A 115343-nucleotide genomic window follows, 5' to 3' on the forward strand; every position below is an offset into this window, starting at 1 on the left:
ATTTGGCACGTCTGGGGAACGCTTTATTGCAAGGATCAGCATGGCAACATGATCACCGATGCCTGTGTGGGCGGAGTAGCAATCGCCCAGGTCAGACAGAGGGACGGCAAAGTGCTGAGCATAACGCACGAGAAATAGCCGGGATTGATGAAACATCGCCATTACACTCATCACTCCGGTTTCCGGAACCGGCTTTTTAACCCTCTGCGACGCGCACCGCTAAATCACTGACCGGCTGGTCTCGCGCTCCCACCAAATCACCGGCTCTTAATGATCAGTTAGAAAGCCGCGCAATGTGTAGTCCCGATTCGGTACTACCCAAACACCCATTGTTCGAGTGGTGCGTGTTGCGCATCGCCGGGAGCCGAAATCGGCCAAAACTGGCTCCGGAAGGCAGGAAATCACCCATTCGACGGTTCGGTTCGGGACCGGTTTGGGACCGGTAAAAATCAACACTTCGATGTGGTATTCACAAGCTGCTCCTCGAAAATCGGTCCCGGTCCCGAATCCTATAGTCGGAGTTCGGGACCGATTTCAATCAGCCTACGCGGGAAAGATGCCAAAGGCATCTCTTTCCCGGCGTAGATCGTAGATTCATTCCGAACCGGTTCGGAACCGATTTGGGACCGACCCACTCACGATTTCCCTGTAAACTCGCGCACCTTCGCACTAACTCAGCTTCTAACTTCCAGATAAGTTGCGACTTATGATTTTCCTACAGGGAAAGTTTGAATTTTCGTGGCAGGTACTATCTAATATAGCTACGGAACGGAACCGCGCTGAACCGCGCGAGGCAAAGGCGAAGTACGGAAGCTCCCGAGGCTTGCATACGTCACTGCAAGCCGTATGACGAGGGGTTGACCTGAAAAGCTAAGCTCCAGCCACATTGGAGACTCCTGAGGAGGAGACTCAATCGTGGCTGCCCAGAAAATCTTCGCCGCACCGAACATACTCACTGCGGCAATCCTCTTAGTTCTCTATCGCAAAGAGCTGCAATACGAAGGTTGTCACTACGCCTTCGACTGCGACCAGTATCAGTTCTGGTTTCTTGACAAGCACGGCGTGGGTCCCGGCTTCGCAGCGCAACTCCGCTCTAAGTCGGACAATCTCGTCCCGGCTCGCGCCTTTCAACGCGCACTGCACCGCCTCCATCTGGACTTCCGCACAGAGCAACGTCGCGTAGGCAATCCGCGCTCGCTGGAGGTCAGCAATGGCGGAGGCGACCGTGGCCGCTAAGAAACTCTTAACCATTCTCAGATTCTCGAAGCTGCCGGCTGACCTTCGACGGCAAGGCAAGTTCTGCGTATATCGCGAGGAACCGAACGGCAACAAGAAGCCACGCAAGGTTCCCTATCAGCCGCACAACCCAAAGCTCAAAGCCGATATGTCGAAGCCGGAGACGTTGTCAGACTTCGACACGGCCGTCGAGGCAATGCGCAAAGGTAAGTTCGATGGCATCAACGCGCTCTGTTCGCCGGAGTTCACGTTTGTTGATCTCGACAGCTGCGTCAGTGACGGCGACATATCGGACGAGGCATACCGCATCATCGGCTCGCTTCCTAAGACGTACTGGGAGTTGTCGCCTTCAGGCACCGGTCTGCACGGAATCTTTCGTTGCGATGGCGAGTTCCCAGCGCTGAAGGTCGGCAACGTGGAGGCTTACTGCGCCAAGCATTTTATGAGCGTCACCGGCAATCAGGTTCCGAACGGAGCCAAGAAGATTGCCAACGCGACGGCAGCGGACTTCGAGAAGTTGCGACCGGTCAAGACTCCGGCAGCGGTCACCGCGAACACGAGTGACAAACTGAACCTTCTGCTTGCTGGAAACTTCGCTGGGGCCGGTTTCCCGTCCGCGTCTGAAGCTGATCTGAGTCTTTGTGGAACGCTGGCGAAGCGTGGACTGCCACGCGAGGCAGTAGAAACGATCTGGCGAGGCAGTGGATTAAACCGCGACAAGCTGGAACGTGACGATTACCGGGAGCGCGTCCTCAACACAGCGTTCACCAACGTAAAAGTTGCAGAAGCCTACACCGGCGATGGCTCCGATTGGGAATCAGCCTTTCCAGCCGTGTCGCAGTTCGATGGGGACGAGTTCCCGGAGCGCCACATCATCAAAGGTCTGTTCGGACACCAGTCAGTGCTGGCGATTCCCGGAGCGCCAGAGGCAAACAAGACGCTGGGCGTGCTTGAGATGTGCAGGGCGATGCTGGCAGGCAAAGGTGCGAAAGCCTTCAACCACTTTGAAGTCTTGGAAGATGTCGCCGGGATCATATACGCAATCCCGGAAATGAGCCGAAGCAACTTCGTTCGCTTCGCTCGATTCTTCAAGTTGAACGATCAAGGCAGCAAGTTCCGCCACCGGTCTGCTGCGGATGGGGCCACCATACAGTTGGATGATCCTCGACTACAGAAAGCCGTGAGGGACCGTGTTCTGATTCTGGACACGCTGCTGTACTTCTCTGGCGCAGAGGATACGTACAAGGCCAGTGAATGGCTTTGGTTCTCGACTCAGTGTCGAAGGCTCATAGATGAGTTCGGTTGTCTGGGCATCATTCTCCTCCACCACCCCACCAAAGCCGGAGCCGAAGCCAGCGACATTGACATTATGAAGTTCCTGAGCCAGTCCATAGCGCTCGCTGGGCTGATTGATCTTTGCTTCGCCTTCCGTCGCAAGCCAGATAGTGAAAGCGAAGTCGTGGTCAAGTGCCTCAAGGCTCGTATCTGGGACAAACATACTCAGCCGTTCATCATCAGCAGCCGGGACAAACACGGAGACAGCTTCATCAGCAAAGGCGAGTTTCCCTGTACGAGTACGCCGGGAACGGTGGACGTGCGCGAAGCGCTCAAGTCACGTAATGGTCGCAAGCCAGCGGCCAACAGTGAGCAGATGGCGGAGAAGGCGAAGGAGTTGGCAACGCAAGGAATGAGTCAGACGGAGATCACGGCCAAGCTGAAAGCAGAAGGCCACAACATCAGCCGGTCCGGAGTACAGAAGTTACTGGCAAAGAAGAAAAGGAAATTTTAATGGCCACCGACATACATAAGAAGCGCGAGGAGAAGAAGGCAGCGTGACCTTCATCGGCGCAAAGGTCTTGTTCGAGATGCAAAGTGATCCGCGAAAGCTCATTCGTGGGAGCCGTCGCCCAATCCATTTTCCGTGGCGACCAGTTCCGCGACCGGAGAAAAAGACCGGCACAGCAGTGTTCATCAGCACGGCGAGTGATCTGGCGTGGTGGAACCAGGAGGATGTAAGGCTGCTGGAGCAGTTAAACGCACCGCTGAGGCTCCAGCGTCCGGGAACGACGACCGAGCAGCAGTTACTCACGCTTCCACCCACGGTGGACTGCTACATGGTTGACGTGTGGTGTGGAGACGATACGGTGCAAAGGCAGTTGCTGGAGATTCTGCTTCCAAATCTACCAACCCTCAACGCATTTGTAATTTGAGCGACCAAGAAAACGGAGAAAACAAGAATGAAAGTAACAGTACTGAGAAGGCGACAGGGAGACGGCACGGTGTTCTATGTGTCGGCTGCGAAGAACCACAAAGGCGTGTTCGAGAACTTCTCGCAGAAAGAAGTAGAGAACAATCCAACGCGGTTTGAAGTGCGCGAGTCCGGCTCCTTCCGCAAAACGAACATTCACGAGGTCACACCGGCCAGCGACAAGACACTGCCCAAGCCGCTGGGAGAGCTGAACGAGCTGATCGCAATGCTCGCTCCGTTCCGTCGCGGACGGTCGCAGCAGGAAATTGCGACCGAAGCGCAGAAGATGCTCGATCACAAACATCTGAACCAAGTCAAAGAGTCTTGGCAAGCTCTCGGACTCTCGCCGGAAGCAGCGGAAGTCGCAGCGCGAGTCGAGATTCAAAAACGTCCCGCAGACCTTCCTCCCGTCACGGAGTGGGCCAGTCTGCTGGACAAGGCATACGGAGGACGCGGATGAGACGGAAGATGGGTAAACGCGAGCGCGCACGGCGCAAAGCGGAGCGCGAAGCAGCGCACCGCGAGCACTGGAAGCAATTTGCGCTCAACGCAGCATACGACAACCGCGAAGCCGCGAAGTCGTTCAACAACGCGAAGAAGCGAGCCGTTGTGGTGGAGTTGTATCGCTACGGAGCCAAGAACGATCAAATCGTGGCTGCCACGGAATGGTCTCTGGCCTTCGTCAACGATGCGATTCGCGACTTTGCGCACCAATGTTTAGCAGACGAGGTGAGGACTCATGGCTAAGTCCAAAGCAGTTAAGAGCACGCTGAAGGCTCTTGGCATTAAGCAGGAGCAGCCAGACCACCTGAAAGGACTCGCAGCGAAAGGAGCCGGGAAGGCAACGCGCTACAAGCCGGGAGACGAACGGCTGAAGAACAATCAGGGCCAGCGCAAGCAGATCGTGCCGGCTCGCAACGTGCTAAAAGCGCGAGCGCGAGTGAGCGAGATTCTCAAGGAACTTCAAGGGCAACCCATCGCCAAGGAATTGTCCAACCTCCTGGGACTTCCGGAGGACACAACCATCGCGCAAGCCGTGGCTTTCAGTTTGATATGGCAAGCGCTGCAAGGTGACGTGAATGCAATAAAACATTTACAGCTCAATGTTGAGAACTTGCGCGATGGAGTTCCGACACTGCCAGCCGGTCCTCCACCCGTTATGAAGATCGTTTTAGTCAAGCCAAACGAGCAGCCGAAGGAACCACCAACTATCGAAGCAACACCAACCAAACAACTGTCCGCTCCATTCGCGGACAACAAAGGAGATGAGTAATGGATGTAAGCAGGATTGACGCAGAGAAGTACACCGCAACCGCCACGGCTATTCGAGCCGAGCAGAATCGCATCGCGCTGATCGACCGCACCACGGCAGACGATATGGCTGAAGACCTACGCCAGCGTCAGGAGCGCGTGAAGTCCTGCGCTGACCGCGTGGCGGGACTCGAATTGGAACTCACTGAGCAAGAAGGAAAATGGACGAATTATAAGAACGCCATCGAATCAGCGGAGAGATTGTTGGCGACCCGTCCGGACCTGCGACACGACATTGCGGCAATGAAAGACAAGCTGGAGAAGTGCGAAGAAGAAGGCGCAGAGATCAAGAAACACTTGGACCGACAGCGCGACATTCTCAAGCAGGCGAAATCGGACGTTAAGCCGTTGAGCGACAAGAATCCTCGCGGTTTCGATTTCGCGAAGTTTGACCGGCTGCAAGCAGAGGAGAAAGCGCTGCGGGTAGTCGAACAAGTTCGCCACCGCTGACGTGGGCGACGGCGAGCCGTTCAATCCTCCCGGCGACGGCTCGCCTAACAAGTTTGTGGAGTGCGCAGTTAACCGATTGCGCCACTTCATGACGCCACGAGCAAGGAAATCCGGCTTGCGCGTGGTGGGCAGATTCCACCTGCCCATCTCCTAAACCGGTCCGGCTCCGTCCTTCGTGATGGAGCCGGTTTTAAAAGTTGGCGCTCCGGCTTCGGCAAACAAGCACGTTGAGCGCGAGACGGCTCTGCGCTGCGGCAGAGCCGTTCCTTTTCTGGGAATTACGAAGTTGCTAAAATATTTGTAGCGGGGATTGCGGCTTAAGCATCCTCCGTGCGATGATTCGCGTGAATGAGGCCCGGACTTGCATCCGGGCTTTTCTTTTGCGGTTACAACAACCGGAGGGTGAAATCAGATCATGCCCAAAAAGTACTTCGTGATTTTGTTCGTCGCTGGCTTGGTTACTGTCCTACTTGCGCAGCAGCAATCTCCAACACCTGCACCTGTATCAGCCGTATCGACGGGACCACACTATCAATTGTTCACAGCTCAAGTCCAAGGGAACGACACGGGTCGTGGGGTTACTTATCCTCCGCCTGTACAAGCCGTCTTTCTGCTCAACACCGAGACCGGACAAGTCTGGCGACACCAAGCAGCATTCGCCACGAGCAACAACAGCTCAAACTCAACAGAACATCCCGAGGTGTTCTATCCGGTTGGCTTCGCTCAGGCTCAGGGCAAGTAGTTAGACCACAAGCGCACTTTTACTATTGCCAAAATGCGAATCGCAACGGATAATCCGCCCAACAAGGAAGGTGATGCCTCGTGAAGAAAACAAGTGAACCGTTCGCGCCGATGGCGCCACCGCCGCCACCTAGCGCAGTCGTAGCAACTTCGCCACCGCTGCCACCTAGCGCGGCCACGCCACCGCCCCCACCCGGACGCAAATCGCGGGCCTATTCGCGGGCCTAAGGATGAGTAATTTGCAATACGGAGAAACCGGGAAGAAAAACGTACAACACGCGGACGATTCGCGGAGTTAGTCTCGCGTTAGCAAACCGCCGCCTTCAGCCACTCGGCCACCTCTCCGGAGATTGTTCAAGCCTCGATGGATCAGAAGCATCCATCGAGCGATCAGGCGGGCTTCTCGGATTATAACGGATGTTTCACCGGTGGCTGTAGAGTGATGTCGTTTGCTACATTCCGGTTCCCTGATACGGCGCCACCTGCTCCGCGACCTTCTGCTTGTCTCCTACTACGACCATCGTGAGCTTTTGTGCATCGATATATTTCTGCGCGGCCTGTTCCACCTGTTGTGGAGTTACTGCGTAGATCTTCTGCACATATGTGTTCAGGTAATCGTCCCCCAGCTTGTGCAAATCGACAAACTCGAGCTGGCCGATGAGTCCCGCTCTGCTCGAATTTCGCAGCACGAACACGCCTGCGAGGTAGTTCTTGATTCCCGACAGCTCGGTGTCCCCGGGAGCTTCTTTCTGCAGCCGGTCTATCTCGTACAGGATCTCCTTGATCGAAGCACCCGTGTACTGCGCCGTGACGTCTGCCACCTCTACCCAGTAAGCATCGCGGTAGCGCGTCGAGAGCTGGCTTGACGGAGAGTAGGTGTAGCCCTTCTGCTCGCGAATGTTGGAAGTAATGCGCGACCCGAATGAGCCTCCCAAAATGGAATTCATCACCTGCAGCGGAATGTAGTCTTGATTACTCGGATCGATCGTCGGCAATCCGATATAAAGTGTGGACTGCACCGCGCCTGGCCGGTCGATGAGCGCGAAATCGTGCTTCGTTACCGGCTTGGGAATGTCAATGAAAGGATCAGCCCCATGCTGCCACGATGAAAACGCGTCCGTAATCTCCTTCTTCATTGCAGCGCCATCAAATTTACCGGCGACATAAACGTGGGTGCGGGCCGCGCCGAAGTTCTCCTTATAAAACTTCTGAACGTCTTCAATTCTGTATCCCTGGATCATCTGCTCGGTCGGGAACAGTCGCCCATATGGATGATTGGGATAGAGCGCTTTCCGAAACTGCTCGAGTCCGAGGAACTGAGGCTGCGATTTCTGAATGGCTAGACTTCTCAGTTGATCCTTCTTCAGGCGATCGATTTCTGAGGCGGGAAGCAGCGGATGCATAGCCACATCGGCGAGAAGAGCAACCATCTTGGGACCGTACTCAGAAAGCACGTCACCCGAAACGTGCGTGATGTCGACGCCAGTACTAACGTCCACCGAACCGCCCATCGATGCGGCCTCTTGCGCTACCTGCTGCGCCGATCGTGAAGTAGTGCCTTCCTTCATCAAAGTCGTCGTGAGATCGGAAAGCCATACCTGGTTCTCAGCTTCGTTCAGGTTGCCGGCGCGCACGCTCAAGGAAATCTCTACTTTGGGAATCGCACCGTAGGGAACCAGAGTCACCTGAAGTCCATTAGGCAGAGCAAATCTTTCGGGTTGCGGAACGTGGAATGGCTTGGGAGCGCTACCCGGCGGCGGGCTCTGCTTCTTCACCGGCGCAGACTGCGCGGGAGTTGCGGTGTCCTGCGCCTGTGATGGAAGGCTCCACGCGAGAGCCAGGAACATAGTGCAGGTAAGGCCAATCACTCGATTTTTCATAATGTCTCTCCCTTCGCTCTCGATCTCAATTCCCCGACTTGCTGGCCTGGGTGTTTTCGGCAGCTTTCGGTTCAATAGTCAGAATCGTGCGGTTCGTCGACCGCAAATATTCCTGCGCCGTCTTCTGGATGAGTGCCGGAGTAACTTTCCGGAATTGGGCTTCGATGTCGTTCACTCGCTGCGGATTGTCATCGAATAGCGCGAAGCTCGCGAGCAGGTCGGCACGTCCGAAGCCGTTGAACTGGCTGACCTCGTCGTAAAAGGCGGAGCGCATTTTCACCAGCGCACGGTCCAGCGTCTTCTGATCGACCGGCTTTGTCCGTATTGGCTCGATCACGGAATCGATCGCAGACAGAATGTCGTCGTCCTTCACGTTGCTGTCGTGGTAGAGATCCAGCATCCAGAGCATGGGACCGTTGTAGTTGTACATGTTGCCCAGCAGGTTGATGCCGCCCTCAATGCCTCCGGTCATTCCGCGCTTCTGCACCAACTCGTGATATAGGAGGCTGTCATCGCCTTCGATCAGGATCTGATCGATCAAACCCATTGCGTAATACTCCGGCGTGTTCCGCGCGGGCATGTGATACGCAACTGCAATCGCCGGACGCTTTGCTTGCGGATCGGGCTTTGAGGCTCTCTTCTCTTTTTCCTGGCGTGGCTCAGTCAGGTCGGGTTCCTTCGGCTGCGGAACCGAGGGGATTTCAGCGAAGTACTTGTCAACGAACTTACGCGCCTCCGCAGTGTCGAAATCGCCGACGATCGCCAGTGCAGCATTGTTGGGAGCGTAGTAGGTCTTGAAGAACTGCTGCACGTCGGGAAGCGTGGCAGCTTCGATGTCCTTCAGGTCGCCATAGAAGTTGTGTGCGTTGTACCAGTTGCTGTTGGCGTATTGCGGCATGTCGAGCCACGGAAATCCGCCATAGGGACGGTTGAGGACGTTCACCTTCACTTCATTCCCCACTACGCCTTGCTGGTTCTTGAGGTTCTCTTCGGTCACGGTCAGTCCGCGCATGCGATCGGCTTCCGCCCATAACATCGTCTCAAGCTTGTTGGCCGGCACGATCTCGAAGTAGTTGGTGAAGTCGAAGCGCGTGGAGCCGTTCAGAGTTCCACCATTCTGCTGCACGAGCTTGATCATCTCCATCTTGCCCAGGTTCTGCGAGCCCTGGAACATCATGTGCTCAAACAGATGAGCGAATCCGGTGCGATCCTGCGGCTCAACTCGGAAGCCGATGCGGTAATACACGCCGACCGCGACGGTAGGAGACGAGTGATCGGGCGAAAGCGCCACGCGAAGTCCGTTCGGCAGCTTGTAATAGACCACCGGGACAGTAAAGCTGTTGGAAACGGCGTCGGGCGCGGGTGGAGCGGCCAGCGCTCCTAATGTCACGATTAGGACAAGCGAAAGCGCGGTGATTGCGCGCAGGGAGATCCTCATAGATGCCTCACTGGAATCGAGTCAGGTTTAATTTTCAGGGCGATAAACAAAGCTAAACGGACACACGGAGAGTTGCAAGATAGACGGGATAGATAGGTCTTGGTTAGCGACGGTTCGTCCCGCCTGCGCCACAGCCCCAGGAAATGGAACTAAGGCTTCCTTAGCTCTTCGGCCTCGCGCTTTACCTGTATGAACCCTCGCACCAGGTACAGCACGTAGCCTAAATGGACACCCCACGTGAGGATGAAAGCAGCATGAAGATGTTGAATACTGCGAGCCGTATCCATCAGTGCACCTCCATTCTTGCAAGCTCCAGCGAATGCACGGCCTGCGCCTCACGCAGCTGCTGCCGCGCGCGTTCGAGCTTGTAGCGCACCCAGAAGAGGAGTACGCCGTAGCACATGAACGCAGCGATATTGATCAGGAAAGCTTTGAGCATTGCCGGATCCAGTCCCGAGCCCGATTCGCCAAATACGACCGGCTGTGGATGTTGCGTGCGCCACCAGCGAATCGACATGTAAACGATGGGCACGTCCACAAAACCGAAGATCGCAAGTGCCGCAGCCAGCGTTGGCGCCTGACCGCTGTCGGAGAGTCTGCGCAGCATGAGATAGCTTACATAAATCAGCCACAAGACGAACGTGCTCGTGAGCCGCGGATCCCAAGTCCACCAGATTCCCCAAACGGGCTTCGCCCAGAGCATCCCATCGATCAGCCCAATGGAACAAAAGATGACGCCTAACTCCGCGCCGGCCACGGCAACAGCGTCCGCCGCCGGCGCCGAAGGTGTGTGTCGGCGGGCGAGGTAGACGACCGACGCGATGAGGTTGACTCCAAACATCGCGAAGGCAACCGCAAACGAAGATGCGTGATAGTAAAAAATTCGCTGGACATTGCCCATGGTCGCTTCCGTCGGAGCAACATCAAGTGCCTGGTGCAGTGCGTACGAGAGCAGTATCGCCACGAGGATGGCACTGAAGGTAAAGCCTGCGCGGTTCATTTAGGCGAAGTTTACTCCAGCTTTGCTACGCATGGTGACTTTTGCCACAAGCAGACACGAACACCAAACCAAAAGCTCACGCAGATGAACGCGGATTTAACGGATTCACGCAGATTCTTTCTGGGATAAGAAACAGCAGATTGTGATCCCAGGTTGGGGGAGACCTCTGCGCATCTCCCGTGAAGTGCCAGCCTTTAACAAGATCTGCGTGAATCCGTTAAATCCGCGTTCATCTGCGTGAGCTTTTGCTGTTGGTTTTTGCTCTACGACTGTGCGACGGCCTTCGCCTTTGCCTCCTGCTTCCGTCCCGTAAACGGAATCAGCATTGGAACCCGCTGGCGATACTCGCGATATCGATCTCCAAAGAATGTGATGAGGTCTCGCTCTTCAAAGTAAATTCCAACCAGAATGTATCCCGTCGTGGCAATGGAAAACAGCAAGTGCCCTTGGGTCATCACCGGTGTCGACCAGAACGCGAGGATGAAGCCAAGGTAAATGGGATGTCGAACAAACCGGTAAAGCGAGGGAGTGGAGAAGTCGGGATTGGGGTATTCGGTGCCGCGGAAGTAGGAATAAACCTGGTTCACTCCGAACAGACCGAAGTGGCTGATCAAGCAGGTACCGATCAAAACTAACCCCCATCCCAGAGCAGACAAAGCGTGCAATCCCCCGACCGCGATTGGGTTCGTCGTGTTCCAGACGATGTCCTTAATCGGCTGCCACTTCCAGTAGAGAAGATCGAGCAACAAGCTGGCGGCGAGCACAAACGTGCTGCGCTCAATCGCTGGCGACACAATCTTCGTCAAAGCGCGCTTGAAACCCTGGCGGGCCATCACGCTGTGCTGCACAGCAAACAAGCTCAGCAAAACACAGTTGACGATAAGCGCCTGTATTGGAGGTCCGGGCATTCCCGAGTCGATCGATTTAGGAACACCGATGTTGGCAACGAATCCGATCGCATAGAGAAACGTGACGAAGAAGATCAGGTATGCGATCGCGCCGTAGGCGAGTGCCAGAATACGTGACATAAAGTCCTCCTGCGGGCCGGGATGTTATCAAAACGTAACCTGATGTCAATCGATGTCTTGAGGAAGGGGCGAGCAGGAGACCTGGCCAGCTCCGTCTTTCACCATGCTTCCAGGAAGCACGATCAGTGAGCAATCGAAGATGTTGTGTCGCAAACCAGGTTGATCTAGGCCTAACTCCTTTAGATCAATAACTTAGCCCAAGGAGGGGGCCGGGATCTCGAGCTCGTATGGAAGGATGGAACCGGCTCGCTACTCGGCGTCCAGTACGGACTCGAATAGCAGTAGCGACACGGTAGTGAACACAATGTCATAGACCGCCAGCAGCTTGATCCAATCCGTTGGCTGCCTCTCGCCGGTGAGGATATTGGTAGTCGCAAGCACCATCCCCAGCAGGGCGGGAAGAGAGATGGGGAACAGGATCAGTGGCAGCATGAGTTCGCGGTTACGTGTGCGGATCGATAGTGCGGAAAAGAAGGTTCCGTTCACCACGAGCGCCCATGTTCCGAGGGCAGCAACCAGAACGAGCTGCGGCCAAGAGCCGAGCACACGCAGGTTGTAGAACACGACGAACACCGGAGTGATGAGCAGCTCGACTAGGGCCACGAAGATGAAATTTGCGATCACTTTTCCCAAAAAGAGACCATTGGGAGGCGCAGGCGCAAGGCGCAGCGCGTCGAGGACTCCGTTGTGCAGCTCGCGCGCCCAGCTCTGGTTGAGGGCGACGACGGTGGCAAACAGCAACGCAACCCAGGCGATGCCTCCGGAAATCTGTCGAGACTCCTCTGCCAGTGGATCGAAGGCAAAAGCGAACACCACCACGACAAGCAGCGCGAAGAAGAGCATGGAGTTGGCCGCATCCTTCGAGCGCCACTCGAGACGCATGTCTTTTCGCAGATGCAGCGTGACAGTTCGCGCGAGGCTCATTGCTCGCCTCCGCTGCCGGCATTCAAGGGCGTACGGTTGTGACTAATTTCACGCTTAACGATCGCACCGGCATGCAGGGTGATCCACTCATCCGCGACGCGGGCGAGGGCCTCCAATTGATGGGTGACGACAATCAGCGTAGCGCCACAATCACGCAACCGTCCGAGAAGCACAGACATCGTCGCGATCGATTTGACGTCGACGTTCGAAAAAGGCTCATCGAGCAGAAGGAGGTCCGGCGAGGAAAGCATCGCGCGCGCCAAAGCCAGGCGCTGCTTCATCCCCTGCGAATACTGACCGACGCGTCGCTTTGCATCTACCTGTGCGAGTCCGACTTGTTCGAGCAGTTCGCCGGCGCTCGCCGTCTTCTCTGGCGGATAGAGTCCGCGAAAGTATTCAAGGTTCTCGCGCGCCGTAAGTTCGTCGTAGAGGAGCGTCGCGTGCGCCATGTATCCGAGGCGGGCGCTCACGGCCCGCGCGTTATCGCTGCCGAGAATGCGAACGCTACCCCGCGTAGGACGGGAGAGCCCGGCGATGATTCGAAGCAGCGTCGTCTTGCCAGCGCCGTTCTCCCCAAGCAAGCCATATACGCGTCCGGCGAGCAGCGTAACGCTGAGATCGTGGAGGGCGGCGAAGCGTCCGAAAAGCTTGCTTACACCTTGGAGGACAACCGCAGGCTCAGAGTGAGCAGAGTCAAAATGGGCTGTTTCGGAATGGGAAGACGAGGCGGAATGGCTATCGGAATCGGTCAATCGTCAGTTGGCATTTTGACTTGCTGCTGCCGGCTTGGTAGTTGGCGCTTCCGTGGTCGCGGTCTGGTTCGCCGCCGGGGCGTACTTGGAGGCGCATTTGGCCTGAATCTGCTTGGCGTGGAACACACCATCGGAGCCGTAGTTGCCTTCGACGAGAGCCTGAGCGTTATCCTTAAATGTGTCCGGAGGTGGCTCGGTGCCGCGATATGCAACCTGGAGCTTCAAACCTTGTTCATCGATCTGAAAATCGGCGCCTGCACCCTGGCGGCGGATGCTCCCCGGAACCACCTGACCTGCGACGCGCAGCCGTTTGGTCTGCGCCTGATCCCCCATACCTTGCAGCTCTTTGATGGTGACGTAGTAGCTTTTGCTCTCCTGAATACCGGTAAATGCGAGATACGACATCGCGCCAACGATCACGAGGATAGCGATACCAAAACGAAGATATCTACCGGTAGAAGGCACGATTTAAGAGTAGTCCGTGAGCATGGAGTTTTCAAGGAGGAAAGGCGAACACGAAGGGCACGAAGGTCAAAACAAGAGGTCACGAAGACCAATCTTCCTCTTCGTGACCTCCGCCGTTTGCCTTTGTGACCTTCGTGTTCGCCTTTCCTAGTGCGTATAATTTTATTCGAGAAAGAGGCACGAGATGAGTTCACAAGATGTTCAGAACGGAGCACAAGTCTCCAATGGCTATGAAGTGCCAAAACCGCGTGCGGAATGGCTGAGTAAACGCCGCGACCAGGCTGCCCAAAGCGGTGATCAGAATTTCTCACAGATGCACTACGCCCGGAATGGCGTGGTCACCGAAGAGATGGAATACGTCGCGCACAAAGAGAAGCTCACGCCCGAACTGGTGCGGCACGAAGTGGCCGCTGGGCGCATGATCATTCCCGCCAACATTAATCATCCGGAACTCGAGCCGATGGCGATCGGAGTGGCCTCGTGCTGCAAGATCAACGCCAACATCGGCAATTCCGCCGTGACGTCGAATATCGACGAAGAGCTCAAGAAGCTGCATACTGCTGTGCACTTCGGCGCCGACACTGTAATGGACCTCAGCACCGGCGGAGATATTCCCGAGATTCGCGAAGCGATTCTTCGTCACTCGCCGGTCCCGATCGGTACGGTTCCAATCTACGAAGCCATCAGCCGGGTGAAGCGAATCGAAGACCTCACGCCCGAGATCTATCTCGAAGTAGTTGAGGAGCAGGCCGCACAGGGCGTCGACTACATGACCGTTCACGCCGGTGTTCTGATTCAGTACCTGCCTATGGTCTCCAAGCGCATTACCGGCATCGTCAGCCGCGGTGGCGCGATTCTCGCGCAGTGGATGGCACATCACCACAAGCAGAATTTCCTGTACGAACGCTTCGACGACATCACGAAGATCATGGCCAAGTACGACGTTTCGTACTCACTTGGCGATGGGCTGCGCCCAGGATGTATCGCCGACGCCAGCGATGAAGCGCAGTTTGCCGAACTCGCTACGCTTGGCGAACTGACGAAGAAGGCCTGGGAACGCGATGTGCAGGTAATGATCGAGGGCCCAGGTCACGTCCCCCTGGACAAGATCAAGGAGCAAGTCGATAAAGAGGTCGAGCTCTGCTACGCCGCGCCGTTCTATACGCTCGGCCCGCTCGTGACCGACATCGCTCCCGGCTACGACCACATCACCAGTGCCATTGGCGCGGCGATGATCGGGTGGCACGGCGCCTCGATGCTCTGCTACGTAACTCCGAAAGAGCACCTCGGCCTACCAAATGATAAGGATGTGAAGGACGGAATCATCGCTTACAAGATCGCTGCCCACGCCGCCGATGTTGCCAGGCATCGTCCCGGCGCTCGCGACCGCGACGACGCCATCAGTTACGCACGCTACACCTTCGACTGGAACAAACAGTTCGAACTCTCGCTCGATCCCGAAACGGCACGCTCCATGCACGACGAGACCTTACCCGATGATTACTACAAAGAAGCCGGATTCTGCTCGATGTGCGGTCCCAAGTTTTGTTCGATGAATTACTCGAGCAAAGTCGATGAGTTCAACAAGCGCGTCCACGGCCTGGAGAAGCGAGATCTCACGGGCTTGATGGAAGAAAATCTCGTGAAGCTGGGAAGAACAGGCTCCTGAGATATTTCAGCAGTAGCGGAGCGCCGGGCGCCTCGCCCGGCGTCAGCAGAGGGTCCTAATCCATGTCGGAATACTTCTTCACTCCGGCAACGGTGGACTGTTTCGATGGTGATGGTTTTTGTTTGTAGTAGTGCGTGACTACATCCGGTTCCTCGTGAGTGTCCGCCCGTGTCGCTCGACGAGGCGCTGGCGCAACCGCGCGTTTTGCGGGAGGCGCAGTCCGCCGGGACTGTGCAGCAGGTGGGACGGCTGTCGGGGAGGTAGGGTGAGTGGTTACGGTCACGCCGCTGGGCTGAATCGTATGCCTTTGTGGCGGCAGTACTTCCGAAGCTGGTCGTCGGGCAAAGGTAATGCCTGCAACGATTAACATCGCCATCACGACTCCACCGAGCACTGCAACCCGCTTAGGCGTAAACTCTGCGGCCCAGTCGATGCGCTTCCAAAATGGAACTTGAGGGCGGCGCCGTACCAGAGTGGGTCGGGGCTTCACGGAAGATGTGGCCTGGCCTGCTGGCTGAGATATTGGCGCACGCCGTTCTGTCGGCGAAGGTGCAACTTGTCCCGTCCACGATACCTCCCGTTGCAGTGCAGGGAATTGTAACGCTTCCCATTTGGGGACAGAAGGAGACTCGGTAGCAATTGCAGGCGTACTTGCAGGCTCGTTGGCGGGCTGGGAAGCTTGGACTGGCTGCCTTGGCGCGGCGACTGACGACTGCACTCGTCTGGTCTTTGGAGCAGGAGCGAGCGACCGCTCGGCCTTGCGTACAAGTTCCTCTTCTTTAGCGCTTAGCCATTCGACGGCTTGGGAGATTGCGGCGGAGACTTTTGATCCCGCTTCGCGCAATACTGCGATGGCCTCGTCGATCTCGTCTTTGCGCCGAGGAGGAGCAGTCCGCTGGGCCTGTGGCTGTGCCTGCTTCGTCGAGCGTGTGGCTACAACTTCAGGTTCAGCCGGCTGCGACGGTGCTTGGGCTTCGGCAAAAGGTCCATGGTGAGGTTGCTCGAAATCCCGCGTGGGAACCTCGAATTCCTCGTGCGGTTTCGGAGGCGCCTCTACGAGCTCTGCTTCCGCAACGTGCAGCGGCGTTGGTTCCAAGCTTGGCGGCTCGAAGTGTATTGGGGAAACTTCGGTTTCTTCGGACTCTTGTAACGGGAGTTGCGGACTTGAATCAATGGGCCCTTGCAGCGCTATGTGCTCTGAAGCTGTTGGCTCCGTGTCAGGAAGAGCGATGGGTTGTGGTTCCGCCCATTCGTGTGCAGATTCCCTCACCGGTTCCGCTTCTGGGGCGAAGGCAAATCCTGGTTCTTCATGGGCATGGCTGGTGTCGCGGCCGAAGTTGGCGCCCTCATGAACCAGACTGGCTTCTGCACGCTGAGGTTCCGGAGCTGTCGCAGCGATGTATTCCGGTTCGGGCTGCCGGCGAATGCCGAGCAGCTCCCCGATGCGCCGGAACAGCGGCATGAGCACAAACTCGCGTTCGGGAACGTAGTTCGGTTCTGGTTCGGTTGGCGGCGCGCTGGAGTCGTCATATACGAACCCCATCGGCTGCCTGGAGTCCGCGTCTTTCGGCGTGTATGAGTTATCGTCTGGATTAGTGGACGCCGTCATAAATCATGGCCTTTCATGAGAAAACGAGGAAAGAAGCTCCTCCTCAGACTTCGACGGAGCGGCGCATCTCCTTAGATGCGGCTCGCTGCTTAACGGTCGTCTTGAGTTTATAAACTCAAACCCAGGGTTCGAGTTGCGGCGAGGAGGGCGATTCGGGGCTGGGTGCCGCGTTGGGGGAGACGGTTACGGGGAGTGAAGGGAGACAGCCCCGAGAACAAGTCTCTCGACTAGTTGATCTCGGCGTAATTGTTGCCGTCAGCGTACTGCAGCCCAGCAATCATCTTCGCCCGGTACTGCACTTCCAGATATGCCTTAAGGATCTCGATATGCATCTGCTCGCGTTCAGCAGGGCGGGTGCAGGAGGTGCGGGCATCGTCGAGGGCCAGGTAGCGATCATGCGCTTCGAGAAACTGAGATACGGCAGTGGCGGTAGTCATCTTGAATTGAATGTAGAAGGTGCAGTAGAGCCCCGCCTATACCACGAAAGCCTTAGTCGCCGCCTGAAATGTAACTCTAAAGTGAGGGGTAGGCTCGACTAAGGTCACATACTGCACTCTTTGAGGGTCAGTGCTCCATCACTCAGGCGTTGCACAGCGGCGCCTGTCAGGGCTGACGAAACTTCATCGATAGCCTTCGAGCACAGCGGAAGCGCGGTTTAACGCTCCTGACAGAATAGCGAGCTGTTCCGCAGCTCGTGCTGGATCGCGCGCGTCAATGGCCTCATTTACTCCAGGAATTACAACCGCAGCATAACCCGTATATTCACCGGGAGCATAAATCACATGACGAAACCAAGGGCGGTTTGGAAGTCCCTGTTCGATCAGCAGCGCGCGCTCAGCCCCCAAGAGTGCGCGATTCAGCCTTACCAAGTCACCCGTTGCGGCGTTCTGCGCTTGGCGAATCTGGGCTCCAGCCTGTTGGAAACGCTGGGCAGAACCTAGCGCCTCGCTAAAGGATGGCGACTGGGCACCGAAGGTCTGCTTCGACTTGGTTTCGGCCTGTTGCACATAACTGACGATTTCTCGGCCATAGAGTTCGTAATCCTCCGGCAGGTAGTCGGCTCCTGCCATGTGGAGCATCTGAACGCCGAAGACCCGAGCCATCTGCTGCTCGTACTTGAAGTCGGGATCGCCGAACTTCTTGAACCAGGCGAAGTTGTCAAAGACCGAGTGGTAAACGCCATATGGGCCCCCCGAGCCTATGTCGGTCGCTGGCAATCCGAGGTGCTGAAGAAAAACCGAATAGTCGGACCCGCTACCCAGGTCGCCCACTTCCACATCGTTCTCGACCTTCGCTGCCGGAGGGCGGTTCTGTGATCCTCCCAGATCCGGCGAGAGGTTTTTTACCCGCTCGCGCTCTCTTGCATCTTTCCAGACCTGATAGACCGTGCCGCCCTTGGGACTCGGCACTTGTTTGGTCACGTCGCGTACAAACTGTTTCAACGTTGGAACCGCGCTCGCACCGAAATTGGGACCGGCAACCCCCACGTCCATATTCAAGTAGGCCGCTGCACGTTGCAGCTCTTGCGCGTGCTGCTCGCCCCATTCCGTGGAGCCGATCATGCCCTGCTCTTCTCCATCCCAACTGCAGAAGACCATCGTTCGCCTGGGTTTCCAGCCCGACTTCAGCAGATCGCCAATGCCATGTACCGACTCGAGCATGGCTGCGGTCCCGCTGTTTGGATCCACGGCACCATAGACCCATGCATCGCGATGATTACCGCCGATTACCCATTCATCGGGAAGCTCACTGCCACGCACGGTGCCAATTACGTCCCAGATGGTTTTGTAAGGCGCAGTCATCTTGAGGTGCATCTTTACTCGCACTGGACCTGGCCCAGCGTGATAGGTAAAAGGCATTGCGCCTTGCCACTCGCGGGGAGACTCGGGCCCGCCGAGGTTCTGCATGATGGGCGCGGCATCGGCGTACGACAGCGGCATCGTCATGACCTTCGGCAGATCGGCTGCCGAGCCAGGGGAGGTTCGTTGCGAATCAGGCAGGCTTGGCAGCGAGGCGATTCCCGGAGTGGTCGGATCGCCAGCATACCTGAAGGTGTAGTCGACTGAACCGCGTTGCACTCCGGTGGCCGGACGATAAGGGCCTTTGGGATACATGTCTCCGCGGTAATAGCCGTCATCGATCGGATCGGAGTAGATGATGACGCCGGCTGCTCCATGCTCTTGCGCCACGAGGCTCTTTACCCCGCGGTAGTTCCCACCATATCGGACCATGACGATCTTGCCGCGAACGTCGATCTTCATGGCTTCCAGCTGCTTGAAATCTTGCGGACTCCCATAGTTCGCGTACACCACTTCTGCTTCAACATCGCCTGAGGGTGAGTACGCGTTATAAGCGGGCAGCACGCGCGGATCGTCCTGATAAGGATCGTTGTCTACATGCTCGCGGCTCGGACCGTGCATCTTCACATTCGCGGGCCCAGTGATGTCGAGGCTCACCTCCTGCGGAAATGAGAGCAACACCCTATATTCGACGATTTGCGTGTCGAGCCCCGCCTCGCGGAACTTCTGAGCAACGTACTCGGCCGTCTTTTGGTCCTCCGGAGATCCAGCTACATGCGGCGCCTGTGTGAGGGTACGCAGATGCTCCTCGGCGAGCTTTGGATCGGGAGACTGATTAAATTTGCGATCAATCTCCGCCTGGCGAGAGAAGTCGCGAAAGCCAAAGACCTTGTCGTCCGACGTGGTGCGTGTCCCCTGGGCGAACCCGCTAGAAACCAACATTGCGGATACAGCGAAGTACGATAGACGATGACAGATTCGAAGCAAGCGAATGCTCCTTGTAGAGTCCTTGAAACAAAAGAGACTAACACGAGCAACCCGGTACAAAGTGCCGCAGTTCCTTTATGGGAATCGTAGTTTGCGAGACAAGTGCGAGCTGAAGAAAAGACAGGTGTACTGCGCAATGTAGCGAATCCTCATTGCGCTGTTTGTAATGTCGGTTCTGGGCCGATCGCCCATTCAATCGGATGGAGATCGGCGAGTAAGATTGAGGATGTTAATTCGTTCGAAAAGGGGTCTGGTGTGATGGGAGTATCAAGATTCTCGTATCTGTCTGTCCTGACACTCTGTGCCGGTATGCTTGCTTGCGGCGGAATGGGCGGAAGCAGAACCATAGGTGGAGGTGGCACGTCTCAGACCGGAACTCCCGTATTTGTAACGAACAGCAGCAGCGCCAGCGTTTCTGTGTACCAGATCAATCAGACCTCTGGAGCCCTGCAGCGTACTACTGGCTCACCCGTTACAACTGGAGGTTCGTCACCGGATTCGATGGCAACCGATCCGGCGAAAAAATTTCTCCTCGTGGCGAATTCTTCATCTGCAACGACCTCGGTATTTAGTGTGAACAGCTCCACGGCTGCGTTAACGCCAGTAACTGGTTCGCCCTTTTCCACGCCGCCGAATGCCATCAGGATGGTTTTGCATCCGAGCGGGAATTTCGTGTATACCCTCAGCGGTACGCCAGCACAGATTCAAGGCTACAGTTTCAATTCGACGACAGGGGTGCCGACTCCGCTCACGGGATTTCCAGTGTCATTGAACACTACTGGGGAAACCGGTCTGGCGATATCGCCAAATGGAGGGTTCCTCTACACCTCGAACTCGAGCACGGATGTGATCACTGCGTTTGCAATCGGCGCCAACGGCGCGCTGACTCTCCGTTCAACAACGATATCGCCGCTGCAGGGATCGCCGTTCTACCTCACGTTTGACACCAGTGGGAATTTCCTTTTTGGAATTAATATCAATGGGAACTTTGGCGTAGGAAGTGTCTCAGTATTCTCCGTCTCGGCGTCTGGTGCGCTCACCGAAATCTCAGGGTCTCCCTTCGCAGCAGGTGCGACCCCGGTGAGTGCGGTCTTCTCGCAAGGCGCGCTTTACGTCGTGAATCAAACGTCCAACACGGTTTCGGCATTTGCCCTCAACGCCGCTACCGGACAGCTTACCGACCTCAAGGGCTCCCCCTTCGCAGTAGGCGCAAGACCGGTTTCCGCCGCAACTGCAGTCCTGGGAAGGTTTCTCATCGTGACCAGCAGCGCTAGCAGCAATGTCGGCTCAATCTTCGTGTTCGCGATTGCTGCCGATGGAACGCTCACGCAAGTCACGGGTTCACCGTTTACGCCCGACACGCCTTCACCCAATCAGGTATTGGCCTTCTAGTCTCTGATCCCCTTGATACTGTCATCCCTCGCGGCGCAGCGACAAGCCCAGCTTCAAGAACCCATTTTTAGCGCCGTGGGGGATCCGCTGTTTCCTGCATCGATCTAAAAGCAGATCCCCCAGGCCGCAGCAACGTCATAGGCACATTGAAATCCCGGCGGCGGCCTGAGGGATGACAGTATGAAGCCTGGTCGGCAAGGCGCTGACTATTTCATTCGTTGTTTGATCACTCGAAGTCGGACTCCGACATCGAATCTAAAGAATCTCCCTCACGTCTCCAACTCTGCGCGTAACACGCTCACGATCGAGATATTCGAGTAGTGGAATGGCGTGCTTGCGGGTTACTCCGATCAGATCCTTAAAGCGCCCGACGTCCATTTTGGGAGTCTTGGGTTTTTCGGCAGCAATTGTTCGGCGCAATTGTTCGAGAGCCACGCGATGAAAGACCAGCTCATCGCCCAGTTTCACCAGAACACCTTCGCGCAGCAGAAGCGTCATGATTTTCTGACTGCGCGTACGGTCAATCGAGAGCGATGCGAGCACGTCCTTGAGCAGTGGGACCTTGAGGCCAGCGGATGAGAACGCCTGCTCGATGGTGTTGCGAGCCCGCTGCTCATCGGCTGTCATCGCGACTCCCTTGCCCGCAAGTCGTATCTGCTCGCCATGGACTTCAATCTTCTTTCCGGCAGTGAGTTGCGTGAGCAGAAACGAGAACACCGTTTCTCCAATTGCCAACGTGTCGCGCAGCGTCTCTTTGGGCATGCCAGCGGAAAGGGAATTGTTCTTGTGGAACTTCTCCAGCTCTGAAAGAAGTTTCTTTGCCGCTTCGAGAGCTGGAGCTTTCGCAAGCAACACATCTCCTGCTGCGAGCAGTTGTCCACCATTGAGCAGATGCTGCACTTGCGCATCTATCTCCTGACGTGCGCGTCCGGTTTCCTTAACTGCGTCGTCACGATTCAGACCAGCCGTGCCTCGACGCTCCGCGCGGAGTAGGAGAGCATCGGCTAAGCTCGCTCGCTCCAGCCCGGTTAGAAACTCGCTCGTCACCTTCGCCTGCTTGGTGCTGCGGCGCAACGGAAAGGCGTCAATAACTGTGCCTCCGCCGATGGTGACTACCGGAGAGAACTGGCGGATGATGAAGTGATCGCCAGGAACAACCAGCAGCGGCTCCGCCGTTCGCAATTGAACAAACGCATTGTTTCCCGGTTCGAGTTGCTTCCCCTCAAGCAGTCGAACCTGCGCAAGTGTCTCGGATGCGAAGCAATGCAGGTGCACGCGCGAAAGGTGCTTCAATGGCCTTGCATCCGGAAGCAACTGGAGGCGGACATCTATCTGTCGTGTCGCTTGCAGGGTGCTCGGCTGCGTAAGCGTCATGCCGCGCATGAGTTCATCCACAGAAAGACCACTAAGATTTATAGCCGTGCGTTCTCCAGCGCGTGCCTGCTCAGTAGAGGAGCCGTGTACTTGAATGCCGCGCGCACGCGTCCGCTTGCCGACCGGATGGAGTTCGAGCTCCTGTTCGCGCCGGATGCTGCCTGCGACCAGAGTCCCAGTGACAACCGTACCGAACCCCTTCATCACGAATGCACGGTCGATTGGGAGGCGCGGAAGGGAGCTCGCATTCTTGGTCCCGACTTCCGCAGCGATTCGTGCAAGTTCGTGCTTGAGCTCATCGATGCCTTGTCCGGTGATTGCACTTAGTGGGACGATCGGCGTTTGCTTCGAGTCGAGGAAGGATCCGCGGAGGAAATCTTCGATCTCCAGGCGGACAACTTCCAGCGTGTCAGCATCGACGGTGTCTGACTTGGTCAGTACAACAATGCCTCGGGGAATCGCCAGCAGGCGACAGATGTCGAAATGCTCACGCGTCTGCGGCTTGATACCTTCGTCGGCAGCGATCACCAATAGCACAATGTCGATGCCGCCAACTCCGGCGAGCATGTTGCGCACAAAGCGCTCGTGCCCAGGAACATCGACAAATCCAAGTCGCAGTGTCTCGCCTTGTGGTGAAGTCAGTTCGAAATTGGCAAAGCCGAGATCGATCGTGATCCCGCGGCGTTTTTCTTCTTCCAGGCGGTCGGCATCGATACCGGTGAGCGTTTTCACCAGCGTGGTTTTGCCGTGGTCGATGTGGCCGGCGGTGCCGACGATGACTGACTTCATTGGAAGTAGTTTAAGACCATGAATGTCTCAGTGTTTCGAATCAGAATTCATATTGCCCATCCGGTGCACCAACCTGCCTGCGAGGTGTTGAACCCGCTCTAAAGTGATTCCGTTGCGCTGTTCAATCGCTAGCGGATGGCTTGGCTCATCGATAAAGATCGTCGGGCGCTGATGGATCGGTTGAATTCTGATAGTGCACTTTAGATTGGCGAGGCTCGGCTGGTAGATGTCGCGCAAGCCGTTCGCGAGTCTACCTTTGAAAGGCCCAATCAACTCTTCGCGTCCAGGTGTTTCCCAGTTCGCATGAATCCTTTCGAAGTCGTTTGGCCAGACGTTTACCCAGAGGCCCCAAAGAAAATTGTCAGCAAAGCCTATGATTGGCACTTCCACGATGCCCCGGATGTAGAACTCCCTTTCATCAATGATGCATTGATCCGAGGAAAGTACAGCACGCTGGGGGCGATCAGATTCATCTATCTCCGCATAATTGTCTGGTGAATCTGTGCCAAAGCTGAACGGCAAACCTGGATGGAATTCCTTGCAATTGGAGCAATAAAAACCGTGTGGGGATTCTGACTCGGGCGTTCGTGCCATCACACCCTCAACTCGACGACGGTCGCGCCCGCGCCGCCCTCATTCTGTGGAGGCTCAGTCACCATCGCTACATGAGGATGTGTCTTAAGGAACTGGCGCAGCGCCTTGCGCAGAATGCCCATGCCACTGCCGTGAACCACGCGTACTCGCGGCATGCCGGCGAGGAAGGCGCGATCTACGAACCTTTCCACTTCGCGCGTGGCATCGTCGACCGTCTGTCCGATCACGTTGATTTCGCTGGCCATGCTCAGATCGTCGTCTTCATTCTTGAGTGAGATCGAAATTCCGCGAGCTCGCGCTGCAGCGACTGGCGTTTCGGCTCGCTCCGGTACTGCGGTCCTAACCACACTCGCGATATCGGAGCGCGGAACCCGCATCTTCATGATCCCGGCTTCTACTTCGAATGTGTTCTCGTCGATCTTGCGCTTCACGATCGCATCGCGGCCAAGCGACTTCAAGCGCACGGTATCACCCTCGGTGACGTGTTTCACTTCCCCGGGACGCGCATCAGGATCGCCTCGGTCCGCTCCCGTGCGGTGCGCAACCACGGTGGAATCGAGCTGCTCCTTGAACTCACGGCGCAAGCGAGTAATGCGCCGCTCCGCGTCTTTCGATACCTTCTGCGCTGCTGCGCGGTCCTGTACCGCATTCACCGCTTCTCGAGCCTGGTATTCGAATTCGCGCAACAGGGTTTCCAGCTTCTTCTCCATCTCGCGAACTCGCTGACGTTCTTCCTTCAGTCCCTCCAATTCCAGGCGGCTGCGTTCCCGCGCGACCTCCTGTTCACCCCGGCGCAGCTCGGCGCGCTGGGATTCAACTGCATCGAGTTGCTGATGGAGCTGATCGAGGAAGCGAGCAATGTCTTGGGTTTGTCCGGCAAGGCGCTGCCGTGCTGCAGAAATGATTTGAGAATTGAGGCCTAACCGTTGCGCGATGTTGATGCCTGCGGAGGCTCCGGGAACTCCAACCTTGAGTTCGTAGGTAGGCTGCAGCGTCTTCTCGTCAAATCCGACTGCTGCGTTTACCACGCCCGGTGTATTCGCCGCGTAGACCTTGAGCGCGGTGTGGTGCGTAGAGATGATGCTCGTTGCTCCCAGATCGAGGAAATGCTTTGCAATCGCCACCGCCAGCGCCGCGCCCTCCTCCGGATCGGTTGCTGAACCCAGCTCGTCGAGCAAAACCAACGATCGTGCCGTGGCCGTTTTGGAAATGAAATCAATGTTGTTCACATGCGCAGAGAACGTCGACAGGTTCTGCTCGATCGACTGGTAGTCCCCGATGTCGGCAAAGACGGCGTCGAAGACCGGAAGCTCGGCAGATTCGGCGGGCACGGGAATTCCCGATTGCGCCATCAGCACGATCAGCCCAACCGTTTTGAGTCCGACTGTCTTTCCACCGGTATTCGGTCCGCTGATAATGAGCTGGCGATCATTGCCCTCAAGGCTGAGTGACATCGGAACTATCCGCCTATCTCGCAGCTTGAGATTACGTTCCAAGACGGGATGGCGAGCTTGAATCAACAAGAGCTTCTGCTCCGCCTCCGATTCTTGGTCCTCATGCAAGCTCGGACGAACACATGCGAAATCGTGGGCGAAACGGGCCTTTGCGAATTGCAACTCAATTTCGGAGAGAATATCGAGCGCCTGCTCCAGCGCATCGGCATTTTCGGCGAGGTGGGCTGTCATTTCGAGCAGAATGCGATGAATCTCTGCGTTCTCTTCCTCGAGGAGCCGGACAAGTTCGTTGTTCTGCTCGATAGTTTCAAGAGGCTCGACGAACACAGTTTGTCCGCTGGAACTCGTACCGTGAACGACTCCGTTCACACGTCGCTTTTGATCGACCTTCACCGGAATTACAAAGCGTTCGCCGCGAATCGTGACCAGTTCTTCCTGCACGGCTCCGCCTTCAGCTAGGTGTCGCAAATAGCTGCGGAGCGAAGTCTGAATCTCGCGTTTCTGTTTTTCCACTTCACGCCGCAATCGTGCGAGTTCCGGAGAAGCGCGGTCGTCGAGTGTGCCGTCTGGAAGGATCTTTCCCCGGAAAAAGCGAAGCAACGGTGTAAAGTCTGCCAGGCGCTCGGAGAGGTTGCGAATCGCCGGCCAGCCTCCCTCCAGGAAAGCAGGCGGACTTAAAGCCAGCGCGCGCCATTCATCGGCGCGGTCCGCCAATAGCAGAACCTCACGCAGTTCCGCGATTTCAAGTGCCGCACCTGCAATGCCGGCTTTCTTTAGAAGTTCGCGATTGTCGGTAAGCCCGCGGAACTCAAACGCGCCCCCCGCTTGTAGAAATTGCCGGACTTCTTCTGTGAGCTGATGCTGCTGCCGGATCCAGTCGATGTCTGTAACCGGATGAAGTCTCGTAACCCGCTGCCGTCCAAGATCGGAGCCGCAGTAGGCGAGCAGAATCTCGCTCATGCGGTCAAATTCGAGGAGGCGCTCGCTCCAGTGAGGCGGCATGAAGGTTATGCTACCAGCGCAGCGGGGTGCCGGCCCTCCGCCAGAAACCCATCGATTCTGTTCTAGCGTGCCTTCAGGAGATATATCGCGACGAGTACCTCTGATGCGCTAGAACGAGGCTGCGGAATGTCGCTTCAGCAGCGGAAGTCCACTGATAATTCCCTGTTATTTTTTTGAATCCCGCGCTGAAGGGCACTAACTACTTCGTTGATCGCGGCTTGCGAGGAAATCCACAGAATTCCCTGATCAATCCGTGCTTTTGAGCAAAATTTGAGTATTTTGGGCAGAATTCGATAACTTTCGAGTGAAACTCGAAATATCTCCTGTTATTTTCCTTGTTTCTGGATTTGGGTGGGTCGATTTATGAAGCCGCTACCGCTTCCGAAGGCGCTGGTTTGGCGACGGCCTTAAGGGTAATGCGGAACATGGCTCCGCGCGGCTGGAGGTTAAAACACTCGATCGCTCCTTCGTGCTCCTGGATGATCCCGTAGCAGGCGCTCAGACCGAGACCTGAACCTTGTCCCAGCGGCTTGGTCGTGTAGAACGGATCGAAAACTCGCGCAGGCTCGGCAATTCCAGGACCGCTGTCACACACCTCAAGCACAACGTTTTCGCCGCCCGCTTGCGTGCGCACGATGATCTCTCCTCCGCCCACTTCTGCCACTGCGTCTATGGCGTTGTTTAGCACGTGCAAGAAAACCTGCAACAAGTGATTGTCATCACCCAGTACAAGAGGAAGGTCGGACTGAAGGTCGCGTACCAGCGAAAGCTTTGTTGGCATGCTTGCCAATCTCAATTGACACGCATTATTGACCAGTGAGTTGAGATCCGTGAGCCGCTTTTGCGGGGGAGTTTGACGTGCGAATGACAGAAGGCTTGACACCAGATTCTTGGTTCTGCGTGCCTGCTGCCCGATCTTCTCGGCGAATCCACGCGGCGCTGCAGGAACCTCCTGGTCAGAGGCGATCAGCTCCGAATATCCCAAAATAGCTGTGAGTGGATTGTTCAGTTCATGAGCTGCCCCTGAAACTAGCCGTCCGATTGAGGCCAGCTTTTCCGTCTGCATCACCTGGGTCTGCAAGCGTTCCAGGCTGCTAAGGGCACGCTGGGAATCGGTGAGCAACACCGCCAACCGGAGATTCAGAAGCTGCTGTCGAGTGAAAATCAGGATGCCGATCAAGACCATCGAGGCAAAGCTGAGCGCAATGCGAAAATGGCGAACGCCCGGCGGATCGTGCAGGCGTTCAAAAGAGAAAAGAGCGATGGCAGGAATGCTTGTAGCAGCTATCGTGGCCGCCCATTCTGGAACCGCGAGCCTCGGCTGGATCTCACTGGTAATTCGTTCCGGTTCGAGCTTAAGTTTGTAAGCACGGAATCCGATCCAAGCCAGATAGGCGATTGAGACTGTGAGTGGAAGATCCCACAACCCTCCACTCTCATATAGATCCTGCTGGATCAGGATGTTAATGATCGCTGAGGAAGGTGCGTAAATCAGGAAAGCAATGAGGTAGTGATTGTAGATTTCGTGCCAGCCATCGTGGCTTTGTTGAGCGAAATAGAACAGAGCAATGATCGACGTAGCGAGTTCGGCGTGATACAGCAGATTGAAGTTTCGATGAAATGCCGGGGCAGTGTATGTCATGAACTGCCAGACAAAAACGAACTGGAAGTACAGGTACACCCACCAGCAGGCAATCAAAGACAACTCAAGACTATTCGAGAGAGCTGATCTACTCTTAGGCACGCGATGTGGCACTAAGGCCAGTGCCATCAGGATCGGCACTACGTGCAGGATCAGAAGTGTGTCACCCGGTTGCGGCACCGGCATGTGGACACCGCGAATCACTTCGTAATAAACCCAGGTCGCGTAGTCTGCAGTCCACATCAACGCGCTGACGGTCATCAGCACCCAGAAACCGCGAGCCGATCCCCTATTTGGCCGGATATTGATAGCAGCGCCGATGACCATCGCGACCATGATGGTGAACTGGAGCATGTCGGCAAACGCAGCGAGTGTTTGCCCTTTCAGAGTGCCGGAGCTGGCAATCTGTACTGCGACAAGAGCCACCAAGGCGGTAAGCCACGGATGTCGCGTAACGAATTGGTCGCGGGAAGCCACGTGGCCGATTCGGGCAGACCGTGCCCCTGAATGGGCGGATTGTACAACGGATACGCGGCCCGGCTATTGATTACCAAGGTGAGTTGAAAGATCATGCGCACTTGGCGTCGTATTCTTTTGCTTTCTGGTATTAGCTGCCTGGCGCCGAACACCTGGGGTTCAAATACAATTTCCTCATGGCCTTCCCGGTTACACGATTGCGCAGACTTCGTCAGAACGAGGTCCTACGCTCCATGGTGCGCGAGACTCGGTTGACTCCCGAGTCCTTGGTCTACCCGTTGTTCGTGTGTCCTGGTGAAGGTGTGCGCAAGGCCATCGGCTCGATGCCGGGTGTTTTCAATCTCTCGGTCGATGAGGCCGTCAAGGAAGCGCAAGAAACTCATGGGCTGGGCATCCCGGCGGTCATCCTGTTCGGGCTTCCGGAGACGAAGGATGAACAGGCCACAGGAGCCTGGGCAGACGACGGCATCGTGCAACGTGGGACCCGGGCGATAAAGCGCGCAGTTCCCGAATTGGTCGTGCTGGGAGACGTTTGTCTTTGCGAATACATGTCACATGGGCACTGCGGCATCGTCAAGAAACCATCCGCAACCGTAGTCCGAAGCGATCGCGGTCCTACGGCTGCCGCTCCTGCCCGATCGGCTGAGTTTGAGATAGAGAATGATTCCACGCTGGAAATCCTGGCTCGGACTGCCGTCTCATTGGCGAGAGCTGGCGTAGACATCGTTGCACCGTCGGACATGATGGATGGTAGGGTCGCGGCAATCCGGGCAGCGCTCGATGCGGCGGGACTGCAAAATATGCCAATCCTGTCCTACGCCGCCAAGTTTGCCTCGGGTTTTTATGGTCCATTTCGGGAGGCGGCGGATTCTGCTCCCCAGTTTGGCGACCGCCGCTCTTACCAGATGGACAGCGGCAACCTGCGCGAAGCGATGCGCGAGATCCAGACGGATCTTGAGGAAGGTGCCGATATGGTTATGGTGAAACCTGCGATGCCATATCTGGACGTGATCGCCCAAGCGCGAGAACGCTTCGATGTTCCCATTTGCGCATACCAAGTGTCCGGCGAATACGCCATGATCCAAGCGGCCGCCCAGAATGGCTGGCTCGACCGCGAGCGCGTCATTATGGAGTCCTTGCTTTCCATCCGCCGTGCCGGCGCAGGAACCATCCTCACTTATTTCGCTAAGGACGCAGCCAAACTTATGTCGTAGGCGAATGTAGGGATTTTCTGCGATCCCGGCCGCCTCCGTCGTTCGCATCCGGAGTTGCTGTCCGTGGAGTTGCCTGGAGTTACTCGCTCGAGTACTAAATGAAAGTATTTACTCATCTAGCAACACCAATCAGAGCGGCCCCATCTTATTCGTGCGAGGACTTCTAAAGAGGGAGGGCGGATATGCTCTGGACAATCTTTGCCATTTTGCTGATTCTCTGGCTTTTGGGATTCAGCTTCCATGTGGCTGGCAGTTTGATCCACCTACTGTTGATCGTGGCCGTGATCGTGTTGATCGTCAACCTGATCACTGGACGGCGGACAGTAGTCTAGGTAGGTCGTAAGAGATAGTGAAAGCCGCTCACCAAGGTGAGCGGCTTTCCTTTTTGACAATCGCAGCCGGCATTCCAACCAACAGCCGAGGCAGAAAGCTGAGCAATTCAGTCCTTTAGACTGAACGCTTGGCGATCACCGCCCGGCTGCGACCAAATCCCGCTTGCTACAATCTAATGTTTGTCTTCTAGCTCAATTCCCAACAAGTAAGACGGAGTCACAATTGCCAGAGACTATCTACGACGTAGCCATTATCGGCTCCGGACCGGGCGGCTATACGGCCGCAATTCGCGGCGGAGAGTATGGACTAAAAGTCGCACTCATCGAGAAAGACCCCAAACTGGGTGGCACGTGCCTGCACGTCGGCTGCATTCCCACCAAGAGCCTTCTGTTCGATGCCGAGATCTATGATCACTTCAAAGCTGCGAAGGAGCACGGCATCGAGAACGTCGATGGCATGAAAGTGAATTGGGGCACGATTCAGGATCGAAAGAACAAGATCGTCGCCAAGCATACGAAGGGACTCGAGTTCCTCATGCGCAAAAACAAGGTGACGACGATTTCCGGTTACGGACGCCTCACAGGCCCCGTAAAAAATGGCCTGCTTGATATTGAAGTAACTGGCGGTGACGGGAAGAAGAGCACAATTCAGGCTAAGAACGCGATCATCGCTACGGGTTCGGAGGCCAGGATGCTTCCTGGGCTAAAGCCTGATCCGACGATCCTGACCAATATCGAGATCCTCTCCCTTGGAACGATTCCCAAGTCACTCATCGTGATCGGATCCGGCGCAGTAGGTGTTGAGTTTGCTTCGATTTACAAGTCGTATGGAACTGACGTGAACGTAATCGAGGCTCTGCCGCGGCTTGTGCCTGTCGAAGACGAAGACGTAAGCAAGGAATTGCTGCGCGTCTACAAAAAACGCGCCATCAATTGTCATCTCGGGGCGAAGGTAGAGAAGGTCGAGAAGACGAAAGATGGAGCCTCGGTCACCTTTACCAGCAGTGATGGCAAGCAGCAGAAACTGGAGGCGGAGAAGGTATTGATCGCCATCGGGCGAGCGCCGCAGACCGAAGATGTAGGACTCGACAAGACCAAGATCAAAGCCGAGCGCGGTTTCATTCCGACGAATGAGTGGATGCAGACCAACGAGCCCTGCATATATGCAATAGGCGACATTGTGGTGGGCATGCCGCAATTGGCCCACGTTGCCGCCATGCAAGGAATGGTTGCTGTGGCCAAGATAGCGGGCAAATATGCGCGTCCAGTAAAGCGTAATTTGATTCCGGGCGCAACCTACTGCGAACCTCAGATCGGCAGCGTGGGACTGACCGAAGCCCAAGCGCGAGAGAAGGGCTACAAAATCAAGATTGGCAGGTTTCCGTTCTCCGCGAACTCGAAGGCCAGCATCATCAGCAACCATGACGGTTTCATCAAAGTCGTATCGGAAGAGCAGTACGGCGAAATCCTGGGCGTGCACATCATCGGCCCACTAGCCACGGAGCTGATTTCCGAAGCCGTGACCGCTATGCAGCTTGAGGCCACCGTGGAGGAGATGATGTTCACGATTCACGCTCATCCGACGTTATACGAGGCGTTGCTTGATGGCTTCAGCAGCGTGGAAGGCAAGGCGATCAATATTTGATGCGTTCCAGATGGATGCGCCGAGCATCATTCGGCTCAGTCATTGTTTTCGGCTGCGCTTCACGCCACTACCTATTATGACCGCACCCGGACAGTTCGATGGCTGATGAACAAGCTTTGCTCAGAAGTAGAATGTGAAAAAATGCCTTACACAATTCATAGTCGAGCCGACTGCGACTGGGCTTTCGTTCTCTGGACCTCCTCGGCTGCACCTCACGGGCAAAACGAGAGAATACGTGGAGGGAGAATATGCGAGAGGCCATCCAGTTTCACCTTGACGGCCTGAAACGTGTGGGCTTACTTCAAGGTCCCGAAGGAAGACACAAATGAGATATCCAGTCGTCCTGCACAAAACCGAGGAAGGGGTGGCTATCGGCTGCCCAGGCCTTCCAGGCTGTTGGTCGCAAGGTGCTACGGAACAAGAAGCTCTGGAGAACATCAAGATCGCGATCAAAGAATACTTGGAGGTCGCCAAGGAAATCGCCGAGGAGGGAGAAATGCGCGAAGTTGAAGTGGCGCCTTAGAGCATGCCAAAGCTTCCTGGCATCAACCACCTACAAGCAGTGCGAGCCTTTGAAAAGGCTGGTTTCATAGTGAGGCGACAAGGAAAACATATCATAATGACGAAAGGCGATCGCATCCTCGTAATCCCACGCCACAATCCGGTACACGCCATCACTATGGGCGCGATCGTTCGGGATTCGGGAATGACTATCGATGAATTCAAGCAACTCTTGTAATCACCTTGATCTCAATCCTCCATCTTGGAACCATCGATTACGGTACGGCTCTGCGCCTACAGAGCACTCTGATAGAGCTACGCAAGCTGGGAAGCATTCCCGATGTTCTGCTTCTTCTCGAACATCCGCCTGTCATTACTCTCGGCCGTAATGCCAGCCAGAAGAACCTGCTGGCGTCCTCTGATCTCTTGAAGGAGCGCGGCGTCGAGCTTTTTGAGAGCAATCGAGGCGGAGACATTACGTTTCACGGCCCTGGTCAACTTGTGGGCTATCCGATCTTTGACCTCAGAGGGTTTTCGCCGCGCATCGGGGCTGTTGAGTTCGTGCGACGTGTCGAAGAAGCATTAATTCGGACTTGTGGTGATCTAGGAATTCCGTCCGAACGCATTTGCGGGCTCACTGGAGTTTGGACGCAAGGTCCGAATTCGCAGAGTTGCTCTGTGGACAGCTCACAGACGGGGGCGGCTGTGCCACAATCACCAATGGGCGAGCAGAAGAAAATCGCTGCCATTGGCGTCCATATTTCCCGAGGTGTAACAAGTCACGGGTTTGCTCTCAACGTCACAACCGACCTAGACTTTTTCAAGCTGATTGTTCCCTGTGGCATTAGCGATCGGCCGGTAACTTCCATTGCCAATGAACTTGCGAACAAACTCCCTGTTCCGACTATGGAAGCGGTTGCTCATTGTGTGTCCCTCAACTTTGGGAGGGTCTTCTCGCAGCAGATGCTCTGGCTCGAGTCTCTCAACGCGCTATTAAACACCGGTGAGCCGCAGGAGAACAGCGCTTCCGAGAGTGATCCATCTACTACAATAGGGGTTCCCTTGCAGGTTCCGAAGAACCTTCGGGAAGTGCGTCGCGAGCAGAAGGCTCCTCAGCTCGGCAGCGAAGACGAAATTTTTCTCGCCTGATTCGTGTACGACTGGCGTGAGGAATCTCTCGCCACCGGCACAAACGAGACTCCCCGATGAAGAAGAGCGAGAGCAAATCGCAACCTAAGACGCCGATCAAAGCCACTCGCAAAAGCTCCCGCTCTAAGATTTCCGCCGCCAACGGCTCTCGTCGCAATGGAGCGTCTAGCGGGAAGTACCCTATCCGCAGAAACCCGCACGGTATTCCTGATTATCGTCTCGAGGTTCTGGATTGCCACACGGTAGAAGAATGGGTTGACGGGCAATTCCGCTACGGCGTTGAAGGCGATCTCTCCGCAGAGCCCCCACCGCTGCGCGAATCGAAGTACCTGAACAAGCAGCAAAGCATCGACATCTATCGCTACATGCTGCTCAATCGCAAGATGGAGCAGACGCTTGAGAACCTTTTCAAACAGCAGAAGGTCGTAGGCGGTGTGTACCTCGGGTTGGGCCAGGAAGGATGTTCCTGCGCCTCAGCATACGCACTGCGTGAAGGAGATTGGATCGGTCCTCTGATTCGCAACCAAGGGGCATTGCTGGTTCGAGGATTCAAGCCGCGCGACTTGATGATGCAATACATGGCCAAGTCTGGCGCGCCCACCGGCGGACGGGATGCCGGTTCCCATTTTGGGGACAAGCGTCAGCGTCACATTGCTGCGCCAATCTCAATGCTCGGAGATCTGATCCCTGTCCTGGCGGGAGTTGCGCTCGGCGCTCGACTGCAGGGTAAAGAGATCGCTTGTCTTACCTGGGTGGGCGATGGAGGACAGTCGACAGGTCCGACATACGAGGGCTTTAATTTCGCGGCAGTCCAGAAGCTTGGCGTGATTCTCATCGTCGAAAACAATCTGTGGGCTTATTCGACGCCCGTGGATCGTCAGGTCGCGTGCAAAGATCTCGCAAATCGTGCGATAGGCTACGGCGTTCCAGGATTTATCGTCGACGGGACCGATCCCAACCAGGTGTACGACCTCACTTATGAAGCAGCGCAAAGGGCCTATGCGGGAGAAGGCGCGACTTTCATCGAAGCCAAGATGATGCGCATGCGCGGACACGCGATGCACGACGTAGCCGCTTACGTTCCCCCTGCATACTTTGAATACTGGAAGAAACGCGATCCGATTACTCGTATGGAGAAGTATCTACTGGAGAAGCGCTGGCTCACTCCGAAAGAGAATAGCGACTTGATCGCGTCGACGCAGAGAGAGATCGATGAGGACCGCGACTTTGCCGATGCCTCTCCGTATCCGGAAGGCTCAACGGCAGGCGAACGCGTCTTCTGTGATAACTCTGCTGAGATTCCTTTTCTGTACGGCAAGCCTAAAGTGAAAAAAGTGGAGACGAAGAAGTTAAGTGCAGCCAGCGACGTGGCGCATTTCCGATAATGGCACCCGTTACATATCTCGAAGCAATTCGCGAAGGCATCTGGGAAGAGATGGAGCGCGATCCTGCCGTCTTCTGCATCGGCGAAGACATCGGTGTCTACGGTGGCGCGTTCAAGGTCACCGAGGGGTTTATTCATCACTTTGGCGGGGAGCGCGTAATCGACACTCCACTTGCTGAAACTGCCATCGTGGGCGCGGCCTTCGGCGCGGCGCTCACTGGCATGCGTCCCGTGGCCGAATTCCAGTTCATGGACTTCATCAGCTGCGCACACAACCAGATCATCAACATGGTTGCCAAGGCGAACTATCGTTGGGATGCTCCCGCACCGCTGGTGCTTCGCGGCCCTTCAGGCGGCGGTGTAAGCGGCGGCCCCTTCCACTCGCAGAACCCCGAAACTTACTACGCGCATACCCCGGGACTGAAAGTGATTTGCCCAGCAACTGCCCGGGATGCCAAGGGACTGATCAAGGCTGCAATTCGGGACAATAATCCCTGCCTCTTCTTCGAGCACAAATTTCTCTATCGGCGCATTAAGGAAGAACTGCCAGCCGAAGACTACACCGTCGAGATCGGTAGGGCGCGCACTCATCGCGAAGGACGCGATGTAAGCGTGATTACTTACGCGGCTATGGTTTATGTGGCACAGGAAGCCGCAGACCTCCTGGCGAAGGAAGGAATCGAGCTTGAGATCATCGACTTACGTACGGTCGCGCCGCTCGACAAGCAGGCCATTGCGAACACGGTGAAGAAGACCAATCGCGTGATTGTCCTGCACGAGGACACGAAAACCGGTGGTCTTGCTGGGGAGATTGCCGCGGTAATCAACGAATTGGCCTTCGACGATCTCGATGCGCCTATCACGCGCATCGCGTCGCTGGATACCCCCGTGCCGTTTTCGCCTCCATTGGAAAAGTTTTTCCTTCCCAAAGTGGAAGACGTGGTCAGAGAGGCGCGGCGGCTTAGGGCATATTAGCTTCTTTAGTCCTGTCATTCCGAACGAAGTGCCAAATCCCTACCAATCCTTAAGATGTGTGAGTTGGCGTAGGCATTGAAAATCACTTCCATGCTCCGAGCATTTTTCGGAGCATCACCAGCTGCCCAAGGTGATACGAATTGTGATCAGCAATGAGGAATGCTTCGCGGAGCAGCGTCTGCCCATCCCCGTGCGAGATGGGCGCATAAAGCTGTTGCTCATCCGCTTCGGCCACCAGCTTCTTCATCTCGTCAAGATCATGACGAAATGCAGCAATGCTCTTTTTCCACGCTCCTTCGCTTGAAGGTGCCGAGGATTCCGGCCAGTAACCTTCAGGCCATTTCGGCGAGACGTGCGCGGCGTCTCGGGTAAATTCAAGAATGTCCCATTGAGTAATCCGCATGTGTTCGACCAGCTGCCAGGCGGTGTGCGGAAATGCTTTCATCTTCTTACCATGCAGTTTGGGCGCGAGCCCACGGACTGCTTCATCGAAGCCGACATGTGCGCCCTCAAAATTGAGCAGGTTGATCAGGTGCTGCTGCAGTGGTGAATTCTTCATCATCCCCTCGCCTGAATATTTCACCATGGCGACACGGAGAACAGTGGGTTTAGTTGGTTCTTTTCTGGGGCCTGAGCGTTTTCGTCGTGAAAAGACGTTGTGTTTGCTATCGATATGCCTGTGGCGGATAATCAGGGGCTAGAGCCCGGTCCACGAGTGAATCTGCCCAACTACATTACGCTCAGCCGAATTTTTAGTGTGCCCATCTTCCTGTGGCTCCTCTCGGGCAGTGCTTTCTCGAGCTGGAAGGGCGAGAAGGAGTTAGTGGCGTCTGCGCTTTTTATCTTAGCCTCGATTACCGATGGTCTCGACGGTTATCTAGCGCGCAAAAGGGGCCAGGTTACGACCATCGGGATGCTGCTTGATCCCTTGGCAGACAAGCTCATGATTGCCGCGGCCTTTATCTCACTCGTCCAGTTCAATCCGCGCATCGTTCCGGCCTGGATGGCCGTAATCATCATCGGGCGCGAATTTCTGGTCAGTGGGTTGCGCGGAATTGCAGCCTCCGAGGGTTTCACCATTGAGGCGAGCGGTCTGGGAAAACTCAAAATGGTAGTGCAGATCGTGAGCGTGGTAGCCGCGATTCTTGACCATCGTTGGCTTACCTGGGACATTGGACCGTTCATCTTCCCCTTGGATCTGATTGCGCACTTGGCAATCTGGTTCATGGTAGGGGTTTCCATCGTCTCGGCCGTCGATTACTTTGTGGCGTTCTGGTCGAAGATTGACCGAAAAGCTTCGGAGCGCCGGCGACGTCGGCCCTTTGTCCTTACTCGCCGCAAACGTCAGGAGCTTCCGCCCGAAGTGCAGCCGAATCGGTAAAGTTACTCTGTCATGTCCTCGATCAATCGTCCCCGTCGCGCAGTTGATTAAGATATGAATATGTCGTCGATTGAGATGAAGGAGATCCGCGTTCCCTCAGCTTTGATTCTTGAGCGCCGTCCGTCGGTTCTTTACACACTTCTGAAGTCCTGCGCTACAGCGCTGGGCTTGGCAGTAATCTCATTCTTTATCTTGAACGCATCGGCGATAGCGATCCTGGCCATCCTCAGCGTCGTACGACGTAAAGCGCTCGACTTCTCGATTGCGTATCGATACTTTGCGGCGCCTTCGGCCCTGGGCATTTTTGTGATCGCGCTGGTAGGATCGCTAATCTTCTTCTTTCGGGAACGCAATCGCAGATAACGATGCAACTCATCACCATTCCCACTGCGGAGCTTACGGCAACGACTCGGAGTCCAGAGCGGCTACGGGAGTACTGCGCGCAACTCGAAACCGGCGACATCATCTTCTTTCCCGAGACTCCAATCAAGATTGCGCAGGACGATCTCGACTTTCTACTCGGGCATCAACACGTCTTCGGCACTTTCCATAAAAACATTGCCTATCGCCCACTGGAAGATCGCATTACCGGCTTCGAGTCGGCGGAACCCTCAACGGCTGAGCGTCTCCGCAGGATCATGTCTCGATACTCAAAAGATGTGATCGATTTCCTGGGCGGATTCCTTGGGCCGTACCGGTCGCAGTGGAAAGTGGACTATGCCAGCTATCGCCCGGAGGAAGAAGCCGGGCGGGATCTAGCTCTGCGGAAGCGCAACGACCTGCTACACACCGACGCCTTTCCCACTCGCCCGACGCACGGCGATCGCATTCTGCGCTTCTTCAACAACATCAATCCAGAAAAGACGCGGAACTGGATCACAACGGACACCTTCGATGTGCTCGTGGAAAAGATGCGTGCAGGCAAGCTGAATGGCGGCAGCTCAGTGCAACTTCCTTCATCGATGTCGATGCCCGCCATGAAACGCGCGCTGGCAACGATTGGTTTCGGAGCGCTGGTTCCGTCATTGAAACGCTCGCCCTACGACGACTTCATGATGCGCTTCCACAATTATCTGAAAGAGAACTCAGGCTTTCAGCAAAAGTGCCCTAAGCAGCATTGGGAGTTCCCTCCGGGTTCTAGCTGGATGGTCTATACCGACATGGTGAGTCACGCTGTTCTGTCAGGTCAGTTTGCGTTGGAACAGACCTTAATCGTTGCGAAACAGGCCATGGTCACACCGGAGAAATCGCCGTACGGTGTGCTGGCGAAGTTGGCCACTGCGCATTAGTTGGCTGTCTCTCTCTTTTAGTCCTGGATTAGCGTGGCGTTGCCTTGCGTAGCTGGTAAGATGCAACAACGCCAAATCCAATGAGCACAGCCGCCTCCGCTGTTCCTCACGAGTCTCGAGTTCCCGGTTCGCATCTGTTCCTGCTCTTTGTTTGGGCAATCTGGCTGATCTGGTCGGCGATTCGTCCTCACGACTATCTAACCTGGACGCTGGAAGTGTTCCCCGCCGTGTTCGGTATGGCAGCTCTACTGGCCATCTACAACCGCTTTCGCTTTACGACACTGGTATACACGCTGATCGTGTTGCATTGCGGGATTCTGTTTGTCGGCGGGCACTATACCTATGCCGAAGTTCCACTCTTCAACTGGATTCGCGACCACTTTCATCTCGCTCGTAACGATTACGATCGTGTCGGTCACTTTGCGCAGGGATTCGTGCCATACATAGTTGCGCGAGAAGTCGCGATTCGGCGGAGGATCTTCAGAACCAGGGGTTGGCGAATTTTCTTCTGCATAGCCATGTGTCTCGGCATTAGCGCACTATACGAGTTGATCGAGTGGCAGTCTGCGGTGATTGGAGGCGCTTCAGCCAATGCCTTTTTGGGAACGCAAGGCGATCCGTGGGACACGCAGGAGGACATGGCAACGGCATTGTTTGGGGCGGCAATCTCTGGGCCCGTTTTAAGGCGCTTACATGATCGCGCACTGGCAACGCTTACCGAAACGAATGCGCCTGGCACCTTGACGAACTAAGCTCTGCTTTGCAGCACAGACCAGGATGGCTGTGCTGAAACGGCAACCAAGGGCTCGGATGGTTACTGCACTGCGCGCTGTGTTTTGCTGGCTCTCGCGCCACCTTGTCCACCACCCACGTCTTCAAAGCGGACATTCATGATCGGATACTCTTTCCAGTCTTTGTAGTCGTAGTGCCACCACTCGTTCGGGTATATCGTGAACCCTTCTGACTCCATTGCGCCGCGCAGCGTGGCGCGATGTTGTCGCTCTTCCGCGGTACCACCCGGATACTCGGGAAAGGATCGGGGTGTCATCTCGTCGTAGATACTGGGCATTGATACCTCCCGACCCGTCTTCAAGTCGTAAATGCTCAGGTCGACGGCACAGCCCCTATTGTGTTTGGAGCCGGTTGCCGGGTCGGCAACGAAAATCTTTTTGTCATCGGGCGTGGCGTCCCAAAACATTTTGGTCACGTACCAGGGACGATAGGCATCGTGAATCACGACTCCATAGCCTTCCGCATGTAATTTCTGATTCGCGCGTATCAGGGCCTCGGCTGCCGGGCGCTGAAGGAAGGCCCGCGCCTGCGAATACATCGGCGTACCGAGAAAGTTCTGGTTAGTTGCGTAACGAATGTCGAGCTTGATCGTGGGGTCGAGCTTTACCACCTCGACCAGATCGGGACTGCGGAACGGGCCAGCTTCGACAGGAGGGACGGCTTGTAGGGCTTCCGCCCGCAACACCTCCACGGGTCGCTGCGGTCTGAGATGAAAGATACCGTCACTGATCTCCTGGCTCGGTTGAACACGGCCGGCATGTAGCAGCGTTCCGCAGGAGATGAACAGAACGAGGCTCAGACGCAATCGGGGGGTGGTCACGTGCGCCTTCTCCTTTTGCAGACTAATACTCCAATCACGCTACAAAGGTTTCATCTTTCTTTTACTGCCTTTCCTCCGTATTTGGAGCTTCATCAGGATTTGGACTGGATGATGGCCCACTGGCAGCCGAGGCAGACGTATCCAGGATGATCGCCGGAACATCCTGCTGACGAACTAGTTGGTTGAACGCGGCAATGTCATTTTTTACAACCTGATCCCATCGCCCAACCTGCTCATCGCTGCGCTGCTTCAACATGTCGAATACCTGGTAAGACTGTCCTGTAGGTGCCGCATCTGCAGTAGATACGGATCCCGCCAGAGCTACAAGTTCGTTGTTGAGCCGGATGGGATAGTTCAGGACGTCTTGCGAACTCTTGGCCTTTGACTGGATCAGCGCGTCCTGAATTGGATCGATCTTCTGCTGCAATTTCTTGCCGGCGTCGCGAACCGCTTTGCCGTGATCATCTTTGGGCAGGCGCTTGTCCAAATCGTCGATCTGCTTCTTTACGCTGTTGATCTGATTCACGGCATCGTCTACCTTGCTCACTTGATCGCGAATTTGGAGAAGCAGGTCGAATTGCTTTTGCAGATCGGCTTGCGTCACCTGGAGGCGCGGATCGCCTTTGATCTCAAGTGGCTGGGTGTAGCTCTTACCACGCACCGTGAGACGTACCTGATAGCTTCCCGGAACTGCAACTGGACCCGAATTGCTTCCACCCCAGAGAATCGCGCCCGGAACCTTGGTGGAATCCTCATAACGCAGATTCCACACAAAGCGATTGAGTCCAGCGTTTCCAGTTGGATTTGCCGGCTGCTGGCGGGAAAAGCCTTCGCCCGCTTCTTCACTCTGCGCTTCAGTTACGCTCGGCTGCTTCGGCGGGAAAGTACGAATTACCTTGCCGCCGGCATCGAGGATCTCGACAGTGACATGTTCCTCTTTTGGTTTTGCGCCGGAAACTTCGCGGGTGGACTCCTGTTTCTGCGCTTCCGTCTTCGCGCCAGTTGGTGCGTTAGCTTGCGGAGTTCCAGGTTCTTTCGCGGCGGCTGCTTCTTGTGTAGCTGTAGGCGCAGCCTCCGTTGCCGCCGTAGCTTGCTGCCCTTCTTTAGACCCCTCGGGCTTCTCTGGATTCAAAGCGGTCTTCAGCGTGTAGTAAATAATTGCGCCGCTCGGAGGATTCTGACCGATGTTGCCGCCGCGTCCGCCGCCACCGCCCCCAAAACCGCCGCCAAAATAGCGATACGCAGTCGACGGTTTGTACAGGGTCATGTCCGCGTTCGCCTGGTCGGCCTTGTATTCACGAAGAGGCGTAATGTCGTCAAGCGCCCAGAAAGCCCGGCCGTGAGTGGCGACCACAAGGTCACGGTCGGTGATCGCCAGATCGCGCATCGAACTCATGGGCAGATTGCGTTGCAAAGATCGCCAGTGCGCACCGTCGTCAAAAGACACGTACACACCGATTTCAGTAGCGGCATACAGCAAACCTTCCCGCTTTGGATCCTCGCGAATGGCGCGCACCGTGGCTCCCGCCGGAAGATCGCCGCTCACTCGCTTCCAGCTCTTGCCGAAGTCAGTAGTCTTGAATGCATAGGGACCCCAGTCGTCCGACTCATGACGATCGACGGCGACATACGCTGTTCCAGCATTGAAGTGTCCAGATTCGATCAGACTGATGCGACTGTAGTGAAAGATCGGTCCATTGCCGGCATCCGGTAGATCTTTGGGTGTCACGTTCGCCCAATTTTTTCCGCCATCGATCGTGATGTGAACGAGTCCGTCGTCGCTGCCGGCCCAGATCGCTCCTGCCTGCAACGGTGATTCGGCAATCGTGAAGACGGTTCCGTAGTACTCGGCGCTGGTGTTGTCCTGAGTGATTGGGCCTCCCGACGACTGCTGTGTGCGCTTGTCGTTGCGCGTGAGGTCAGGACTGATCTCCTGCCAGTGATACCCGCGGTCCGTCGTCTTCAACACCACCTGAGCGCCGTGGTAGATCACATTGGGATCGTGTGGAGAGATCACGATCGGTGCGGTCCACTGAAATCGATATTTAAGATCTACGTCGCCGTGACCCATAGGATTCAGTGGCCAAGCGTTCATCTCACGCTCCGTGCCCAGTTCCTTATTGAATTCTGTGATGCTGCCGTCATAGCAGCCTGCGTATACGATGTTGGCGTCCTTCGGATAGGGAGCGATATATCCGCTTTCGCATCCGCCTACCGGGTTCCAGTCAGTGCGATCAATCCCAAAATGGTTCGTGGCGCTGGCTATGCCGACCGAGGTATTGTCCTGCTGTGAGCCGTAAATACGATATGGGAACTGGTTGTCGACGATCACGTGATAGAACTGCGCGGTAGGCTGGTTGTCTTGCGATGTCCAGTGCAGACCGCCATCGGTGCTGACGTCCGCGCCGCCATCGTTCGAGTTGATCAGGCGCTTTGGATTAGTAGGGTCGATCCATAATCCGTGATTGTCACCATGCGGCGTGGTGAGCTGAGTGAAGGTCTTGCCGCCGTCGATCGAGCGATACGATCCCGTGTTGAGGATGTAGACGACATCAGGATTCTTCGGGTCGGCGAAGACGTGCGTGTAGTACCAGGCGCGCTGGCGGAAGCGATGATCGTCGTTGATCAAGCGCCAGTGTTCGCCACCATCGTCGGAGCGATACAGGCCACCTTTGTCGTTTTCGACCAACGCATACACGCGGTTTGGTTCTGCGGAAACGGCAACGCCGATTCTTCCTAGAACTCCTCCAGTAGGGAAGCCGTTGCCTTTGACTTGCTGCCATGTGGTGCCGCCATCGGCTGAGCGATAGAGCCCGCTGCCTGCGCCGCCGCTGACCATTGAGTACGGCGTGCGGTATGCCTGCCACAATGCCGCGTACAGGACGCTAGGATTCGACGGATCGAAGACTACATCGATCGCTCCGGTCTGATCGTCCTTGTAAAGGACCTTCTGCCAGGTCTTGCCTCCGTCGGTCGAGCGAAACACCCCCCGATCTGCGTTGCGTCCGTAGGCATGTCCCAAAGCCGCCACAAAAACGATATCGGGATTCCTTGGGTGAATGGCAAGGCGGCCAATGTGACGCGTATCTTCGAGTCCGACGGCGTGCCAGGTCTTGCCGGCATCGGTGCTCTTGTACATCCCATTGCCTTGCAGGATGTTGTTGCGAATGCATGCTTCGCCGGTGCCGACGTAGATGACATTCGGATCCGACTCAGCCACTGCGATGGCTCCAACGGATGAGAACTTCTCTTTGTCCGACATCGGACCCCAATTCAGTCCGCCATCGGTTGTCTTCCACACGCCACCGCCAACTCCGCCGAAGTAATAGGTGTTGGGTTCGCCAACTACTCCGGAGACCGCGAGCACCCGTCCGCCCCGAAATGGGCCCACCAATCTCCAGTTAAGACCCTTGAATAGCGGATCCTCCTCAGTCTTCGCCTTCCCCTCCGCAACTGTAGCTGGGGCAGCAGAAGGTACCTCAGCTGTAGGAGCATTTTTCTTTTTCGAGGACTTTTGCGCGGAAAGGAAAGACGTCGGAAGAAGCAACAGGCAGGAGATAACGCACAACCGGCGCAGAACAAGGCTCATCAGTATGGCTCCAACAATGAAATCGAAACGGATATGCTAAGGCTTCGTTGGGAAAAGGGAAAGGGCGACAGTTTCACGGGATGGGTTGACTGAACATTACTGACGCTTCGCCTGAAGGTTCGGAGGCCGAGAGCGTGCCGCGTCGCACCTGTGTCGCCATTCACTGCAAGGTGGCGTGAGAATCCAGCGGCAAACGAAGCGTGGCTTGGCAGCCACGCACGTCCTTACGATTTTCCAGCGTAAGAGTCCCGCCGTGCGCCTCCGCGATCTGTCGGCTCAACACCAGACCAATTCCGCTTCCGCCAGACTTCGTGGTGAAGAAGGGTACGAATAGATTGTTGCTGTTTAACAGCCCGGGGCCCTGATCGCGAATGAAGACCTCGACGGAGAGTCCGTTCACTCCCCAGCCAACTTGCACCGAACCTGGGGTGCGGATTGAAGGATCGAGAGAGGCGTCCACGGCATTCCTCACGACGTTGATCAGCAGCTGCTCCAGCTGATCGGGATCGCCATCGAGCGTGACCTCGTCACCCGGCACTACTTCAACCGGCAAGCGAGCCTCTACTCCTGCAGCGTGACGTACAAGCGATCCAATTTGAACTTTGCTGAACGTCGGAGCCGGGAGCCGGGCCAGCTTTGTATACGCCTGCATGAAGCGACTCAGGGCGTCAGCACGGCTCTCGATTACCTCGAGGCCACGTTCCACATCCTGATTCCAATCCTCAGGACGATTGGGGCGCGATGCTAACGAACGGAGAGTCCCGGCGATCGATTTGATCGGCGCAAGGGAGTTGTTCAGTTCATGTCCAAGCACCCGGATCAAGCGCTGCCACGCCTGCCGCTCTTCCTCACGCAGAGCACGACTGAGATCGGAGATAAGCAGCAGTTGATGCGGCACGCCGCGTTCACGAAACGAAGTCTGTTGAATCGCCCAGCGTCCTTCGCGGCCGGGAAAGCTCATCCGGATTGTGCGTCCGCCGGGTTGGTTGAGCAGGCTATCCAGACGGAGTTCATGAGCGCTGCGTCCCATCATTCGCTCCTGGGTCATGCCCATGAGCTGCTCACCAGCGCGATTCACGATGCGAAGCCGCTGCTGGGGATCGAAAGTAAAGACAGCAACATCAATCTCCATCAGCACTTTCTTCAGGAGTGCGACAGCCTCCATCGATCCGAGGCGCTGGCCCTGAAGCGTATCTGAGAGAGCGTTGATCTCGAGAACAAGCTCACCGAGAGCATCGTTGCGGCTGGCGCGTCGCGCGCGAAAGGAAAAATCCTCCTCGCGCAGCGCGGCTACCATGTTGGAGAGTGTTTGCATGGGGCGAACCACCTGAGCCCGCAGTGAGAAAGCGCCGATAAGCCAGGCGAGTACCAGGAAGAAGGTGAGCGTCCATTGGGTCTGCGAGGAGAAGTTGCCGAGCCAAAGCATCAGCTCGCAAACACCTAAAGGAAACAGGCCAGCGAAAAGCGCATACAACACAAAGCGCCTCTCGAAGCTCATCTTTTTTTTCTTTTTGCGCTGAGAAGATGTCGCTACGGTATGCCCGAAGATGTCGAGCTCAGAGGCCATATTTCTGGATGCGGCGATAGAGCGCGCTCCGGCTCAAGCCGAGCGCCTCTGCCGCGTGACTGATGTTCCCAGAATAGCGGGACAGCGTCTTCCGAATGAGCAGCGATTCTACTTCCTCAAGGCTCATCTCTTCCATCGAAGTCGTGCTCTCGCGTTTATCGCTCAACCCCAAGTCGCTTGGACGGATCGATTCACCCTGACATAGCAAAACGGCGCGCTCAATGGAATGATCCAGTTCGCGCACGTTCCCCGGCCAGAAGTACTCGAGCATCTTCTGCATCGCGGCAGGATCGAAACGGAACACCTGCTTGCGATAACGCTGCGCATAGCCCTTAAGGAAATGCTGCGCCAGAAGGGGAACGTCTTCGCGACGGTCGCGCAACGGAGGTAGATGGATCTCGATTGTATTGAGGCGGAAGAGAAGATCGGCGCGGAACGTTCCCTTGGTGCACTCCACTTTCAGGTCTGCATTGGTCGCCGAAAGTACTCGGGCATCCACGCTCTTCGTTTTCGATGAGCCCACACGTTCCATCTCTCCGGTTTCGAGCACACGCAGCAGCTTGGCCTGCTGTTTGATGGGCACATTGGCGATCTCGTCGAGAAAGATTGTGCCTTTGTCTGCCAGCTCGAAGCGTCCGATGCGATCGGTGCGGGCGTCAGTGAACGCGCCCTTCACGTGTCCAAACAATTCGCTCTCGAATGTTCCTTCGGGGAGGCCACCGGTATTCACCGTCACCATCGGCCGCGAGGAGCGTCCGGAGAGCATATGCAAAGTTCGGGCAACGACCTCCTTGCCCGTTCCGTGCTCGCCAGTGATGAGAACATTGGCGTCGCTGGGCCCGATACGCGCCACCAGTTCCAGCACCGGCTGCATAGTCTTGGATTCGGCAATGAACGTAGGTCGACCTTGCGCCTGGAGAAGACGATTCTCGGCCTCCAGGTGTTGCGCGCGCTTCAGGGCGTGGCTGAGTTCCACCTGAGTCCGCAGAATGCTCACCAGCCGCTCGTTTTCCCACGGTTTCTGTATGAAATCTCGAGCACCGCGGCGCATGGCCTCCACCGCGATGTTGACGCTGCCCCACGCTGTCATCACGATGACCGGCAGAGTGCTATCCAGTGCCTGAATTTTTGAAAGAAGAGCCAGACCTTCTTCGCCGGATGTCGTGTCGCGGCTGTAGTTTAGGTCGATAAGCAGAATGTCGAATTCTTCGGAGGCAAGCTCCTCCATCACCGCTTCAGGCGAAGCGACCGTATCAATGCGATAGCCCTCGCCCTTCAGCAACAGGCGAAGCGCCTCGCGCACGTCTGCCTGATCGTCCGCTACGAGGATTCGGGGAACCACGGGGGCACTTGTCGACGTGATTTCACCCGGTTCCACGCTACTAATGGGCATTACTCCTCCATGGAATCAACCCGGCTTCCTGCCTATTCCTGTGCGCTCGCTGGCGCGACTCCCGCCATATGTGGCGGCGCGTGCACGATGCCGCTCTCCGCGTCCTCGATGCTGATGCCATTATTCACAAGCGTAGCACCGATGGCGCGGTCGAGTTCCACCCGCGACTTCGCGTAAGCGGTAGTCGCCGTTACGAGATTCGACTCTGCAACCGCGAGATCGCGACCCACCTGCAGCACCTGCAAGCTGGTGGAAGCTCCCAAGGCGAGCTTCTTCTGCTCGATTTCCAGAGTGCGTTGCGCCACGTCCACTCCCTTGCGAGCGGAGACGACGCGGGCACGATTCTGCGTGAGCGCAAACTGCGCGTTGCGGACTTCGATACCCACCTGATTCTGAAGCTGCTGCAAATGCAGCTCTGCCTGCCCAAATTCCAATTCGGAACGAACCTGGTCGGCCTGCGCAACTCGATTGCGTAGGGGGATATTCAGGTTGAATCCGACAGAATAATCGGGGGAGCTGCCATTAAATGTGCGCGTAAAAACATCTCCAAAGCCGGTGATCGGCAGTCCGGAATTCGACACCAAGCCCGGATTTGGAACACCAGCGAGCCCGGATCCTCCGTAGAAGGCCACAAAATCCAGCGATGGGAGCAAATTATTCTTTGCAGCCTTACGCGAGATCTGACGGTTGGTCATATCGATTCGCGCTTCGGCCAGCTCCGGACGGTGTGACAAAGCCTCGGCGACGAGGTCTTGCGTGGGAACTACCGGTTCGTTTTGCGGAACGACGATCGTGTCCGTCGGAGCCAGCGCAGCCGAGGCTACCTCCGGATCGCTCAGGTTTCGTGTGACCGCATTCTTCATCAGGAGTTCCTGAAGCTGAAGATTGGTTTGCGCAATGATCAGATCCTGATTGCTGGAGTCCACCACGGCTTCATCGCGTGTCACTTCAATCGGAGCGATCGCCTGCAGCTCTACCTGTTTCTTGTCGTCTTCGAGGGTCTTCTGCGCCAGAGCAAGCGAACGTTGCTTCACCTGCACGTCTTCCACGGCGTTCACCAGATCCCAGTAAATATTCTCGATCTGCGTTGTAGTTGCGATCACCTGGTTGCGAAATGCGATGTCGGTGACCTCACGGTTATTCTTCGCAATTCGCAAGAACCGGAGGTTTGGCCCGAGTCCAAATCCGGACAGCAAGCGCTGCGTGAGAGTGAAGCGAAAGGCTGAGTTGAGCGCGGGCACCAGGTCCGTAAAACGCCCGTTGGTGGTTTGCCGGCTGTTCTGCACGCCAAAGTCAATTGCGGTTCCAGTAGGGAATGCCTGCTGATAACTCATGTTGGCATTCGCCGTATTTTGTTGGACCGACGGCACGCCGAACGTCACCTGGTTCGCAATCGGGAATACGCCGTGCTCAACATTGAAGTTGGTTGTGATCTGTGGATCGTAGGAATTTACTGGTGCGCCTGCTCCGATCGTCGATGTCACCAGGCCGCCCGCACCCGTTCCGGCGCCGCCGGCACCGCCTGAAGTTCCACCTGCGCCCGCGCCCGGAGCGCCGCTGCCGAAACCGCCGATGCCTCCGCCCGGAGTTCCCTGCACCAAGCCGCTGGCAACGCCGCGAACGCTCCCTCCGGCTTTCGTACGCAGAATGTCGGTATCGGCGATGTTGAGGTTATAGCGAGCGATCGCCAAGTCGAGGTTGTTCTCCAACGCTAATGCGATTGCATCGTTAAGGGACAGCATGAGCTTGCCATCTTTGATGAGCTGATTGATGCGTGCCGAATTGTGCAGCTTGGGCGAGGACAGAGTGCGTCCCTCGTACGGAGCAAACAGATTTGGGAAAGACTTTCGAGGCTTGGAGAAATCGACCTTGCCCACAACCTCCGAATCAGTAGTTGCCGACCGTTCCGAAGGTGCTGGAGTCGGAGCTTCCACGATTGAAGCGCTCGGTGCGTTTTGCGCGCTTTGGTCTTTCTGTTGTGCCGCAGCGCTCTGTTGTGCCGCAGCGTTCTGCTGGGTCGCGGCGCTGCCTTGCGCTGCCGCGGCCAACGGAAGGATAGTGGCGATCGAGAACAGCGCAATTGCTCTGAGCTGCGATTGAAAACACCTGTACATCGGCTTCAAGGCTCCTTTTCGTCCTTGGATCAACTCTGGTTATGTCGAGAAATCCCTTATGTCACCAAGGCGTGCCCAGCTTCCACCGGATGCGCCGTGTCTCCCACGATCCATCCGTCAAGCAGCTTGATAGTGCGATGTCCGTAAGCCGCATTCGCCTCTGAGTGAGTTACCTGGATGATCGTCGTTCCGGCTTCGTTGAGCTGCCGGAAGAGCTCCATGATTTCCTTTGCTTGATCTGAGTGAAGATTGCCCGTCGGTTCGTCTGCGAGAATCAATTTCGGCTTGTTGATCACCGCGCGGGCCACGCCCACTAATTGCTGCTGTCCACCCGACAACTGATTCGGATATAGATCTTTTTTCCCGACAATGTTGAACCGGTCAAGCGTGTCGCACACCATGCTGGTGCGCTCAGATTTCTTTATGTCCTTGTACGAGAGCGGGAGATCAAGGTTCTCTGCAACCGTGAGGTTGTCGAGCAGGTGGTAGCTCTGGAAGACGAATCCGATGTTCTTCTTGTTCAACTCGGAACGCTGTTTGCGGTTCATCTTGTGCACTGCTTCGCCCGCAAAGTAGTACTCGCCGCTCCATTGATCGTCGAGCATCCCCAGGATGCTCATCAGAGTGGTTTTGCCGGCGCCGGATGGCCCCATGATCGTCACAAACTCGCCCTGGGGCACATCCAGATTGATCCGGCGCAATAGCCAGATCGTACCTGCCGCCGACTTGATCGTTTTCTCTATACCGCGTAACTCAATCATCTTTTGATCCCGAGAGACTTATTCAAAGTGGAGGAATCGCACGTCCTCTTCCGAATCTGTGTTCCCGATAATTGTATGATTACGAATGCGTTAACCCCCAAACTGCGAGAGGTCTTTAGGGGCGTATGTTCGTGGACGCGAAGAGGTGTCCGAAAATGAACAGCACGACTTCGGGCTTGAACCGGGTACTTGAGACCACATAGCCGCTGAATCTGATCGAAGCCTCCGGTTGAGGTTCCGGAGCGCCGGGGGGCGCTCGCCCCGCGTAGGGTTGATACGCAAAAGAATTGCGGGGGTACCCTCAACATTTTCGTGCGCCGGGCGAGGGCGGGGTCCGCAGCAAGTGATGTCTTTCGGCCTACTGGGGTGCAGACGGCGCGCCTAGCGCGCCGCTGTAATCCGAGTCTGCACGTCCTACAGCAGTTTGAGCGACGTTACCTTCAACGTGTCGCCGTGGACATCGCCACTGACGTCCACGCGCAGGTGAGCGTTTTTGTCTGATTTCTTGAGAGCATCCAGTACCAGACTGTTGCCGTTGGAATCGAATTTCAGAAACTTATGGTCGCTGGTGACGATTCCAAAGCCGCTCTTCTGGCATTGAAGCGCGCATTCACGAGTATGCGCGTCAGGGTCTTTGGCCGCGTTCTTTGCACACGCCACGTCAACTACTGGCGCATCGTTGAAGGTTTCGGCAGCAGCCATGGCTGCGAAGCTGGCCATGATTGCAATAACGAATAGGAATTTACGCATTGAGTATTCTCCCTTTCGGATTTATGCAGTAGCTCTCAAACTTGAACTCGGTTCCCGAAGCGCGATTCTATCCTCTCGCACAGCCGAAAGCTGTGAGAGCGCGAAAGCAGCGACGGCCAATTCTACGTCGCGCATCGCCAGGTCGAAGAACATGCCGGTGGTCAACAGATTGATGGAGATGCCGAGCAGCCACAGCATCACGACGTAGCTGCCAAGTTTGGTGAATCGGCTCAGAACCACAATGCCCGCGATGATCTCGATCACTCCTACGACATGCATGAACGTTGCGGTACTCAACGGCACAACTTTCGTCGCCAGTGGGCTCAAATACATTCCCCAATCGACGATCTTGTTGAAGAACTTGTCGAATCCGACGATGACTGGTCCCGCCCCCAGACCAATTCGCAGCGCCCACCAGGCGGCGTTTAGTCGCTTATCAAAATTTCCCCTCATCCCTGCCTCCTGCTGTAACAGAGTTACGGCGAGGCAAAGGGTTACAGACTTAGAGTAATAGCTCGAATTCTGTGTGCCGCGTTTCGCGGCACACGGTGAGTTGAGCCCGGCAGGCACTGCCGGGTAAGAAACCATTGAATAGAGCCCCGGTTAGGGGCGGCACTCGGTTTGATTGAGTGCCGCCCTTACAGGGCTCCAATGAAAAATCGCTTTCCCGGCATTTGTGCCGGGCTCACATCTCATCGTGCCGCGAGACGCGGCACGAACCGGTCGTCGGTCAATACAGATGGTCCTCGCGGCTCACAAATCGCTGTAACCTAATCTTGGCTCTGCACTCTATTTACTGTGATGGGAAACACCGCGATTCTCGAACGAGCAAAGACCGAGGCCTGGAGCGATGAAGAAGTAGTCGCCCGTGTCCTAGCGGGGGAAACTGCGCTCTACGAGCTGATCATGCGGCGTTACAACCAACGCCTGTACCGTGCAGTCCGCGCTATCCTGCGAGACGAGCACGAAAGTGAAGACGTGATGCAGGATGCTTACGTTCGCGCCTACCAGCATTTGAACCAGTTTGCCGGACGTTCGCAGTTCTCTACATGGCTCATTCGGATCGCCGTCCACGAGGCACTAGCCCGTTTGCGCCAGCGGCGGCGTGTGATGCAGCTTGACGAAGTTTCTTCCGAGGCAGATACCAGCATGCTTTATTCCAACTCCGAAAATCCCGAACAATACACCTCGAAGGCAGAGCTCGGAAACCTGCTGGAGGAAGCGATCCTGAGCCTGCCGGAGCAGTTTCGTGCCGTTGTCATGCTTCGTGACGTCGAAGAGATGAGCACGGCTGAAACGGCAGAAGCGTTGGAGATCTCTGAAGAAAACGTAAAGACTCGCCTGCATCGCGGACATGCGCTTCTGCGCAAGAATCTCTTAGTCCGCGTGTCCTCGAATGCCAACTGTGCATTTCCCTTTATGGGAGAGAGTTGCGACCGTGTCGTGGCGCAAGTTCTGGGGCGAATCCAGGCTGTGTTTCCCACATCGGTTGCATAACGTGAATGGCCTAGACCAGTTGAAGCCACGCAGTTACTAACGGCCGTTGTCGATCGGCACCTGAAGTAATCCTAGAGTTCCGTAGAAAGACGCTATTGTTCTGCGTGGAGTAGCACGCAATGATAGTCAAAGCTCTTTCTTCGCTCGCGCTCTCGGCGCTGGTCGGCATAACTATTTTCGCGCAACAGACGGTTACGGGAACGGTGGTAGGCACGACTCCCGGATCAGCCATTGGACGACGCATGAGCATCATGCAAGTTCAACCGCCCCCTCCCACCTGCGACACACCTGCAAGCGGCAAAGGCCCAGCACTGCCGGGAATGATCTTTTCGCGCATGATGGGAGATCTGGTGTGTGAGCGCCAGCCCGATGGAAGTTCCAATAAGATTCTGAGCGGAGCACCTTTCGCTGCCATCTCCCCGAGTGGGAATGAAATCGCTTACTGGCTAGTGGACAAGCACGAGCTGCATCTGTTCGCAACATCGACGCACACAGACATCGTCATTGACTCTCTCCCTGGCGCGATCATGCGTGAGTTGATTTGGTCGCGGCAAGGCCGCAAGCTGTCGTATCTCGCGAGCGCAGTCGAGCCCGCTGGAATCCGCACTGTCGACTTTGATTCGGGCAAGCGCAGTTTGCTCGCAGGACACTTCACTACCCTGACCGATTCACCCGATTCTGACTATCTTCTTTCGGTGACGACCACAGGTGTGCACAAGATCCGGCTCGCTGATGGAAAGTCAGAGATGCTCGCCGCGGCTGAGTTTGCCACCGACGCTTCTCTCTCGCGCAGCGGACAATTACTTGGGTTTCTTGTGCCTCCCCCTCCCAAAAACGTTCCAGCGAGTGCAAACGCACAGGCCGAGGAGGAGGATTCTCCCGACTGCACTGGCGGTACATCGATTTTGAAAGTGCAACAGAAAGGGAGGCCTGGGCTGCTGGACGTCCCTTTCCCAAAAGGATTCGACAGTGTTCTGGACTTTGCATTCTCACCCGACGACCGAAGCATCGCCGTAACCTTCGGTGCGGCCGCCTGCGACTACCCCGGAGATGTGGCTCGCGTCTATGTGGTCTCGCTGCCGGACCTGAAGTTAACTCTGGTTTCCCCAGCGGATCGCCTTAGCGTGAAGCCCCAGTGGTCGCCAGACAGCAAGGTCATTGTCTACTCCGACTACACGAGCAGCGATTCCGGGCTCTTCGCGGTTGACCTCCAGGCCCGAATGGTGACGAGGGTGACCGAGTCGCACGACAACGGTCCCGACCAATGGATGGCCTGGCGGTCCGTGCAGTCTGTGATTGCCGGCAAACTCCCGGCAGGCAAATAGCCAGCCAGCTATCGAAAGAATTGGGCAAGACTCTCAACAACCAGCGTGACGAAGGAATCAGATTTCTTCTTCGAGAGAAGTTCGTGTCCAGCACCCTCAATCGGCAAAAGGTGAGTCTCGGCGGGAATTAGGGCCAGCGCCGACTTCATCTCCTCGATTGATCCAAACGGATCACGCGTCCCGTGCACGAAGAGCGCGCGCGTCTGCAGCTTGGGAAAGTGTGCCGTGCGCAACTGCTCAGGCTTGCGGGGTGGATGCAGCGGATAAGAGAGCAACAGAAGACCATCTACCAACGAAGGCTCGCGAGCACAGAGCATGGTTGCCATGCGTCCTCCATACGAGTGCCCACCCAGAAAGACGCGGCCTTTGATCTGCTCCCGCAGCACTTGAACCGCTCTCTGAAGACCCGCCTGATCTTTTTCAGCGCTGCCCATCGGCGGCCCATGCGGCCGCGATTGGCGAAAGGGAAGATCACAGCGCAGAACCGTCAGGCCGGTAGAGCAGAGAGCGTCAGCGAGTGCCACGAGCAACGGCGAATTGCAATTGGCTCCCGCGCTGTGAGTGAGGACCAGTCCAGCCTCAGTGGGTTTCTCGGGGCGATGAACGAAGCCACGGACTGTTGGTTCGTTCGGCGACTGATCCAGAAACGGCTCTTGCATAGAACGTATAGCTTCGCATGAGTAGCGGTTCCGTTTTTGTTAGAGCGTCGGATGACGAAAATATTTTTTCTTTTGCTCGTAACCTCTTGAGCAGATTGAACTGGAAAAGTTGTAGAACAACGGATGAAACTTGCCTTTCCTTCATGAGTTGAGCCATCATCCAGAGGTGCGCGTGAATTCCAATTTGGGATTACGAGAGGATAACGACAGTAATCATAAGTGTCTTAAGCAGGCAGTTCACCTAACAAACCGATCCCATTATTTCAACAATGAATCCCATCCTGATCCCATGGTGTTCAGTGGGATATCCCATCGCGATCCCATGTCGTTGGATGGGATTATCCCATCGCGATCCCATAAGTCCGATGGGATCTGGATGGGATCTCGTCAGCTAAGTCCTTTAAATAATGGGATCGACCTAAAAAATGCACTCTTCTTCTGAAACATCTTGCGGCAAAGGTAGAGACGCAGTCCGCCGTGGCGGACGTCTCCACGATGCAGATTGGGAAGTCGGCACTGCCTGGTGCGTGGAGAGTGCATGACGGAGACGTAGCATGCTGCGTCTCTACGAATCAGAGGACTAGTTCTTCCTGACTCCACTGCGGTCCTGCCGGCAAGGGTTCCACGCATAGATCGATCACGAGCTTCTCCAATACAAGCCGTTTGCTGGCGGGATTGGAACGGAGAGCGAGATCGGCGCGCGCGAGCAGTCGCAGCGCAGCCGTGAGTTCCCGGCGCGACTTGTAGCGGCGGGCCTGGCGGATTACATCTTCGGCAGCGAAGGGAGGCACGCGAAAGCCCTGCCACAGCGCCTGCCAGATGGCGCGGGAATCGCGAACGTTTCTCTCCAGAATCACCAGCATCTGGCGGAAGGTGCGTGCCAGCATGTAGATGTGCCCGATGGCCGCTTCCTCGCCTTCTTGGCTTGCGAGCAGCGCATCGAGTACCGACAAGGCACGCACTCGGTCCTTCGAGGAGATCGCATCGGTGAGCTCATACAACGAGCGTTGTTTGGCGGCCAGCACCAACGTCTCCACGTCGCCGATGGTGATTCGCTTCTTCTGTCCAACGAACAATATGAGCTTCTCGAGTTCGTTGCTCACGAGCATCATATCCGCGCCCAAGGCGTCGACGAGTTCCCGTGCGGCTTCCGCATCCACCTTTACGGCTTCCTTCGCCGCGCGCTCCACGACCCAGCGCATACCTTCGTCTTCCTCGACGCGAGCCAGTTCGATGACGGCGCAATATTCGCCGAGGGTTTCGCGGATGCGTTCGTAACGATCTTTGTCCTGCATCTCCATGCGGCGCACGTCGGAGGGAATGCTGATGTGATCGGCGACAAAGATCAGCACCGCGGCAGGATTGGGATCCTGGCAATATGCCTCAATCGCCGCGAATTCTTCCTGGTGCGATCCACGTCCATACAGGGCCTTCACGCCCCGAATGAAGAAAACCTGGAACGGCGCCATCAGGGAAGGCGTGCGTGCCATGTCGAGAACTTCGGCAACGCTGGTTTGCGTGAGGTCGAAATCGTACAGGCTGAAGTCGCGGAGTTCGGATGGAACTAAATGCTCAATCAGCGCAGCCCGACAGCGGTCACGAAAGAATACTTCGTCGCCGACTAGGACGTACGCGGCCTTCAGCTTGCGCGCCGAGACTTCGGAAACGAAGCGCTCAGTGGCAGCAAAACTGCGGCCGGCCATCAGAATCCCTCCAGGATTTCGGCAACCAGAGTGCGCGCGAAGTCCCGTGAAAGGCGATCGACGGCAGGCGGGCTTTCGTCGAAGAAGCTCGTGACCTCGCGACTCACCTGATACTGTTCGCGAAATTGGTAGTTTGGATTCTCGAAGAGCGTCTTGCCGTGCTTATCGACGAGCTTGACGCTCATGTTGATCTGCACAATCGCGCTCGATTGTCTCCCGGTTTGGGAATCGTACGTCAGAGGATAAATGTTCGTGGTTACGACCGTGCCGTGAAGGACGGCATCGGAGGTGCCGTCGTCGTTCGTGTCAATCTTGTACGGACTGCGACTCGTGAACTCGCGAACCACGGCTTCGGTCAACACCTGCTCGGCGCGATAACTGTTTGTTTTATTGACAAAGATCGGTACTGCGATGGTGTCGATGCCAGATGGGAGTTTTACCTGCGCGTGGGTGGAAGAGTGATAACCGCAGGCCGTGAGAACGAGACATGACAGGAGGATGCCTGCAACGAGGCAGCGCGCCCAAACTAACACTGTCATCCCTCGCATCCGCCGCGGCGGACGCGGGGGATCTGCTGTTTGATCCGTTGCGCAGTGAACAACGAGAGCAGATCCCCCGCTCCGCTGTCCACTGCTTCGTAATGTCTGCGGATTCGCGGCAGAGCGGGGGATGACAGGATCAAGAACTTTGCGCACTTTGCTTGGCAAGGAATTCAACCAATTTCCTCGGCATTCATTGCACTTTCCCCAGCGGCCGCATCGTGCTCAACGTAGCGGCGCACTCGACGGCGCTGATCGCTGCAATCTTCAGGTTGTCAGCTGCTGCCCAAATCCAGAAGCCGCTCGCGTTGCGGGCGTCGGGACGCAGCGATACAAGTACGTTTCCTTGTCCCGCCGCGTTCACATTGCTAGGTCCGTCCTCTGCTGGATCAACAATCGTTACATGATCTCCAGCCAGCGCTTTGCCGAGTGCCGCAACCTCGATCTCACGGTCGAACTGAATGTAGACGGAAAAGGTATGCGCGTGGAAGGTGGGAGCCTGCACCAGCATCAGCGAAGGCACCGGCACGTTCTTTCCGGCAATTGCTTCGAAGTGCGCAGAGATACGGTTCTCAATGTTTTTCAGCGAAATCGATGAGCTCTCTCCAAAGCGGCCGAGCATGTTGAAGGCGACCTGTTCATCGAATACTTCCTTCGGCAAGGCACTGAAAGAGAGCAGGTTCACGGTTTGCTGGTGCAATTCATCCATGCCGCGCTTGCCTTGCTCAGAAACCGGCTCGAAGACCGTAGCGGCCATCGTCCGCACAGTTCCTGCTGATCGAGCTCGGAGAAGAAGCAAAGCCAGAACGGTTGCCGCCGGATGCGCAATCACCACTGCGGTGGTGGTCAGGTCTTCGTGTCCCGGCTCCTGGCCTGATTCCCGCTCTAGTTCCTTTTCGATCCACGGTGAACGAACTGAGACGTTGCGTTCTCCGTCCAAGGCATAAGAGAGATCAAGAACCGTGGCGCCCGCCTGAAGCGCACTCTGCCAATGCCTGCCGGTGAAAGCAGCGTCGGAGGCAAAGAAGGCGAAATCAACGTTGCGAAAATGTTCCGGATCGGCAGGCTGGATAAAGGTGGCCTCGTCACCCACCTGATCGAGCTGTCCCAGAGACTCGTCGTCGTCGAGCAGCTTCACATCGGCGACGGGAAAGTTCATTTCGTCGAGGACTTCCTTCAACTCGCGGCCTTTCAGCGTAGCGGCACCGACGATGGCTACGCGGAAGACGTGGGGCACGATGGCCGGGCGATTCATGCCAGATCGACCCCGGATTCAGGTTCGTACGTGGGAGTCGCAGGCGGACGACGCCGCATCGCGTAGGCGAAGCGCGCAAGGATTCCAGAAACCAGATACAGAAGTGCGAGGGAGAACAGAACGTACTCTGAGTAGTACCAAAGCAGAGCCAGGAAACCGCAGATAACGAGAAAAACCCAAAACGGCTGCCTCGTGCGCAGGTCGATACCCTTGGGACTCCAGAAGCGCCATGTGCTGACCATGAGATACGAGATCAACATAAGAAAGGCCAGCCACAGTAACGCTTCCCACCAGCGGTCGATCGGCGCGCCGTCACCAAAATGCACGGTAGCGGCGATTATCGCGGCGCCTGCCGGGATCGGCATGCCAACGAAGTACTTACGGCCCGGACGTCCAGGATTCTTAGGCTGCGGATTCTTGCTGATGTTGAACCGCGCCAACCGGCTCGCACCGGCGATGACGAATAGGAACGTCACGATGGCGCCAAGCTGGATGATCTTGTGCCGCATGCCCGGCTGCCAGAGTTCAGGAATCTGATGGCATCCCCAGATCCACGCCAGGATCGCCGGAGCGACGCCGAAGGTGATCACGTCCGCAAGGGAATCCAGTTCGCGTCCGAAATCGCTGGTTGTATTCGTCATGCGCGCGATACGGCCATCGAGTCCGTCGAACAGCACAGCGAAGCCAATGGCTTTTGCAGCGTTGTCAAAGTGGAATGGAGCGCTGGCCGAGCCTTGAATTGCCTGCGAGATTGCGTAATACCCCGCAGCAATGTTTCCGGCGGTAAAAATCGATGGCAGTACATACATGCCGCGCCGCATGCGATGCGGCTGCTGCGGATCGTCTGCCCGTCGAAATGGCCTGCTGAGATTCATCGCCCGACTTCTGCTCGGCTTTGACCTGCGCGGAGCACTCCAAGAATAGACGAACCCCCGGCGACGCGATCTCCGACTTTCACTTGAATATCCACGTTTTCGTCCAGCACAACGTCAACCCGCGAACCAAACTTGATGAGTCCAACCCGCTGTCCACGTTCCAGTTTGTCCCCTGGCCTCGGATTGAAGACGATTCTGCGCGCGAGCAAGCCGGCGATCTGCTTGAAAGTGACCATCTGGCCCTCGCCCTCGACGGTGACCACGTTCTGTTCGTTTTCGTCGGACGATCCGGCTGACATGGCGTTTCCGAACTTGCCCTTCTGATAGCAGAGGTTCGTGATGATTCCGGAAATTGGGGAGCGGTTGACGTGGACGTCAAATACGTTCAGGAAGATACTGATTCTTTGCCCATTTCGGCCGTCTTCTGTAAGTCGCGAAACTGCTGTGACCTTGCCGTCGGCAGGAGAAACAATCACTCCGGGGCCATCGGGAATGGCACGCTCAGGATCCCGGAAAAACCAGAGGAAAAAAGCTCCGAGAAGCAATGGTGGTAGGGCGAGCCATGGATTGATCAGACCCAGGAGCACAGCAGCAACAACTGCGCCCAGGCCGTAATAGAAGCCGTCACGAACCATAGGGGATTCAATGATTATATCGGCTTCAGGTCGGGATAGAGGAGCTGCGTATGAACGGATTTAGGACACACCTCAGGCGCTGGCGGGCGCAAGAGCCGGTCTCGCGCCGCTGAGCCAGTTACGTCCTAAGCCACTTGATGATGCGTCTGCCGTTGCTGCTGCTCAATCGACTCCATCTGGTCCTTGAGACGCAGCTTCAGCTTCTTCAATCTCACTTCTTCTAGTTGATCGTCTGTGGAGGGGTACCGCTTTTCGGCGAGTGTTTCGAGGCGTTGACAATACTGTGAGTGTTCCTGGGCCAGCCTACGAAACTCCTCGTGGCTGGCCAATAGCTCTTCGCGGAGGGACGTCGCCATCCTTGAACCTCCTGGCCAGAACCGCCGGCACATCATCTTGGATGTGCTCTAGGACATGAAAAGTAGCACACCGCCAGAACTGGTTCAACGATTTTTGCGGAATTATGAACAAAGCTCGGCAGCTTCTTCTGCCGGCCTATGGTCGGACAAGTAAGTGCTTGAACAATAAGGCATCTTCGACCGGATCGCGATAGTAGTCGGGCCGTCGGCCTTCCTGGATAAAGCCGGCCGACAGCCCTAGCTTTTGTGCAGCCGTACTGGACTCCCGGATCTCCTGACGGATTTCCGTCGCTCCACCCTGTCGCGCGCGTTCGATGAGGGCGGTGATCAGCGCGTGGCCTACTCCGCAACGCCGTACGTCGGGAGCTACGGCGATGTTCTCCAATTCCCATTCCGGGATGCCGGTGTAGGCAACGACGAACCCGAAAATCTTGGAGTCTTTTTCGGCGATGAGGACGAGACGATCAGGTTGAGCAATTGCCGTCGCGTAGTCTTCATGCTTCCATTGGGCGGCAGAAGCACAAGCATGTTGGATCGAGAGGATGAAAGGAATCGCTGCCGCAGTCGCTGGGCTAATCTTTGGACTCATCTGTTGTTGTTGCGGCACAACAGGAATGTAACAAGAACCTGAGAGACGCAGCGTGCGAGGGTCGTCGAGACCAACCCCCAAGAATGTTGTCGTTCGATAACAGTGCCGCCCGCCGTGCAGTGTCTCTACCAAGGCTCTACCTCCTCATCTTCTGCATGTACTCCGCCTCGGATCGGCGGATGTAATTGGCGTCCAGCGCAAGGACGTCGACTGTTTCTCCAGCAACCAGCTTGGAGTTCCCAGTTCTTGCCGCCGTTTCAGTGCTGCGGTATGTCACTAACTTTGCGTGGTCAAACTTCGCAGCGATATTCGGCTCGGCAACTAACACATGCAAGTTGCGCGACTTCGCCAAACCAACCGCTTCTTCCAGCGACAGCAGCATCTCTTCACGCAAGCCGTTTTGAATGGCTGCATAGACTTCACCCCGCCCAGCATCCAGCACGGCCAACATCCCCTTCTGCGTGGCCGACGCTGCAAGCAGCAACTCAAGAGAGGTAACAGCAGCGATGGGAATTTTTAAGACCTCTGCCAATCCCTTAACAGCCGTCAGTCCTACGCGTAAGCCGGTGAATGATCCGGGCCCAGTAACCGCGACGAGTCCTTGAAGGTGGCCTGGGGTGAGTTGACGCCGACGCAGAAGGTCAGAGATCTGGGGAATCAGCTCTGCAGAGAAGGTTCCACCCTGGATCGAAGCTGACTCGATAATTTCAACCTGGTCGCCGTTGCCTCGTGCAAGCGTAATGCCACCCTGTCGCCCGGAAGTATCGACGGCTAAGAGCAGCATGTCAGACCGCAGAGATGGGATCCTGACAGAGTTCCAGCAGCACCCCTCCGGTCGCCGACGGATGCACGAAGACGTAAAGATGCCCGCCAACGCCGATTTTGATTTCATCAGAAATGAGCCGCACGCCTTTGCGCTTCAGCTCTTCGAATGTTGCCGAAATATCGTTTACGTGGATTGCGACGTGATGGAGCCCTTCGCCTCGCTTCGCGATGAATTTTGTGATTACGGAATCTGCTGAGGTTCCTTCCAAGAGCTCCAAGCGGCTTTCGCCCGCGGGCAGGAGCGCAGCTCGAACTTTCTCGTCCTCGACGACTTCTTCGCTAACAACCTTCATGCCAAGTTGCTCGTAAAACTTGCGAGCCTCCGCGATGCTCTTCACCGCGATGCCCAGATGGTCGACCTTAAACATGCTTCTCTCCAAAGTTCGTGACCAGTTCATCCACTAAGGAATAAGGATCGCGCTTGTGCTCGGCGATTTCGCGAGCATATAGATTCAGATGCTCGGGATCGAGCTGCTCGCGAATCAAGCGGTCGAGGAGCGCCTTGCGCAACATCTCGACCAGTCGCTCGCGCCAGTTGCTGACCTTCTTGCGAAGAATGAGATCTTTTCCTTCGAGGTACTGGCGATAAGACGCAATCGTCTTCACTAGATCGGGTACGCCGGTGCCGTCGCTCGCGACCGTCTTCACGATCGGAGGCGTCCAGTCGTCGCGGCGGATGGCAAGCGTCTGCATGGCGCGGATCTCACGCTGCACGCGCTCCGCGCCTTCGCGGTCGCTTTTGTTGATCACGAAGATGTCGGCAATTTCCATAATCCCGGCCTTGATCGTCTGGACATCGTCTCCCATTCCGGGAACCAGGATCACAACAGTGACGTCGGCAAGGCGGACGATATCAATTTCGTCCTGTCCTACACCGACCGTTTCGACAAAGACGATCTCTTTGCCGGCGGCATCGAGCAGCGTGGCAACGTCGGCTGTAGCGGGAGCCAGTCCGCCGAGGAATCCGCGCGTTGCCATGCTGCGGATGTAGATGCCGGTATCCGCGTGATGCGCCTGCATGCGGATGCGGTCGCCGAGAATCGCTCCGCCAGTGTACGGGCTAGTTGGATCGACCGCGATGATGCCAATAGTCTTTTCCTGCTTGCGATACTCGCGCGCAAGTTGATCGACTAGCGTGCTCTTTCCCGCGCCGGGAGATCCAGTCAGTCCTATAACCGTGGCGTTGCCGCTGTGAGGAAACAGCGCCTTCATCAATTGCGAAGCTTGCGCCGAATCATTCTCAATCGCAGTAATCGCGCGCGCGAGCGCGCGAACGTCGCCGGAGCGGATTCGCTCCACAAAATTAGTCAGCGATGTTGCGCTGTGATTGACAGACTCAGCAGGAGAAAGCATCGGAGGAATAGATAAGTGTATAAGAGCACGCTGCCTACTGCTCCAAGCGAAATGGTTTTGAAGGGGCACGGCTACAGCCCAGCGGAGCCGTGGCTTTGAGGACATCCTGACCCGGCTTTAAAGCCGATGCCCTTCGCTGAAACAGCGCAGCTTCTATGCTGAGCGGCTCAGAAACTCCTTCTGACAACACACTTTTTCTTGCTTCATCCGACTAGATTCGCACGACAAGGAAGGAGACCATGAAGCAGGCGTGGGCATTTGCATCGGGAGCGTTAGGACTTCTTGCACTCGCCAATTATCGGAGGTCGAGCAGTCGCGTCCGAGCACAGCAGGCGCCAGAACAGCCCCGTCGACGAGAGCGCAAAGATACGCCTGCGTGACCGAACGCCGCCGAGAAGCCGGCAGTCACGCACCGATTTCCGGCTCGTTCCCGGTCGCTCCATGAGCATTCCATTCGGTCTAGCCCATTGGTAACTAAGCGATAACCCTCGCTTCTACTCAGGTACCCTTTTCATTGACTTGGCGCTTCGGACACAGTAGTTTTCCAGCACAAGCACCCGTACGTTTCCCCGCCAGTACAAAGGACGATTTGTGGGTCTCAAGATATTACTCGCCGATGACAGTGTCACCGCCCAGAACATGGGCAAGAAGATCCTGAGCGAAGCCGGACACGACGTAGTCACTGTCAGCAATGGCGCCGCCGCCGCTAAAAAGATCGCGGAGGTTAAACCCGAACTCGTCCTGCTCGACGTCTTTATGCCCGGTTATAGCGGTCTTGAACTCTGCGAACGGTTGCGCAATGCCGCGGAGACCGCCAAGCTCCCAGTGCTCTTGACCGTCGGACGCATGGAACCGTACAGCCCTCAAGATGGAGCTCGCGTTAAAGCCGACGGCGTCATCGTCAAGCCCTTTGAAGCCACTGATCTCACCGCTGCAGTTGAGCGCTTTGCCCAGAAATCAAAAGAAGGAAAACAACCGGGCGACTACGAGAAAACGATAAGGATCGCTCCTCCGCCGGGATCAAGAGACGACACCAACAGAGAGAGCCAGAAGATTGCGGTCTCTGGCAGTGGCGAGCCACGAGCATACGAGCAGACCATGCGGCTCGATCCCGCGCAAATTGCCGCACTGCTCAATACAACTGCAGCCAAACCGGAAAAGCCATCCGTTCCAGAACAGGAATTCAATATTCCTACTGCTGCGTCTCCCGCGGTGGAGGAGTTTGGCACACCACGTCCTCCGAGACCCGAGATTCCATTGGCCCAAGCGGCTGCTCCCGCGATGGGCAGCGACCTGTTGCCCACGGCGCAACCTAGCACACCTCAGCCGGCGCCAATTCCTTCGTACATGGCGCAGTACCTGGATCAATCGGCCGACGATGCGGAGAGTGCAGTTACAGCACGGCCTGCCGTGGGTCCATCGGCTGAGTTCGACGTGGAGAAGAGGGTCGTCGTTCCGCCCCACCACAAGGCTTCAACTCCGGCAACGGAGTTCGCAGTACACGAACAGTTGTCACCAACCATTCCCATTTCGAACGAGATACTCTCCCATCGTTTCCCTGGCGATATCAACCCGCCCCCGGTGGCATCGGCGGAAGGACTGGAACTCACCTCTGTTGCTCCGGTTCCCGATGCACCAGTTGCACAGGAAGGTGGACTCGAGACCACGATTCAAAGCGCGGAGACGCCGACCATCATCCTGAAAGATCCCGCCTTGGTCACCGATCCACATCACGCGACCATGGATTTTCCGACGCAGTTTGGGACGGATGAACCTACGATTCCCGACCTGACCGCGCCAACCGAGGCGCCGACAGCTTCGGTAGACGAGTTCGAGGCCCGCCTTAATGCGGCGATGTCCAGCTACGAAGAGCCGTCAACGGACTTGCCCTTGCCAAGTCCGATCGACACGTCTTCGGGACTGCGAGCCGAATTGGTTACTGAGCTGCCCTCCCCGGCCGAAGTGCATGCCGGAATGGTGAGTGAGCTACCATCGCCAACTGAGCCGGAACTGGAGGTCGTAAGCGAGTTGCCGTCTTCCAGCGGTGCGATCGCTGCGTTCGACGAGACAGACGAACCTTTCTTTGCTACGGCTCCCATTGGATCATCGGAGCTCGCGCTTCCCGAGCCTGTAGTGCAACCCGAGGTAACGCACGAACTTGTCCCCTCCAACGTAGTTGAGTTTCCCTCTTCGGCATTCAACGCACCCACAGCCATCGAACATCCTCAACACGAGATAGTCATCGAGGAAGCCAAGCCTGAGATCGCAGTTGATGCGATCGCTGCCTCCACACAATCGGCCGATTCCTCGGGCAGCTCCGAAAATGCGGATGTCGTACCGATGGCCATGGCCGCGGTTGCGGCTGCTTCGGCGCCTGTTGTCGCGCCTGGGCATCCCAACTATGAGGCTGAGGCCGAACTAGCTCGTGCCCTCAAGGCCGCGATGGGCGCAGAAGCCGATTCCGGCTCCACGTCCTTTGCAGTTGAAGATGTTGAACGAGCACCATCGGGCGAAGACGCCAATCGCCTCGCTGCGGCAGTCGAGAAAGTGATGCACCGCGAGCTTCCGGGCCTGATCTGGAAGATCATGGCGGAACTTGACATCAGAAAGCGCTAGCCTGTCTCACTTTCTAAGCAAGTGCACTCATTGCGGGAGAACCGCATCCTGGAACATACTTACCGACGTTCCCCGGGAGGCTTTGCCCGCATGCTTCTCGTCGCCGTCACTATCTTTCCCTTCCTCTGTGCTTTGATCCTTTTCGCCTACTTCTTCGGCAAGTTCGCCGGAAAAGAAGACACTCCCGAGATCGCGAGCGCCATGCGCCAGATGAATCAGGCCCAGATCATTCCATTCCCTGGACCGCGGCCTGAGAGTGCCAAAGCGAAGGCTGCGAGCGCGTAACACCGAGTAGCGCCTCCGCTTCGATTCCCCTAATATGATGGCGACGTTTCGTCGCTCATCGCGTGGCTAAGGTTTCGTCTATCTATTGCTCGGCGTGCGGCTCGGAGATTCAATCCGGCGTGCGCTTCTGCCCCTCGTGTGGCTTCGCGCAGTCGTCCATTTCCGATCCCTTGGCCACGGCCACTTCAACTCCGGCACCATCGCCCTCAGCTAAGCCTGCAAGCCGGAGTACATCGCGGTCATCTGGATCGAGCAGTTCGATTTCTCAGGGGAGATTTTTGCCGGGCACGCTGCTGGCGGCGCGTTATCGCATCATCGCGTTGCTGGGGCGTGGAGGTATGGGGGAGGTCTATCGCGCTGATGACCTTACGCTGGCTCAACCGGTGGCGCTGAAACTTCTTCCGGAAGCCGTCACCAACGATCCAGCCTCTCTGGAACGATTTCGCAATGAAGTGCGAATCGCCCGCCGTATCTCACATCCGAATGTCTGCCGCATTTACGACATCGGTGAAGCCGATGGCCTCACCTTCCTCTCGATGGAGTACGTCGACGGCGAGGACCTTGCCTCACTATTGCGCCGCATCGGACGCTTGCCTGGCGATAAAGCCCTTGAGATTGCACGCAAGCTCTGTGCTGGCCTCGCGGCGGCGCATGACAAGGGCGTCCTACATCGCGATCTGAAGCCCGCCAACATCATGCTTAACAGCCAGGGCGAGGTCATGATCATGGACTTCGGCCTCGCGGAACTTGCCGATCTCATCACCGAGGACCAAGTCCGTCACGGAACTCCGGCATACATGGCGCCCGAGCAGCTTTCCGGCAAAGAGGTCAGCACCAAGAGCGACATCTATTCGCTTGGGCTGGTGCTCTATGAAATCTTTACTGGTAAACGCGCCTTTCAGGCGGAAACGCTCGCGGAAATCGTCCGCACGCGAACCGAGACTCCGACTCCAGCGAGCCCGTCGAGCCTCGTGCGCGATCTCGATCCCGGAGTAGAGCGGGTCATCTTGCGTTGCCTCGAGCCCGAGCCTGCGATGCGTCCGGCGAGCGTGTTGGGCGTGGCTGCGGCGCTGCCCGGTGGAGATCCGCTTGCTGCTGCACTTGCGGCGGGCGAAACACCGTCACCCCAGATGGTAGCTGCCGCGGGCGAAGTTGAGGGACTGGCGCCGCGAATAGCAGTCACCTGTCTTGCCGTGCTGCTATTCGGTATTACTCTCAGTTACTTTCTCGGCGTTCGCATAAGCATCTGGGACAAGATACGAGTCGAGCAATCCCCTGAGGTGCTCGAGCATCGCGCGCAGGAAATCGTGGCCAGTCTTGGCTACACAGCTCCACCGGCTGATATTGCATACGGATTCAACGACGACTTCGAGTATGTCAAATATGCCCGCCAGAACGATAAGCCGCTCCCGAATTGGGACGACTTGCTGAAGAAGAGCCCTCCGATCCTGCGGTATTGGTACCGCAGCAGTCCGCAACCGATGGTTGCGACAGATTACAGAGAGAGCTCCCTCACACCTGGGATCGTCACAGAAAATGACCCGCCGCTTACGACTTCCGGCATGGTCCGGGTCGTTCTCGATCTGGATGGAAGGTTGATTTCATTCGAAACAATCCCGCCACAGCGTGAAGACAAACCCGAAGGGGTAAAGCCCGTCGATTGGAATCCCTTATTTGCTGCGGCTGGGCTCGATCCAAAGGTACTCACGTCCGCCGAACCACTTTGGAACTCCCTGTCGAGTTCTGACACTAAGGTTGCATGGACGGGAGTCTGGCCAGGCAGCACGCGTCCACTCCGAGTGGAGGCCGCGAGTCTGCACGGCAGGCCTGTCTGGTTTTCGCTCCTCGGACCATGGACGCCAGCATCACGTCAGAATCCCGACCATAGCACGAGAGCGCAGCGGGCAGGGGGTATGCTTTTCGTCGTTGTGGGCTGCATTGCGCTATTTGGAGCGACGTTTTTCGCTTTCCGCAACTACCGGGCGAGGAGAAGCGATCCTCAGGGTGCGTTGCGGCTGGCCATGTTTGTCTTCGCCGTGCAAATAGCACTTTGGATCTTGCGCGCGCACTTCACTCTGGACACTTCGATCTTTGGCGGCCTGGTGTTCGCAGTGAGCACATCCCTTTTCTGGGGCGTAGTAGTTGCGCTCATCTACCTGGCATTGGAGCCCTATGTTCGCCGCCGCTGGCCACACAGCATCATCTCCTGGAGCAGGCTTCTCTTAGGCCGCTGGCGCGATCCTCTTGTGGGACGTGACATCCTCTTCGGACTTGTGCTTGGAATCTTCTGGGTGATCGTGATCCAGATATTCATTGCCTACCTGATCCATATCGGCGATGTTCCCCACATTGGGGACGCTAAAATCCTGTTGGGAGTGCGGCGCACGCTGGGTGCTGCTCTGTTCCTCGTTCCCGCAGATATCCGCACGACACTGCTCTTCTTTCTTCTGATATTCCTGTTCCGCCTCGTTCTTCGCAACGAGTGGCTCGCGGCAGCAGCATTCGTCGTCCTTTTTAGTACCATGCAATCTCTACGCGAAGATTATTTCTGGATAGCGATGATTGCCTTCCTCATCATTTATGCATTGGCCGCAATCGCGCTGGTGCGATTTGGCCTGGTAAGCCTGGCAACCGCACTCTTCCTGACTGACTTCCTGCTAAGCGCTCCGATGACTGCCAACTTCTCCCATTGGTTCATCGGGTCGACGATCTTCATCTATGCCTATGCAACCGCACTGGCGCTGTTTGCCTTTTACACTGCGCTCGCCGGGCAAAAGCTGTGGAAGGAAGAGTTGTTCGAGTAGGAACGAATCACTCGTGAGCGAAAGCCGACGTTCTCTTAGAGACTGTCATCCCTCGCTCCGCCGCGAATTCATTTAGAGAGTCGATCTAATCGATTTTGCGGAGCGGGGGATCTGCTGTGGTTAGGTGTTCGAAACTGTGAAGCGACAAGATCGCATTCCAGAGTGAACCTAATCGTCGAATCGAAACTGACGTCAAGCAAGCAAAAAGCAGATCCCCCGCTCCGCTGTTTAATGCATTGTGTCGAAGAAGTCTTGGCGGCGGAGCGAGGGATGACAGTGCAATAAAAAGTAGTCTCCCTCAGCATGTTATCGTTAAATTTGCCGCCTTAACGACGGTTCCAATGTCCCACGAGCTCCCAAAAACCTACGATCCAAGCGCCATCGAGCCGCCCTGGGCTGAGTACTGGGAAAAAGAGAAGCTCTTTCACGTCGAAACTCCGTCGAAGGATTTAGCCCAGGATCCTTTCACCATTCTTCTGCCGCCACCAAACGTGACCGGCAATCTGCACATGGGCCACATGTTCGAGCACACGGAGTCGGACATTCTGGTGCGCTGGCATCGTATGCGCGGCGAAACTACGCTCTGGATTCCGGGCACAGACCACGCCGGCATCGCGACACAGATGCTAGTTGAGCGACAGCTCGCAAGCGAAGGAGTACAGCGTACAGGCCTCGGCCGCGAGAAGTTCGTGGAGCGCGTGTGGGAGTGGCGGCGTCTGTACGGCGGCAACATTCTCAAGCAGATGAAGCGGCTCGGCGATTCGGTTGACTGGTCGCGCGAGTACTTCACGATGAACGAAAACCTGAACCGCGCTGTGCGTGAGGTGTTCGTCCGGCTTTGGGAACAGGGACTCATTTATCGCGGTGAGTACATCGTGAACTGGTGTCCCAGATGCCTGACAGCGATCTCCGATCTCGAAGTGGTTCACGAGGAGCAGCAGGGCAAGCTCTACGAGATTCGTTATCCGTTCGCCGACGGCAGTGGATCGATTCATATCGCCACCACGCGTCCGGAGACAATGCTCGGCGACGTTGCGGTGGCGGTGAATCCGAATGATGATCGCTATCGCGAGTTGATCGGCAAGAAGCTGCGCCTGCCGCTGATGAATCGCGAGATTCCCATCATCGCCGACGAACTCGCGAATCCCGAATTCGGAACTGGCGCGGTGAAGGTGACGCCTGCTCACGATCCGAATGACTTCGTGATGGGCAAGCGGCACAACCTGCCGATGCTGAAGATCATGGACGAGCACGCGCGCATCAACCAGAACGGCGGCGCGTATGCAGGGCTCGACCGCTACGAAGCGCGCAAGCGTGTGCTCGCGGATCTCGAAGCCCAGCACTTCCTGGTGAACGTCAAGGATCACGTTCTCTCAATTGGCAAATGCCAACGCTGCCAAACAGTGGTCGAACCAAGCCTCTCAATGCAGTGGTTCCTCAAGATTCAGCCGCTCGCAGACAAGGCGATCGCTGCGGTCACGAACGGGCACATCCGCTTCACGCCGGAGAACTACAAGACCATCTACCTGAACTGGATGAATAACATCTATGACTGGTGCATCTCGCGCCAGCTCTGGTGGGGTCATCGCATTCCGGCGTGGTATTGCACGGACAGCGGCTGCGCCCGCTCGAAGGACGACCTCAACTCGCAGCCCATTGTGGGACGCGAAGATCCATTCAAGTGCCCGGATTGCGGCTTCACCGTGGAGCAGGAGACCGACGTGCTCGACACCTGGTTCTCGTCGGCGCTGCTTCCATTTACTTCTCTTGGCTGGCCGGAGCACACGCGCGATCTTGATGTTTTCTATCCGACATCGCTGATGGTTACCGGCTTCGACATCCTGTTCTTCTGGGTAGCGCGCATGATCATGATGGGCTGCCATTTCATGCAAGACATGCCGATGGCCGATGGCAGCCAACGTCCGGCTTCCGAGTCTGTCCCATTTCGGGAGGTATACATCCACGCGCTCGTGCGCGATGCCGAGCGGCAGAAGATGTCGAAGACGAAAGGGAACGTGGTCGATCCCATCGACATCACGGAAAAGTACGGCACCGATGCGGTGCGCTTCACGCTGGCTTCAATGGCCTCCCCTGGCACGGATATCGCTTTCAACGAGAGCCGGATCGAGGGCTATCGAAATTTTGCGAATAAAATTTGGAACGCTGCGCGTTTCTTGTTCATGAACATCGATAAGGCAAGTGAAGCTGGAGCTTGGAAACAGGAAGGGCTCGCCTCCCTTGTGAGCAGTACTTACAAACTGGATAGCGCAGCTCCGCTCGTGGATCGCTGGATCGAAGCGCGTTTTCAGCAGACGGCGTATGACGTGAATGCCGCGTTGAAAGACTATCGCTTCGATGAAGCCGCGAATCTGGTTTACCAGTTCTTCTGGGGCGATCTCTGCGCCTGGTACATCGAGGCTGTGAAGCCACGTTTTGACTTCTCAGAGGGCGCTCGAAAGGAAGCACAACACGCCCTGAATCACCTCGTGAAAATCTTTGAGGGCTCATTGCGCCTTCTCTCACCGTTCATGCCTTTCATTACAGAAGAGATCTGGCACGCACTGTGGCAGCAAAAGACCCCTGCAAAATCTATTGCGCTTACCCGCTTCCCTGTTGGTGCAGAGCTCGGTAACGCAGAGAAGGCGGCGATCGAGCAGATGGAGATTGTTCAGAAGCTCATCGAGAGCATTCGCAATCAACGCGTAGAACTCAAAGTCGAGCCAAAACAAAAAACGCCGGTGCGCATCTTCGCGCAAGCTTCTACACAGGCGCTGATCAACTCCAATCGCGATCTGATCGAAGACGGCGCGGATGTAGATGGCATTGACTTCAGTCATGAGAGCATGGCGAAGCTGCCGGGAGTCCGGACGACAAGCGCGTACGAAGTATCGGTTCTCTATGAAAGGAAGATCGATGTGGCCGCCGAGCGCGACCGCCTTTCCAAGGAGCTGAAGAAGCTTGACTCAGAATTGAGCAATGCGAAGCGCCAGTTGGGCAACGAAGGCTTCCTTGCCAAAGCGCCAGCTAAGGTGGTCGAGGGCCTGCGCCGACGTCATGCCGAACTCGAGCAGCTTGTTCGCAAAACGAGAGTGGCTCTGGAAGAGTTGGAAAAGAACTCGACGAGCGGTTCTAACGGAACGCACGGATAGTTGCAGCCAGTAACGTGGCAGGACCCGGCAGCTTTTCTTCGTGAGTGGCCCACCTCTTTAAATTGTCATCCTGAGCCCTGTTTTGGCGAAGGATCTCCCGCGATGTTTCAGACATAAACGCAGCCGGTCAGGCTCTTTACCCAGACGAGTGCTGGCCGAAGTGCCAGGACGAAGCAAGGAAGTCTCGATGTATTCCGGGAGATCCTTCGCCCAAAAGAGGGCTCAGGATGACAACCAACCCGGCCGAGGGCGGCCGGATGCACGTTTTTGTCAGCCCCGCACCCGCGACTCTGCTGTCTTTCTCTCGATCAGCGCTAGCGCATAAGGCACGCTGAACAAGATCGGTGTGTAGATCAGGTCAGAGGCAAACGTCCCACGGAAGAATGGGATAGCCAGCGTGTAGCACTGCACGAGTCCAGCAAAGGTCTTTGGATACATGTTCTGGAACAGCCACGTAGCGAAGTTGCTTACCAGGAAAAACGAAATGGCGGAGGCCAGCGAAGCCCCGACAACTCGCAGGGGTTCAACTTTCCGCACCAACGCATATCCAATCGCCATTGCGGCCACATACCACGCCCATGTCACGAGGTGATCGACTCCGACGTGCATGCGGTACTGCACGGTCGTGAGATAGACGTCCGCCGAGGCCAGCAAGAGCAGTGGCGCGACCCACTCGCGCGTCGGACGCTTGGCGCCGAAAAACAGCAGCGCAGCCCCAAGCGGGGTGAGGTGCCAGGGATGCGGCAATAGCCGAACCAACACTGCGAGAACGATGAAGAGGTAAGCCAACATGAATTTGACCTCGTGCGAAGTCCATTCTCCGTTTCGCCGCAGGAAACGTCAACTGTCTGACCGTTTACGCGCAATATCCCACTACGCGGCAGTCTGGGCCGCTGCAGCGATTCCTCGCCGGCCGGCTCGGAATGACGCTCTTACGGTCTCAAGGCTTCTCTTCGCGGTTGCCCATCCGCATCAGAACTACGTTTGACTGTTCATCGAGAAACACATCGGCGCTGAGCGGAGGTCGCCCGCGCGGTTGTCCGGGGATCTGAACGCCAATGTAGTTGAAGCGCAAATCGCGAAAGCGCACGTCGTAGCCTTGCTCCGGAGGCGGGAGGTGCTGGTTTTCGATGTACGGAAAGCGCGCCCAATCGAGATATACGCGACCCAGTGGCGAGCGCTTGGCCGCGAGCGTGGCGGGTGTCTCTGCGGGTTTGTAGAAAATCTTGGCATGCGCGAGCGGATCGACCGTCCTTGTGCTCAAGTCGATCGGAACCTCCGCGAAATAGTTCTCGGTTTCGACAAGGCCCGCCCACGAGAATGGGCTCACTGCGAACGGCATTGCGGCCGTCCGCTTGACAACCTCTCCCTGGTAGTCGGCTGAATTGAGCAGTGTGATTGCCTTGCGATGGTGATAGTCGCGCACCCACCACATGGCGCAGACAATAATCAGCGCGCAAACCGCACTCCAGCGCCCGCGAAACGTCTCACGACGTGCCCCAATCTCACCGCTTACGAGTCCAAAAACCGCTGGAATCAGAAGACCGAGTAGCAAAGCCCCCAGCATCACGGGCTCGAGGATGAAAACGATGTCCCACGAGTACCAGTGCCAGTTGAATGGCAGGAACGGACGTACGCCGTAGTTGTTGGTGAAATCGAGCAGAATATGACTAAAAACAGCCAGAATCCCAAAAAGGAACAGCATTCCCCAGCGCGGTGCGAGCGGAGGAGATTTACCGCGATTCACTCGCCAGCGATGAAATGCGTAGATGCAGCCGAGCACGATTGCAGAATCTACGGGCGCTCCGATGAACGAATGAGTGAAACCGCGATGAGTTGCCATGGCCCTAACCGGCCCGTCGAAACTCCATAAGATGTCCACATCGGGGAATTCTGCGGCAAGCGTAACCATCAACGTCGCATAGCCGGTTTTTCGGTTCAGTCCTGCGCGTCCGATACATGCGCCGGTGAGGAAGTGAGTGATGGGTTCCATGCAGGACTTGTTAGTAATGTAACAAGTCTCGGCACTCGAGAAACAGCTTTGCAATCAGAGTCGCCATGAAGCGAGTGGACAGAGGCTACTCCTGATACAGCGCAACCATAAGAAGTGCGATGGCAACTACAGATATCGCGAGCACGGGAATGACAATCGCGCCGACATCCAAGTGCGCGTGTACCGGCGCGCGCCACAACCAGTGGCGTTCAGTCCGCAGAATCAGCGACGAATCGCCCGGATGCTCGATCTGCCACTGCGGCATTGCTATGAAGAAGGCCGCAGCGGGAATGCTGAGAATAGCGATCAGCAGCACGGAGAGGGATCGTCGCTTCACGTAAGGAGTATCCGGCCCGCTCGAGTTCGTCTCGATACAACTTTGGTGTGACCGGTCATAAGTCCGCGATAAGCGTTACACTGTTCGGTTTCAAATTCACATCATCAAATGAGGTGGGAATGAAGCTTCGCCTGCTGCTACTAATGCTTGCGGCCGTATTTGCCGCGATATGTCTGACGGGACAAAGTGCGCCGAAGTCCTCCAGTTCGTCCCAGGATAATTCGGCGAAGATACCGGAGATCCACGGTTTCGATTTGTCGGTAATGGATCGCGCCGCCGATCCCTGCAACGACTTTTACCAGTACGTGTGTGGGAGCTGGGTCAAGAACAATGCCATTCCGCCGGATCAGGGCCGCTGGGGTCGCTTCAGCGAACTAGCCGAACGTAATCGTCTTGTCGCCAGAGAGATTCTGGAGAAGGCTTCCGCAAACGATCCTAAGCGCGATGCTATCCACCAGAAAATTGGCGACTACTACCAGGCATGTATGGACGAGACCGCAGTCAATCAGAACGGCCTGAAACCACTACAACCTGAACTGGACCGCATCGACGCAGTCAGTGATCGCGATAGCGCAGTTGCCGAACTCGCGCACTTGCACCAGTTCGGTGTGCGCGGCGCGGTGTTCTCCTTCACATCCAACTCCGACCTGCATAATGCCAACAACGTGATCGCTTACGTGGATCAGGGTGGCCTAGGCCTCCCCGATCGCGACGACTACGTCAAGGATGACGACAAGTCGAAGGAGAAGCGCGAAAAGTATCTGGCGCACGTGACGAATATCCTTAAGCTCTCGGGCGACAACCAGGCGGAAGCCAACGCCCAACGAGTAATGGCGCTGGAGACCAAGTTCGCGCAAGCTTCGATGGATCGGATCGAACGCCGCAAACCCGAGAATCGCGATCACAAGATGACGCTGGCAGAATTTTCTGCGCTGGCGCCCAACATTGACTTTGCTGGCTTCCTGAAAGGAACTACTGCGCCCGCATTCGATTCACTGAACGTGGGTAATCCTGAATTCTTCAAGCAACTGAACAGTCTGGCCGACTCGGTTCCGCTGGAGGATTGGAAGACTTACTTCCGCTGGCATCTGGTTCACGAGTTTGCCGACGTATTGCCCGATGCGTTCGTGCAGGAAGACTTCAATTTCTACGGCAAGTACCTCGGAGGCGCAAAAGAGCTGCAGGCGCGGTGGAAGCGCTGCGTGCGTCTTACCGATCAACAGCTCGGCGAGGCGCTCGGCCAGCCCTACGTTGCTCGGGAATTCACCCCGGCTGAGAAGGCGCGCATGTTGAAAATGGTCGATGCCATCGAGACCGCGCTCAAACAGGACATCGAGAGCCTCGACTGGATGACGCCCGACACGAAAAAGCAGGCGCTGCTGAAGCTCGCCGCGATCCGCAACAAGATCGGATATCCAAGCAAGTGGCGCGACTACTCGAAGCTGAGCATCGTTCGCGGCGATCTGCTCGGCAACGTTGAGCGGGCGAACACGTTTGAAGTCAACCGCCAGCTTGCGAAGATTGGCAAGCCGCTCGATCGCACGGAATTTGGCATGACCCCGCCAACGGTGAATGCCTATTACAGTCCTGCGTTCAACGACATCAACTTCCCAGCCGGAATTCTTCAGCCGCCGTTCTTCGACAAGACCGTAGACGACGCAGTCAATTTCGGCGCAATCGGAGTCGTGATCGGCCATGAACTCACGCATGGCTTCGACGACCAAGGACGCAAGTTCGATCCGGAAGGCAATCTGCGCGATTGGTGGACTCCGCAAGACGCAAAGGCATTTGAAGAACGCGTCTCGTGCATCGACAAGGAGTATTCCTCGTTCGAGCCACTTCCTGGTCTGCATGTTCGCGGCAACCTCACGTTGGGCGAGAACACGGCCGACAACGGCGGCATGCGCGTGGCCCTGCGCGCACTGCATAACACTCAGGCTGGGGAGGGCAAGAGCGGGAAAGGCGGTTCTCAGGAGGACAGCGCCAAGACCATTAAGGGCTTTACTCCAGAGCAGCGCGCCTTCATCGGCTATGGGCAGGTATGGTGCGAGAACCAGACCGAAGCTGCGCTGCGCCAGCAAGTGCAGACCAATCCACACTCACCGGGCCGCTTCCGCGTCAACGGAGTAATGCAGAACAACGAAGACTTCGCCAAGGCGTTCAGCTGCCACAAAGGACAGCCCATGGTTAGTGAGAACGCCTGTCGGGTGTGGTGAGGAAGTTTTCAGTAATCAGTGGGCGGTAAGAACCAAGGTGCCCGGTCAAATTGGCCGGGCATTTTTTTGGGAGACTGAAATTGGGCAAATTCCCGGTGCAGGGAAAATGGCAGGGAATTTTTCCCGGGGGAAAAAATTCTTATCGTGAAACCCGCATGGATACAGGAGAATCCGAAGGCGCCAGGGAAATAGCAGAGAATGCCGCCCAGGTTGCGCTGCGTCATCTGTCGATTTCCTCACGGTCGCACGTCATAACCGCAGGAGAAAGTATGCAATATCTGCTGCTCATTTACCACGCTGAATCGGACTGGGAGAAGTTGGGTCCGGCTCAGCAAGCCTCCATCTATCAGGAGTACCGGGAGCTCATTCAACACCTTGCCGAAGCTGGGAAATACGTCGCCGGCGATGAATTGAAACCGACGACGACGGCGACTACTGTCCGCGTTCGCGACGGCAGGCAGTCAATCACTGATGGTCCGTTTGCGGAGACCAAGGAGCAACTAGGAGGTTATTTCCTGGTGAATGCCAGCGACTTGGACGAGGCGATCGCCATCGCTGCTCAGATTCCCACCGTGCGCGACGGTTCCATTGAAATCCGACCGGTAGCGGTTCAAGAGCAGGCAAGGCAGGCGTCGTAGAGTTCATAGAGGAGCCGATAAGAGACTCAGCCACACTACGCGTTAAGCATTGGAAAGGCAATTCCGGTTCCATTCTGGAATTTCTCAAGGCGAGATTAGGACACTACCAATTCAGTAGTGCTAATTTGAATTCACAAATCCTCGGGCTTCAAGCCGGTGTGCTTGGCGATCCTCGTAAGCATCTTCGGTCCTAATTCATCGCTATCGTGGAAAGCCCAGATATAGTCAGGAAATTTTCCGGCTTGATGTCGGAGTTTGATGTGAGAGCCCGCCTGAGAAACTACTTGCCAGCCGATGCCTAGCAGTGCGCGATAGACGACTTTGGCTTTGCGAGAGCCCCAGACGCCCACGCTTTAAGCGCACGTCACTTGGATTGAGTGGGGCACGGATTGGGAGGACTTTTCGACGTCATCCGCTATGACCCGGAGCGCCAGAGCAAATACATTCCGTTCAGCCTGTTCCTTGGTTTCACCGTATGCCAAAACACCAGGAATATCGGTAACTTCGGCAATCCAACGTCCGTCCTGCTCTTGCTCGGTTTCGATGCAGAAGCGCATATCGGATGCCCTTTCGGACCGTGGTGGCTTGCGGACGCCCATAAAACTATTCTATGCCGTGTCACGAAATCAAGATGTCGGAGCACACCCGGCATTAATCACTGAGGTGAGTCAGACTAAAGTACCCAACTCCTGAGCGCCTGTGCTTGTTCTACTCGTCTTAGTCCAGATCCCGCCAATTGTGTCCCACGCCGATATCGACCATAAGCGGCACTTTAAACGGATAGACATTCTGCATGTGCTCGCGGACGAGTTCGCGCATGATATCGATTTCCTTTTCTGGAACCTCGAAAACCAATTCGTCGTGCACCTGAAGCGTCATGCGGGAACGCAGCTTACGGCGGGTCAGTTCGGCATCAATCTTGATCATCGCGAGTTTGATTACGTCCGCCGCCGTGCCCTGTAGAGGAGTATTCACGGCCGTACGTTCGGCGAAGCCGCGCATGTTGGCGTTTTTGCTGTTGATGTCTGGAATCGGGCGGATGCGGCCAAACAGTGTTCTTACGCGCTGCTCGCGACGGGTCTCGTCCAGCACGCGATCGATATACGCGCGCACACCCTTGTAGCGCTCGAAGTATGTCTCGATGTACTTCTTGGCTTCTTTCTGATCGATGCCGAGCTGCGCGGCAAGTCCAAACGGCGAGATGCCGTAGACGATCCCAAAGTTTACGGCCTTCGCGCGGCCGCGGTGCTCCGCAGTGATCAGCATTGGGGGAATGCCGAAGACTTCGCTTGCCGTGAGCTGATGGATATCGTCTTCGCGGCGATAAGCTTCCACCAGCAGTGGATCATCGGAGAAATGTGCCAGTAGACGCAGCTCGATCTGGGAATAATCAGCGGAGAGCAGCACGTTTCCCGGCTCGGCGATAAAGGCGGAGCGAATCTCGCGGCCAACCTCAGTGCGAATGGGAATGTTCTGCAGGTTCGGATTCGTCGAGGAGAGTCGCCCGGTTGCCGTGCCCGCGGGATTGAAAGTTGTATGCACGCGACCGGTGCGCTGATCGACCAGCGTGGGAAGCGAATCGACGTAAGTAGACTTCAGCTTTGAGAGCTGGCGGAATTCGAGAACCTTGCGCGCAATCTCGTGCTCAACCGCCAATTCTTCGAGAACATCGACCGCCGTCGAGATAGTTTTCCCTTTGCCGTACTTCACTGGCTTCGGTAATCCGAGCTTGTTGAAGAGAACTTCACCAAGCTGCCGGGGAGAATTGACGTTGAACTCTTCTCCTGCCAGAGCATGGATCTCTTTCGACCTGGCATCGCATTGCTTCTCGAGTTCCACCGACATGCGCGCAAGCGCGTCACTGTCGATCTTCACGCCGGCAGATTCCATCCGTGCAAGAACCGGGGCTAGCGGCAAATCGATCGTGTCGTAAACATTGATTAGCCCAGCCTCGCCCTCAACTTCCGTGCGCAGGGCGCGCGCCAAGCGCAGCGTCACATCGGCCGCCTCGGCCGTCATTCCTGAAAGCTGCAGATTGAACCGGCGCAGCGCCACTTCCGCAAGGGTATGGCTGCTGTAAGTCGGATTCAGCAGGTAAGAAAAGAGCATCACGTCATTGCGTACTCCCGCCAGCGGAAGGCAAAGCACAATGTCTACCTCTTGTGGTACAGCCAAAAAATTCCATAGCAGCCGCAAGGCAGATTTGTAGTCGTGTACCGATTTGGGAATCGACTCGTCTGCCAGGACGCTCTCCACCTTTGCGGACAATGCAGTATCGCCCAGGCGAAAGGTGAGCGCCTTGTTTTCTTGTACGGCTATGCTGATCTCTACAGGATCATCCGCCGCGGCGGACTTCATATTCAGCAGAGGAAGCTCAGGTTCGTCATCTTTCTCTTCGGCACCGGCCGGCGATGCCGATGGAGCACAAACTGCCAATCCAATCTCGCCTTGTTTGACCTGCTTGAGCAGCTTCTCCAGCTGTTGTTCGCTTTTGAGTTCGCCATATTCGACGTTCGCCTGGTCGGTCGTCTGCAAAAAGTCTTTGAGCAGAGTGGTGAACTCAAGTTCATTGAAGAGCACGCGGCAGGCTTCGTAATCGGGATCCTGTGCGCGCATGGTTTCCAGATTCAAGTGGACTGGAACGTTCGTATCGATCGTGACCAGGTCTTTGCTGCGCAGGACCACATCGCGATTGTTCAGCAGCGATTCGCGGTAGGTTTTGCGTTCAACTTCTTCGGCGCGGTCGAGCGCGTTCTCCACCGATCCGAAACGCTTGATCAGCTCCACTGATCCCTTGTCGCCAATGCCAGGTGCTCCGGGAATGTTATCGATGGAATCTCCGCGCAACGCCATCACATCAATCACCTGCGACGGCGGGACGCCGAGAATCTCTTCCACCTTGGCGGCATCGCAGATCAGGTTGTCCTTCGTAGGATTCAGGACGCAGATACCATGGCCCACGAGCTGGAGCATGTCTTTGTCGCTCGAAACTACATACACCGGATAACCTGAGGTATTCGCCTTATGCGCCAGCGTGCCGATTACGTCGTCGGCTTCGAATCCCGGTTGTTCCAAAATGGGAATGCGATAGGCTTCGAGTGCGCGCCGAATGTAGGGAAGCTGCTGCGCCAGGTCGTGCGGCATCTCCTTGCGGTTGGCCTTGTATCCACCGTAAGCGACCTCCTGGTACGTCTGCGTCTTGCTGTCGAACTTCTTGACTGACGCAATCGCCTTTGCCTGCTCGTCCCGAAACGTGGGCGCAGCCACGTCAAATACCGCTGCAAGGTATTGCGGATGGAAGTCATCGCGCAGCTTGTTCAGCATATTGACGAAGACGAAGGTTGCAGCCGTGGGAACGCCGGTGCGCGTGGACATCGGGCGCTGCCGCTGCATGGCGTGATAGGCGCGGAAGATGAACGACATCGCGTCGATCAGAAAGATGTGAGGACGTGCTTCGGGTTGGGGCTTCGCAGACAAGGCCAAATGAAAAGTCTAACAGCGGTTTCACCACGGAGGCACGGAGTACACGGAGGAGATTGTGTCCGGATTTCGACTAGCGGTCTGCTTTGCTCTTCGGTTTTGTTGTGATGTAGCGATACATCCAGCGGCCTGGCGGAAGGAACGCTAATACGGCAACCACCAATCCAATTGCTATGAATGTAACGGGGAAAAAGTTCTGACCGAGATAGTTGGTGTACGGCGGCACACGTCGATAAACCATTAGCCAGCCAACGATGGCGATTCCCAAGCCGCTAAAGAATATGAGGACTCGTTGTTTGATAGGCATGAACAATTCGTACGAGGAGAGTTTCTCCACTCCCCACATGCTTTCCGAAATCTCGCAAACTATCGCGAGCGTAATTCTCGAACTCTCATACCCCGGAGGAAAGCGGGGGCTTTGCGTGGTCACTTGCCGGTTGTTAATTCAGCGATTTCTTTTTTGAGTGCGCTCACCGTCTGCTCGTCAGGGCTTTTTCCATGTCCGCGCCAGCGAATCGTCGCAGCAGAATCGACGAGAAGAACGTAGGCGTCATTGGTATCGGAGAACTCGGCCAGTTTTTTCCAGACGTCTTCATCCTGGTATAGGAGCACGAATGAATCGTGCGCGTTCTGCGGAACGCCTCCGCGCATTCCGTGGCGGATCAATCCACGCGCAAGCTTGGGTGCGTCCTGCAGCTCGGCGACACTGAATATCGGAACATTTTTATTTTCGGCGAGGTCTTGCCTGAGCTGCTTGCTCCAGCGACCAGCAGAATCTCCTCCGGAGCGGCTGAACCCGATGACGAGAATGGCAGGATGGCCGGCAAACGCGTCCGGCAAAACAATCTTCTTGCCAGCGAGCGTCTCAGCCTCTGTATGCGGAATGCTTTGCGCTTGCAAGCAGAGCGCCATCAGCCAGACTGCGATGGCTGGCCGAACCAACCTGATAAACAGGGTCTGCACTCCCCTGATTACGCGAATTACTTGCTCAAAGTTTCGACCACACGGTCAAAGTCTTCAAGCGACGCGTACTCGATCACGATCTTGCCTTTACCCTTGTTGTCACGAATCGTGACACGAACGCCCAGGGCTCGCTGCATTTCTTGCTCGGCGGCGCGGACGTTGGGATCGACTGGGCGCCTTGCTTTTGGCTCCTGAGAGGCACCGTCTTGCGGAGCCAGCAGACGATGAATCAATTCCTCAGTCTGGCGAACGGAGAGCGACGCGGCGCGAATCTTCTGCGCGGCAGCGAGGATCGCCTCAGGAGAGTCGAGCATGAGCAGCACTTTGGCGTGTCCGGCGGTGAGTTCTCCCTTCTCGATCGCCTGCTGAATTGCTTCCGGCAGGCGCAGCAGGCGCAAGAGGTTCGCGATCGAAGCGCGATCCTTTCCCGTCTTCTGCGACATCTGCTCCTGCGTGAGGTTGAATTCGCGCGAGAGGCGGTCGAAGGCGCGCGCCTCTTCCATCGGATTCAGACCTTCTCGCTGCAGATTTTCGACGATGGTCATTTCCATCGCCTGTTCGTTCGAGACCTGCTTGATCACTGCAGGAACGAATTCCCTTCCGATCTTCTGCGAGGCACGCCAGCGGCGTTCACCGGCAATGAGCTGGTAGCGTCCATTCATCGGGCGCACGACGATCGGCTGCACAATTCCGTTCACCAGAATCGAGGCGGCGAGCTCGTTCAGGGCCTGATCGTTGAGGTGGGCTCGTGTTTGATACGGATTGGGATCGATCTCCGTGACCGGCAGATCGCGGATCGATTGCCCGTGAAGGTGCGTTGTCGGTGGCGGCTCAACCGGCCGCGTCGAAGGAAGGAGGGATTCGAGTCCGCGACCGAGCGCTTTGCGTGGTCCGGGGGTTGTAGTTGGGGCTGACAAAGTTCTCTCCGTTGAGGCCGGTGGCACAGGCGCCCTCGCCTGTGTCAGTTGAATGGATCACAGCCGAGGGCGACTGTGCCACAAATGCTTTTTAGGCGAATGTTCCACGTGGAACATTGCCAATCAACCCAGACTGCATGGTAGAGACGTCCGCCGCGGCGGACTGCGTCTCTACGAGGCTGCTTGTTCCGCGACGACTCCCTGCTGGACCAACCGCTCTGCCTCGTTCGCGGCAGCCCGGCTCATTACTTTTCCCATGATCTCTTTCGCGAGCTTTATGTAGCTTTCGGCGCCCCGGGAACGAACGTCATACAGCAAGGCTGGCTTGCCATAGCTCGGCGCTTCGGCAAGTCGCACATTGCGGGGAATCGTAGTCACGCAAAGCTTGTCGCCAAAAAACTCGCGAAGGTTTCTTGCTACTTGCTGAGCCAGGTTGGTGCGCTCATCGAACATCGTCAGTACCACGCCTTCGACCTCCAAGCCTGGATTAAACGACTGGCGAATTCGCTCCATGGTGTCCAGCAGTTCGCTAATGCCTTCGAGTGCGAAGTATTCGGCCTGCATGGGAATCAAAACTGAATCGGCGGCAACGAGCGCATTCAGCGTAAGCAGATCCAAAGCCGGCGGGCAGTCGAGAACGATGAAGTCGAAGTCACCACGAACCTGGTCGATCGCCTGACGCAGACGGAACTCGCGCTCTTCTGCCTGGACCAGCTCGATATTGGCTCCGATCAGGTGCTTGTGAGCTGGAATAACATGGAGACCCTCGAGCTCATTCGAGAGAACCGCTTCTCGGGCACCGGACTCACGCATGAGTAAGTGATAGGTGCTGAGGCGGTCGGGATCGCGCAGGAATCCCAGTCCGCTGGAGGAGTTCGACTGAGGATCGCAGTCCACGAGCAGCACTCTGACTTCGGCTGCCGCGAGCGACGCCGCTAGGTTGATCGCGGTCGTCGTCTTGCCGACTCCGCCCTTCTGATTCGCAATGGCGATTACTCTAGCCACTTCATCAGCCCTCGAAGCTCGAACTTATGGTCACCGCAGACGGTTTCGCAATGCCGGAGATTGGTGCAGGCTCGTGGATAAGTGGACTGTTCCACGTGGAAGATTCGAACAGAACTGGCTTCAATGTTGACGATCGACTTAGGTCCGCGAAGTGGAAAATCATGTGAAGAACTGGACGCTTACTCCTTGTCGGCCAACCGAAGCGCCGAGAGCTCCCGCCGGACGAAACTCTTGAAGGCTTCCGGTTAGGAGTGTTCCACGTGGAACAAACCTATTCCCGCATCGGTGGTCCCGAGAACGGGAAGCGTGTTAGCCAATTATGATCCGATCAGCGCAGATTCAACTTGGCGTCATATCGGACCTGTTTACTGTCTTGATTCCCCACCATCAGATCAGCCAGTGCGTGCTCCTAGACAGGAAAATCCAGCATTTGAACCGTGTTTCGGCCTCAATCATCATACAGAGAATAAATAGCGAAGATCAAGAGGATTGTCGGCAGTGAGCCTTTAGAAAGGATTCAAATTGACTGACCGATTCCCTATGGTGGATCAAGCTTATTGCCCCGCCAGGCTCGTTTGAGACCCCATCAAGACGATCCGCTCCCGAGATTTCGGAACCAAGATTGGATTCAGCCACAAAAAGTTCGGAAGTGTTTTTCTCGCGGTGTCGGCTTGAGACGCTCCTATAAGCAGCGCGAGTTTTCCGCCAGATTCGACCAGCGAGGCTGCTACTTGAAGAACAGCCTCAAATTTCTCAACCGCGCGCAGAGTCACGATCTGTGACTCGTGCTTAAAATTCTCTGCGCGACCCGCATAAACACTGACATTTTTCAATTCCAGCGCGCGGACGACCTCGCGCAGGAACGCTACTTTTCTCTGCTGCGATTCGATCAGAGTCACCTGGGCACGCGGCGCTAGAATTGCCATTGGGACCCCGGGAAATCCAGCTCCGGATCCCACATCGGTCACGCTGGATGCCTCCGCCACGCCAGCCTGCTCGCCGGCAAAAAGTGATTCACCAAAATGGCGCTGAACCATCTCCTCAGGCGCACGGACTGCCGTGAGGCTGATTTTGGCGTTCCACTTTAGGAGCAAATCGAGATAGGTCACAACCTGCCTGGTCTGGTCCGTCGAAAGCGGCTTGGCGAGGAACGGTCTGAGGAGATCGGTGAGCGCGGGCATTGCTTACTAAATCAAGATAAGCCGTCGCACCCGTAATGCAGATTGCTCAATGGGCGTCCTCGGAAACTATTCCCCTGGCACTGCTGGCCACTACGTAAAGACTTTTGGATGGAGCAGGCTCAGAAAAAGGGTCGCCCACAGTGAGAACCCGTACGAAAATAATTCACTGATAATTCGCTGTTATTCACTGTTCCCGAAGCTGACATTTTCAGATTTTAGGCAACTTTAGATAACCGTGACGTTAGTTCTTGAAAATTCACTGTTATTTTCACTGTTCTTGTCTTTCAGCTCCCTTTTCCCCACTGGCCGCTTGGCCATCCCGGTGGGGCGCGCCACATGCTGGACCCTGCGACTCCAGCTACTCAGGCATCCAATCCGGGCTGCTGCCCTTTTTTCTAGTAGGGAGCGTACAAAATACTCGGTTTCTTCATACTCTCTAAACGTCTCATTTTGCATCGCTTACATCCATCACAAACTAAAGGATTAGCACTTCAAGCTACGCGCGGGAAGTTGGCATCTGAATTGATATAGAGAGTAGCGAAGGTGGGAATGTGGTCCGTCCGCCGTTCTCGGACGCGGTGCTCCGAGAGGAGCGGTGAAAAGACCAAGGGTTCCCCCGACATATTGCCCGGACCCTCCCCCAAAGTGTTCCGGAAAAAGTTTGGAGGAATCGAAATGAAGTCGCGTTATCTACTGGCTCTGGCCGCCTCACTCATTGTTCCGGCCGCTTTCGCCCAACAGACCACCACCACAAGTTCCGACAAGCAGTCTGCGCCCGCGTCGCAACAAGTTACTGCTACAGCTCAGACGCAAACAACTCAGACGCAGGCAGCTCCGGATACGAGTGGTCCCAACACCAACAACGACGCAAACCTCTCAGCGCGTCAACCATTGCAGCCCGATACCCACGAGGGCTTCTGGGGACACCTGAATCCGTTTGCCCGCAAGAAATACGTCCAGCGGCAAATGGCTCCGATTCGCGACCGCATGAACGAGCTGGATGAGCTCACTTCGACGAACTCGAAGAACATTAAAGACGTGGATTCACGCGCGCAGGAAGGCATTCGCCAGGCTTCTTCAAAGGCCGATTTGGCGGACCAGCATGCAGTCGATGCCGGCAATCGAGCGCAGCAGGCGCAGCAAAGCATTCAAGTCGCCAGCACTCGCCTCGACACCGTCCAGCAGACTCTCGGCACACTTGACCAGTATCAGCCTGTCTCTGACACCGAGATCCGCTTCCGTCCCGGACAGCAGGCGCTGAGCCCGAAGGCAAAAGAAGCTCTTGATCAGCTCGCTGACCAGATGAAGGGACAGCGTGGCACGATCGTGCAGGTGCAGGGCTTCTCTTCCGGCAAGGGAAACACTGCGATTTCGAACTCGCAGGATATGGCGCAGAGCGTAGTTCGCTATCTGGTCATCAACCATGACATCCCGCTCTACCGCATCTACACCATTGGCGTCGGCAATGCTCCGGTGAAACCGACGACTGCCGAAGGTCCGGCAAAGCGGGTCCGCGGCGGACGCGTGGAAGTAGCGCTGCTGAAGAACGGCGTAGCCGATCTGGCGCAGTCAGCCAACGCGCAAAATGTCGCACCGAGCAGCGGCTCTGCTTATCAGCCGAACGCGCCTCAAGGTGGCGTTACTGGCAGCGTGAATCGCAATGCCGCTCCTGCCACGAGCCAGCAGCCGACTACAACAACGCAGCCTGCGGGCAACGTGAACAACAACAGCGGTGGGCAGCCGATACCGCGGCAGTAAGTCGAAATAACTTAGAGTTAAAGGGCCTCGAGAAATCGAGGCCTTTTCTTTTGTTCACGACAAGTGAGAAGATCGGGTGATCGGGCCATCGGGTGATCGGGTGAAGTGGAAAATAAAGAGAGAGACTGGCCCTCTATCACTGTCATTCCTCGCGCCTGTTTTTGGCGCGGGGGAATCTGCTTTCTTCGGAATGACCGAAAGCGTGGCCTCTCAGGTTTTCACTTCACCGGATCACCCGATTCTTCTGGCCTCGTTGACACGCTCTAGCTGTGCGCCCTAACCTTGCAAGTTCCTTTGGCGGAAAACTGATGCGTATTCTGGTTTTGGGTGGTGGGGGTCGAGAGCATGCTTTGGTGTGGAAGCTGCGGCAGTCGCCGCGCACCACCGAGATCTTCTGCGCGCCGGGGAATGCGGGAATTGCGCGAGAAGCGTCGTGTATTCCGGCCGATCTCAGGAGCGTGGACGAACTGGTACAGCTCGCGCACAAACTCCGTCCTGATCTGACCGTCGTTGGTCCCGAACTTCCGCTCACGCTGGGTGTGGTAGATGAGTTCGAGCGCCGCGGGCTCGCCATTTTTGGTCCATCCCAGAAGGCTGCGCACCTCGAGGCGAGCAAGGCATTCGCCAAGGAGTTCATGCAGCGCGTCAAAGTTCCCACCGCGAACTACGCCATTTGCCGCAATCCTGCAGAAGTACACGACGCACTAAGCCTGTTCAGCACGCCGACCGTGGTGAAGGCCGATGGACTCGCGGCAGGGAAAGGCGTAGTGATTGCCAAGACAAAGGAAGAAACCAGCACCATCGCACATGACATGCTCGCCCGCAAATTCGTGGGTGAAGCCGGAGCGCAGGTCGTGCTGGAAGAATGCTTGCGAGGTGAAGAGCTGTCTTTCCTGGTCTTGACTGACGGAAGCGCTGTAGTTCCGCTCGTGCCTTCACGCGATCACAAGCGCATCGGCGAGGGGGACACTGGTCCCAATACGGGAGGCATGGGCGCATACTCCAGCGACGATCTGCTCAGCAATACCATGCAGGACTGGATCATGAAGCACATTGCGCGCCCCGTAGTCGACGGCCTGCGTGCCGAAGGAGTTGTCTACAAGGGCGTCCTGTATATCGGGCTGATGATGACAGCTCGTGGTCCTATGGTACTGGAGTTCAATTGCCGCTTCGGCGATCCGGAAACTCAGGCGGTCCTGTTTCGCCTCGAAAGCGATCTCGTGGACATCTGCGAATCGGTAGCCAAAGGCACATTGCCGCCGGAGCCGCTGCGATGGTCGCCTGAGCCTTCGGTTTGTGTGGTGCTTGCCTCTGGCGGTTATCCGGGAACATTTACTAACGGCAAGCCCATTTCGGGACTCGATCAGGCAGACAAACTGCCTAACGTAAAAGTCTTTCACGCAGGCAGCGCCCATTCCGGGAATCAAGTTGTGACTGCCGGCGGGAGGGTACTTGGCGTGACCGCGAGCGGCCCCAACCTGGAAGCCGCAGCCTCCCGCGCCTACGAGGCAGCCGAGAAGATTCGTTTCGAAGGCATGCAGTATCGGAAAGATATTGCAAGGGCGGCGATAGGCAATAAGCGATAGGCAATAGGCGAACGCGGCTGGAGAGATATTTGTGGTTGCTTTTAGCCTATTGCCTATCGCCGTTTTTCCTCACGCTGCCGCTTCTGCCTGTGACATTCGCATCAGGCAAACAACTGTTAGATCATTCGGCTCGTGGTTGCCGCGGAAGCCCGCAATTGAGAATTGTGGTCCGAATGAAGATGGCCGTTCGGCGTGCTTCACCGCGCGCTCCAGGAGATCGTGGCAAACGTCGTGGGCGGAAGTGAACGTCTGTTGCTGGAGAGTTTGGCGCACGCGATCAAGTCCGAACTCGTGGCGTCCAGCAGCGATCTCCACCAATCCTCTTGACACCAGCACAATCGACGAGCCCGGCTGCGCGACCGACACTTGGGCGTCGTGAGTGGCGTGGGAAAAGAGCCCCAGCGGCAGGCCGGTCGGGTCGAGCTGGGTCACCTCGCCATCGCCCTTGATGAAGGCAGGTGTGTGCCCCGCGCTCACGTAGTGTATGAGCCCGAATTGTTCGTCGAGGCAGCCAACGAACGTCGGCGCAGAGCGCACTCCGCCGGCCGCCTGGATTACCGTGCGATTCAAATCGAGTACCAGAGCCGTAACGCCATCGGAGACGTTCGCGTCCGGATCACTTAGCAGTTCCGGCGCCCGCTCGTGCATGGCGTCCTGGACGGCGGCTGCGATGTTCAGCGCTTCATTCCGCCTACCCGCGACGTCTGAGAGCAGGAAGACCATGCGCGTGTCGCTGATCGGCAGGAAATCGTAATAGTCACCGCCGACACGCGATCCCTTGTAGCGGGCCGAGACGCTCAAGTCCGCGCGATCCGGCAGCACCGAGGGCCGGGGAATACGCAGATTCTGCTTAGGCGCTTCGCGCTCGAAGAAAAGCTTCATGGAAAACGGGTCCGGGCGGGGATGTCGAGAAAAATATCACAAACGTGCAGGAAGGCAAGTGGCCGGTAACGAGAACAAGCTAACTGCACGCCGCAAAGGACCTGCCAGCGTCAGAACCGGGGAGGCGCTTATTTTTTCGACTTCTTTGGCTTTGCTTTGCCCTTGCCCGTGAGTATCGCCATTCCCTCAATCTCGACCTTGGCGCCTGGCACAAGCAATCCCGCAACGACCACGACTGACATCGCCGGATAGTGCTTCCCCAGTTCTTCCCGATAGGCCTTGCCGATCTGCTTGGTGTTAGCGAGATAGGCGTCGCGATCGGTAATGAACCAGGTGAGCCGGACCAGATTCTCGGCTTTTCCCCCAGCAGCTTCGAGCGCCGTGAGGACGTTGGCGATGGCCTGACGCGATTGCTGGGTGAAGTCATCGGAGACCAGGCGCTCGGTGATTGGGTCCCAGCCGATTTGGCCTGCGATAGAAACGATCTTGCCCTGCGCCACGGCGGCGTTGGCGTATCCGCTCGGCAGCGGCCACTCTTTAGGATTCACCAGCTTTGGCAGTTTGCTCATTGAGTCTGCTTTCTTAGTTCGTAACGCTGCAGTTTGCCCGTCGCGGTGCGTGGCAGCGCGGCCACAAATTCAAGCGAACGCGGGTATTTGAAAGGCGCGATCTGTGATTTTACGAAATCCTGCAGATCTTTTTTGAGTTGCTCGCAAGGAGCGTACTCCGCGGAGGTCACAACAAACGCTTTCACCACCTGGCCGCGGTCGGGATCGGGCACGCCTACCACCGCGCATTCCTGTACCGAAGGGTGCTCGAGCAAGACGTTCTCAACTTCGATCCCTGCAATGTTGTAACCCGAACTGACGATCAAGTCATCAGTTCGCGCTTGAAACCAGAAATATCCATCTTGGTCCATGCGGAAGGAATCGCCGGTCAGGTTCCATCCGTTCCGCACGTACTTCGCCTGCTCGCGCGGACTGTCGAGATACTTGCATCCCGTGACCCCACGAACGGCGAGGCGGCCGACTTCGCCGGTAGCCGCATCGGTGCCATCGTCACGAACGATCTTCGCCTCGTAGCCGTGGATCGCCCTTCCCGTAGCCCCGGGCGTGATCTCCTCTTCAGGAGCGCTGATGAATATCTGCAGCATTTCAGTCGAACCGATGCCGTCTATGATCTTCAGTCCAGTAGCCTCTTGCCAGGCTTCGAAGGTCGACAAAGGCAGCGTCTCGCCAGCTGAGACACACTTACGCAAGCTCGTTACCCGATCTCGACTCAGTTGCTTGAGCATCGCGCGGTAAGCCGTGGGCGCGGTGAAACAAACGGTCGCTCGGTGCCGCCTAAGTCCTTCAAGCAGATGTCCCGGGCTGGCCTGCTCCAACAGCACGGTTGCGGCGCCGATGCGCATTGGGAATAGCACGAGCCCGCCCAGTCCATACGTGAATCCCAGGGGGGGAGACCCGATGAAGAGGTCGTCCGCATTCGCCCGCAGCACGTAGCGAGGGAAGCAGTCTGCCGCCGCGAGAACATCACGATGCGTGTGCATTGTGCCTTTGGGCTGACCGGTGCTGCCTGAAGTAAAGGCGAGCATTGCGATGTCCTCCCATGAGGTTTCGCAGTTCTTGAACACAGCGGGTTTGGTAGCCATAAGGGCCTCAAGGGAGTCAGGAGCCTCGGAGTTGAATAGAACGACTCTCGCGTTTCGGCGTGCAGATCCATCGGCGCGTTTGGCAAGCGCGTCCTCGCAATCGCCGGCATACCGGGCGTCACAAAGCGCCAGCGAAATCTCTCCCTTGTCAGCAACGGAAACGAGTTCGCGGCAGCGCAGTAGACACGGAGTCGTGACTGCGACTCCTCCCGCCTTGATCACACCGAACCAGCAGGCGACCAGCATGGGGTGGTTCGGGCCGCGTAGGAGTACGCGATTGCCAGGAATTAGGCCGCAGTCTTCGAGCAATACGAGCGCAATTCGATTGGTTGTTTCAAGCAGGCTCCGATAAGTCCAGGAGCCCAACTCGTGGATGAAAGCAGTGCGCTCTCCTAAATCGCGCTCAACCATCCGGTCGAGCAATTCCACAGCGCAGTTGAGGCGTTCGGGATACGAATACCCGGGCAGATCACGGAAGAAGGTAGGCAACTGCCCAAGTAGAGGCATGCGGTCCGCGCAGAAGGTGTCCACGTGCGCGGTGTATCGCGTGCCAGTCGTAGGTCGATTTGTTGTCTCGTTCTTCGACAAAGTCACAGGCTTACCTGTCTATCGCACCGTGGTTCGTGCCGAGTTTCGCGGCACGATTCGAAATGAGCCCGGCATCCCATGCCGGGTTGTACGTCGAGAATCAGAGCCCTGTAAGGGCGGCACGTTCCAGATGTGTCGCCCCTGCGGGGCTCAATTGAGAATCCAATCTCCCCGGCAGTTCCTGCCGGCTCATATCATGTCGTGCCGCGAGACGCGGCACGAATTCGCTGTGCTGCCGTTCAGTCTGTCAGCAAATTCTCGTTTACCAATGGACCATGTAGAAATTCCTCAGAGTTATCCATCTGTTGCCGCCTTGAGGACCTGACTCGCGATGATGAGTTTCTGGATCTCACTCGTGCCCTCGTAAATGCGCAGGGCGCGAATTTCGCGATAGAGCTGTTCGGTGACTGAGCCCGCAAGCACGCCTTGGCCGCCCAGAATCTGTACAGCTTCATCGATGACGTGCTGAGCAGATTCGGTTGCGTGCAGCTTGGCCATTGCCGCTTCGCGGGTTACAGGCTGCTTGAGCACGTCGTGCGTCCATGCGGCACGATAGACGAGCAGCGCTGAGGTATCGATGGCCAGGGCCATGTCGGCCAGTTTGGCTTGCGTGATCTGGAACTCGGAGAGAGTCTTTCCGAAGGCTCTTCGTTTCTTCGCCCAGCTTACAGCTTCGTCGAGTGCGCGTCGCGCAAACCCGAGTGCAGCTGCGCCCACCGTTGGGCGGAAAACGTCGAGAGTCGCAAGAGCGACCTTCAGTCCTTCGCCTTCCTTCCCGATGATCCCTGATGCTGGTACACGACAATCTTTGAACTCAAGGGTCCCAATGGGATGTGGCGCGATTACATCGAAGCGGTGGATGGCCAACCCTGGCGTCTTATCTTGAACCAACAGAGCTATATACGACTTCTCGCCGCCTTCGGGATATCGGCAGAAGACCACGTAAAAGTCTGCAAGACCAGCGTTGGAAATCCAGGTCTTGGTGCCGTTGATCACAAAGTGATCGTCGTCGCGGCGCGCCGTAGTCTGCATTGAGCGTACGTCGGAGCCGGCGTCTGGTTCCGAAATGGCAAACGCGGCGATCATCTCGCCTGCGGCGACCTTTGGCAAGTACTTCTTCTTTAGAGCATCAGAGCCGAATAAAGAGATCGGGCCCGATCCGAGTCCCTGCATAGCAAACGCGAAGTCTGCGAGGCCGGAGGGATAAGCGAGCGATTCGCGTATCAGGCAGATACTGCGCACATCCAGAGGTTCTTCGTGTCCAAACGGCGCTGGAACGGCGTGCTTCCGCACGCTATCCCCGAACGCACGCACAAACATGCGACAGCGCTCATCCGGACTCTCTCCGGCGCGGTCTTCACTCAGATCGACATTGCTTTGAATCAATGTCTGTACTTCGCGAGCGAGTTTCCGATGCTTCTCGTCAAAGAATGGCCAAGTGAGAAAGGTGCGGTCGGGCATTAGTTGCCCTCGAATTTCGGAGTCTGCTTCGCAGCGAAGGCGCGATAGGCGCGTGCGAAGTCTTCGGTCTCCATACAAGCGGCCTGAGCCTGAGCTTCGTTCTCGATGGCGTCGTCGATGCTCATATCCCACTCTTGGTGGAGACAACGCTTCGTGGTTGCATGAGCGACAGTAGGACCATCGGCGAGATCGCGCGCAAACTGTGTGGCTTCTGGCAGCAACTTATCCGGAGCGAGCAGACGATTGTAGAAGCCCCAGCGCTCGGCTTCATCGGCGGTCATGAAGCGTCCGGTGTACAGCAGTTCGGCGGCACGCCCATGCCCGATGATGCGGGGCAGGATCGCACAGGCACCCATGTCGGCTCCGCTGAGGCCGACTTTCACGAACAAGAAAGCAACTCGGCTGCGCGGAGTACCAAATCGGATATCGCTTGCCATGGCGATGATGGCGCCGGCTCCTGCGCATACACCGTCAATGGCGGCGACGATTGGTTGCGGGCAATCGCGCATTGCTTTGACTAGTTCGCCACTCATGCGGGTAAAAGTCAGCAGCCGGTCTGCCTGCTTTTTCTCTCTTATCTCAACCAGTGGCCCGATGATCTCGTGAACATCTCCGCCGGAGCAGAAGTTGTCGCCGGCACCAGTGATGACGATGGTTTTGATTGCAGGGATGTGATTCAGCGTGTGAAACGTTTCAATGAGTTCGTTGTATGACTCGAAGGTAAGTGGGTTTTTGCGTTCGGGACGGTTCAGGGTGATAGTCGCGACCCTGTCGTCGACTCGCCAGAGAAAGTGCTTTGGCTGAATATCCGAAATGGGAAGGTCAGGCATCGATCCGAGTTACGTGGTGACGGATAGAACCACTTGCTACATCACTTCTCCGCCAGCTACTGCGATCGCCTGCCCAGTGATCGCTGAAGCGCCGGGCGAGCAGAGCCATGCTACTGCATCCGCTACTTCCTCGGGCTTTACCACTCGTCCTTGCGGATTTGGACGCGTGAGCATTGCGCGCGCTTCCTCGGGAGATTTGCCCAGCGAAGTCACGAGCTCCTGCACAGCGCGATCGAACATCTCAGTTTCCGTGTAACCCGGGCAAACGGCATTAATCGTTACTCCCGATTTGGCATATTCCAGCGCAAGGGAACGCGTGAAGCCGATGAGTCCATGCTTGGCCGCGCAATATGCTGCGATCTTCGGATATCCCTTCAGCCCTGCGGTCGACGCGATGTTCACCACGCGTCCTTCGCCTGCGCCTGCCATAGCAGGCAACACCTGCTGAGTGCAGTAGAAGGCGCTGCTGAGGTTGGCGTCGATCATGTTCTGCCAGTGGTCCGGATCGATATCGGCAAATCCTCGTGCCCGCGCCTGGCCCGCGTTGTTCACCAGGATGTACACGCAACCCAGCGGTGCAGTGGCGGCAGTAAAGGCTCGCTGTACCGAAGACAGGTCTGTGACATCGACGTGATGAGTCTCCACGCGCGAGTCGAATTGGTTTCTGATCGCCTCGGCGGTGTCATGAAGGCGATCCATGTCGCGGCCCATCAATGAAAGGTCAGCGCCGAGTTCGGCGAGCGCACGGGCAACGGCAGCTCCGATTCCGCGACCGCCGCCGGTAACGATCGCGTGGCGGCCGCGCAGGCAGGCATCGCGCCTCAAGCTTTGCTTTCCTTAGCTCGCTGCACGGCGCGTTCGAGCTGTTGTTTGCCGGTCAGATATTGCTGTGGCCAGTGTTGATCGGCGTAGCCGAGCTGCGCCGCGGCGTGCAGCGTCCAGTTGGGATCGACAAGGTGAGGCCTTGCCAGTGCGCAGAGATCCGCGCGCCCGGCGGCGATAATCGCGTTCACCTGATCGGCCTCCGTGATGTTGCCGACTGCAATTGTGGGGATGCCGGCTTCATTGCGAATGCGCTCGCTGTAGGGCGTTTGGTACATGCGTCCATATTGGGGACGGGCATCGACTGACGTCTGCCCGGTAGAAACGTGAATGATATCAGCGCCGGCGCGATGGAAGGCGCGCGCGATCTCCACGGCCTCGGGACCTTCGACACCTCCCGGCGCCCAATCGGTCGCGGAGATGCGTACTGACATCGGCTTGCCTGCCGGCCACACCGAGCGCATGGCTCTGAATACTTCGAGGGGAAAGCGCGGACGGTTCTCGAGCGAACCGCCGTATTCATCGGTGCGGCGATTGGCCAGCGGAGTGATAAAGCTCGAAAGCAGATATCCGTGCGCGCAATGGAGTTCAAGCATGTCGAATCCAGCTGCGGCGCCCATGCGCGCCGCGCGGACGAAATCGCTGAGAACCTTGTCCATGTCAGCGCGGGTCATCTGGCGAGGAGTGTGCATCGATTGGGAATACGGAATCGCCGATGGCGCAATCACCTCCCAATTGCCGGATTCGAGCGGCTCATCCATACCCTCCCACGCAAGTTTTGTCGAGCCTTTGCGGCCTGAGTGACCAAGCTGCAACGCGATCTTGGCCCGGCTGTTGTTATGCACAAAGTCCACAATCTTCCGCCACGCTGACTCGTGCTCGGGGCTGTACATTCCAGTGCAGCCAAGACTGATCCGCGCCTCGGGCGAGATGCAGGTCATCTCCGTGATGATCAACCCCGCGCCTCCGAGCGCTCGTGCCCCCAGATGCACGAGATGAAAGTCGGTCGGAGTGCCGTCTACAGCGCTGTACATGTCCATGGGCGAGACAACCACGCGATTGACGACCGTCATATCGCGCAAGGTGAATGGAGTGAACATCGGCGGAATAGCACGTTCGGTCTGCTTACCGGAGGCCCGGCGGGCGAACCAGCGCTCGAGATTATAAAGATACTTCTGATCACGAATGCGCAGGTTCTCATGGCTCACACGCTGGCTGCGGGTCAGCAAACTGTAGGTAAATTGTTCAGGATCTAGATTGACATATCGCCGGACGTTCTCGAACCATTCCATGGAATTGCGGGCGGCATTTTGCAGGCGCAAGGCTTCGGTCTTGCGTTCCTCTTCATAGCGCTCAAGCGCGACGGTTGTTGACTCCTGGGAACTCAGCGCGTCCGAAAGAGAGATCGCATCTTCCATAGCCAACTTCGTCCCCGAGCCGATGGAGAAGTGCGCGGTGTGTGCGGCATCGCCGAGTAGAACGATGTTGTTATGGAACCAATGCTCGTTGCGCACACGAAGAAAACTCGTCCAGGGCGCTTGCGCCTGGTGTGTCGCGTTGAATAGTAAAGGATGGCCGTCAAGCCACGCAGCAAACATTGCCTCGCAGGCCGCGATGGTTTGGCCGGCGTCCATCCGATCGAATCCCGCGTTTCGCCACGAGAGCTCGTCGCATTCGACGATGAAAGTTGAGTAATTATCGTCAAAGCGGTAGCAGTGTGCCTGGAAGATTCCGTGCTGGTTCTGAACGAAGTAGAAGGTAAAAGCTTTGAACTTGTAGGTCGTGCCTAACCAGATGAACTTCGCAGGACGCAGTTCCAATTCGGGCTGAAAGTGCTCGGCGTACTTGCGGCGAATGGCACTGTTGATGCCCTCAGCAACAACGACCAGGTCGTAGGATTCCCTATTCGGCTTTGAGTCCCCTGGCTTCTTCGTAGAGACACAGCAGGCCGCATCTCTACCATCCTGCTCGCTGATATCGCTGACATCACAGACTTCGGTGTTGAAACGCAGCTCGACCTTTAACTCGCGGCAACGCTCTTGCAGGATGTTCAGCAGCTTTTTGCGGGCGATTCCGCTGAAGCCGTGTCCGCCAGACGTAATGCGAGCGCCTTTGAAATGAACATCGATGTCGTCCCAGTAAGCAAAGTTATCGAAGATTTGCCGATAGGTGGCCGAGTCGGCGGCACGAAAATTCTCCAACGTCTGGTCAGAAAAGACGACGCCCCAGCCGAAGGTGCTGTCGGGCGCATTGCGCTCGAAGACCGTCACCTGATGTTGCGGATTCGCCTTCTTCATCAGAAGGGAGAAATAGAGTCCCCCCGGGCCGCCACCAGCTACGGCAATACGCAGCGGACGGTTGTCGGAAGTCAGCATTCAAGACCTTGAAGATGGCCTTCGGCAATCTGCATTTCGGCGTTCGGCTGAATCGGGTTTCAGGGTATCACCATCATGATTTTCAAGGGCTTGCGAGCGCGAAGGCTCAGAACATTCATGGCTCGAACCCAACAGTTCTTGGTCCAAAGTAACTGGGGGACGTGGACCAAAGTGACCCTCGTCAGGGGTCTATTCTCACGAATGCTGACTTACCATGGACCCAGCCGCTTGTCTGGTTTTTCAAGTTTGAATGACCGTGCTGCGCACGGGCAAGGAGAACTTATGCACTACCAAAAAGACGCAGACTCCGTGAAGCACGAATTTGAGGCGGTTTCAACGGCCAGCCGCAGTCTGAATGTGAAACTGATTACGATGATCCTGGGCGCCGCATACATCGTCGGCTCCGGATACTTCGCCTACGAGCTCGGCTCGCGGGTCGAAAAGGCCGAAGAATCGCAGAAGACTCTCGTCGAGAGCGTTGAGCTGCGCAATAAGGCCCTGATCGACCAGATGGGCACAACCGAAGCCACTCTGAAGCAGTCGACAAACGATCTGCAAACGAGGATTGGAAAGACGCAGCGTGAGATCAATGCGCGTTCTGCTGAGCTTCGCAAGCAGGTGAACGAAACCGAGCGGCAGCTCAAGAAAAGCCAGGAGTTGCTGTCGTCGATGTCCGGCGACTTGGGTGGAGTCAAGCGAGACCTCTCGGGCGCGAGGGGCGACATCTTGTCAACCCGCAACGACCTGGAAGCTACGAAGAAGCGCCTCGAGACGACGATCGGCGACCTCGGAATGCAGAGCGGCCTGATCGCTCACACGCGCGAGGATCTGGAAGTCCTGATGCGCAAGGGCGAGCGCAACTATTACGAGTTCACACTCACCAGGAGTAAGCGTCCGACGCCAGTGGGCACCATCAGCCTGCAGCTAAAGAAGGTGAACTCCAAGAAGGGCAACTTCACGATGAACGTTCTTGCCGACGATCACGTGATCGAGAAGAAGGACCGAAACGTCGCCGAGCCGCTGCAGTTCTATACCGGACGCGACCACATGCTGTACGAGGTGGTGGTGTTCACGGCCCAGAAGAAGTCGGTATCGGGCTACCTAAGCACCCCGAAGAACGCGCCTCAACCGGGCGTGATCCGGGAGCAGTCAGGCTCCTAACCTAAGCTGAAAACCGGAGAGCCGCCCCGTCCCGGGCGGCTCTCCTGTTTAGCGACTTGGTTAGGCCGGAATGCTCGGCCGGAGAACCGAGTAACCGTAACGATTCTTCACGCGTGACTCACAACTTGTGCATGGTTTCCGTGTCGAATCAGGTTATATTTGAGCAGCTTCTTCTCTGAATTTTCATCAATATGTCGAGGGCTTTCCCCAGCCTGAAGGGTGAACTATGGAATACGAGCAAGACACTGTTGCAGAAGATAGCAACAACGTATTTAGGAAAGTAGTAATCGCTGTAATCGTGCTGTACGTGCTTGGCTCAGCTTACATGCTTTATAGCCTCGGCTCACGCCTCAACAAGGTCGAAGCGGACCAAAAGGCAGCCATCCAGAGCGTGGAGCAAAGCAACAAGGTTCTGATGGATCGACTGGGGCTCACTGAAAGCAGCCTGAAACAGTCGACCGAAGTGCTGCAATCGAAGCTCACGCGGGCGCAGCGCGAAGCCGCCGCGCATGATGCAGCCCTGCTCAAGCAGCAACAGCAGACTGCCCAACAGCTGCAACAGAGTCAGCAGCAGTTGTCGTCGGTCTCAACCGATCTGGGCGGCGTTAAGACGGATCTGAGCGGCGCGAAGACCGACCTCACCGCCACGCGGAGCGATCTCGACGCCACGAAAAAGAGGCTCGAAAGCACGATCGGCGATCTCGGTGTGCAGAGCGGGCTCATCGCGCACACACGTGACGATCTCGAAGTCCTGAAGCACAAGGGTGACCGCAACATCTACGAATTCACGCTGAATAAGAGCACGAAGCGCCCGACCCCGGTAGGAACGGTGAGCCTCCAACTGAGAAAAGTGGATGCCAAGAAGGGCAAGTTCACACTCAACGTAGTGGCTGACGACCGCACGATCGAAAAGAAGGATAAGAATGTGGCCGAACCGCTGCAGTTCTACACCGGTCGTGACCACATGTTGTACGAGGTGGTTGTGTTCTCAGCCGACAAGAATTCGATTTCTGGATACCTAAGCACGCCCAAAGGCGCGCCGCAGCCTGGAGTAATCGCCCAGTAAGGGAAGGCAGGTACAAACAAACGTGGTTCCGGCCCAGCCGGAACCACGTTTTACTTTGTTGCTATTTCACTTCCACCAACATCAGTCTCTGCAATCCCTTCTTTCCCATTGCGTCATTGAATGCCGGTAATTCCTTTGAATAGAAATCGTTGAACTCGGACTGAGCTTTCTCTAGCTGTCCGTGCAACAAGTTATAGACTTCGGTTTCCGATCGCGTGGGCGCGAAGTCAGGATTGCCCGCCACGTCTGCTCCACCGCTGCCCACTTCCGCTCCGAGCCAGACGAATTTCAAATAGAGCTGCAGCGGCCCGCGAAACGACTTCAGATCGCCCTCTGTCACGGTTCTCTGCAGGAGTTGGTCTTCTATCGCGAGAGCCTTGTCGTCGAGACTCTTGGTTGAGTCAGAGAGCGCCTTGTCAGCATTGGCTGCTTTCAGCATCTTCTGCAGGTCTTCGAGTTGCTTTCGTGTCCACTCCATCTGGTTGATCATGCGCACCGAAGCGTTTGCGTCGCTGTAGATCGCCATTGATAGCTTGCTTGCGGCTTCCACGTCGGCGTCGCTGCCGGTGGTGTTCGGGTCCTTGAGGACGGTCAGCTTCTGCGTAAGAGTTTGGCCATCTGCTACCAGTTTCGCTGTATAAGTGCCCGGCCCGACAAGAGGACCGATCGTCGGTTCCCCGCTCGCGCTGTGCATCACCGACTCCGATTGGCTGCGCCCGACGCCGTAGTAGTAAACCGGGCGCGATTCCTTGCCCACGAATCGTTTCTCCTCCCAGACATGCGGATTGCCAGCCGGGGCCGTGCGCAGCGCAACATCGCTGATTGCGGGATAGCGCAAATCCCACCATGCTCGATTAATGCCCGCTAGATTCGCAGCCTTGAGCGTACGAATGGTCTTGCCATCGGCACCTTCGATCGTTATCTCAATCTTCTTTGCCGGCTGCTTGAGGAAGTAGTTGATCGAGGCGCCGTAAGGCGGATTTTCGCCTTCCACTCCTTCGGCCATTTCGCGATGGAAGGTCTCGCGAAAGCGATACGCGGGACGCGGTGCGAACAAGTGCACGGATGCGTTGCGCGCGCTGTCGTCGAATTGCTCGAGCGGCGTGAGATCGTCGAGGATCCAGAAGCCGCGTCCGTACGTGCCGACTACGAGATCCTTGAAGTGTTCCTGGACTGTAATCCAGTGCACAGGAGCGTGCGGCAAGTTGCTCTGTAACGGTTGCCAGTGATCGCCGTCGTCGAAGGAAACGTAGAGCGCATTTTCAGTTCCGGCGTATAACAATCCGCGGCGCACTGGATCTTCCTGAATGGCTTCCGTGTAGCTGAGTGGTGACTTCGGGATGCCGTTCACGATCAGCCTCCACGTCTTGCCGTAGTCCGAAGTCTTGTAAAGATATGGATCGCGAATGTTGACCTGGTGTCCATCGACGGCTATGTAACAGGTACCCGGGTCGTGCTTCGAGGGAATCACTGCATCGACGGTCATCTTCGGCGGCATGCCTTTCGGTGTCACGTTGGTCCAGTGTGAGCCGCCGTCACGCGTCACCTGCACTACGCCATCGTTGGTGCCGGCCCAGATTTGTCCTTTCTCAACAGGGGATTCGGCGAGCGAGAAAACAACGCCTGCGTATTCGACGCTAAGATTGTCTACCGTGAGCCCGCCCGAGTCGCCATGCATGCTCGGGTCGTTGAGTGTCACATCGGGACTGATCGTCTGCCACGTTTGCCCGCCGTCTGACGTCTTATGCACAAACTGGCTCCCGACGTACACCGTGTTGTGATCGTGCGGCGAGATCGCGATGGGATACGTCCAGTTCATCCGTATCTTCACTTGGCCGGCATTGGCGCCCATAGTGCGATCGGGCCACACGCTCACCGAGTGAGCATGCCCAGTGCGCAGATCGAAGCGCTCGGTAACACCTGCGTAGCATCCCGCCCAGACGATGTTCGGATCTACAGGGTCAGGCGTGTTCCAACCCGTCTCGCATCCACCGCTGGTTGTCCAGTCAGCAGCGGGGATACTGTTCGAGCCGAGATCATTGCTGGGCCCGCGCATTGAGGGCCCATCCTGCGTCTGGCCAAACACGTAATAAGGAATTCTCGTGTCGGTAGCGGCGTGATAGATCTGCGCGATTGGCAGCCGAACCAAGGTCCACTCTTTACCGCGGACAGTGGAGATCATCACGCCGCCATCGTTGCCGATCATCATGCGGTTGGGATTCTGCGGGTCCGACCACATGTCGTGATTGTCGCCACCCCAACGCACGAGGTCCGCGGTTTGGCCGCCGTCATAAGTGACCCCCATGCTGTTCGAGGGAAAGTAAATTTCGTTTTCATTATCCGGCATCACCAGCATGCGCGTGTAGTAATGCGGACGCTCATTGAGCAGGCGACTGTTGTTCGCGAGCTTCCAATTGTCGCCGCCATCGTCACTGCGCCAGAAGGAGCCACGCTGCCCCGTCTCGATCAGCGCATACACACGATTGGAATCGTTAGGCGCAACCGCAACGGCGATCTTCCCCAGCGGCGAATCAGGCAGACCGTGCGCCGTGATTCGCTTCCACGTGTTACCGCCGTCATGGGTGACAAACACTCCGCTGCCCGGACCACCACTGTTTCGGCCCCAAGTTTTGATATCGATCTGCCAGGTTCCGGCGAACAGAGTGTTGGAGTCCTTCGAATCCATCGATAGATCCGAGGCGCCGGTGTTCTCGTCGACGAAGAGCACGCGCTCCCAGTTCTTGCCGCCGTCTTTTGTGCGGTAGACGCCGCGCTCAGCCTGAGGTCCATAACAAGTACCGAGAGCAGCGACGAAGACCACTTCGGGATTGTGCGGATCGATGATGACGCGCCCAATACGCCCAGTAGCGTCGAGCCCCATATGCTGCCACGTCTTGCCGCCGTCAGTGGACTTATACACACCGTTGCCGATCGAGACATTGCTGCGGATGAAGGTCTCGCCGGTACCTACCCAAACGATGCTGTGATTCGAAGGGGCAATCGCGATCGAACCGATCGACTGCACCGGTTGCTTGTCGAATACGGGATGCCAATTGAATCCGGCATCCGACGACTTCCATACACCCCCTGAAGCAGCGCCAGCGTAGTAGACATTCGAATTGCCTGGCTCTCCCACTACAGCGCTAACACGATTGCCTGGAGGTCCAATAAAGCGATATTGCAAATGCGCAAACGGAGATTGCGGCTCGGCACCCGCAGCGTTGATCGGGGAGGCGGCAGATTCTGGCCCGGTGGCCGCATGACTCTCCGGCCCAGCTCCGGCTTTCTTGCTCTCCTGCTTTGAAGAGGTCGCCGCTTTCTTCTGCTGCGCTGCTGTGGATTGGGAACTGAAGATGAATGTGATCAGAAGACAACTGAGAACAGCGAAACAACGGGAAGCCAGCTTCGTAGCCAATCTTCACCTCGTCGCGAGAATGTGGGACGAAATAATTCCTGCAAATACTATCGCGTGGCTTTGGAGACTGTCGATTGCCGCCAACCCGTGGCTCTTCGATGTATCGGGCAAGCCTGATGTGCCAGTGAATGTTCTGATCCAAGAAAAGTGTTTTGGGACAAAGCGACGAGTTACTCGTATCTGCATACGAACTACGGCTACGAAAACACGTACCTTTACATACACCAATACCAAAAATCAGATTGTCGATAGCTGCTGCTCGGCCTCTCGAACCAATAAAACTTCATCGGATCACTAGCAAAATCAACTCATCACTTATTTCTGGTTAACGGTCCCATATTGGGATGAGTTGCATCTCTTTTGTCCCAGTGGAGACAGGACTGCAAAGAGCAGACGTTTCAATCTTTCAGGAGGAAGTATGTTCGTCAATCTTGTCCGTCGGCTGCTGGGATTAGCGATACTCGTCGCTGCTCTTGCAGGAAGCTCAGTAGCAGACGAAGTTTATGCCCGCATTCGCGGTTTAGTTACCGACCAAACCGGCGCTGCGGTCGCCGGAGCCACTGTGACAGCTCGCAATGTTGCTACCGGCGCGGAAAAAACCACGGTGAGCCAGAGCAATGGAAGTTACGAATTCTTGAATCTTCCAGTCGGCTCTTACACCGTCAAGGCAACTGCGACAGGTTTTAAGACCTATCAGAGCACTCAAATTCCGCTGGCTGTGAACCAGATCTACAACCTGCCAGTGCAGATGGCGATTGGTGCAGTTGCCGAGACCGTTGAAGTGTCTGCTGACACCATCCAGGTCGAAACCACAAGCAACCAGATTCAACAGGTGATCGGCCAAAAGCAAATCGTTGACTTGCCCTTGATCAACCGCAACTGGACGTCATTGGAGCAGGTCATCCCCGGCGTAGTAGCCGCTTCGGACCGTTTTGGAACATTTGCCGTGAACGGCAGCCAATCCACTCAGAGCAGCTTCCTGATCAACGGTGTCGACGCGAACGACCTTCCGTTGAACACGCCTCTTATTATTCCCAGCCCAGACGCGCTGGGTGAGTTCAACCTCATCACCAATACCATCAATCCCGAGTATGGTCGCAACTCCGGCGGCATTGTGAATACGGTTATCAAGAACGGAACCAACGGGTTCCACGGAGATGCCTTCGAGTTTTATCGCGACACATTCCTGAACACGCACAACTTTTTTCAGAAGACCGCTCCACAGTTTCACCAGAATCTCTTCGGAGGAACGCTGGGCGGCCCCATCATTAAAGACAAGACGTTTTTCTTCATCTCTTATCAGGGCAACCGCAACAGGCAGCCTGAACCCGGCAGCGTGAACTCCGTAACCGTCTTCACGACGCCACAGCGTACGGGCGATTTCTCAGCTGCTGCGAAGACTCCCGGCGCCTGTCCATTCGGAACCAAGGTCTCTCCGTTTGCGCTTACCGGAGAGAGCGGAGCGGTGTTTCCCGCGGGCACGCCATACTGCACGATTTTCCCGACAGGGCACATTCCAACTTCAGACTTCAATTCGATTTCTGCGAATCTCCTGAAGACGTTCGTGCCCGCGGCGAACTTTGGCGCGAATCAGTTTTCTTTTAATCCAACACGGTTTGCTGTTCAGGATCAGGGAATCGCCCGCATTGACCATACGTTCGGTCCATCCGATCAGATATGGGGTGTGGCGTTCTTCAACCACGCACCTAACTCAGAGGATCTTCCTTTTACTGGAGCCACGCTGCCTGGGTTTGGCGATACCAACAAAAGCGACTCCAAGCAGTTCATCGTAGATTGGAATCACACTTTCAACCCGAACACGCTTAACGAATTTCGTCTTGGCTTCACGCGCCTGAACTTCGTATCAACATTTCCCCAGAACCCGGTCGCTCCATCGACACTTGGGTTTGCAGTCAATCCGCAGTTAACTTCTGGTCAAGGAATTCCGCGAATCACCGTTACGGGTCTTTTCAATTTGGGATTCAGCAGCAATGGACCTCAGCCCAGGATTGATCAAACCTATGAGATTACTGACAACTTCTCGAAGGTGATCGGAAATCATTCCCTCAAATTTGGATTTGATGGCCGCCGCTTCGATGTCAACAATCCATTTTCTTCACGGAATAATGGCCAATTCACTTTCAACTCGTCCGCTTTCAACAGCACGGGAATTGCTGGAGCGGATTTTCTGCTCGGTATTCCGTCGAGTTATAACCAGACTGCCGGCGGACTGATTCTCGCTCGGGCTTATGAGAGCTACTCCTATGCACAGGATAGCTGGAAGGTTCGTCCGAATTTGATCGTAAATTACGGCGCAGGGTGGCAAATCGACACGCCTCTCGACAACAATCAGTTCAACGGACTCGCCATTAACTGCTTCCGCCCGGGTGAGCAATCGAAGGTATTTCCGACGGCCCCTTTGGGACTCGTTTACCCAGGAGATCCAACCTGCAATCGCGCCGGCGGATATGAGACCAAGTGGGGCCACATCGGGCCACGAGCGGGATTTGTGTATGCGCCGAACCTCGGCTTCTTGTCGGGAGAAGGGGGAAACAAGCTCTCGATTCGCGCGGGATGGGGCTTGTACTTCAACCGCACAGAAGAAGAGGGAGCGCTGCAGAACCTTGGAGCGCCGCCGTTCGGCCTCTCGTCGGCAGGCGCTGCAGATGTGGGCGGACATCCCAGCTTCGCGAATCCGTTCCAGGACATCTCCGGTAACGCCGCGAAGAGCGTAACGAACAAGTTCCCCTTTGTTGCCCCGGCTCCCGGGACTCCGTTCGATTTCACGAATGTGGAACCTTTCTCTATCAACGTCATCGATCAGAAGTTAAGCGCTCCGTACGCGATGAACTATAACTTGGTCATTCAGCGTGAGCTGCCGGCCAATATGGTTCTCAGCCTCGGGTACATCGGATCACAGGCCCGACATCTTCTGCGCAGCTACGACGCGAACTCGGTTACCTTGGCAGGCGCGCAGCAATGCGCAGCGAATCCAACTTGTGCCAATGATCCGTCCTTCAAGTCCGCGTTCCCGAACCTTTCCCCCTTCCCTGGAGACATCTACGAAGGCTTGGGAATTCAGGCTACAACTGGAAAATCGGGCTATAACTCGTTTCAGACAAGCCTGAATAAAGGCTTCACGCACGGCTTGTCCTTCCTGCTCAGCTATACCTGGAGCCATTCGATTGACGATGGCTCCGGCCTCGAGGACAGCGGCTTTAACCTGCGCGGCACGAATGTTCTAATTCCTGGCCTCAACGTGGGGGATTCGTCCTTCGACGCGCGGCACCGATTTGTAGCGAGTTATAGCTACCTGCTTCCCAATCTGCATAACAGCTTTAACTGGCTGCCCTCCATGGCCTTCGGCGGCTGGCAGCTCACGGGAATCACGACACTACAAACTGGATTCCCGATAAACCTCGGTGATACCGGGCTCACGTCGCTGACCTGTGATGCCAATACCTTCTACGCGTGCCCTGACTCGCCAAATCAAATTGGTCCGCTGCACCATCTTGATATCAGGACTTCGAGCATTGGTGGCGTCAATAACTTCTTCTTTGATCCATCAGCGTTCGCCGTGGCAGCTCCGGGAACGTTCGGTAACGTCCGGCGAAACTCGATTCATGGACCAGGATTGAACAACACCGATTTTGCTATCCTCAAGAACACGCCGATTGGCGGGAGCGATTCTCCTCGTTACGTCCAGCTGCGTCTTGAGGCCTTCAACCTCTTCAATCACACTCAGTTCTGCACAAACACCAGTTGCGTGGACGGCGATATCCAGGATGCAGGAGCTGGCGGAACCTTCGGTAAGATCAGCGCTGCTCAGCCTGGACGTCTGGTGCAATTGGGAGCGAAGATTTACTTCTGATTCCTAGCTCGCGGTAATAATCTAGCTGATGGGGGAGAGCGATCTCCCTCATGTTTTTTCCCGCAAGTTTTTCTGGCGCTATTACCACGCAGCGACCCAGGACGCCAACTGCTCCGGATCGGCAATAGTTCCACGGAGCATTCCTTCCAGCATTGCGTGCAAGATCAAGCTGTTCTCAGGTTGGTCGATGCTGATTCTCTGAGTCTGTTCTGGAAAGTGCACCATGAGTACGGGCCTGTTGTCGAAGAAACTGTTCGATGCTCGCTCGTCCTCCTGCGTCCAGATGGCGGAGTTCTTCCACATCGGTACTCGCCAGGAGTGATCGGAGCACACCACAACCGTCGTCCTCGCCGCCGGAGTGGTCGATGAGACTGCTTCAAGTAGCTGCCCAAGGTAGTGGTCCGCGAGTGCTAGGTTGTCCAGGTAGGATCCACCTTTCCTAAATTGATGCGTGCTTCGGTCGTACACTCCGGGCGGGTGAGGAACTGCAAGGTGGAGGAACACAAAGCCGATTTGTTCGTCGCGTATCAGCGCGAGGGCCGGAGCTATTAAATCTCGAGCGTCGCGGAGATGGAACTCAGTCGCGCTGGGATCGGCTGAGGGTTGATGTCGAAACCGCCGGATCGAGTTCGCAACCGGGGCCAGCGCATTCTGCAGCGGCGATCTCTGGGCGGACATGTGGGAGTAGAGATAAGACGGAGTGAACTGGTCGGGAAGCCAGTCGCACGAGTCCAGTACCGTCGACAGCAAACGGCAGTAAGGATTCGACCAGCCAGCGACTCCGGTAGTCCAGCCATTGCGCTGCGCCTCGGCGAAGATGGTCTGCTGAGGATCAAGTTGCTGCAAATGCGAAGATTCTTCAAGCTGGATAAGCGCGCTGCCATCCAACGTGCTACGCAAGTTTCGAATCTGCCTGCCAATCAGCAATGAGGGCACAACTCGTGCTGTGTAGTAGCCCACGGGGCCGAGCTGTGAAAACGAAGTGCTCCTGTCGCGAAGCCAATCGAAATTAGGAAGGCGTAAGGAGGAATTCCGGGATTCAAACGTCTGGGCGTACGACAGTTCATCGAAGAGGATCCACACGATCCGTCGGAGTGGGATGTTGGTACCGGTTGGTTTCCGGAAGGCAAGTTGGTCGCTGCTCTGCCGATGAAGCGCTATGAACAGCAATTGCGGAATGATCCAAATGGCACAGAGTCCGATGAGTGCCAATGCCAATCGAAACCCACGCACCAGAACTTTGTACTTGAGGGGACTCCAATATCTCGTCAGGCATACCGGCAGCACCATGCCTCCGGCGAGTACGGCGGAATTGGGAGTAAGTCTGTGAACTTCGGCAAGCTTAGCGATGGAACTCACCGCAGCGCTGATGGCAACGAACATCAGTGCTACCCAAACATAACGACCGTTTGTGTCTCCATCTCCACGTGAAGCAAGCGTGATCACGAGCGTGGAGATGGCTGCCAGAGCCACGACATCAATGAGGATTCCCGAAGTGACACTTGTGACCGGCAATACTGAGAAATAAATGGCAACGTGATTCGGAGAAACCTGCGGCCAGATGTAAGACAGCAAGACAAGAATGGCGATACCGCATCCTTCCAGAAGGTATTTCACCTTCATTGTCAGCGGTTCCGTCGAAGTAAAAACAGGATGCGGCCGTTGCTAAGCAGCTTGCGGGAAATCAGCACAAACTCCTGAGAGAAGCTGCGCAGAAATACGTGTTCATCGAGCCCGGCATAAAGATGCTCGCGTTCACGGCACAGTTCGCGAAAGCGGACGTCTGTCGCCGGTATCCACTCCACCACCGCCCAGCGGGTCGTGAGTTCCGCAGTAAGCCGCGCGATCTCCTCAATCGGAATTTGATCTGTGAGCAGTAGGTGATGAATAACGCCGAGCATCAAGACGCAGTCAAAGCGTCCGCGAGCGCGTTCCAACAGCGACCTCGACTCCGCATTGCGCCACCCGAGCGCTGGAGTTGGCCGGGCAACGTCGGCGACCACGGGCAAGATAGGCAAGTGGTCCGCCGCCGCTAGTCGCCAGTTCGATTCGGAAGCGGCAACATCTGTGTCCCAGGAGACAACCTGCGCTCCAGCCCGTGCCGCGAGCCGAGAGTACTCTCCCGTATTGGATCCGATATCCAGGACGTGACCTGGCCTGGCCGTTTCCAGGACACGCTCTACAAACTCGCGCTTATGTGCCCGGTCTTCGACTGTGTAGTGATCGGCAACCTGCTCATATCGGCTCCAATTCGATTCTGAGGACGGTGGAGCGAGCTTGTGTAAATGCGTTCGTAGCTGTTTGATCTTCTGGCTTTGCACCGACAGTGCGATGTCGGAACGTAGCCTGATTTTCCGAGATGACCGCAGGCCCTTCCTCCGTTCCAAAAGGTGCGGCAGGGTTACTTGTGAAAAGATAGGCGTGCGAAAACGCGACCGTGCTGAAAGATGCGGGTATAGCTCGCCCGGCTCATAACCATCGCGATGCACCAAGCTCAAGGCCAAGGGCCAGCCCAGGTACTTGAACGCCGCGAGTGGAAGCAGGAACGTACGGACAAACTGTCCATACGCTAACCACAAAGGATCCTCGAGATCGCGAGGCTCGGTCGAGAGCACGTCTACAAAAACGGGACTGCTTCCGCGAAAGAGCACATTCAATGGCGATGCATCTTTCAACACGCGTCCCAGTGACAGTTGCTGTTCGGCGAAGTCGAGCGTTAGTTCGCCGGCGCTGATCCATTGACCGGGCGTCCACTCCCACGGATATGTTGGGAAGAACACCCGTTCGTGTTCAAGCTCCAGTTCTTCGCCGGGCGCTCCCCTCAAGACGCGCGTCTCAACCAATCTGCCACCAGCAACCCAGGACTTGGCTACTTCGGAACGGAGGAATCTCAGACAGTCTTCTGCGAACTCCCGCCTCACAGTTCGCAGAACGCGGTCTCCAGAAATTCTTAGCGAGCCGGCGGGATCACGAAACGTCGCGGTGGAGTGCGACGTCAACGACGTCATTTTTCTTCTCTTATGGGCACAGCGGATTCTCGAGCCGATGTCGAGTCACCCTCTACAGCTACAGCGAAACCAAACATCCGCTTCAGTCGGTGACGAACGAGGAACGCTGCGCCCGCGAGCATGCTGCCGACGATCTGAAGCAACAGGTAACCAGAACCTGGATCAACATAAGCGTACGCCGGCTTTTCGAAAGCACAGAGAATCGCTGCAATTTGCAGAATCCCCACGACAACATAGAGAAGTCGAAGCAAGTGGCGAGCGCTCATGATGCTCATCGACTCAAGCTTAGTAACCTGTGAGGCAGGTAAACCTTAAGAAATGTGTCACTTGGTAAGTAACTGTGGCGGGACGGAGCGCCCAAAATGGAACGCCTACACCGATCCTGGTGCCCGTCCGCGTATTCGCCGCGATGCCAGCAAACTGAACCACTGCAGACTCTTAGGGATTCCGTCGAAACCAAACCGCGAAGGCGCCGAACCGACGCCCTTCGCATGCAGCTTAGTTTGCGATAGTCTCTCTGCGACCGAAACATGATCTCCAACAACGCGTCATCTAAAGACAACTCCTCCAATGTTCCGAACTCGACAACCAAATACAGAGTGCTTGCCATCGACATCGGCGGCACCAATGTGAAGCTGCTGGCCAGCGGGCAAAAAGAGATGCGCAAGGTCCCGTCCGGACCTACGTTTACCGCGCGCGACATGGTGAGCAAGGTAAAAGCCGCGGTGAAGGACTGGCCCTATGACGTGATCTCGATCGGCTATCCCGGACCGGTTGTACAGGGGCGGCCGATCAGTGAGCCCTTTAACCTCTCACCGGGATGGGTAAAGTTCGATTTCCGCAAAGCATTCGGCAAGCCCGTGAAGGTGATCAACGATGCCGCCATGCAAGCGCTTGGGAGCTATAAGAAGGGACGCATGCTCTTTCTCGGACTTGGGACCGGCCTCGGGTCGGCCATGATCGTTGATGGCGTGCTGCAACCGATGGAGCTCGCTCATCTCCCCTACAAGAAAGGTCGCACATATGAGGACTATCTCGGTCTGCGTGGGCTCGAGCGTCTTGGCCAAAAGAAGTGGCAGAAGAATGTATTCGAGGCTGTGGCGCAACTAAAGCAGGCCGTGCAGGCGGATGATGTTGTCCTGGGCGGGGGCAATGCAAAGAAGCTCACAGCTCTTCCCGCCGGAGTGCGGTTAGGCAGTAATGACAACGCATTTCTAGGCGGCTTCCGCATGTGGCAGGACGAAAGCGTGCGCCACGGTATCGTGAGGACCGCAGGCTCGAAGTGAAGTCAAAGCCGTTGGGGTGCGGGTGCTCACAACATGCAACGTCCGTTTTTGGACTATTTCCGCTGGGCTCGCGTCAGTTTTAAGCCGGAATCAGATTCGCATCGGCATGATGATGTAGCGGTATTTGTACTCGTCGTCGCCGCCTTCGGGACGTACTTGCCCAGCCGATTGCGCGTCCTTAAATTCCAGCCGCACTTCCCCGGAGTTCGTGACTCTGAGAAAGTCGAGCATGTACTGCGAGTTGAAACCGATGATCAGTGGATCAGATTTGTAGCTGGTTTCAATCGTGTCCTCGGATTCGCCGGAATCCGTCGACGAAGATGAAATCCGAATTTCATCCTTGTCGAGCTTCATGCGAATCGCTCCCGATCGCTCGTCGGCGAATTGCGCTACACGCTGGATTGCCCCCATCAAATCGGCGCAACCAACCACTACGGCTTTGTTATTGTCGCGCGGCAAAACGGCTTCGTAGTTTGGGAATTGTCCGGTGAGTTGACGAGAGGTAAGAAGCCTTCCCCCAATGCGGAAGAAGAGCGTGGAATCGTCTTTCGCAAATTCAATAAAGTCCTGATCAGTTTGATCGAGCAGTGACTTGAGTTCGTTCATCGCCTTGCGTGGCACCAGCGTTTTCAGCTCGCCATTTACGCCGGGAAATGCAGACTTGGTCTCGATATGGGCCAGCCGGTGTCCGTCGGTTGCAACCATCGCAATCGACTCGGCCTTGATCACCATTAGCGCGCCATTCAATGTGTAGCGCGATTCCTCATTCGAGATCGCAAAGATCGTTTTTGCTATGAGGTTGCGCAGCACTGCGACAGGAAGTTTTGTCGCCGAGCCTGACGGAAACGTTGGCAGTGCAGGAAAGTTGGCGCGCGCCATGCCCACCATCTTGGTGTTCGAGCGACCAGCCCTAATCTGCACCCAGTGATTCTCCATCTGCTTGATGGTCACCGGTCCCTCAGGAAGCAGCTTCACGTATTCGTAGAGTTTTCGGGCTGGAATCGTGCAGGACCCTTCTTTCTTCACCGTTGCAGCACAGGAGGTGCGCAGACTCAGATCGAGATCGGTAGCAGTAATTGTCAGCCGGTCGCCCGCGGCTTCAAAAAGAAAATTTGAAAGAATCGGGATCGTCGTCTTGCGTTCGACCACACCCTGAGTAGCAGTGAGTTCTCTGAGCAGTTCGGCCTGGCTCAAGGCGATCTCCATGGCTGCACCGGGCGCGGTGCTAATTTTCTCGACGTTCTCCACGCTGACTCCAGACGAAGGCATGATGACAGAACCCCCTGCAATGTATGCGTAAAACTTATATCAGCTACTGCTTTTACTTCAATCAGAGAAAAGAACAACTACTCTAGTAGCAGTAGTAAATGCTCTGGAAAAGTGGACATTTATCACCAAATCGCATTGTAGGCGTTTGACGGAGGGTTCGCGATTTAGAAATCAGAGGCGGAGAATGTGGTCGGAGATGGATTATCGGACAAACTAATTGGCTCGGGAATGGATTGTCCGAGTCTCCAACATTCCGTCCACAGGCGAGCACGTGGAAAGTATGTCGTCGTCGTGGAAAGTTGCGGCACACCCAGTGTTAATTGGGGGATCGAGAGCTGCATGTTTCCACATGTTGCAGGGCTGGTGCATGCGGCCTGAGGCGCATGTCACTGCAGCGGAATGTCGAAATAGAAAAGTTCCTGGCCTTTGCCATTGCGAACGCCGGTAAACAAAATTCTCGATCCAATCAACGGTTGCTGCACTCCGCTCACGTCGAAAAAAAGAAATCCTGCCTGCGTGTTATGAGGTTCCACAGCTTGAGCTTTGAACATCAGGTACTCGATCTCTTCGTCTGCTCCTTTCGGTAATCGCTTAGGCTTGCCACGAGGTATGGGCACAGGCAACGGTATGCGTGTGGAGGAAGTGTCTTGAGGTTCCACTGACCGTCCTACAGCTCGTTCAATGTCTTCTTTTGTAAGTGGTTCGCCCTTGGCTTTGTGTGCTGTTGTGAACTGAATGCGAGCGTCTGCCAGTGAGAGAGGCTGGTCGCTGTCGTTGCTGATGATGAGGCGCACGGGGAGCAAGCGGTGCTCCGTGAACTTCACATGAAACACCGAGTCTTTCTCCGGTCCATACGGATCGATGGCGACCGTTACGCCCTCGTCTTTGTGCGTTTCATGCTGCGCGAACTTCGCTGCATGTCCCGCCGGAGGAATCTCCGGCGGTTTGTAGTCATGGGCGTTTGCGGCAGTGAAACAAACCAGCAGCAACGCGGCTGCTGCCCAACATGCTGGTCGAGGACGAATGCCCATCGCTACACCGACGCGAAGAAGTTCTTCATGCGGTGCAACGCTTCCTTCAAGACAGCACTACTGGTCGCGTACGACATGCGGATATGTTCGCGCGTACCAAATCCCTCACCGGGCACCGTGACTACGTGTGCTTCGTGGAGCAACCGATTGGCAACATCGATGCTTGTCTTCAGTCCGCCACGATCTAAGTACGCGGAGATGTTTGGGTAAACGTAGAAGGCGCCCTCGGGACGAGCACAATGAACTCCCGGAATCTGAGCAAGGTCGCCGAGTACCTGATCACGCAGTTGGATGTAGTCGGTGCGGAACTCAGCGATGCAATCTTGTGGACCCTCTAGCGCAGCGATAGCCGCCTTCTGGACAATTGACGCCGGATTCGACGTGGATTGGCTTTGCAGTTTACTGATCTGTGCAACCACCAGCCCGGGACCAAGCGCATATCCAGATCGCCATCCTGTCATGGCGTAAGTCTTCGAGAGCGAACCGATGATCACAAGGTGCTCACGCGCTTCGCTCACAGATCCCGCTGACTGAATGTTGCCAGTGAAGTTAAGATAGACGTAGCACTCGTCCGCGATGACGTAGATACCGCGGCGATGAGCCATCAGCAGCACGTCGCGCATGTCGTCGGGATTTATCACCGCGCCCGAAGGATTGCAGGGAGAGTTGAGAATGATGGCGCGCGTGCGCGAAGTGATTGCACGCTCAATCATGTCCGCGGTAAGACGAAAATCCTGTTCCTCGTCAGCCACGACGTAGACACATTTGCCGCCGGCGTACTCAACGATATCCTTGAACGAAACCCAATATGGAACGGGGATGATCACTTCGTCTCCGTGATCGACGAGAACTTGAATGGCGTTAAACAACGCTTGCTTACCGCCGGTCGCGGCGACCGCCTCGTCAGGCGTGTAGTCGGAGCCGAAGTCGGTTGCGTGGCGCTTCACGATGGCTTTACGCAGCTCAGGCACGCCTCCGACGGCGGTGTACTTAGTAAAGTTCTGCTGGATGGCCGCGATACCCGCGTCTTTGATGTGCTGCGGCGTGTTGAAATGGGGCTCACCCATACCCATATCGCACAGGTCGATTCCCTTAGCGCGGAGCTTGGCGGCCTCTGCCGTCATGGCAATCGTGGCCGAAACTTCAATGCGGTTTACACGCGCCGAAAATGGACTGCTTACCGCGGTAGTTGCCATCTCACCCCTCCAGATCTAACGCTTTCCCTGCTTTACCACCGAAATTTCGGGACGCACTTTCTTATACAGCCGCTTTTCCACTTCCGGCGGCACCAATTCATGGACCGAGCCGCCTAACCGGAACACTTCCTTCACCAGACGCGAGCTCAGGTAGGAATATGCTTCTGCCGGCATCATGAACACGGTTTCCACCTGGGCGTTCAGCTTGCGGTTCATGAGCGCCATCTGCAGCTCGTACTCATAATCGCTAATTGCGCGAATTCCGCGCAAGACCGCGTGCGCTTTTTGGTGAACCACATAGTCCACGAGTAGCCCTGAAAACGTGTCAATGCGGACATTAGGCCAGCGGGCTGTGGCCTCGGCGAGCATATCCCGGCGCTCTGTCACATCAAACAGAGGTTCTTTCTCGGAGTTTCGCAGGATCGCTACTACCAATTCGTGGAAGATCTTGCTGCCGCGCTCAATAAGATCCAGGTGACCGTTGGTCAAAGGATCAAAGGAACCGGGGTATATAGCCTTAATTTGTTTCATTTAGACGCCAGGAAGGCAGCTGTGCCCGATTCTATGGAGTCCGTGGGCTCGTCGCAATGGCTAATCCGCTAGAACTGTGTGCAAACCTTTGCACTATGGCATCGGAGGGCGCCTGAGACCAGTTCGGGGCCGAGGTTGAAAAATCAGCCATTTAGAGGATTGGCGTATTTGGTTCAGCAATTGCAATAGCTACGAATCGAGAGGTTGTGAAGGCATTTGGGGGAGTGCTCAACGGCCTCGATGGAAATTTTGGGCCCGCATAGAGGGGCCAAAAGATGAACGCCAGAACCAACCAGTTCTGGCGTTTTCCATTTTTAGACGCAATTTCGGACATCGTTTTGGGCAGCGAAGTGCTTAGTTAGAGCAGGAATTGGGTCACTTTGTGGACACTTGAAGGCCTAAAAAGCCTCGGCCGCTTTCGCCTGCTGCCCTGTCTTGAAAAACGAAATTACGAACAATATGCCCAGCACCAAGTCTGCACTGGCAGCGGCTACCATGGTCGAATCCACTCTTCCAAGCGCGTAAAGCACATACGTCGAGATCACAAAAGAAAACTTCTCGATCATTGCCGCCAGCATCGCTGGTCGGAAGCGCTGAGGATCGCGAGCAATGACGAGGAAGAGAACCTGCCAGGCGAGCGCAACCCCAACGAATCCGTAGTAATACTCGGGATGGGTAATGGCCGGCGGATGATCGATCCCAGTCTTTTTCTCAAGAAAATAAAGGGGAGTCAGCACAAAGACTCCCCAGATGCCGGCAATCAGAAAACTCCAGCGCGCAATTTTCATAGATTAGAAGATTCAAGAGCGAACACGAAGGTCACGAGGGACACGAAGAAAAGTGGGACTGACTTTTCGTGACCTTCGCGTGTGCCTTCGTGTACTTTGTGTTCGCTCTTCTTAGGCAGTCACTTCCGCTGCATAGGAATGGGACGCGGTGGAGCAGGCGGATGATTCGCAGGAGCTACTCCGGCGCCGTTCGATCCCGCAGCTGCTTTCTCGCCTGTTGCGGTTAAGCCCAGCGTTTTGCGAACTTCGGCCTCGATCTTCGTGGCGATGTCTTTGTTGTCTTTCAGGAAGGTCTTGGCATTTTCGCGGCCCTGGCCGATGCGTTCACCCTTGTAGCTGAACCACGAGCCCGACTTCTCAACGATGTTGTTATTCGCAGCCAGATCGAGCATGTCGCCCTCGCGCGAAATTCCCTCGCCGTACATAATGTCGAACTCGGCTTCGCGGAACGGTGCCGCAACTTTGTTCTTCACGACTTTGACCCTGGTGCGCGAGCCGACAACTAAATCGCCTTCCTTGATGGCGGCGATGCGGCGAATGTCGACGCGAACCGAGGAGTAGAACTTGAGTGCCCGTCCGCCGGTGGTGGTTTCGGGATTGCCAAACATCACGCCGATCTTTTCGCGGATCTGGTTGATAAAGACCAGGCAAGTGCGCGATTTGGAAACGGTACCCGTGAGCTTGCGAAGGGCTTGCGACATGAGCCGAGCTTGTAAGCCGACATGACTGTCGCCCATTTCGCCGTCGAGCTCGGCTTTGGGCACCAACGCGGCAACCGAGTCCACAACGAGGACATCGATGGCGTTGGATCGCACTAATGCTTCGGTGATCTCGAGCGCCTGCTCGCCATAATCCGGCTGTGACACCAGCAGATTATCGACATCGACGCCCAGCTTCTTGGCATAAACCGGATCGAGCGCGTGCTCAGCGTCCACGAATGCCGCCATGCCGCCGGTCTTCTGCGCCTCCGCAATCACCTGGAGAGTGATCGTGGTTTTGCCAGACGACTCAGGGCCGAAGACCTCAACCACACGTCCGCGAGGGAAGCCGCCGACGCCCAGGGCAGCGTCGAATGAAATCGCGCCCGTTGAAATGACTGAGATCGGAACAATCGCTTCCTTCGAGCCCAGGCGCATGATCGATCCCTTGCCAAACTGTTTTTCAATTTGCGACAGAGCCAGATCGATTGCGCGCGATTTCTCGTCAGCCATGGTGTCTCCTGCTGGAGTGGATTCGATTACGAGACGGCATTATAGCGGAAGAGTTCTTCTTAGCGAAGAAAAAACGAACACATCTGAAATATCGAAAAGAGGCGAACACGAAGGGCACGGAGGAAACAGCAGAGGTCACGAAGAACTCTTTGTGACCTCTGCTGTTGCCTTGCTGGCCTTCGTGTTCGCCCTGGCTTTTCAGCGCTTCAGCAGATCGACCGGCTCGCGAACATCATGCACTCGGAAATATTTTGCAAGCGACGGATGGCGGTGCGCGACCGCTTCATACATTGCATAGGCCACTTCACGATACGAGCGATGTCCAGCCGGCGTGGTGCGCAGTTCGGAGATGTAGAGCGCCTCCGCGAAGTCCATCTTGAATAGCGTGCGTTTCTTGAAAGCGAGAGGCAGTACATACTGCGCATTTTGCTCAGCATTGGGATCG

Annotated in this window: 98 protein-coding genes (1 of these 98 running past the window's edge); 36 read left to right on the forward strand and 62 right to left on the reverse strand. The window is 56.3% G+C overall.

Annotated features, from left to right (window positions below):
• Positions 1–915 precede the first annotated feature (915 nt).
• The 8 genes from VNX88_18615 to VNX88_18650 all read left to right on the forward strand — a co-directional run bounded on the left by VNX88_18615 (position 916) and on the right by VNX88_18650 (position 5987).
• Positions 916–1236, forward strand: a complete 321-nt coding sequence (locus tag VNX88_18615; protein ID HWY70687.1) for a hypothetical protein — start codon at positions 916–918, stop codon at positions 1234–1236.
• On the forward strand, positions 1211–3025 hold the full coding sequence (locus tag VNX88_18620) for an AAA family ATPase (GenBank protein HWY70688.1): 1815 nt from the start codon (positions 1211–1213) through the stop codon (positions 3023–3025). Before VNX88_18615 ends, VNX88_18620 begins: the two co-directional genes overlap by 26 nt.
• A 43-nt stretch (positions 3026–3068) precedes the next feature.
• Positions 3069–3446, forward strand: a complete 378-nt coding sequence (locus tag VNX88_18625) for a hypothetical protein (GenBank protein HWY70689.1) — start codon at positions 3069–3071, stop codon at positions 3444–3446.
• Positions 3447–3473: 27 nt separating this feature from the next.
• Complete coding sequence (locus VNX88_18630; protein ID HWY70690.1) at positions 3474–3944, forward strand: hypothetical protein; 471 nt, start codon at positions 3474–3476, stop codon at positions 3942–3944.
• The gene (locus VNX88_18635) at positions 3941–4231 is read left to right on the forward strand and encodes a hypothetical protein (protein HWY70691.1); all 291 of its coding nucleotides are present in this window, start codon (positions 3941–3943) and stop codon (positions 4229–4231) included. The genes VNX88_18630 and VNX88_18635 overlap by 4 nt, the downstream gene beginning before the upstream one ends.
• A complete protein-coding gene (locus tag VNX88_18640; protein ID HWY70692.1) occupies positions 4224–4757 on the forward strand; it encodes a hypothetical protein in 534 nt (177 codons plus the stop codon). Before VNX88_18635 ends, VNX88_18640 begins: the two co-directional genes overlap by 8 nt.
• Positions 4757–5245 carry a hypothetical protein gene (locus tag VNX88_18645; GenBank protein ID HWY70693.1) on the forward strand — a complete coding sequence of 163 codons (489 nt, stop codon included), beginning with the start codon at positions 4757–4759 and terminating at the stop codon, positions 5243–5245. The genes VNX88_18640 and VNX88_18645 overlap by 1 nt, the downstream gene beginning before the upstream one ends.
• 415 nt (positions 5246–5660) lie before the next feature.
• Positions 5661–5987: a hypothetical protein gene (locus tag VNX88_18650; protein ID HWY70694.1), complete on the forward strand. Its 327-nt coding sequence runs from the start codon at positions 5661–5663 to the stop codon at positions 5985–5987.
• Between the two features lie 451 nt (positions 5988–6438).
• Here the strand turns inward: VNX88_18650 and VNX88_18655 are convergent, their stop codons facing one another.
• From VNX88_18655 to VNX88_18690, 8 genes are all read right to left on the reverse strand, one after another.
• Entirely contained in the window at positions 6439–7866 is a 1428-nt protein-coding gene (locus tag VNX88_18655; GenBank protein ID HWY70695.1) for a pitrilysin family protein, read from the reverse strand.
• A gap of 25 nt (positions 7867–7891) precedes the next feature.
• The gene (locus tag VNX88_18660) at positions 7892–9304 is read right to left on the reverse strand and encodes a pitrilysin family protein (GenBank protein ID HWY70696.1); all 1413 of its coding nucleotides are present in this window, start codon (positions 9302–9304) and stop codon (positions 7892–7894) included.
• Positions 9305–9453: 149 nt separating this feature from the next.
• A complete protein-coding gene (locus tag VNX88_18665) occupies positions 9454–9591 on the reverse strand; it encodes a hypothetical protein (protein ID HWY70697.1) in 138 nt (45 codons plus the stop codon).
• Entirely contained in the window at positions 9591–10304 is a 714-nt protein-coding gene (ccsA, locus tag VNX88_18670; protein ID HWY70698.1) for a cytochrome c biogenesis protein CcsA, read from the reverse strand. The genes VNX88_18665 and ccsA overlap by 1 nt, the downstream gene beginning before the upstream one ends.
• A gap of 263 nt (positions 10305–10567) precedes the next feature.
• On the reverse strand, positions 10568–11332 hold the full coding sequence (locus VNX88_18675; protein HWY70699.1) for an isoprenylcysteine carboxylmethyltransferase family protein: 765 nt from the start codon (positions 11330–11332) through the stop codon (positions 10568–10570).
• Between the two features lie 249 nt (positions 11333–11581).
• Complete coding sequence (locus tag VNX88_18680) at positions 11582–12256, reverse strand: heme exporter protein CcmB (protein HWY70700.1); 675 nt, start codon at positions 12254–12256, stop codon at positions 11582–11584.
• Positions 12253–13008 carry an ABC transporter ATP-binding protein gene (locus VNX88_18685; protein ID HWY70701.1) on the reverse strand — a complete coding sequence of 252 codons (756 nt, stop codon included), beginning with the start codon at positions 13006–13008 and terminating at the stop codon, positions 12253–12255. The genes VNX88_18680 and VNX88_18685 overlap by 4 nt, the downstream gene beginning before the upstream one ends.
• 3 nt (positions 13009–13011) lie before the next feature.
• Complete coding sequence (locus VNX88_18690) at positions 13012–13473, reverse strand: cytochrome c maturation protein CcmE (GenBank protein HWY70702.1); 462 nt, start codon at positions 13471–13473, stop codon at positions 13012–13014.
• Positions 13474–13657: 184 nt separating this feature from the next.
• Here VNX88_18690 and thiC point away from each other — a divergent pair, with 184 nt between their 5' ends.
• Complete coding sequence (gene thiC, locus VNX88_18695; GenBank protein HWY70703.1) at positions 13658–15142, forward strand: phosphomethylpyrimidine synthase ThiC; 1485 nt, start codon at positions 13658–13660, stop codon at positions 15140–15142.
• 55 nt (positions 15143–15197) lie between these two features.
• Here thiC and VNX88_18700 read toward each other — a convergent pair whose 3' ends face one another.
• The 3 genes from VNX88_18700 to VNX88_18710 all read right to left on the reverse strand — a co-directional run bounded on the left by VNX88_18700 (position 15198) and on the right by VNX88_18710 (position 19537).
• On the reverse strand, positions 15198–16751 hold the full coding sequence (locus VNX88_18700) for a hypothetical protein (protein HWY70704.1): 1554 nt from the start codon (positions 16749–16751) through the stop codon (positions 15198–15200).
• Positions 16752–16978: 227 nt separating this feature from the next.
• Positions 16979–17188, reverse strand: a complete 210-nt coding sequence (locus tag VNX88_18705; protein HWY70705.1) for a hypothetical protein — start codon at positions 17186–17188, stop codon at positions 16979–16981.
• A 183-nt stretch (positions 17189–17371) separates the two neighbouring features.
• Positions 17372–19537 (reverse strand): M28 family metallopeptidase, encoded by a 2166-nt coding sequence (locus VNX88_18710; GenBank protein HWY70706.1) that lies wholly within the window; start codon positions 19535–19537, stop codon positions 17372–17374.
• 327 nt (positions 19538–19864) lie between these two features.
• On the opposite strand from VNX88_18710, the gene VNX88_18715 reads away from it, so the two are divergent.
• Positions 19865–20929: a beta-propeller fold lactonase family protein gene (locus tag VNX88_18715; GenBank protein ID HWY70707.1), complete on the forward strand. Its 1065-nt coding sequence runs from the start codon at positions 19865–19867 to the stop codon at positions 20927–20929.
• Positions 20930–21184: 255 nt separating this feature from the next.
• Here VNX88_18715 and selB read toward each other — a convergent pair whose 3' ends face one another.
• The 4 genes from selB to VNX88_18735 all read right to left on the reverse strand — a co-directional run bounded on the left by selB (position 21185) and on the right by VNX88_18735 (position 28261).
• Complete coding sequence (selB, locus tag VNX88_18720; GenBank protein ID HWY70708.1) at positions 21185–23092, reverse strand: selenocysteine-specific translation elongation factor; 1908 nt, start codon at positions 23090–23092, stop codon at positions 21185–21187.
• A 27-nt stretch (positions 23093–23119) separates the two neighbouring features.
• The gene (locus tag VNX88_18725; protein HWY70709.1) at positions 23120–23686 is read right to left on the reverse strand and encodes a DUF2199 domain-containing protein; all 567 of its coding nucleotides are present in this window, start codon (positions 23684–23686) and stop codon (positions 23120–23122) included.
• Positions 23686–26142: an endonuclease MutS2 gene (locus VNX88_18730; GenBank protein ID HWY70710.1), complete on the reverse strand. Its 2457-nt coding sequence runs from the start codon at positions 26140–26142 to the stop codon at positions 23686–23688. The genes VNX88_18725 and VNX88_18730 overlap by 1 nt, the downstream gene beginning before the upstream one ends.
• Positions 26143–26503: 361 nt before the next feature.
• A complete protein-coding gene (locus VNX88_18735) occupies positions 26504–28261 on the reverse strand; it encodes an ATP-binding protein (protein ID HWY70711.1) in 1758 nt (585 codons plus the stop codon).
• Between the two features lie 176 nt (positions 28262–28437).
• Between VNX88_18735 and hemB the strand changes: the two genes are divergently transcribed.
• The 8 genes from hemB (at position 28438) to VNX88_18775 (ending at position 35461) form a co-directional block, all read left to right on the forward strand.
• Entirely contained in the window at positions 28438–29475 is a 1038-nt protein-coding gene (gene hemB / locus VNX88_18740) for a porphobilinogen synthase (GenBank protein ID HWY70712.1), read from the forward strand.
• 182 nt (positions 29476–29657) lie between these two features.
• On the forward strand, positions 29658–29807 hold the full coding sequence (locus VNX88_18745) for a lmo0937 family membrane protein (protein HWY70713.1): 150 nt from the start codon (positions 29658–29660) through the stop codon (positions 29805–29807).
• A 223-nt stretch (positions 29808–30030) separates the two neighbouring features.
• On the forward strand, positions 30031–31452 hold the full coding sequence (lpdA, locus tag VNX88_18750) for a dihydrolipoyl dehydrogenase (GenBank protein HWY70714.1): 1422 nt from the start codon (positions 30031–30033) through the stop codon (positions 31450–31452).
• A 325-nt stretch (positions 31453–31777) separates the two neighbouring features.
• Entirely contained in the window at positions 31778–31975 is a 198-nt protein-coding gene (locus VNX88_18755) for a type II toxin-antitoxin system HicB family antitoxin (GenBank protein ID HWY70715.1), read from the forward strand.
• Between the two features lie 3 nt (positions 31976–31978).
• Positions 31979–32191: a type II toxin-antitoxin system HicA family toxin gene (locus VNX88_18760; GenBank protein ID HWY70716.1), complete on the forward strand. Its 213-nt coding sequence runs from the start codon at positions 31979–31981 to the stop codon at positions 32189–32191.
• Between the two features lie 5 nt (positions 32192–32196).
• Positions 32197–33102 carry a lipoyl(octanoyl) transferase LipB gene (gene lipB, locus VNX88_18765; protein HWY70717.1) on the forward strand — a complete coding sequence of 302 codons (906 nt, stop codon included), beginning with the start codon at positions 32197–32199 and terminating at the stop codon, positions 33100–33102.
• Between the two features lie 56 nt (positions 33103–33158).
• A complete protein-coding gene (locus VNX88_18770; protein HWY70718.1) occupies positions 33159–34487 on the forward strand; it encodes a thiamine pyrophosphate-dependent dehydrogenase E1 component subunit alpha in 1329 nt (442 codons plus the stop codon).
• Positions 34487–35461, forward strand: a complete 975-nt coding sequence (locus VNX88_18775) for an alpha-ketoacid dehydrogenase subunit beta (GenBank protein HWY70719.1) — start codon at positions 34487–34489, stop codon at positions 35459–35461. Before VNX88_18770 ends, VNX88_18775 begins: the two co-directional genes overlap by 1 nt.
• An 82-nt stretch (positions 35462–35543) precedes the next feature.
• Here the strand turns inward: VNX88_18775 and VNX88_18780 are convergent, their stop codons facing one another.
• Positions 35544–36023 (reverse strand): DinB family protein, encoded by a 480-nt coding sequence (locus VNX88_18780; protein ID HWY70720.1) that lies wholly within the window; start codon positions 36021–36023, stop codon positions 35544–35546.
• Between the two features lie 96 nt (positions 36024–36119).
• On the opposite strand from VNX88_18780, the gene pgsA reads away from it, so the two are divergent.
• From pgsA to VNX88_18800, 4 genes are all read left to right on the forward strand, one after another.
• A complete protein-coding gene (gene pgsA, locus VNX88_18785) occupies positions 36120–36842 on the forward strand; it encodes a CDP-diacylglycerol--glycerol-3-phosphate 3-phosphatidyltransferase (GenBank protein HWY70721.1) in 723 nt (240 codons plus the stop codon).
• Between the two features lie 60 nt (positions 36843–36902).
• On the forward strand, positions 36903–37205 hold the full coding sequence (locus VNX88_18790) for a hypothetical protein (GenBank protein ID HWY70722.1): 303 nt from the start codon (positions 36903–36905) through the stop codon (positions 37203–37205).
• Positions 37206–37207: 2 nt separating this feature from the next.
• The gene (locus tag VNX88_18795) at positions 37208–38131 is read left to right on the forward strand and encodes a Kdo hydroxylase family protein (protein ID HWY70723.1); all 924 of its coding nucleotides are present in this window, start codon (positions 37208–37210) and stop codon (positions 38129–38131) included.
• Between the two features lie 80 nt (positions 38132–38211).
• Positions 38212–38883 (forward strand): DUF2238 domain-containing protein, encoded by a 672-nt coding sequence (locus tag VNX88_18800; protein ID HWY70724.1) that lies wholly within the window; start codon positions 38212–38214, stop codon positions 38881–38883.
• A gap of 62 nt (positions 38884–38945) precedes the next feature.
• Here the strand turns inward: VNX88_18800 and VNX88_18805 are convergent, their stop codons facing one another.
• The 8 genes from VNX88_18805 to VNX88_18840 all read right to left on the reverse strand — a co-directional run bounded on the left by VNX88_18805 (position 38946) and on the right by VNX88_18840 (position 50370).
• Positions 38946–39743, reverse strand: coding sequence for a M15 family metallopeptidase (locus VNX88_18805; GenBank protein ID HWY70725.1), 798 nt, complete (start codon positions 39741–39743; stop codon positions 38946–38948).
• A 61-nt stretch (positions 39744–39804) separates the two neighbouring features.
• Positions 39805–43134: a hypothetical protein gene (locus tag VNX88_18810; GenBank protein HWY70726.1), complete on the reverse strand. Its 3330-nt coding sequence runs from the start codon at positions 43132–43134 to the stop codon at positions 39805–39807.
• A 358-nt stretch (positions 43135–43492) separates the two neighbouring features.
• Positions 43493–44899: an ATP-binding protein gene (locus tag VNX88_18815; protein HWY70727.1), complete on the reverse strand. Its 1407-nt coding sequence runs from the start codon at positions 44897–44899 to the stop codon at positions 43493–43495.
• The gene (locus VNX88_18820; GenBank protein HWY70728.1) at positions 44889–46292 is read right to left on the reverse strand and encodes a sigma-54 dependent transcriptional regulator; all 1404 of its coding nucleotides are present in this window, start codon (positions 46290–46292) and stop codon (positions 44889–44891) included. The genes VNX88_18815 and VNX88_18820 overlap by 11 nt, the downstream gene beginning before the upstream one ends.
• Positions 46293–46324: 32 nt before the next feature.
• The gene (locus VNX88_18825) at positions 46325–48406 is read right to left on the reverse strand and encodes a TolC family protein (GenBank protein HWY70729.1); all 2082 of its coding nucleotides are present in this window, start codon (positions 48404–48406) and stop codon (positions 46325–46327) included.
• 56 nt (positions 48407–48462) lie between these two features.
• Positions 48463–49167 carry an ABC transporter ATP-binding protein gene (locus VNX88_18830; protein ID HWY70730.1) on the reverse strand — a complete coding sequence of 235 codons (705 nt, stop codon included), beginning with the start codon at positions 49165–49167 and terminating at the stop codon, positions 48463–48465.
• Positions 49168–49581: 414 nt separating this feature from the next.
• Entirely contained in the window at positions 49582–49917 is a 336-nt protein-coding gene (locus VNX88_18835) for a hypothetical protein (protein HWY70731.1), read from the reverse strand.
• 21 nt (positions 49918–49938) lie between these two features.
• The gene (locus VNX88_18840; protein ID HWY70732.1) at positions 49939–50370 is read right to left on the reverse strand and encodes a hypothetical protein; all 432 of its coding nucleotides are present in this window, start codon (positions 50368–50370) and stop codon (positions 49939–49941) included.
• Positions 50371–50718: 348 nt separating this feature from the next.
• Here VNX88_18840 and VNX88_18845 point away from each other — a divergent pair, with 348 nt between their 5' ends.
• Both VNX88_18845 and VNX88_18850 read left to right on the forward strand, forming a co-directional pair.
• Complete coding sequence (locus VNX88_18845; GenBank protein HWY70733.1) at positions 50719–51414, forward strand: RNA polymerase sigma factor; 696 nt, start codon at positions 50719–50721, stop codon at positions 51412–51414.
• Positions 51415–51533: 119 nt separating this feature from the next.
• The gene (locus VNX88_18850) at positions 51534–52739 is read left to right on the forward strand and encodes a hypothetical protein (protein HWY70734.1); all 1206 of its coding nucleotides are present in this window, start codon (positions 51534–51536) and stop codon (positions 52737–52739) included.
• An 8-nt stretch (positions 52740–52747) separates the two neighbouring features.
• Here VNX88_18850 and VNX88_18855 read toward each other — a convergent pair whose 3' ends face one another.
• From VNX88_18855 to meaB, 11 genes are all read right to left on the reverse strand, one after another.
• A complete protein-coding gene (locus tag VNX88_18855) occupies positions 52748–53398 on the reverse strand; it encodes an alpha/beta fold hydrolase (protein HWY70735.1) in 651 nt (216 codons plus the stop codon).
• Between the two features lie 572 nt (positions 53399–53970).
• The gene (holA, locus tag VNX88_18860) at positions 53971–55101 is read right to left on the reverse strand and encodes a DNA polymerase III subunit delta (protein ID HWY70736.1); all 1131 of its coding nucleotides are present in this window, start codon (positions 55099–55101) and stop codon (positions 53971–53973) included.
• A complete protein-coding gene (gene lptE, locus VNX88_18865) occupies positions 55101–55640 on the reverse strand; it encodes an LPS assembly lipoprotein LptE (GenBank protein ID HWY70737.1) in 540 nt (179 codons plus the stop codon). Before lptE ends, holA begins: the two co-directional genes overlap by 1 nt.
• A 193-nt stretch (positions 55641–55833) precedes the next feature.
• Entirely contained in the window at positions 55834–56895 is a 1062-nt protein-coding gene (locus VNX88_18870) for an Asd/ArgC dimerization domain-containing protein (GenBank protein HWY70738.1), read from the reverse strand.
• Positions 56892–57770 carry a CDP-diacylglycerol--serine O-phosphatidyltransferase gene (gene pssA / locus VNX88_18875; protein HWY70739.1) on the reverse strand — a complete coding sequence of 293 codons (879 nt, stop codon included), beginning with the start codon at positions 57768–57770 and terminating at the stop codon, positions 56892–56894. Before pssA ends, VNX88_18870 begins: the two co-directional genes overlap by 4 nt.
• Positions 57767–58405 carry a phosphatidylserine decarboxylase gene (locus VNX88_18880; protein ID HWY70740.1) on the reverse strand — a complete coding sequence of 213 codons (639 nt, stop codon included), beginning with the start codon at positions 58403–58405 and terminating at the stop codon, positions 57767–57769. Before VNX88_18880 ends, pssA begins: the two co-directional genes overlap by 4 nt.
• A 125-nt stretch (positions 58406–58530) precedes the next feature.
• The gene (locus VNX88_18885; protein HWY70741.1) at positions 58531–58761 is read right to left on the reverse strand and encodes a DUF465 domain-containing protein; all 231 of its coding nucleotides are present in this window, start codon (positions 58759–58761) and stop codon (positions 58531–58533) included.
• A gap of 136 nt (positions 58762–58897) precedes the next feature.
• A complete protein-coding gene (locus tag VNX88_18890; protein ID HWY70742.1) occupies positions 58898–59350 on the reverse strand; it encodes a GNAT family N-acetyltransferase in 453 nt (150 codons plus the stop codon).
• Positions 59351–59486: 136 nt separating this feature from the next.
• Positions 59487–60134 (reverse strand): tRNA (adenosine(37)-N6)-threonylcarbamoyltransferase complex dimerization subunit type 1 TsaB, encoded by a 648-nt coding sequence (tsaB, locus tag VNX88_18895; GenBank protein ID HWY70743.1) that lies wholly within the window; start codon positions 60132–60134, stop codon positions 59487–59489.
• Position 60135: 1 nt separating this feature from the next.
• Complete coding sequence (mce, locus tag VNX88_18900) at positions 60136–60543, reverse strand: methylmalonyl-CoA epimerase (protein HWY70744.1); 408 nt, start codon at positions 60541–60543, stop codon at positions 60136–60138.
• Positions 60536–61528, reverse strand: coding sequence for a methylmalonyl Co-A mutase-associated GTPase MeaB (meaB, locus tag VNX88_18905; protein HWY70745.1), 993 nt, complete (start codon positions 61526–61528; stop codon positions 60536–60538). Before meaB ends, mce begins: the two co-directional genes overlap by 8 nt.
• Positions 61529–62119: 591 nt before the next feature.
• On the opposite strand from meaB, the gene VNX88_18910 reads away from it, so the two are divergent.
• The 4 genes from VNX88_18910 to VNX88_18925 all read left to right on the forward strand — a co-directional run bounded on the left by VNX88_18910 (position 62120) and on the right by VNX88_18925 (position 70382).
• Entirely contained in the window at positions 62120–64144 is a 2025-nt protein-coding gene (locus VNX88_18910; GenBank protein ID HWY70746.1) for a response regulator, read from the forward strand.
• A 90-nt stretch (positions 64145–64234) separates the two neighbouring features.
• A complete protein-coding gene (locus VNX88_18915; GenBank protein ID HWY70747.1) occupies positions 64235–64429 on the forward strand; it encodes a hypothetical protein in 195 nt (64 codons plus the stop codon).
• A 278-nt stretch (positions 64430–64707) separates the two neighbouring features.
• Positions 64708–67233 carry a serine/threonine-protein kinase gene (locus tag VNX88_18920; protein HWY70748.1) on the forward strand — a complete coding sequence of 842 codons (2526 nt, stop codon included), beginning with the start codon at positions 64708–64710 and terminating at the stop codon, positions 67231–67233.
• A 341-nt stretch (positions 67234–67574) separates the two neighbouring features.
• Positions 67575–70382, forward strand: a complete 2808-nt coding sequence (locus VNX88_18925; GenBank protein HWY70749.1) for a valine--tRNA ligase — start codon at positions 67575–67577, stop codon at positions 70380–70382.
• 270 nt (positions 70383–70652) lie between these two features.
• On the opposite strand, the gene VNX88_18930 is transcribed toward VNX88_18925, so the two are convergent.
• The 3 genes from VNX88_18930 to VNX88_18940 form a co-directional block, all read right to left on the reverse strand.
• The gene (locus tag VNX88_18930) at positions 70653–71174 is read right to left on the reverse strand and encodes a DUF6580 family putative transport protein (protein HWY70750.1); all 522 of its coding nucleotides are present in this window, start codon (positions 71172–71174) and stop codon (positions 70653–70655) included.
• A gap of 148 nt (positions 71175–71322) precedes the next feature.
• A complete protein-coding gene (locus tag VNX88_18935) occupies positions 71323–72375 on the reverse strand; it encodes a metal-dependent hydrolase (protein ID HWY70751.1) in 1053 nt (350 codons plus the stop codon).
• A gap of 85 nt (positions 72376–72460) precedes the next feature.
• Positions 72461–72712, reverse strand: coding sequence for a hypothetical protein (locus tag VNX88_18940; protein ID HWY70752.1), 252 nt, complete (start codon positions 72710–72712; stop codon positions 72461–72463).
• 119 nt (positions 72713–72831) lie between these two features.
• Between VNX88_18940 and VNX88_18945 the strand changes: the two genes are divergently transcribed.
• Positions 72832–74928: a M13 family metallopeptidase gene (locus tag VNX88_18945; protein HWY70753.1), complete on the forward strand. Its 2097-nt coding sequence runs from the start codon at positions 72832–72834 to the stop codon at positions 74926–74928.
• Between the two features lie 155 nt (positions 74929–75083).
• Positions 75084–75566, forward strand: coding sequence for a YciI family protein (locus VNX88_18950; protein ID HWY70754.1), 483 nt, complete (start codon positions 75084–75086; stop codon positions 75564–75566).
• 717 nt (positions 75567–76283) lie between these two features.
• Here VNX88_18950 and polA read toward each other — a convergent pair.
• The 6 genes from polA to rsmG form a co-directional block, all read right to left on the reverse strand.
• Positions 76284–79043 (reverse strand): DNA polymerase I, encoded by a 2760-nt coding sequence (gene polA / locus VNX88_18955; protein HWY70755.1) that lies wholly within the window; start codon positions 79041–79043, stop codon positions 76284–76286.
• Positions 79044–79119: 76 nt separating this feature from the next.
• Positions 79120–79353 carry a hypothetical protein gene (locus tag VNX88_18960; protein ID HWY70756.1) on the reverse strand — a complete coding sequence of 78 codons (234 nt, stop codon included), beginning with the start codon at positions 79351–79353 and terminating at the stop codon, positions 79120–79122.
• Between the two features lie 119 nt (positions 79354–79472).
• Positions 79473–80009 carry a hypothetical protein gene (locus tag VNX88_18965; GenBank protein HWY70757.1) on the reverse strand — a complete coding sequence of 179 codons (537 nt, stop codon included), beginning with the start codon at positions 80007–80009 and terminating at the stop codon, positions 79473–79475.
• Between the two features lie 17 nt (positions 80010–80026).
• Positions 80027–80926: a ParB/RepB/Spo0J family partition protein gene (locus VNX88_18970; GenBank protein ID HWY70758.1), complete on the reverse strand. Its 900-nt coding sequence runs from the start codon at positions 80924–80926 to the stop codon at positions 80027–80029.
• A 171-nt stretch (positions 80927–81097) separates the two neighbouring features.
• Positions 81098–81931: a ParA family protein gene (locus tag VNX88_18975; GenBank protein ID HWY70759.1), complete on the reverse strand. Its 834-nt coding sequence runs from the start codon at positions 81929–81931 to the stop codon at positions 81098–81100.
• Positions 81932–82485: 554 nt separating this feature from the next.
• Positions 82486–83112 carry a 16S rRNA (guanine(527)-N(7))-methyltransferase RsmG gene (gene rsmG, locus VNX88_18980; protein HWY70760.1) on the reverse strand — a complete coding sequence of 209 codons (627 nt, stop codon included), beginning with the start codon at positions 83110–83112 and terminating at the stop codon, positions 82486–82488.
• Positions 83113–83787: 675 nt separating this feature from the next.
• On the opposite strand from rsmG, the gene VNX88_18985 reads away from it, so the two are divergent.
• Complete coding sequence (locus VNX88_18985) at positions 83788–84870, forward strand: OmpA family protein (protein HWY70761.1); 1083 nt, start codon at positions 83788–83790, stop codon at positions 84868–84870.
• A gap of 308 nt (positions 84871–85178) precedes the next feature.
• Positions 85179–86456, forward strand: a complete 1278-nt coding sequence (gene purD / locus VNX88_18990) for a phosphoribosylamine--glycine ligase (GenBank protein ID HWY70762.1) — start codon at positions 85179–85181, stop codon at positions 86454–86456.
• Positions 86457–86525: 69 nt separating this feature from the next.
• On the opposite strand, the gene VNX88_18995 is transcribed toward purD, so the two are convergent.
• From VNX88_18995 to VNX88_19025, 7 genes are all read right to left on the reverse strand, one after another.
• Positions 86526–87338: a SpoIIE family protein phosphatase gene (locus VNX88_18995; GenBank protein ID HWY70763.1), complete on the reverse strand. Its 813-nt coding sequence runs from the start codon at positions 87336–87338 to the stop codon at positions 86526–86528.
• Between the two features lie 128 nt (positions 87339–87466).
• Positions 87467–87907: a RidA family protein gene (locus VNX88_19000; GenBank protein ID HWY70764.1), complete on the reverse strand. Its 441-nt coding sequence runs from the start codon at positions 87905–87907 to the stop codon at positions 87467–87469.
• Positions 87904–89577 (reverse strand): AMP-binding protein, encoded by a 1674-nt coding sequence (locus VNX88_19005; GenBank protein HWY70765.1) that lies wholly within the window; start codon positions 89575–89577, stop codon positions 87904–87906. Before VNX88_19005 ends, VNX88_19000 begins: the two co-directional genes overlap by 4 nt.
• 294 nt (positions 89578–89871) lie before the next feature.
• On the reverse strand, positions 89872–91038 hold the full coding sequence (locus tag VNX88_19010; protein ID HWY70766.1) for an acyl-CoA dehydrogenase: 1167 nt from the start codon (positions 91036–91038) through the stop codon (positions 89872–89874).
• Positions 91038–91868 (reverse strand): enoyl-CoA hydratase family protein, encoded by an 831-nt coding sequence (locus VNX88_19015; GenBank protein ID HWY70767.1) that lies wholly within the window; start codon positions 91866–91868, stop codon positions 91038–91040. Before VNX88_19015 ends, VNX88_19010 begins: the two co-directional genes overlap by 1 nt.
• 36 nt (positions 91869–91904) lie before the next feature.
• Complete coding sequence (locus tag VNX88_19020) at positions 91905–92693, reverse strand: SDR family NAD(P)-dependent oxidoreductase (GenBank protein HWY70768.1); 789 nt, start codon at positions 92691–92693, stop codon at positions 91905–91907.
• Positions 92690–95065 carry a bifunctional salicylyl-CoA 5-hydroxylase/oxidoreductase gene (locus VNX88_19025; GenBank protein ID HWY70769.1) on the reverse strand — a complete coding sequence of 792 codons (2376 nt, stop codon included), beginning with the start codon at positions 95063–95065 and terminating at the stop codon, positions 92690–92692. Before VNX88_19025 ends, VNX88_19020 begins: the two co-directional genes overlap by 4 nt.
• A 282-nt stretch (positions 95066–95347) precedes the next feature.
• Here VNX88_19025 and VNX88_19030 point away from each other — a divergent pair, with 282 nt between their 5' ends.
• Entirely contained in the window at positions 95348–96226 is an 879-nt protein-coding gene (locus VNX88_19030) for a hypothetical protein (GenBank protein HWY70770.1), read from the forward strand.
• Positions 96227–96452: 226 nt separating this feature from the next.
• Positions 96453–97292: a hypothetical protein gene (locus VNX88_19035; protein HWY70771.1), complete on the forward strand. Its 840-nt coding sequence runs from the start codon at positions 96453–96455 to the stop codon at positions 97290–97292.
• Positions 97293–97353: 61 nt separating this feature from the next.
• Here VNX88_19035 and VNX88_19040 read toward each other — a convergent pair whose 3' ends face one another.
• On the reverse strand, positions 97354–100707 hold the full coding sequence (locus VNX88_19040; protein HWY70772.1) for a hypothetical protein: 3354 nt from the start codon (positions 100705–100707) through the stop codon (positions 97354–97356).
• Between the two features lie 418 nt (positions 100708–101125).
• Here VNX88_19040 and VNX88_19045 point away from each other — a divergent pair, with 418 nt between their 5' ends.
• Complete coding sequence (locus VNX88_19045; protein HWY70773.1) at positions 101126–104578, forward strand: carboxypeptidase-like regulatory domain-containing protein; 3453 nt, start codon at positions 101126–101128, stop codon at positions 104576–104578.
• 81 nt (positions 104579–104659) lie between these two features.
• Here VNX88_19045 and VNX88_19050 read toward each other — a convergent pair whose 3' ends face one another.
• Genes VNX88_19050 through VNX88_19060 form a run of 3 tightly spaced genes read right to left on the reverse strand, consistent with a single transcriptional unit; the run spans position 104660 to position 107852 of the window.
• Positions 104660–106201 carry a sulfatase-like hydrolase/transferase gene (locus VNX88_19050; protein ID HWY70774.1) on the reverse strand — a complete coding sequence of 514 codons (1542 nt, stop codon included), beginning with the start codon at positions 106199–106201 and terminating at the stop codon, positions 104660–104662.
• A gap of 2 nt (positions 106202–106203) precedes the next feature.
• On the reverse strand, positions 106204–107586 hold the full coding sequence (locus tag VNX88_19055; GenBank protein ID HWY70775.1) for a class I SAM-dependent methyltransferase: 1383 nt from the start codon (positions 107584–107586) through the stop codon (positions 106204–106206).
• Positions 107583–107852 carry a hypothetical protein gene (locus tag VNX88_19060; GenBank protein ID HWY70776.1) on the reverse strand — a complete coding sequence of 90 codons (270 nt, stop codon included), beginning with the start codon at positions 107850–107852 and terminating at the stop codon, positions 107583–107585. The genes VNX88_19055 and VNX88_19060 overlap by 4 nt, the downstream gene beginning before the upstream one ends.
• 264 nt (positions 107853–108116) lie before the next feature.
• On the opposite strand from VNX88_19060, the gene VNX88_19065 reads away from it, so the two are divergent.
• Entirely contained in the window at positions 108117–108872 is a 756-nt protein-coding gene (locus VNX88_19065) for an ROK family protein (GenBank protein HWY70777.1), read from the forward strand.
• A gap of 90 nt (positions 108873–108962) precedes the next feature.
• On the opposite strand, the gene dnaN is transcribed toward VNX88_19065, so the two are convergent.
• From dnaN to VNX88_19100, 7 genes are all read right to left on the reverse strand, one after another.
• Entirely contained in the window at positions 108963–110141 is a 1179-nt protein-coding gene (gene dnaN, locus VNX88_19070; GenBank protein ID HWY70778.1) for a DNA polymerase III subunit beta, read from the reverse strand.
• Positions 110142–110527: 386 nt separating this feature from the next.
• On the reverse strand, positions 110528–111172 hold the full coding sequence (locus tag VNX88_19075) for a hypothetical protein (GenBank protein ID HWY70779.1): 645 nt from the start codon (positions 111170–111172) through the stop codon (positions 110528–110530).
• Between the two features lie 2 nt (positions 111173–111174).
• Entirely contained in the window at positions 111175–112368 is a 1194-nt protein-coding gene (locus tag VNX88_19080) for a pyridoxal phosphate-dependent aminotransferase (GenBank protein HWY70780.1), read from the reverse strand.
• 15 nt (positions 112369–112383) lie between these two features.
• Positions 112384–112899, reverse strand: a complete 516-nt coding sequence (gene coaD, locus VNX88_19085; protein HWY70781.1) for a pantetheine-phosphate adenylyltransferase — start codon at positions 112897–112899, stop codon at positions 112384–112386.
• 398 nt (positions 112900–113297) lie between these two features.
• Positions 113298–113687, reverse strand: coding sequence for a hypothetical protein (locus VNX88_19090; GenBank protein HWY70782.1), 390 nt, complete (start codon positions 113685–113687; stop codon positions 113298–113300).
• Positions 113688–113806: 119 nt separating this feature from the next.
• On the reverse strand, positions 113807–114898 hold the full coding sequence (gene recA, locus VNX88_19095; protein HWY70783.1) for a recombinase RecA: 1092 nt from the start codon (positions 114896–114898) through the stop codon (positions 113807–113809).
• Between the two features lie 198 nt (positions 114899–115096).
• Positions 115097–115343: the 3' portion of an FAD-dependent thymidylate synthase gene (locus tag VNX88_19100; protein HWY70784.1), read on the reverse strand. Its footprint extends 1358 nt past the window's final position; 247 of the gene's 1605 nt are visible here — the last part of the coding sequence; its start codon lies beyond the right edge, outside the window — the gene reads right to left on this strand; it ends in the stop codon at positions 115097–115099.

This window comes from Terriglobales bacterium, assembly GCA_035567895.1.
GTDB lineage: Bacteria > Acidobacteriota > Terriglobia > Terriglobales > Acidobacteriaceae > Gp1-AA112.

What these genes read in the sequence shown, in the direction of transcription:
- VNX88_18620 (HWY70688.1), top strand. Translation starts at nt 1,211, where the DNA reads ATGGCGGAGGCGACCGTGGCCGCTAAGAAACTCTTAACCATTCTCAGA.
- VNX88_18630 (HWY70690.1), top strand. Translation starts at nt 3,474, where the DNA reads ATGAAAGTAACAGTACTGAGAAGGCGACAGGGAGACGGCACGGTGTTC.
- VNX88_18635 (HWY70691.1), top strand. Translation starts at nt 3,941, where the DNA reads ATGAGACGGAAGATGGGTAAACGCGAGCGCGCACGGCGCAAAGCGGAG.
- VNX88_18640 (HWY70692.1), top strand. Translation starts at nt 4,224, where the DNA reads ATGGCTAAGTCCAAAGCAGTTAAGAGCACGCTGAAGGCTCTTGGCATT.
- VNX88_18645 (HWY70693.1), top strand. Translation starts at nt 4,757, where the DNA reads ATGGATGTAAGCAGGATTGACGCAGAGAAGTACACCGCAACCGCCACG.
- VNX88_18650 (HWY70694.1), top strand. Translation starts at nt 5,661, where the DNA reads ATGCCCAAAAAGTACTTCGTGATTTTGTTCGTCGCTGGCTTGGTTACT.
- VNX88_18655 (HWY70695.1), bottom strand. Translation starts at nt 7,866, where the DNA reads ATGAAAAATCGAGTGATTGGCCTTACCTGCACTATGTTCCTGGCTCTC.
- VNX88_18660 (HWY70696.1), bottom strand. Translation starts at nt 9,304, where the DNA reads ATGAGGATCTCCCTGCGCGCAATCACCGCGCTTTCGCTTGTCCTAATC.
- VNX88_18665 (HWY70697.1), bottom strand. Translation starts at nt 9,591, where the DNA reads ATGGATACGGCTCGCAGTATTCAACATCTTCATGCTGCTTTCATCCTC.
- ccsA (HWY70698.1), bottom strand. Translation starts at nt 10,304, where the DNA reads ATGAACCGCGCAGGCTTTACCTTCAGTGCCATCCTCGTGGCGATACTG.
- VNX88_18675 (HWY70699.1), bottom strand. Translation starts at nt 11,332, where the DNA reads ATGTCACGTATTCTGGCACTCGCCTACGGCGCGATCGCATACCTGATC.
- VNX88_18680 (HWY70700.1), bottom strand. Translation starts at nt 12,256, where the DNA reads ATGAGCCTCGCGCGAACTGTCACGCTGCATCTGCGAAAAGACATGCGT.
- thiC (HWY70703.1), top strand. Translation starts at nt 13,658, where the DNA reads ATGAGTTCACAAGATGTTCAGAACGGAGCACAAGTCTCCAATGGCTAT.
- VNX88_18700 (HWY70704.1), bottom strand. Translation starts at nt 16,751, where the DNA reads ATGACGGCGTCCACTAATCCAGACGATAACTCATACACGCCGAAAGAC.
- VNX88_18705 (HWY70705.1), bottom strand. Translation starts at nt 17,188, where the DNA reads ATGACTACCGCCACTGCCGTATCTCAGTTTCTCGAAGCGCATGATCGC.
- VNX88_18715 (HWY70707.1), top strand. Translation starts at nt 19,865, where the DNA reads ATGGGCGGAAGCAGAACCATAGGTGGAGGTGGCACGTCTCAGACCGGA.
- selB (HWY70708.1), bottom strand. Translation starts at nt 23,092, where the DNA reads ATGAAGTCAGTCATCGTCGGCACCGCCGGCCACATCGACCACGGCAAA.
- VNX88_18725 (HWY70709.1), bottom strand. Translation starts at nt 23,686, where the DNA reads ATGGCACGAACGCCCGAGTCAGAATCCCCACACGGTTTTTATTGCTCC.
- VNX88_18730 (HWY70710.1), bottom strand. Translation starts at nt 26,142, where the DNA reads ATGCCGCCTCACTGGAGCGAGCGCCTCCTCGAATTTGACCGCATGAGC.
- hemB (HWY70712.1), top strand. Translation starts at nt 28,438, where the DNA reads ATGGCCTTCCCGGTTACACGATTGCGCAGACTTCGTCAGAACGAGGTC.
- VNX88_18745 (HWY70713.1), top strand. Translation starts at nt 29,658, where the DNA reads ATGCTCTGGACAATCTTTGCCATTTTGCTGATTCTCTGGCTTTTGGGA.
- VNX88_18755 (HWY70715.1), top strand. Translation starts at nt 31,778, where the DNA reads ATGAGATATCCAGTCGTCCTGCACAAAACCGAGGAAGGGGTGGCTATC.
- VNX88_18760 (HWY70716.1), top strand. Translation starts at nt 31,979, where the DNA reads ATGCCAAAGCTTCCTGGCATCAACCACCTACAAGCAGTGCGAGCCTTT.
- VNX88_18770 (HWY70718.1), top strand. Translation starts at nt 33,159, where the DNA reads ATGAAGAAGAGCGAGAGCAAATCGCAACCTAAGACGCCGATCAAAGCC.
- VNX88_18775 (HWY70719.1), top strand. Translation starts at nt 34,487, where the DNA reads ATGGCACCCGTTACATATCTCGAAGCAATTCGCGAAGGCATCTGGGAA.
- VNX88_18780 (HWY70720.1), bottom strand. Translation starts at nt 36,023, where the DNA reads ATGATGAAGAATTCACCACTGCAGCAGCACCTGATCAACCTGCTCAAT.
- VNX88_18790 (HWY70722.1), top strand. Translation starts at nt 36,903, where the DNA reads ATGTCGTCGATTGAGATGAAGGAGATCCGCGTTCCCTCAGCTTTGATT.
- VNX88_18795 (HWY70723.1), top strand. Translation starts at nt 37,208, where the DNA reads ATGCAACTCATCACCATTCCCACTGCGGAGCTTACGGCAACGACTCGG.
- VNX88_18800 (HWY70724.1), top strand. Translation starts at nt 38,212, where the DNA reads ATGAGCACAGCCGCCTCCGCTGTTCCTCACGAGTCTCGAGTTCCCGGT.
- VNX88_18815 (HWY70727.1), bottom strand. Translation starts at nt 44,899, where the DNA reads ATGGCCTCTGAGCTCGACATCTTCGGGCATACCGTAGCGACATCTTCT.
- VNX88_18820 (HWY70728.1), bottom strand. Translation starts at nt 46,292, where the DNA reads ATGCCCATTAGTAGCGTGGAACCGGGTGAAATCACGTCGACAAGTGCC.
- VNX88_18825 (HWY70729.1), bottom strand. Translation starts at nt 48,406, where the DNA reads ATGTACAGGTGTTTTCAATCGCAGCTCAGAGCAATTGCGCTGTTCTCG.
- VNX88_18830 (HWY70730.1), bottom strand. Translation starts at nt 49,167, where the DNA reads ATGATTGAGTTACGCGGTATAGAGAAAACGATCAAGTCGGCGGCAGGT.
- VNX88_18835 (HWY70731.1), bottom strand. Translation starts at nt 49,917, where the DNA reads ATGCGTAAATTCCTATTCGTTATTGCAATCATGGCCAGCTTCGCAGCC.
- VNX88_18840 (HWY70732.1), bottom strand. Translation starts at nt 50,370, where the DNA reads ATGAGGGGAAATTTTGATAAGCGACTAAACGCCGCCTGGTGGGCGCTG.
- VNX88_18845 (HWY70733.1), top strand. Translation starts at nt 50,719, where the DNA reads ATGGGAAACACCGCGATTCTCGAACGAGCAAAGACCGAGGCCTGGAGC.
- VNX88_18850 (HWY70734.1), top strand. Translation starts at nt 51,534, where the DNA reads ATGATAGTCAAAGCTCTTTCTTCGCTCGCGCTCTCGGCGCTGGTCGGC.
- VNX88_18855 (HWY70735.1), bottom strand. Translation starts at nt 53,398, where the DNA reads ATGCAAGAGCCGTTTCTGGATCAGTCGCCGAACGAACCAACAGTCCGT.
- holA (HWY70736.1), bottom strand. Translation starts at nt 55,101, where the DNA reads ATGGCCGGCCGCAGTTTTGCTGCCACTGAGCGCTTCGTTTCCGAAGTC.
- lptE (HWY70737.1), bottom strand. Translation starts at nt 55,640, where the DNA reads ATGACAGTGTTAGTTTGGGCGCGCTGCCTCGTTGCAGGCATCCTCCTG.
- VNX88_18870 (HWY70738.1), bottom strand. Translation starts at nt 56,895, where the DNA reads ATGAATCGCCCGGCCATCGTGCCCCACGTCTTCCGCGTAGCCATCGTC.
- pssA (HWY70739.1), bottom strand. Translation starts at nt 57,770, where the DNA reads ATGAATCTCAGCAGGCCATTTCGACGGGCAGACGATCCGCAGCAGCCG.
- VNX88_18880 (HWY70740.1), bottom strand. Translation starts at nt 58,405, where the DNA reads ATGGTTCGTGACGGCTTCTATTACGGCCTGGGCGCAGTTGTTGCTGCT.
- VNX88_18885 (HWY70741.1), bottom strand. Translation starts at nt 58,761, where the DNA reads ATGGCGACGTCCCTCCGCGAAGAGCTATTGGCCAGCCACGAGGAGTTT.
- VNX88_18890 (HWY70742.1), bottom strand. Translation starts at nt 59,350, where the DNA reads ATGAGTCCAAAGATTAGCCCAGCGACTGCGGCAGCGATTCCTTTCATC.
- tsaB (HWY70743.1), bottom strand. Translation starts at nt 60,134, where the DNA reads ATGCTGCTCTTAGCCGTCGATACTTCCGGGCGACAGGGTGGCATTACG.
- mce (HWY70744.1), bottom strand. Translation starts at nt 60,543, where the DNA reads ATGTTTAAGGTCGACCATCTGGGCATCGCGGTGAAGAGCATCGCGGAG.
- meaB (HWY70745.1), bottom strand. Translation starts at nt 61,528, where the DNA reads ATGCTTTCTCCTGCTGAGTCTGTCAATCACAGCGCAACATCGCTGACT.
- VNX88_18915 (HWY70747.1), top strand. Translation starts at nt 64,235, where the DNA reads ATGCTTCTCGTCGCCGTCACTATCTTTCCCTTCCTCTGTGCTTTGATC.
- VNX88_18925 (HWY70749.1), top strand. Translation starts at nt 67,575, where the DNA reads ATGTCCCACGAGCTCCCAAAAACCTACGATCCAAGCGCCATCGAGCCG.
- VNX88_18930 (HWY70750.1), bottom strand. Translation starts at nt 71,174, where the DNA reads ATGTTGGCTTACCTCTTCATCGTTCTCGCAGTGTTGGTTCGGCTATTG.
- VNX88_18935 (HWY70751.1), bottom strand. Translation starts at nt 72,375, where the DNA reads ATGGAACCCATCACTCACTTCCTCACCGGCGCATGTATCGGACGCGCA.
- VNX88_18945 (HWY70753.1), top strand. Translation starts at nt 72,832, where the DNA reads ATGAAGCTTCGCCTGCTGCTACTAATGCTTGCGGCCGTATTTGCCGCG.
- VNX88_18950 (HWY70754.1), top strand. Translation starts at nt 75,084, where the DNA reads ATGGATACAGGAGAATCCGAAGGCGCCAGGGAAATAGCAGAGAATGCC.
- VNX88_18960 (HWY70756.1), bottom strand. Translation starts at nt 79,353, where the DNA reads ATGCCTATCAAACAACGAGTCCTCATATTCTTTAGCGGCTTGGGAATC.
- rsmG (HWY70760.1), bottom strand. Translation starts at nt 83,112, where the DNA reads ATGCCCGCGCTCACCGATCTCCTCAGACCGTTCCTCGCCAAGCCGCTT.
- VNX88_18985 (HWY70761.1), top strand. Translation starts at nt 83,788, where the DNA reads ATGAAGTCGCGTTATCTACTGGCTCTGGCCGCCTCACTCATTGTTCCG.
- purD (HWY70762.1), top strand. Translation starts at nt 85,179, where the DNA reads ATGCGTATTCTGGTTTTGGGTGGTGGGGGTCGAGAGCATGCTTTGGTG.
- VNX88_18995 (HWY70763.1), bottom strand. Translation starts at nt 87,338, where the DNA reads ATGAAGCTTTTCTTCGAGCGCGAAGCGCCTAAGCAGAATCTGCGTATT.
- VNX88_19000 (HWY70764.1), bottom strand. Translation starts at nt 87,907, where the DNA reads ATGAGCAAACTGCCAAAGCTGGTGAATCCTAAAGAGTGGCCGCTGCCG.
- VNX88_19010 (HWY70766.1), bottom strand. Translation starts at nt 91,038, where the DNA reads ATGCCCGACCGCACCTTTCTCACTTGGCCATTCTTTGACGAGAAGCAT.
- VNX88_19015 (HWY70767.1), bottom strand. Translation starts at nt 91,868, where the DNA reads ATGCCTGACCTTCCCATTTCGGATATTCAGCCAAAGCACTTTCTCTGG.
- VNX88_19025 (HWY70769.1), bottom strand. Translation starts at nt 95,065, where the DNA reads ATGCTGACTTCCGACAACCGTCCGCTGCGTATTGCCGTAGCTGGTGGC.
- VNX88_19030 (HWY70770.1), top strand. Translation starts at nt 95,348, where the DNA reads ATGCACTACCAAAAAGACGCAGACTCCGTGAAGCACGAATTTGAGGCG.
- VNX88_19035 (HWY70771.1), top strand. Translation starts at nt 96,453, where the DNA reads ATGGAATACGAGCAAGACACTGTTGCAGAAGATAGCAACAACGTATTT.
- VNX88_19045 (HWY70773.1), top strand. Translation starts at nt 101,126, where the DNA reads ATGTTCGTCAATCTTGTCCGTCGGCTGCTGGGATTAGCGATACTCGTC.
- VNX88_19050 (HWY70774.1), bottom strand. Translation starts at nt 106,201, where the DNA reads ATGAAGGTGAAATACCTTCTGGAAGGATGCGGTATCGCCATTCTTGTC.
- VNX88_19055 (HWY70775.1), bottom strand. Translation starts at nt 107,586, where the DNA reads ATGACGTCGTTGACGTCGCACTCCACCGCGACGTTTCGTGATCCCGCC.
- VNX88_19060 (HWY70776.1), bottom strand. Translation starts at nt 107,852, where the DNA reads ATGAGCGCTCGCCACTTGCTTCGACTTCTCTATGTTGTCGTGGGGATT.
- VNX88_19065 (HWY70777.1), top strand. Translation starts at nt 108,117, where the DNA reads ATGATCTCCAACAACGCGTCATCTAAAGACAACTCCTCCAATGTTCCG.
- dnaN (HWY70778.1), bottom strand. Translation starts at nt 110,141, where the DNA reads ATGCCTTCGTCTGGAGTCAGCGTGGAGAACGTCGAGAAAATTAGCACC.
- VNX88_19075 (HWY70779.1), bottom strand. Translation starts at nt 111,172, where the DNA reads ATGGGCATTCGTCCTCGACCAGCATGTTGGGCAGCAGCCGCGTTGCTG.
- VNX88_19080 (HWY70780.1), bottom strand. Translation starts at nt 112,368, where the DNA reads ATGGCAACTACCGCGGTAAGCAGTCCATTTTCGGCGCGTGTAAACCGC.
- coaD (HWY70781.1), bottom strand. Translation starts at nt 112,899, where the DNA reads ATGAAACAAATTAAGGCTATATACCCCGGTTCCTTTGATCCTTTGACC.
- VNX88_19090 (HWY70782.1), bottom strand. Translation starts at nt 113,687, where the DNA reads ATGAAAATTGCGCGCTGGAGTTTTCTGATTGCCGGCATCTGGGGAGTC.
- recA (HWY70783.1), bottom strand. Translation starts at nt 114,898, where the DNA reads ATGGCTGACGAGAAATCGCGCGCAATCGATCTGGCTCTGTCGCAAATT.